Source organism: Shewanella hanedai (assembly GCF_007197645.1).
Classification (GTDB): Bacteria; Pseudomonadota; Gammaproteobacteria; order Enterobacterales; family Shewanellaceae; genus Shewanella; species Shewanella hanedai.
In genome coordinates, this window is record NZ_VKGK01000025.1 from 1 (window position 1) to 93898 (window position 93898).

Sequence of the window (93898 nt, forward strand, 5' to 3'; positions counted from 1 at the left end):
GCTTTTGGCAATCTAATTCAAGGCGACTGGATGATGGAATGGTTATTCCCTTGTGAGTTCATTCAACGCAGAAGTAGGTAGCCAAAAACACACCCAAAGGGCGAGTTTTAGCGCTTCTGATCCTGTGTTAACGAGCTTAACCGTAGAATAACTATGTATCTCACTCGTTGCAAAGAACATGGATGTTCTGAATGTCGTTAATGCAGGAGCAATTAATGACCTTACCTCAGACACGCTAAACTCTCGCTGAGCGATCACATCTTTATACTGATTGGTATAACATCTATAGAGGTATCATTTCATCTTGCTGCCAACTCAATTGTTATTATATATCTAAGATATAAACTAAAAATATTACTATTCGAGCAAATATTAAAAGATTCAATTGACATCATTCACTCGCAAATGTTTCTATATGGTCACTGGATGCAAATCAGATCCACTTTTACATGAACGTTTACTTTTTTAACCTTTATATAATGAGTTTCGATGAACACATTCTCTCAAGCACAAAATATTAATTGGTGGTGGCACTTCCCAAATTAGCGGGTGGTGTGAAACTCTGTGCTCATGTAAAAGAGACAAGATTCAACAACAAGCCCGCATAGATTGCGGGCTTTTTTGTACTTGAAATTCAACACAAAAAACAGATAAAGCTCTGCCCCTATTGCGATACAAGACGATAAGATAAGCGAGACATTAGATGAAACTAGCTCACGTGACGACAAATAAGGAGAGGATCACTTACCATGCTGACCCTCTGCGCTTATACCAGCAACTGACCCAAGATGTGCCACACACTATGTTGCTCGAATCCGCTGAAATTGAGAGCAAAGATCACCTAAAAAGCATGGTGATGACCCATAGTGCCATGATGATACGTTGTGACGGCTACCAGCTCACTTTCACAGCATTGACTGATAATGGTCTGCAACTGCTCAAACCAATACAAACTTTCTTTGCCAGTGCCAAGAGCGAACTCATTGAACACACACTCACACTGACGTTAGTCAAAGAATGTGAGATGTTGGATGAAGATGCCAGACTCAAGTCGGTCTCCCCTCTCGACGGCCTGCGGGCATTAGTCAAAGAGATAAGTTGCGGCGAGACCCCGGCATTTGAAGATCTGTTTTTAGGTGGGGTACTCGCTTATGACTTAATTGACACCGTCGAGCCGCTTCCCACCGTGCCACAAGGCGAAAATACCTGCCCTGATTATTTGTTCTATCTCGCCGAAACATTGATTCTAATTGATCATCAACTGCAACAAGCCGACATCGTTTCTCATCTGTTTAGTACAACGGATTCGCCAGTATCATCAAGTTTGCGAGATGAGTTATCAACGCGAGTTCAAAGCTTACAAGCAAAAGCAGAACAAACCCGAACGATTGACCCTTTAGTGCCTGTCACTGCTGAAACCCATGTCAATATCAGTGACGATGCGTTTAAACAAACAGTACAAGACTTAAAATCACACATCGTTGCTGGTGACATTTTCCAAGTGGTTCCATCACGTAGCTTTAGCCTACCTTGTCCTAATACATTAGGCGCTTATCGTGCACTTCGCTTAACCAATCCCAGCCCTTACATGTTCTACTTCCGAGGTCAGGACTTTACCCTTTTCGGTGCATCTCCAGAGAGCGCACTCAAATATGAAGCACACACGAATCAAGTTGAGATCTACCCTATAGCAGGCACTCGCCAGCGTGGAAAAACCGCTGATGGTGAAATAGATTTCGATCTCGATAGCCGTATTGAACTTGAATTAAGATTGGATAAAAAAGAGCTATCAGAGCACCTGATGCTGGTCGATTTAGCCCGCAATGACGTGGCGCGTATCAGCCAAAGTGGCACACGTAAAGTCGCAGAGTTATTGAAAGTCGACCGATACTCTCATGTTATGCACTTAGTCAGCCGCGTAACGGGCCAACTGCGCAGCGATCTTGATGCATTGCACGCCTATCAGGCTTGTATGAACATGGGCACATTAACCGGTGCACCTAAAGTCAGTGCTGCGCAACTTATTCGTGGCGCCGAGCAGAGCCGCCGCGGCAGTTACGGTGGCGCAGTGGGTTATCTCAACAGTCTGGGAGACATGGATACCTGTATTGTGATCCGCTCCGCGTTTGTTAAAGACGGCACCGCCTATATCCAAGCTGGCGCAGGCGTGGTATTTGACTCAGACCCACAAGCAGAAGCTGATGAAACCAGACAAAAAGCACAAGCTGTTATTTCTGCCATAAAAATGGGAGGTGGACTATGAAACTGTGTTTAATTCGGGATAATTTCGATTTTAGTGAATTCCCTAACCAGCTCCCACACTCCGCCAAAGTACAAGCACTCTTATTCTGTGCCATAAAAATGGGAGGTGGGCTATGAAACTGTACCTACTCGACAATTTCGACTCATTTACCTACAACTTAGTCGATCAGTTCAGAAGCTTAGACTATGAAGTCGTGATTTATCGTAACGATGTCGATGCCAAGTTTATTGCCAACAAATTGCTCAATGAAAAGAACAAAGCAGCGTTAGTGCTCTCACCAGGCCCAGGTGCTCCCCATGAAGCTGGCTGCTTAATGGAACTAATTGATCTGGTGGCGGGTAAAGTCCCCATGCTTGGGATCTGTCTTGGGCACCAAGCCATGATTGAGCATTACGGCGGTAAAGTTGAGCGAGCAAACCAAGTGGTTCATGGCAAAGCAAGCCCGACCTATCATCAAGCAACTGGGATATTTAACAATCTACCTTCTCCTCTGCCTGTAGCCCGTTATCACAGCCTAGTCGCCACTGTTGTGCCTGACTGTTTAGATGTCATAGCGACGACGGAGTCTATGCCGATGGCTATCTCCCACAAAAACGACAAAGCGATTGGGTTCCAATTTCACCCAGAGTCTATTCTCACCACACTTGGCAGCCAACTGCTTATTCAAACCTTAAACGAATTAACCGGCATTGATAGCCACCAAGGAGTTAATGTATGAGCCAACCCCCTCTCCAGTCAGCTGATCTGCAACCGATACTCGATAAACTCTTCGCCGGAGAGTCAGCGACACGTGAAGAAACCAAACAACTGGTCAGCAGCATCATTGCTGGTGAAATGAGTGAAGTCGTCATGGCTGGTATGCTCATCGCCATGAAAATGCGCGGTGAAACCATTGATGAAATATCTGGCGCCGCTGATGCGCTACGCAGCGCAGCTAAAGCTTTTCCTGCACCTTGTGAAATGACCCGTGAGCAAGGCATTGTCGATATAGTAGGCACTGGTGGCGATGGCCATAACACCATCAATATATCCACGACTGCCGCTTTTGTTGCCGCAGCAGCCGGAGCCAAAGTGGCTAAACATGGCAACCGCAGTGTATCAAGTAAGTCAGGCTCATCGGATCTATTGGCACAATTTGGCATCGACCTAACAATGGATCCTGAAACCGCTCGTGATTGCTTGGATACTCTCGGTCTATGTTTCCTTTTCGCCCCTCATTATCACGGCGGTGTGCGTCACGCAGTACCTGTGCGTCAAGCATTGAAAACACGCACCCTATTTAACGTACTCGGGCCACTCATTAACCCGTCCCATCCTGATTTTATCGTACTAGGCGTATACAGCGCCGAGTTGGTGAAACCTATCGCCGAAGTACTCAAAGCGTTAGGTATGAAACGCGCGATGGTGGTCCATGGAAGCGGTCTTGATGAAGTGGCAATACACGGTGATACCTTGGTCTGTGAACTCAATAATAATGACATTACCCAATACACCTTAACCCCTGAAGCATTAGGCGTGACCCAAGGTCAATTAACCGATTTAGAGGGAGGGACACCAACTGATAATGCCGAATTCACGCGAGCCATTTTGCAAGGTAAAGGCCAGCAAGCTCATAGTCATGCTGTTGCCGTAAACGCAGGCTGCGCTCTGTACATTTCAGGTGTGTGTGATAGCGTCAAATCTGGAACCCAGCTAGCACTCGACACCATCGTAACAGGTAAAGCGTACCAACTACTTGAGCAGCTCGCTAACGCCAGCAAGGCGGCTAAATAATATGTCAGGAGTCACAGTGAGCCATTCATCTACCGAAAAAGTCAGCAATGTATTAACGAAAATTGTCGACACTAAAGCTGAACATATTACAGCCTTAAAAAACCGTTTTCCAGAAACTAGTTTGCAGCCTAAAATCTCTGACCGAAGCTTGTTTGATGCGTTAAAAGCCCCTAATGCTGGCTTTATTTTCGAATGTAAAAAAGCCAGCCCTTCTAAAGGGCTAATACGTGAACATTTCGATGTCGAAGCCATCGCGGATGTTTATAACCACTATGCCGCAGGTATTTCAGTGCTCACCGACGAGCAGTTTTTCCAAGGTGACATGGATTATATTCCTCTGGTTCGCGCTCGAGTCAAACAGCCAATACTGTGCAAGGACTTTTTTGTTGACACTTATCAGGTTAAATTAGCGGCACATCAAGGGGCTGATGCCATTTTATTAATGTTATCGGTACTTGATGATGAGCAATATCGCACCCTTGCGACTGAAGCTGAAAAATACAGCTTAGACATACTGACAGAGGTGAGTAACGACACTGAACTCAAACGTGCCATCGACTTAAACGCGGCAATTATTGGCATCAATAACCGTAACCTACGTGACTTATCGACAGATTTAGCCACAACGGAGGAGTTAGCGCCTCACATTCCTGCGGATCGTGTTGTGATCAGTGAATCGGGCATATATAACCAAGCGCAAGTGCGCCGTTTAAGCCCGCTGGTTGATGGCTTTCTTGTCGGCAGCTCCTTGATGGCAGAAGCAGATCTCGACCTTGCTTGCCGTACTTTGACTTTAGGGCATAACAAGGTGTGCGGCTTAACCAAAAGTGAAGATATTTTGGCTGTAGCCAATGCCGGCGCTATCTATGCAGGGTTAATTTTCTATCCAAAGTCACCGCGTTCAGTATCAGCAGAGCAAGCTGCAATACTGGTAGAGCAACACAGAAAAGCAGGGCCAGGGCTCAAATTCATTGGTGTGTTTGTTAACGAATCACCTGAGGTTATCGCCAACCTAGCTGAAACGCTTGACCTGTTTGCCGTTCAACTTCATGGCAACGAATCTGAATACGAAATTGAACAAGTGCGCAGCGCCCTCGCATCTATAGGCTCTCAGGCCTTAATCTGGAAAGCCGTCGCAGTAAACGCGGATATAGAGCAAGAAGAAGTGAACATACCAGCTAATGTCGATCGGGTGTTATTTGACAGTAAGAGTCATCAAACAGGCGAACTGCAATTTGGTGGCACGGGCCTTACCTTTAACTGGCAACAGTCTCTGCCAAACAAACACAGCTCAATGTTGGCTGGCGGCTTAACGGCAGCACTTGCCACACTTGCTAGTTCACAAGGATTCTACGGACTGGATTTTAACTCTGGTTTGGAAAGCGCTCCGGGGATTAAAGATCACCAAGAGATCAATGCCCTATTTAGCGCACTAAGACAGTACTGATAACGGTCAGATCGTTATTATTAACCTATTTTGACTTACGCCTGAACGGCACAAATTAACGCCACGACCCCATTAATGAGAGTGGCCTACATAGAGATGCAAAGCAGATCTATTTAAGGATAACCAATGACTAAGCTCGATCCCTACTTCGGCGAATATGGTGGTATGTACGTACCGCAAATTTTAATGCCTGCACTGAAACAGTTAGAAACCGCGTTTGTTGAAGCACAAGAAGATCCCGCGTTTCAGGCAGAATTTACCGACCTACTCAAGAACTATGCAGGCCGCCCAACAGCCCTAACCCTGACGCGTAACTTGAGCCCAAACCCATTAGTTAAAATTTACCTGAAACGTGAAGACTTACTCCACGGTGGTGCCCACAAAACTAACCAGGTATTAGGTCAGGCTTTACTGGCTAAACGCATGGGTAAAAAAGAGATCATCGCCGAAACTGGCGCTGGTCAACATGGTGTAGCAACGGCGCTGGCCTGTGCACTTCTCGGTCTAAAATGTAAAGTGTACATGGGCGCAAAAGACGTCGAGCGTCAGTCACCAAACGTATTTAGAATGAAACTGATGGGCGCTGAAGTGATACCTGTCACATCGGGCTCCTCTACGCTAAAAGATGCGTGTAATGAAGCCATGCGTGACTGGTCTGGTAGCTATGATAAGGCGCATTATTTACTCGGCACTGCAGCGGGTCCTCATCCGTTCCCAACCATCGTACGTGAATTCCAGCGCATGATCGGTGAAGAGACTAAGAAGCAAATTCTTGAACGTGAAGGTCGATTACCCGATGCCGTTATCGCCTGTGTTGGCGGAGGTTCCAATGCCATTGGTATGTTTGCCGATTTTATTGATGAAGAGTCAGTCAAACTAATTGGCGTTGAACCAGCGGGTTTAGGCATAGATACCCCGATGCATGGCGCACCGCTTAAGCATGGTAAAACAGGCATATTCTTTGGTATGAAAGCGCCTTTGATGCAAGATAAAGAGGGACAAATCGAAGAGTCATACTCCATCTCTGCTGGTCTTGATTTTCCATCAGTAGGCCCGCAGCACGCACATCTAGCAGCAACTGGGCGCGCAACCTATGAATCAGCAACCGATGATGAAGCATTGGATGCTTTTCAACTGCTAGCCAAATGTGAAGGGATCATCCCCGCTTTAGAGTCAGCCCACGCTATCGCTTATGCAATCAAGTTGGCAAAAGAAGCTACTGAAGAAACCCTGCTCGTGGTTAATCTATCTGGCCGAGGCGATAAAGATATCTTTGCTGTTGCTGATATTTTAGAGGAACGCGAGAAATCACCAACGAGCCAGCAAAAAGAGGAGAGTGGCAATGTCTGAATCTAAACAAGCAGGCCGTTATCAGGCAACTTTTGCCGCACTAAAAGAGAAAAACCAAGGCGCCTTCGTCCCTTTTGTCACCTTAGGCGATCCAAGCCCTGAACTTTCGTTAAAGATTGTTGATTGCTTAGTGGCAAACGGCGCTGATGCGTTAGAGCTGGGCTTCCCCTTCTCGGACCCATTGGCTGATGGTCCAGTCATACAAGGGGCAAACCTGCGTTCACTTGCTGCTGGCACCACACCAACTCAGTGCTTTGAAATGTTGACTCTTATTCGTGCTAAATACCCAGACTTACCTATCGGGCTTCTTCTTTACGCCAACTTAGTCTTCGCCAACGGCATCGATTCTTTTTACGCTAAGGCTCAAGCCGCAGGTGTCGATTCGGTATTGATAGCCGACGTACCTGTCGAAGAATCCGCTGAGTTCATCGCATCAGCAAAAGCACATGGCGTTGCACCTATCTTTATCGCACCGCCTAATGCTGACAGTGACACTCTTAAACTTGTCAGTGAAAAAGGTGAAGGTTACACCTATCTTTTATCTCGTGCTGGCGTTACTGGCACTGAATCTAAAGCTGGTATGCCGATTGGTGATATTTTATCTCGACTCAAAGAGTTTAACGGTGCTCCACCTTTACTAGGCTTCGGCATTGCAGAACCCTCTCAAGTGAAAGAAGCGATTCAGGCTGGCGCAGCTGGCGCTATTTCAGGCTCTGCAGTGGTTAAGATTATCGAAGCCAATAAAGATAATGAAGTTGAGCTCCTTACCCAATTAGGTGAGTTCACTCGTAATATGAAAGCAGCAACTTAATACCAATCACAGTAAAAAGTTGAACTGATAAAAACAAAAATAGCGCCATTTGGCGCTATTTTTTTATCTTTGAATTAAGTAGCCCTTAAACATTAACCTTCATAAGTTAAGAACTCTATAATCTGTTCCATGTCCAGATCGAACTCATCAGCTCTCACACACTTAACAATATGTTCAGTTTCCATGGCAGATAGATCGATATCCTGCGCCACTTCAAACTGTTTTGGATCCAAGCGGTAGAAAGCTTTTACCCGAGGACGAACTGGATTCTGTAAATTATGCCCCTCAACAATAGCCAAACGATTTGAGTCCAGTTGGACTAAAGCGCCTACGGGGTAAACTCCCAAGCACTGAATAAAGCGGTCAACCAATTTCTCATCCAATTGATTTTCTTTCGCTAACGCCCTTAATATACTAAAAGACTTAACTTGAGAATAACCTTCTTTATAACAACGACTTGACGTCAAGGCATCATAAATATCGCAGATGGAGATCATGCGACCATACATGGAGATCTCCTTCCCTTTAATGCCATTAGGGTAGCCTTCACCATTAAGTTTTTCGTGATGTAAGGCGGCGACTTCATGGCTAATGGCACTGACACCCGGTGTTTTTCTAATGATCTTAATAGAGTGCATAGCATGGCTTTGCATGATTGCGAACTCTTTATCATTTAGCTTACCAGGCTTATTCAGAATAGCGTCGGGTATCATGATCTTACCAACATCATGAAGAAACGCCCCTATCGCTAGCTGACTAACAATCTCTTTGCTTAACTTCATGTGAAAAGCAAACATGGTCATCAACACAGATACTGCAACTGAGTGTTCTAAAAGGTACTCATCCTTATGTCGGATGTTAAGCACACATGAAAGGGCATCTGGATTCTTAAAGATCATATCGATGGATTCATCGGTCACCTTGTTCACCGATGCAAGATCAAGTTCATGGCCATTTTTTGCTGCATGAAACAATTTTTTTTGAATATTTTTAGATTCATCAAAAACAACTCGGGCTCTTGCCACTTGCTCGGCAAAAGAGGGAGTAATAGTTTCTACGACTGGAGCTGCAATCACCTGAGACATCATAACTGAAGCTTCTCGAGTCTTACTCATGTCGATAAGAAGGCGCTGTACTCCTCTGTTTTTTAATCCCTCAATAACACTCTCACTTTCCAACCAGCTAGCCTTAGTAAGGTGAAACTGTCCTTTCGGGAAAGCAATGTCAAGAACGTACATGCCAACACGAACATTAGAGATATCTTGCTCGACAATCATATGTTGAAACCCTATTTCCTAAAGCAGAACTTACAAGTCTCGATACGAAAAATGGTTCGAGGGGCAAGTTCAAAGTATGGTTCACAAAGCAATAATAGACCAGTAGGGCCTTAGTTAAGCCTAAGGTTATATACTGATGGGATTATTTTGCATACTAACACAACAATATTCAATGTGTGCTAGCAGGAATCATAGTAACTGGCTACTTTTTATGCTATCAACACTTATTTGTACAATAAATTACCATTCACTGAGAAACATATACCTATAGGCTAAAACAAACTTAACTTCACCTATGTTTCACAACATTTGAAGTTTATAAAGCCAGATTAATAACAAGTTAAAATACAAATAGATTATTTATTTACATATAAATGGTCTATTTACCTTGCGTAATTAAAATAAAAACCAACTAACAGTCATGGATGGTAACACCAAAAAAACATACCAAGTCAGCCATAAACATCAGTATTGTTAAATTAAAGCCATAAATAACCAACAAAGTAAAAATTAATAAAATATTCAACTTAACAGTCAAAATAACAATGTTAATGAGTTGTACGCAACCCGCTAGTCTAATTGTTATTTTATATGCATTATAAATAACATCCACCACAACACACTGTTTAATATATTGATTTATATATTCACTTATTTAAGGAAAGGATATTCATGAAAAGTGTTTTACAAAAAGCATCATTGCCGCAATTCATTACCGAACAAGATAAAGAAAAAAGAAAGATGGAGCTATCAATATCAAAAACAGATTACAATTACATGTTTAGTTATTTAGAGCCTATTCCCATTGCTGCAAGCGTACCGAAAAGTGAAGAGTTCAGCCCCGACTACGAATATAAAGTGTTACAAGTATTTACTCCCTTAGTTGAAAATTTTAAAGCAGTTATTATCGGTTTAATTGAAAAGGAACTTCTCGATGATCTCCCCAATGATATGCGGGCATCATTCAAGGCTGTAGAGGATGCCCATGACAAGTTAACTGCCGCGACGGATGAAGGCGCAATAAAAAAATTCGTCCATGAAGCTGAATATGTAAACGAATTAATACATGCACTAGCGAAAATCCCTAAAGAATTAGAAGCCGCTATTCAGGGAGCCGTACGGTTACCGAAAGATTTAATAAAAATGGTTGAAGGACTAGATAAGGTTTTTAAAGAGTTCGAAAAAGAGGGCTCTACTGCATTTCTAAAAAACACCATGTACGACATGTTGGCAACGGATAATAATCGGGACTATTTAGCCGCAACGAGCACACAAGATTACGTCGACTTATTTAAGACATTGCCCGTACCAGATCTACTCAACATAGAGAAGCAGAGCTGGATGCCACAGGCGAGTGAACAGGAAGTTTGGCAGCAAGACTGGTACTTCGGCTACATGCAAATAGCCGGGTTTAATACCACCAACCTAAAAGGCGTTCAGCTCAGTAATAGTCACTCCTCGGAAGTTATCGTACTAGTCGATTTATTGAAAAAAATGCCCATCACTGATGCTATATTCCAACAGGTCAGTGGCAACTGTGATCTCACTTTACATCAAGCCGCTGAACAAGGTCTGCTATACGTATGCGACTACGCCATGATGGAAGGTTTAGAGGGAAGTGAACTACACAAAAAGCAACGCTATCCAAATGCCCCTATTGCGTTATTTTTATGGAATAAAATCCCTCCAAAAGGCTACCCTTCGACAGGTGCAATGCAGCCCATTTGCATTCAACTTTCACAAAAATTTGATCCAGAAGCTGCGCCTATCTATACCCCCAATGACTGTACCCATAACTTAGATACCCATGGCTATAAGTGGCAAATCGCCAAAGCTTTTGTTCAAAATGCTTGCGCAATCCAACACGAAACAGTGGCTCACTTAGGCGCTTGCCATTTAACAATTGAGCCAATGATAGTCGCCGCAAATCGTCAGCTTGCTAAAGCACACCCCTTAATGGTGTTGCTCAAACCTCATTTTAAATTTACCCTGCCCATCAATGACGCTGCGATCCATAGCCTCATTGTACCTGGTGGTGTAGTTGCATCAGTACTGTCAACAAGTCATGACAGCAGCGCAAAAATGATTGTAGATGCACATAATAAATGGCGATTTGATGATCAATTCCCAGATCGTCTATTCAAACTCAGAGGCGTGTGTGAGCAATCACTGCCTAACTTCCCATTCAGAGAAGACACTTTAGATCTTTGGCAAGCTATCCAGGAATTTGTTGGTCAGTATCTCTCTCTTTACTACAAAGGTGATTCGCTTCTCGCACGGGATGAACAAGTAGCTGAAGATTATGAACTGCAGAACTGGATCAATGAAATGGTCGATAGCCGCTGCGCAGCAATTAAAGGCATGGAGGGGCTGATTGAAACAGACAGCCAAGGACAAGCTTATCAAATCCGAGACTTCGATTACTTAATTAAGCTCGTCTCCCTCATTATCTATACTGCCAGTGCCCAACATGCATCAGTTAATTATGCCCAGTGGCCATTAATGAGTTACATGCCAAGTGTGTCTGGCACTCTATATGCTCAAGCCCCCACTCGTTCAGATGAACTCACAGACAAACACTATCTAGCATGTTTGCCGCCATTAGATATCGCTCTCTATCAGGCGACGTTTGGGTACCTGCTCAGCAACGTCCAATACGACAGACTCGGTCATTATAGTGATGATCCAAGAAAGTCCTATTTTCAGGATCCTCAAGTATCAGCGGTCGTCACCGAATTTCAGATGAAACTGAATCAGATCGAACTCGACATTCACCAACGCAATAAAAGCAGACCTTTCCCCTATCCATTCCAATTACCATCTCAAGTGCCAAATAGCATAAGCATCTAGCAGCACAATAATCTGGTTTAAAAAGAATTTTGTTTAATTAAACCTGTATTAACTGGCAGTAAAATCATTTACTGCCAGTCTTTTAGTGTTCAACAACATATCAAAGCGAAGTTAATGATTTGTAAAATATTTATACTTACTAAGTTGTAATAATACTTTAGACTAACGCGGTATATTCAAACTTCGCCACTCGGTTTACGCTATTTTGTGATCCTCTCTTGGTGATATTACCAAAAGCGTTTCAGGAGGTCACTTGGGTCTAATTCTCACTGGTCCACAGCCCATATCAAGAAAGGTATTATTACCAAGCATTCTTGTGTATATCTGTTACTTATTGTTCTCGCCATTGACGTTTGCCAGTGAACCTAGCGCAATAGACATAGCAACGCATCACCAAGGTGAGACGACTGGAGATAACTACTATTATCTTATTGACTCCAGTCAATCTCTCTCGCTTAGTGATGTCATTACAAGCGCTGAATGGAAAAAATCGGAACACAATATCACCAATAGAGGTTTTACCTCTGCCGTGTCTTGGATGAAGTTCACACTCAAAAACAGCAGCCAAAACGATTTCGATATGATTTTAGAATATGTTGAAGCCACTGTGCAAAGTATCGATATTTACCATCGTAAGCTAGGAGATAAAGGGGAGTTTATCCACTCTAATTTTACCTTTTCAGCCCCCGTATCATCACGAGAGGTTAGCTTTTACCGGCCCGCTTTCGAGTTGAATCTGCCCTATCTTGAAACCCATGAAGTCTATGTAAAAATCTTTCCTGGCAGCCAATTCCCCATGCACAGTTTCACCGCCATGAGGATATGGGAACAAACCCAATTCTATCTATCCACCCATGTCGAACTGACATTTATGGTGATCTTATTATGCACAGAACTATTTATGGGACTCGCCACATTACTGGTTTTCGTTATCTCACGAGACAAGATGTTTCTCTACTACTCTTTGTTTGCATTCTCAATCGCCTCGCTGTTTGCATCTTTAAGCGGGATTTGGGGCTACTTCTTTGCTAGAGAGAGCTACCATCTGTGGATGGTTGTGTTTCAAATAAGCCTGAGTCAAATAGCGGCAATCTGGTTTGTCAGGTGTTTCTTAAACATACGCCACATCTCTAAAATCATTGATAACGCGCTCCTACTCGTAATCGCCGTTTCAATAACTGGCGCCATCATTAACTTATCAGGCTTCCCCTACTACCCAAGGCTAATTATCGACAATACCGCTTTCCTCTACATTTTACTGGTTCCAATCGGCTTATTTGCTTGGAGTAAAAAAGTGCCGCACGCAGGTCTATTTACCTTCTGTTGGGCGGTATTCATACTGGGTATGATCGCCGCATCATTGCGATTAAGAGGCTACTTAATTGACTCATTTGTGTTGCAATGGCTCATCTATATCGGCGGGTTTATCGAAGCATTCCTACTCACCACCATCATGGTGTTCAGATTAAGAGACATGCAAAATGCTAAATTGAAGATTGAGCTAAAACACAGGTTACACCTTGAAAACTATGCAAATGAGTTATCCGAACAGGTGCAACAACAAACTAAACTGCTACTTGATGCGAAAGAAAAGGCAGAAGTCGAAGCTAGGGTAGATATTTTAACGGGCTTAACCAACAGGCGTTCATTTATCGAGTCTGCCCACGACTTTATCGCCAGAGCAAAGCGCTGCCCAAATACCAACCTATATCTGTTGATGATAGACATTGATCACTTCAAAAAAGTCAATGACACCTATGGCCACGCAGCCGGTGACGCCGTGCTAATTGCTGTTGCAAAAACCCTATCAGACACCATACGGACCATTGATGTCGTCTCTAGGCTCGGAGGGGAAGAGTTTGCCGCCCTAATGGAAAATAAAGAATCACAAGGGGCAATTGACCTTTCTGAGCGTCTGCGAAAAGCCATTGAGAACTTAGTTGTTGTGTTTGAGGGGCAAACCATTCAGATCACCACTTCCATCGGTATTGCCAAATGGCAGCCCATAGACAACCTCGATTCACTATTGAATCAAGCTGACAATGCACTCTACCTAGCCAAAAAATTAGGCCGGAATTGTGTGCAATCATCCTGTTTAGAACGCCAGCAACTCAAACTGGTTTAAGTAACTCCATAGCAATCAAGGCAATCAATGCCTTGAAGCAAGGCTAATATAATCAGCCAAATTGAGCTGACGACATTCAGCTAAAACCATTCACAATCATTGAGCAATAACACCAAATTGGTTCATTTGGTATGCCCAATTGCCCCAAAAAGACATTTACCTGTGTTTAACTCCTTCCTCTGCATTGTCGCTAACACCAATATCTGACTAACTCGACAGCGGTATCAGCGCATCAGTCGTGAAAAGTGACCTAAGTAATAAATATCACCATTAAACTAACTAAAAGCTTTAATACTTAAAATCAGCACCTTAAAAATATATTACGTATGTTTCACAACTTTTCACATAGATTCAAGACTCTTCAAACCAAGTTTATTTATATGAAGTTGAAACGTTAAAAGCATGTTTCAGCCATAACAATAAGAAAGATGAATGCAGTGATGGATTGTGTGAAATACGGTGATTTTGGTCCTATTAACCTAATTGACAGAACGTTTTCAGACATAAAATCCAGTTCAATTATGACCTCTTACAAGTAATAAATTGGGCCGTTCATTTTTATAGAATGATCTGCCTCGAACTCTAATTTGTACATGAGAAAAATGATAAGAACATGGAGTACACAATGAAGGTCCACAAGAAAACCCGATTAGGCGCAGCAATTAAACATGCGATTTTTGTAGGCGCAGTAGTGATGCCTATGACCAGTTTTGCCGCTGAAGAAAGTGAAGTAACGCCAAATATTAATACCGATGAAGTCGAAACCATTCAAGTTAGAGGGATTAGAGGCAGTGTCGTTAAATCTCTCAACACTAAACGCTACTCAAATTCAGTCGTCGATGCTGTCACCTCTGAAGATATTGGCAAGTTTCCAGATCAAAACGTCGCAGAATCTCTGCAACGAGTGACCGGGGTGTCTATCACACGTAACTTTGGTGAAGGCGAGCGTGTCAGCATACGAGGGACAACTGAGAGTCAAAACAGAACCCTGTTAAACGGCCAAGCCGTAGGCTCTGCTGATTGGTGGACCAACTCTCCGGCCAACCGTGGATTTAACTATACGATGCTGCCGTCCGAGATCGTATCCGGTTTAGAAGTATATAAGTCTCCTGAGGCTGATATTGATGAAGGCTCTATCGGGGGAACTGTTATCGTCAGAACCCGTAAGCCTCTTGAGCTTGAATCAAATCAATTTTCTGGCTCAGCACTGGCTCAATACAGTGAGATATCGGGCAAAACAGACCCACAACTGTCCGGCATGTATAGCTGGAAAAATGAAGATGAGACATTCGGTGCGCTTATCTCTGTTGTCAGGCAAGAACGTAATCTAAGGCGTGATGGGATCGAAGCATGGAGCTGGACAGATAGAGACATTACCCTAGAAGATGGCACGGTACATAAAGATGTTTACAGCCCTGGCGGTGGTGGCTCAGCCATGTTCCAACAGGAGCGAGTACGAACCGGTGTGAATCTCAGCTTGCAGTATCGCCCGACATCTAACTTAGATATGACATTCAATGCGTTAGATTCAACACTTGAAGCTGACAACGTGAACCAAAACTTCCTATGGTTACCAGGTTATGGTGACTCACAATACACTTCAGTCAATCTTATCGAACATCCGGAAGTGGGCACCATGCTCACAGGTGGCACCATAGGGTTATCACCCACTGGCGATAATATCTTAGATGAAACTAAAATCAGAAACTCTAAAATAAAAACCAAATCTTACGATTTCAAAGTGGATCATATTGGTGATATTTGGAGCTCAAGCGTTCATTTAGGCTATACCGAGGGCACTGGTGGCTCTCAAGCTGACCGAAGTGTTGGGTGGGGAGGAAACTATATTAATAGCTTCGACGCCTCTTCAGCACGGGATGTTAAAACGCATTATGGCGCGAACCCTGCTGATGGAAAAAACTGGGATCTCAGTTTTCTTCGCTACGACAGAAACTATGCAAAAGATGATGAGTTTTATATTCAAGCCGATTTTGAACGTCACATCGATTTGGCCATATTCAATAAAATAAAGTTTGGTGCAAAGTATCGTGATCACTCACGTTTCAATACTAAAGAGACCACCAATAATCGCACTGATTTAGGGTGGAACCTAGCGGATTATTCTTTGCCTATGCCATCAGATTTCCTTGAACACCAAGGTTCAAGTGGCACACTTAAAGATTATGCCATTACTGACGCAGACAAGGTACGCAATGAAGGCGATGCATTAAATTGGGATTATCGCACCTTACAAGCAAGTACCTTTGATGTAGGTGAGAAGATTTATGCGGCTTATATCAAAGCTGATATCGATGTTGAATATCTAAGAGGTAATGTTGGCGTTCGTATTGTGCAAACTAACCAATCATCCTCAGCCTTTGTTGGTGAGGAGGGACAAGGGGTGTGGACCACTCAAGATAAAGACTATTTAGAAATTCTGCCAAGTTTAAATTTAGCAGTCGATCTTGATGACGACCTTGTCTTAAGAATGAGCGCCTCTAGAGTCATGGCCCGTCCAAACTATGTGGATATCACCTCATCAACTTCTTACAACCTAGAAACCAAAACAGGCGTTGGCGGAAACCCTGAGATTGACCCTTACCTTGCGACTCAGTTTGACCTAGGACTTGAATGGTATTTCAGTGAAGCTGGCATTGTCTCGGCCATGTTATTTCACAAAGATATCCAATCCTTTATTGAGCAAAAAGGCAAACTTGAGATCCATGAAAATACAGAGATCTTAGTTAACCGCCCTGTCAATGGCAACGGCGGCACGATCATGGGCTTAGAGCTGGGTTATCAACAGGAGTTCTTCGAGGATTTTGGTATATCAGCTAACTACACGTTTGTTGATGGCGAAGCAAAAGATGAAGCTGGCAATGATGTCACCATCCCCGGCAACTCAGAACACACGGTTAATTTAAGCTCTTATTATGAACATGAAAGCTTTAGTGGCCGAATATCTTACAACTACCGCACCGGATACGACACGGGTTTAGGCTGGCCTGGTTACATCGATGATTACGGTCAACTCGATGCCAACATCAGCTATCAAATCACCGAAAATATCAGCGTTGTTCTTGAAGCAATTAACTTAACGGATGAACAAACCTTTAGTTATCAACAAAAAGGAGTAGAACAAGCCCTAACTGGTCTCTACGCCGATGGCAGACGTTTCGTCACAGGAGTACGTTTTAATTTCTAGCGCAAACCTTTTATCCTCCTTAGATGTTTAAAGGGGTAACCAAATACCCAGGAGTGGGCTTCCCTTCCACGCATCCTTGGTTACACGGGTTTTAGCGTCATGTCTAAAACCCGTGGCTCTTTTTTATTCTGTCATATCCATAAAAAGGTAAATAACGCCTAGTTTAAATACAATTAATCAAGCATTAGCTAATTAAACACAGTAGAATAGTAAACAGAAAACAACTATTTTGTTAAGGTTCTTAGGCCTGTAACAACAATAAATAGGTCTAAACCTCAATGGCTCCACTGATTAGTCGATAACCTTACGACAACGATGAAATTTTATCTTTCGATTATTATTTTTTTATCGCTAACATTCTCTTCAACCCTTAGAGCGGACTTGTTGTCGGCAACACTTGAGTACAATAAAGGTAACTACCTCTCCTCCTACCAAGAATTTCAACGACTGGCCAAATTGGGCAACCGAGATGCCATATTCAATATCGGTGTGATGTACCTTCACGGTCAAGGGGTCGAAAAGAATTTAACGTCAGCACATTCATGGTTTCTTCTTGCTGCTGATTTTGGTGTCGAAGAGGCGCGCTCAGCTGCCAGACTGATTGAGATGGAAGTTAACGATCCAACAAGCTTAGAAAACCACTACCAAACATTAAACCAGAATTTTAGTTATTCAATCTTTAGCCGTGATCTGCAACCAGTATTCAACCCTGAACAATATACCCATGATCAACAGCCAAAACGCATCTATACTCTTGACGCTAAATATCCACAAGAAGCCTATGAAAAAGGGCAAGAGGGTTGGGTCTGGTTAGATTTTGATATTGATGAATCCGGCGCAGTGAAAGATGTCGAGATTTTAGACGCTTTCCCTGACAACACATTTAATCGCTCCATCTACAACGCTGTACGCCGCTGGCGTTATGAGCCCTATATCGTCAACGGTAAAGCGCAAATTTACCGTAATCGTTCGCTGATTTATCACTTCACCACTTTTAAGGGCAAGCGCTACAAAGAAAGCTTTGCCAGTCAAAAGCGGGAATACCAAAAGAAAATCAGCGAGCTGATTGAAAGTGCAGAACAAGGCAATGCCATCGTTCAATATTATATTGCTAACTGGATGGTTGCCGATGAGCACAACGCCACACGTCTACTGAAATTTCATTGGAGTGATGAAAACGCAGGCTCTCAACTGCTGCTCTCATCAGCCAGTAATGGCTACTCCAACTCACAATATCGACTCGGTTCCAGTTTATTAAGGGGTGAATATACCCAAGCTAACCGAGAAAAAGGGTTGAACTGGATCCTACTAGCAGCCCAAGGAGGGTTTGTTCATGCTCAATACCGACTCGCCAGAGAGCTACTGGATAAGCGACATGTTGAATTTGATGTCGAAAAATCTCAACGTTGGATGATAGCCGCCGCAGACAGTGGTCACTTTAGGGCCATACGAGACATGGTGGTTCAAAGCGTTGACAATAAAAGCTTCACCACGGCACTGAAATACTTGAAACTCGGGCTAATACAAGATGATTCTCATCCTGATCTACTCCTAGCTCAAGCAAAGATTCTTAAGCATCAAGGCCAAACTTCTTTAGCGACTAAAAATGCAAAAAAAGCCTTAAAGGAAGCTAAGAGTCGAGGTTGGTATTCGCAAGAGATAAGCCAGTACTTACAAGGTTTGAAGTAATACCTTGTTCTATTGATTGGTATAATGCCAACCAATATCAAACTCCCCTCTACCCCTAACAGCAACCTATTATTGATCTGTATCGATTTTTCTTTGCAGTAAAATGTCGGTCTCAACATTTTCAACTTTAGAGTAAACCACCCGCTTACCATCATCCGATGCACTGATATTGAGTGTCAGGTGAAACTCCTGCTCATGATTTCCAATATGGCTAATGAAGCGGTTATGATTGGTATCAAACTCATAATAATAGAGCTTTAAAAGTAAGCCTTGTCGTACCACATAATAGATCCCTCCATCAATAATTGCCGGACGATACAAGCTTAGCGAAGGTTGCAGATCGTACACCCCAAGTTCAGGTGCTAAATTTAGCGCTAAAAAATCGGCAATCTTTTTAGAGTAATGAATAAAGGACGGATTAAGCGTTTTAATCAACTCAAGATCACCTTGGCTCGTGATCGCTTGTTTATCATCTTCAACAACCGGTGTTGACGTGCCCAACTGCAGATTGTATTGCCATGATTGCCACTTGCCTTCATTGAGCCCTGAGAAATTGATATGCTTACCATCTTGTGACCATACCACAGCATCCAGTTGCTCATAACCTGAAACGATTGGCACCATATGCCGACTATAAGTATTGATAAGATAGAGTTTGTCTTCAGTGTCCCCCAACAGAATGTTCTCACCGTTTGGCGACCAGAGTAGATAATCTGGTTTGATATTTTCAGGTAGATTTGCCAGTAAACTGGCCGCTTTTTTATGTTTGTGTTTAAGCCAGATCTCAACATGACTTAGGCCATCTGCCGATCCCCGCTGGAAAGAAACAAACGCCATCTGATCGCCCTCTTTTGACATCGTTGGCAATATGTCAGTGCGGGCCGATGATGAAACCTGTCTGGGTTTAACTTCACCTGCTGATTCTGTTCGGCTAAATTCAATATTATACAGATTTACATTCACTTGCCCCTCAGAGTAAGCCAATTGCTGCGTCACCCTATTCATATCGATATCCGGAATAAATCCCATCGGGTTATGAACCACCTGACTCTCTCCATTAAGAGACATTAAGCGTAAACTGGTGTTGCCTAACCAGAAGCTTTCATTGACCTTATGCCATTTAAGCCCCCAATAATCTTGCTCACTAAAATCAATGATTTTGCTATCTAAACTGATTAAATCAACCAGTTTTAACTCAAACCACTTTTGATTTTTTTCCACCAACAGCATCAACAAACTCTCTTTATCGATATCCATCAACAAAGGATTAAACTGAGGCAGATCTTGCTGCTCAACTATCTGTGGAAACTCATCGTTAGACAGGGTCACTTTGGTTAACATGGCTTGGTTATCTCGCCATCTGCGTCGATATAAAGTCTCCGGCGAAACCCAGTGCATCTTCTGTCTGCTATAGCCAGGTTCACAGTCGCTCAAGTGGCGATCTGGACTTAAACGCCATGTTTCAACCGGCGTCGAAACCGACATAATACGCACATCACAGCTAATCGGATCGTGGCGATAATAGATAAGCCACTGGCTGTCAGGAGACCACTCTGGCGCCTCTTCGCTGTATCCTGTGTTCTTAATCGAGTGAATGGTTTCTGTTTGAGCGTCATAGACAACCAGATCCATCTGGCTGCGATTTTCTGAAATCTGACTGAAAGCCAAATAGCGTCCATCAGGAGAGTAACGAAGAAAGCCTTCAGGGCCTGGTACTGAAGTTAATCGGGTTTCATATTCATAGGTGGGCAGAGATAAGCTGGGTTTGGTCAATTGAAATAAGCTGAACATCAACCCCATGCCTAAAACAATCCCCAAGATGGCCATCATGGGTTTTGAAGTTCGCTTAACAACACCGAACTCTTCAGAAACCTCAGGGGCTTTAATCGCTTCTACGCTGGCAATAAGTTGGTAGCCGACACGGGGCACTGTTCGAATAAATCGAGGGGTGCCTTTGTCATCTTGAAGTGACTTTCTTAACTGGGTGATGGCCTGAGAGACAGAGTTGTCACTGACGATCGTGTCATGCCATAACTCATCCATGATCAGATTACGTGATACTGCTTCACCATGGTGTTTGATTAACAATTTAAGCAGGGCAAGCTGCCTAGCCTCAATCTCGAGCCATTCTCCATCAATCAAGAGTTTAAGCGCGACAAAGTCGACTATTACCTCATTGACCTTTACTTTATCGGAACAACTTAACGACATTTAAGCACTAAAAACGATGTTAACTATTGGTTAATTACAATAACACAGAGTAGTATGGAACCGTGCATATTCTAAGTCGCTGTATTAGTTATATCAATAATAAATATGACCACTAAAAATATACCACTTAGCGTCCGTTAAAGGGAAAGCGGACTCTTACAAACAAAAGACTAAATATAACTAAAAATATTAATTAGTTAGCCGGAAACCACAATGTCATTATTGCGGTGTTTTTCAATTTTATCTCTGGCTAGAAGTGTAATATCAGGATATGACTATGAGCATCTCATCTCTGCGCTACTTACTCCCTGTGTTGTTACTCCCTGTAACAACTCTGAACGCCGACGCCAATCAACCTCGCACTGAAAACAGTCATGCTGATTCACTGGAGAAAATTCAAATCCGGGGTATTCGTGGCAGTGTCGTTGAATCAATCAACACCAAACGTAACAGCGTTTCGGTACTCGATGCCATTACCGCTGAAGATATTGGCAAATTTCCCGATAAAAACGTAGCAGAATCCCTTCAACGTATCACGGGTGTGTCGCTTACTCGGGTTCAAGGAGAAGGAGAGAGAGTGGGCGTTAGAGGAACGGCGCCGAGCCAGAATCAAACCTATATCAATGGTCAAAGCATCGCATCGGCTGACTGGTGGATCTCGTCACAACCTAATCGTGGGTTTAACTACACTATGCTCCCCTCTGAGCTTGTCAGCTCGTTAGAGGTTTATAAAGCCCCTGAAGCCGACCACGACGAAGGCTCACTCGGTGGTTCCATCAATATCAAAACCCGTAAGCCGCTAGAAACAGAAAATAATATGTTTGTCGGCACCGCTCAGATGCAATACAGCGAAACTTCTGAAAAAACCGATCCCCAACTTTCTTTACTCTATAACTGGATTAATGAAGACAACAACTTTGGCGCGCTTATTTCTCTAATTCGCCATGAAAGACATTTAAGACGTGATGGTCTTGAATCTTGGGGTTGGGCTGAACGTGATTACAATATTGATGCGCAAGGCAGCTTGTCTGAAACTCAGCAAGAAGATGCAGATCTTAAAGATATATGGAGCCCAGGTGGTGGTGGCAGCGCAGTATTCGAACAACACCGAATCCGATCAAGTGCCATGCTCTCTTTGCAATACCAGCCTAATCTTGACTGGAATATCGAGTTTCAAACCCTCTACTCTCAGTTAGATGCCAATAACCGCAACCAAAATTTCCTTTGGCAACCCAGTACGGTTTACGGCAGAGGCGGCAAAGTCAGTGACTACCAGATCCAAGATGACACCTTAACCTCCGCCACTTATAGCCAAATGCCCAACGATAACCCAAGCGGACGCCCCTTTAGTACTGCCATGGAAGCCATTTGGCGTAAATCAAAAATAGAAACCAATATCTACCACCTTTTGCTTGAACATGAATTCGATTATTGGAAAAGTCAGTATCAAATCGGCTATACCCGTGCCAGTGGGGGGACTAATGGCGACTTTACCTCTCAATGGTCAGCCAATACCGATTTTAGCGTCAACACGCAAACGGCAAAAGATATTCAAACACACTACAGCACGTCACCTTTACAAGCTGACGCGTGGGCCATCAGTGAGGTAAGAAAGGATTCCCATAATTCCGTTGATGATGAGTTGTTCGCTCAGCTCGATTTTGAATATCAACTTGATAGAGAGTTTATCGACTCCATCAAGTTTGGGACCAAATATAAACGACACACACGAGACTTTATTCGTTTCCGTTCTCGCAATGGCGGCTATCAAGGACTAGCTGGTGATTTAGGCTGGACACTCGCCGACTTTCCCGCCGCATTCCCCAGCGACTACCTAAAGGGAGTTGGCTCGCAAAACACCCTCAAAGACTATGCTTTTGCCGATACCGACGCCCTAAATTCAGCCTATAGTGAGCTTAACTTTATTCAAACAGAGGAAAAGCCAAGCAGCTTTGACATCACTGAGAACAGCTACGCTGGCTACACTAAAGTGAACTTCTCAGGTGAGAGCTACCGAGGTAATATTGGCGTTCGAGTGGTTCACACTCAACAAACCGCCTCGGCTTATCAGCAAACCCCAACAAATGATGCTCAACAACTTGACTACCTCTGGACGACATCTGATAAAAGTTACACTGATGTGTTACCCAGTATCAATATCGCCATGGATTGGCGAGAGGATCTGGTCTTTAGAGTCGCGGCATCTAAAGTGATGTCTCGTCCTGAATATCATCATCTAATGCCATCGACAAATTACAATGTCACCCAAGCCCAAGGCGCTGGCGGAAACCCGGAGCTCGATCCATTTAGAGCCACCAAATTTGATGTTGGCCTCGAATGGTATTTCGATGAAGCCGCTCTATTTTCAATTGCAGGCTTCCAGAAAGATGTGAAATCTTTCATCGATATCCAAAGGTATCAAGAGGAGTATGAAAACATAGAGATGATCATTAACCGCCCCGTCAATGGCAGTGGCGGCACAATCAGAGGCCTTGAGCTGAGTTGGCAACAAGAGATCATTTATGGCCTCGGCATCATAGCCAACTACACCTATATTGATGGCAAACGCAAAGATTTAGAAACAGGCGAGAATATAAATATACCGGGTCATTCCGATCATACCGCAAATTTAACCACTTACTTTGAGAATGATTGGCTCAGTACTCGTCTGTCCTATAACTATAGAACTGACTTTGCCACGGGGATTGGTGAAGAGATCAGTGACGACATCGGTCAATTAGATGTGAACTTATCCTTGATGCTCACCGAGCATGTGTCGTTGGTATTTGAAGGCATAAACCTCACCGATGAGATCATTTACACCTATGAGCGTAACCAATATGCTCCAGTCGGGGTCTATCGAAATGGGCGACGTTTTTACGCGGGTGCCAGATTATCCTTTTAATGGGCTAGAGTGAGGACTGTAAAGGCTGCTACGCAATCCCTTTTGCGGCCTTTACTGGCATGCTACAATCACTTTTTTGAAATCTTATTTAGATAGAGACTTATGAAACAACTGCTCGATTTTCTCCCCTTAGTGATATTTTTTGCTGTCTATAAAATGTTTGATATCTATGTAGCCAGTGGTGCCCTTATTGCTGCTACCGCGTTGCAGCTTATCGTGATATACGCTCTGTATAAGAAAATTGAAAAAATGCACCTCATCACGTTTGTGATGGTGACTTTTTTTGGCACACTCACATTAGTATTTCATGATGACAGCTTTATTAAATGGAAAGTCACCGTGGTTTATGCCCTATTCGCGATTGCTTTAGGTGTTAGCCAACTCATCAATAAACCAATACTTAAGAGTATGTTAGGTAAAGAACTTATTGTTCCCGATAAAATATGGGCCCATGTCACTTGGTATTGGGTGTGTTTCTTTCTTGCATGTGGTCTTATCAATATCTATGTTGCCTTTAGCCTGTCACAGGAAACCTGGGTTAACTTCAAAGTCTTTGGCTTAACCGCACTCACCTTGATTAACACCGTGATCACGGTCATTTATCTTTTTAAAAATATGCCTGAAGAGCATAAAAAAGAACTCAATAAATAGATAAATCCACCGAGTAGAGTACGCCTATTATCGCCCTGCCAGCAGGGCGATAAATTAACACCAGAAATCTCGATTTGGCTGCACAATCGCTGCACAAAAAAAGGAATTAACCATGTGGTATATGATCTCCTCCCAAGATGTTGACAATAGCCTAGAGAAACGTCTGGCAGCACGCCCAGAACATCTGGCTCGTCTACAACAACTTGCCGATGAAGGACGTCTATTGATCGCAGGGCCTCACCCTGCCATCGACAATGAAAATCCGGGTGAAGCGGGCTTTACAGGCTCACTTGTGGTTGCCGATTTTGCATCACTTATTGAAGCTCAAGCGTGGGCCGATGTTGATCCTTACATCGCAGCAGGCGTTTATGAGAAAGTAATTGTTAAACCCTTTAAACGTGTACTGCCATAACACCGGAGCTAATAATGAAAATAGTCTCATTTAACATCAACGGCATTCGCGCCAGATTACATCAACTGCAAGCGCTCATCGATGCCCACCAGCCTGATGTTATTGGCCTGCAAGAAACCAAAGCCCATGATGAGGTTTTCCCCGTCGCCGACGTTGAAGCCATGGGCTACAAAGTTCACTATCACGGCGGCAAAGCTCACTACGGTGTGGCGATGATGTCTAAGCTTGAGCCAGTAAAAGTTCAAAAAGGCTTTCCGACCGATGAAGACGATGCGCAGCGCCGCATGATCATGGGCACATTCACCCAAGAGAATGGTCGTCCGTTAACCGTCTTAAACGGCTACTTCCCTCAGGGCGATAATATCAGCCACGAAACCAAGTATCCTGCTAAACGTAAGTTCTACAAAGATTTAATGATATACCTCAATGAAAACCACACTCCAGATGAAGATATCGCCATCATCGGCGACATTAATATCTCACCTGTGGATCTTGATATCGGTATTGGTGAGCCCAACGCTAAGCGCTGGCTTAAAACCGGTAAATGTAGCTTCCAACCTGAAGAACGTGAATGGCTTAAAACCCTGATGGATTGGGGCTTGGTTGATACATTCCGCGAACTGCATCCAGATCGCGTTGATCGTTACTCTTGGTTTGATTATCGCAGTAAAGGTTTTGTTGATAACCGCGGTCTGCGTATCGACGTGGTATTGGCAACCAAATCATTAGCTGAACGTCTGGTTGAATCTGATGTGGACTACGAATTGCGTGGCATAGAGAAGCCATCAGATCACGCGCCGATCTGGAGCAGTTTTAAGTAGTTCTGAACGCTACAAATTAGTCTTCATATCCATCCAAACAACCCCATGATTGAGTCTTACTAAATCATGGGGTTTTTATTTGAATCGTATTTATTGCCAACCGTTTTACCTAACCTCACTATTTGACCTAAAACCTCACCAAATGCAGGCTCCCAGTCAGTGTCGGCTCCCGCTTAACACTCATCTCAAAAACAGATCATAAAATCTAAATTCAACAATTAAAAAACGTTAAAACCCGATAAAAAAGGCAGTGACACACCTGTCTCACCCCCGTCTGTTCTTAAACACAAATAGAATTAAAAATCATTCATCCCCATGTATTTATGATGATTTTTCGTATTGGCATAGATGTTGTAACCATGGGTAAACCTTAATAAAAAGGAGAAAACCATGAGCAATAATGATCACTCTACATCTAGGCGTAAGTTTCTCAAAAACACTGGGATAGGTGTTGCAGGGACAATCGTAGCCTCCACTTTATCAGTGACGGGTTCTGTAGCAGAAGAAGCTAAAAATATTAGCCTGCCGGACTCACCACACGTAAGTAAAACCTTGTTGAAAATGGCCAAGGACATCTATCCCCACGAGATGATCCAGAACAAATATTATCAAAAAATTGTCGATGATTTGGCCAAACAGCAAAAGAGGTTAATAGATGAAGGCGTTGCAATGCTTGATGAACAGAGCATAGCAAAATTGGGGTCCCCCTTTTTACAGGTTAATTACGAACCCGATAGAGTTCGCTTGCTACGTTCAATTGAAGAGACCACTTTCTTCATCAAAGTCCGCACTGCATTGATGTTTGGACTGTATGACAACCCTGAACTCTTCCCTCTGTTTGGCTATCAAGGTTCATCAGTAGAAAAAGGCGGTTACCTCAATCGAGGGTTAAACGATCTTGATTGGTTAAGCGAATAATCCCACTTACAGAGGAAATAGATATGACAAATATAGCAAAATTTGCACTCGATGATGACAGTCTGGTCGTCATTATAGGCTCTGGAGCTGGCGGTGGTACTGTCGCTAACGAGTTAGCTCAAAAAGGCATAAGTTCGGTTGTTTTAGAAGCGGGTAAACGCTTTACGCTCGAAGATCTAAAAAACAATGAATGGGAGATGTTTATGAAGCTGTCATGGCTTGATAAGCGCATCTCAGCTGGAGGTTGGCACCATTCAAAAAACCACACTAACTTACCCGCCTGGATCGTTAAAGGTGTCGGCGGATCCTCTATCCACTGGGCCGGTGTTTCTCTTCGTTTTAAGCCGCATGAATTCAAAATGAAAAGCACCAACGGCAATATCGAAGGGGCAAATGTTGCCGACTGGCCTGTGACGTATGAAGAGGTAGCTCCCTACTACGTAAAAGCCGAACACAAGATGGGCGTAACAGGTAAAGCAACTGATACACCTGATTTACCTGAAAGCAGCCACACAAAACTGCACCGTATCGCAGCCGAGCGCACAGGGATGACTTTTACCAACGCACCAATGGCCATCAATTCAGTACCCAATGATGGCAGACCCGCTTGTCAGCAAATCGGGTTTTGTATGCAGGGTTGTCGTATTGGCGCTAAGTGGTCAACCATGTACACCGAAATCCCCAAAGCTGAAGCAACAGGTTTATGTGAAATACGACCTAACTGCATGGTGTTAAAGATTGAACACGATAAGAGCGGCAAGGCCACCGGCGTACTTTATGTGGATAAAGACGGCAATAAAAAACTGCAAAAAGCGCGAATTGTATGTGTTGCTGCAAACTCAATTGAGTCACCAAGGTTACTGTTAAATTCAGCATCAGAGATGTTCCCCGATGGACTCGCTAACTCATCAGGACAAGTGGGTAGAAACTACATGGGCCACGTTACTGGCGGTGTTTATGGTGTTTTTCCTGAGCCCGTTAATATGCATCGCGGCACATCGGTTCCAAGCTTAATCACCAGCGAGCAAGCGAATAACCCTGAACGAGGTTTTGTCGCGGGATATACCCTCGAAGTGTTATCTCTGGGCTTAGGTTTCTTATCTGCCTTTTTGAAACCTGGCACAAGTGGTTGGGGAAGAGAAACAGCTGAAGCCCTTGAAAACTATCAGAACATGGCAGGTGTGTGGATTTGTGGTGAAGATCTTCCCGTCGCAACGAATCGAATCACGTTGCATCCAACCGAAAAAGATCAGCATGGCCTACCCGTCCCTGTCATCACAAAAACAGATCACAATAACGATGTAGTGATGCGTAATCACGCTTATTCGCAGATGGCAAAACTCTATAAATCTGTCGGTGCAACCAAGATGCACAACTTACCCGCTTATCCGAGTAGCCACAATATGGGGACGAACCGTATGAGTGAACACCCGTCCGATGGCGTAGTCAATAAATGGGGACAAGCACATGATGTTCCAAACCTGTTTATCTCTGATGGCAGTCAATTTGTCACCAGTGCCGCCGTTAATCCCACACTCACGATTGTCGCGCTCGCCATTAGGCAAGCAGATCATATTGCAGGGCTAATGAAAAGCGGCCAAGTGTAGTCAGTTTGTCTTTGTGGCGTTTATGGGTTTGGTCATTTTATTGCTTACCTGATTGCTTAATCTGGGTATTGACCATAAACGTCACTTTTTTATTCAGGAGAGAACAATGTTACCAACCAATGAACAACGTCGATGGATGTATCGAAATATGCTCATCAGCCGCTATATGGAAGAGCGCATCGAAACCATCTACATGGAAGGAAAAAAGCCCATTTTCAATATGGCAAACGGCCCTATTCCAGGAGAGATGCACCTTTCTAATGGTCAAGAACCTTGTGCAGTGGGTGTATGTTGCCATTTAGGGGCTGAAGATATCGTGACAGCGACCCATAGACCCCACCATATTGCGGTTGCTAAGGGAGTTGACATCAAAAAAATGATGGCCGAAATCTTCGGCAAAAAAACAGGGTTAAGTGGTGGCCGTGGTGGCCATATGCACCTGTTTGATAAAGACGTTAACTTTGCCTGTTCAGGCATTATTGCCCAAGGTATGGGACCCGCAGTAGGCTCGGCCTTATCGCGTAAATTGCAACAAAAATCAGGCATTGCCATTGCGTATATTGGCGAGGGAGCTGCAAATCAGGGAGCCTTTCACGAAACACTCAATTTAGCGTCTGTGTGGAAATTACCCGTCATCTTTATTATCGAAGATAACGATTGGGGCATCTCTGTGGCCAAATCAACATCGACGTCGGTGGCCAAAAATAGCGACAGAGCCGCAGCCTATGGAATGCCAGGCATCTTTATAAAAGACAACTGCCCTGACCAAATATTTAGTGCAACAGCTGCTGCCATTGAACAGGCTCGACGCGGCGATGGCCCCACTTTAATCGAAATAAAAACCTCACGCTTAGCAGGCCACTTTATGGGGGATGCTGAAGATTATCGACCAAAAGGGGAAAAAGAAAATTTGCTTATGAATGATCCTATCCCTACGTATCGACAAGCTCTGCTCGATGAAAATGTCATCACACTCGAAGAAGATAGCGCACTTGTTCAAGAAACCCAGCAACTGATCGAGGATGCCATCACTTTTGCTAGAGATAGTGACGAGCCCGCACCCGAAGAAGCGTTAGAACACGTATTCGCTCACTAGTATTCATCAATAGAAGGCCAAAACAATGTCTGCAACGAATAAATTAACCATTGCACGTGCAATGGCAGAATCCCTAGCTCAAGAGATGAGAGCCGATCCTAACGTCTTCATTATGGGGGAAGATATTGCGCAACTCGGCGGTGTCTTTGGTAATACACGAGGACTGTATGCTGAGTTTGGAGGAGAGCGCGTCCGTGACACGCCGATTTCAGAAACGGCCTTTATTGGTGCCGGTGTGGGCGCTGCAATGGACGGCATGCGTCCTGTCGTCGAGTTGATGTTTGTGGATTTTTTTGGTGTCTGCTTTGACGCCATATATAACTTAATGGCGAAAAATATCTACTTTTCTGGCGGGCACTCAAACGTCCCGATGGTGATCATGGCTTCTACTGGCGGTGGTTACTCTGATGGCGGCCAGCACTCCCAATGCCTTTACGCTACCTTTGCCCACCTACCAGGGATGAAAGTCGTCGCACCCAGTAATGCCTATGACGCTAAAGGACTTTTGACTGCGGCAATACGCGACAACAGCCCAGTGATCTACTTATTCCACAAGGGCCTGCAAGGCATGGGCTGGTTAGGCACAGAGCCTGCTGCCATCAACCAAGTACCAGAAGAAAACTACCAGTTAGAGATTGGCAAAGCTAAGACTGTCATCTCTGGTACTGATATCACCATTGTGAGTATTGGTATGGGGGTTCATCACGCGTTAAAAGCCGCACATGAATTACAAAAAGCCGATATCAGTATCGAGGTCATTGATCTGTGCTCACTGGTCCCATTAGATCGCGAACATATTATCGCGTCGGTTAACAAAACGGGCAAGCTGATTGTCGTCGATGAGGATTATCACAGTTATGGCATGAGTGGCGAGATTTTCGCGTCTGTCATTGAACATGACCATACCATTTTCAAAACGCCGCCTCAGCGCATCACATACCCAGATATCCCCATTCCATTCAGCCGACCGATGGAACAATGGGCCTTGCCCTCTACCGAAAAGATAATTAACGCTTGTTTAACAATGAAGGAGAAATAAAGATGGCACAGGCAATAATTGTACCCGTCGATTTATGGGAAGACGATGATGCAGAGGGCGTTATCACCGCTTGGCTGATTGATGACAATAGCGAGGTTCAATCTGAGCAACTTGTTGCAGATGTCATGGTTGAGAAGATCCAGTATGAAATACACTCCCCTTTCACGGGTAAAATATCCATCACCTGCCACGAGGAAGAGGTTGTCACTAAAGGATGTACGATTGCGGAGGTGTCTTAAGTGGATACTCAAATCAATAACTTAGTACACCTCAAGGGCGTGAGAGGTGCGATAGCCAAAAAGATGATACACAGCTTACAAAGCAGTGCTCAATTAAGCTTTCATGCAGAGGCCAACATTTCACCCCTGCTGGATTGTAAACGACAACTCTCTGCACAAGGCAACAATGTCTCCTTACAAGATATGCTGCATTTAGTCATCATCGCCACACTAGGCCGCCATATGCACCTGAATGGAAAATTGGAAAACAATGCAATTACCTATGATCCAGACATTCATCTGTCCTTTGCGGTGAGCTTAGCGGATAACTTATTAGTGACGCCGACTATTTTTTCAGCTCAACACCTTACCATTACTGAGTTGCAACAATTGAGGCATGAGGCAACAGGGAAAGCACAACGAAACGAGCTAAAACCCAAAGACTATACAGGTGGTAGCATTACCATCACGAATTTGGGCTTATCTAGGGTGAAATATTTCACCCCAATCTTAAACACGCCTCAAATCGCTATTCTAGGTTTGGGGGCAACCACTGAAAGCTACAAACTCAATGCAGCAGGTGAATTAGAGGCGACAAAATTAATGGGACTCTCTTTAACTGTCGATCACAGGGCAATTGATGGAGTTCCTGCAGCCAATTTTCTGTCTGATTTATGTACCAATATTGAAGAGATTGAATGTGAATAAATCAATATTCATGGATCCAGTAACAGCACTTGCATGGGAGAAGCACGCACTTGACCAAATAAAAGTAGACGGTCAATATCGTCTACTTGTTTGGGAGCCAGAGACAAGTGTCATGGTGTTGCCAACAGGTCCTCGTTGGAAAATGCCACCTGAAAGTACCAAGCAGATGACGTCGTACGGGTGGCAGGTTCAATACCGTCAAACAGGCGGATCCCCAGTGCCTCAAACTCCAGGGGTTATCAATCTAAGCATGGTTTATGCGTGGCCTAAAGATAAACCCTTATCAATGTCCGGAAGCTATCAGCTACTCATCGACTTACTAACTCAATGGTTAGCCCATTACGGCATACAGGGAGGAACTGGCGAGGTTGAAGGCGCTTATTGTAATGGCACCTATAACTTCGTAATCAAAGAGCAAAAACTTATCGGCACCGCCCAACGCATCTCATCAAATACCAACCAGCAATATTTCGTTTTAGCCCATGCCTTTATTTTATTCGATGCGGATATTCTACAACTGATAAAGGCAGTAAATCATTGTTATCAATCACTCAATCTAACAGAGGTTTTTGATACTTCTGCGATGACATCACTGACTCAACTTGACCCACAACTCAAGGGGAAAAAAGCGTCGCTCATAGAAAACCTTGAGTGCACTGCACACGCGATACTCAAGGCACATAGCCAGCAACAAAACACGCAAAGCTAGACTGGGATAGTGTTATATGCTAATCCTAGCTAAATTAACAATTATCTAACAGAAGACATATGGAAGTGCATAAAATATAAAGTTAAGGTTTTGACATGAGAAATTCAGTGATAGACCAGCACATCTCAAACGTATACAGCTCTATTGAAAACAAGGGTATAGAGAAGAATGTCGTTATTAGTTCTTGGAAACGATGTATTGAAACCTTCAAACTTGATCCCCTAAGCCGCCAACCTTCCCGCGTATTAACCCATTCCGAGTTACAAAATCATACCTATCCCATTGAAGAATTTATCACTACCGCACGAGAGGGCATGAGAACACTTTACGCACAAGTACAAGCACTCGACTATGTGGTTTTATTATGTGATAGAAAAGGCGTCACTGTTGATTATATTGGCAATGACAGGCTGAATAAAGAACTTAGAAACTCAGGACTATACTTAGGTGCAGACTGGAATGAGAGACATGCAGGGACCTGCGCCGTTGGTACGTTAATCAACGAATATGAACCGATGACCATTCATCAACAAGACCATTTTGACATCGTGAACACCACATTAACTTGCTCTGCTTCGCCGATATTAGATCACGATGGTCAGCTACTGGCTGTATTAGATGTGTCAGCACTACATTCGCCAAAAGAAAAAAGCAGCCAACATTTACTGCTAAAGTTAGTGCAAATGCACGCTAGGTTTATCGAATCGGCGCATTTTCTAAATTATTACCGTGAACATACCATTTTAAAATTTGATATCAATGTCTGTACGCTATCAACCAACTGCCCTAACCTTATCGCATTAGATAAGCACAACGTAATTGTTGGTGCCAATCAAAATGCGCGTAAGATCATGGCACGCGAACTGGGCATTAAAGACATCACCTCTCAGCTGTTGACTGGTTTTGAATTTACCTCGTTATTTGAACTCAGTAAAAGCGAAGACGCCGCTTCATTTGACTATTATTTATTTAAATCTAGAAATACCGGACTGTCTTTTTTCTGTGACATTCAAGCACCTAAAACAAAGAATAAAAGACTGTTTAACCCAGCACCAAATACCATTCATGACCCTGTAAATATCGTAGCAGCAGAGATAGATAAACTTGCAGGTCACGATCCTTCGATGCACAAAGTCAAACAGCTGGCTAACAAGTTTTCTCCCACAGACATTAATATTTTAATTAGAGGGGAAACCGGCACAGGTAAAGAGGTGCTTGCTAAAGCCATTCATGACAGCAGCAAACGCAGTGGTGGGCCTTTTATCGCCGTAAACTGCGCTGCCTTACCTGATAGTTTGATTGAAAGTGAACTGTTTGGTTATAAATCTGGCAGCTTCACAGGTGCAAACAGCAAAGGTAAATCAGGGCTTATTCTCGCAGCAGATCAAGGCACGCTTTTCTTAGATGAAATTGGCGATATGCCCTCATCCTTACAAACCCGACTACTGAGAGTATTGGCAGAGAAAGAGGTCACCCCCATTGGCTCTGACAAACCCATTAAGGTCAATTTTCGACTCATCAGTGCCACTCACCAAGAAGTTGCGCCACAAAATATACCGAATAAGAATGATTTTAGGGCCGATCTGTACCACCGTCTTAATGGCGCAACGATCAACCTGCCACCACTGCGTGACCGACAAGATATCTATTATCTTATCTCCAAGCTGATGAGTAAAAAATCAAATATGAACTTGTCTAAATCAAGTTTGGAAGTGCTCACTGAGTACGCTTGGCCGGGCAACATTCGCGAGTTAAAGAATGTCATTAACTATGCCAGCACCCTTTGTGATGAGGAAGGAATACGATCTGAGCATTTACCGGATTACGTCTTTACCCGTGATCCATTTATCGTTAACGAACACAGTTATTCTCCTACAAGGCATGTCGAGACATTATCCGAAGAGGGACAAGAGTTGTTATTAACACTGAGAAATAATAATTGGAATGCGACAGCTTCAGCAAAAAAACTCAACATTGGACGAGCCACACTCTATAGAAAAATGAAAAAATTCAATATTATATCTCCAAACAACACTGATTTGACTTACTGACACTAAATTATCACAATCACGAAATTCACTCTCTGGTCAGTAAAATACTCTATCCTATCGCAGTTCTATCTTTATGGTCTCAACTGGGCCATAAAGATAGAACATATCGACTTTAGTTGTTTTTAATCATCATTGTTAATATTGATAAAAACTAGAATGACCGAAACTAAAAGTACCACAGCACGCCGCTGCTGACAGTATTGGCTTCAGAATCACTAAAACCTGTTTGAGACGTCGTGTGAGACGTATATTCCAAAGTAAACTGCAGACCTTTAGATATATCACGCACATAAACAATGGAATGAGACTGATTCTTTGCGCCCTCTATATCCGTATTCTCAGTCACGCCATATTGTACAGACAACTGATTATCACCAAATTTGTATCCCATGTTGGCAAGAAAGCCTTGAGTCTCAACAGCATTGCCTAGTTTATCGGTTGCGCCGATAAACATAATCCCGTCTCCAAGTGCATCTCCCTTAAAGCCAGAAAGGTTTGCAGTAAAACCACCCAAAACCAACTTAGCACCTAACTCATAACCTGTAGCTGTAATTTCTCGTCCAGTATTGCCCGACAACTGCGCTTTTTGCGTCACAAAAGAGGTCCAAAGCTTACTCCCCCCTTCAATGTCATAACTCATTGACCCTTGCAGCATCGGAGTATCAAGGACGTTATATATTGGTCCACCAATAGAGATAGGATCAGGCTGAATATCTACAGGTTGAAAAACACCAATACTCGCTTGAAAGCCATTGATGACAGGAGAGGAATACGTGATTTGAGGTTGAAATGACATGTAGGTATAGCCCGCTGCAATCGCGCCAAATGTGGCATTAAATGCACCTGCAGCATCTGCATGGGTTCCTACACCAGGGATAGTGATATCAGAAAATGTAGCATAATATTGAAAGAGAGCCGCATCTCGTCCCACCACTAATTTTCCAAAATCGCCAGAAATGCTGAGTGAAACATTACGCACATCTCCCACATTTTGCCCTCCAGCAAATCTGCCACCAAATTTTGATGGGTTAGATGTACCAGGAGCAAAGCCAAAATGTCCTTTTAAATCCAGATCGTTTTCAGTTTTGTATGAGGCGACAAAATTAATCCATCCAGGCAAAAAACCATTTTGAACCGAGGCAGTGTCTTTATTATCAACCGCAAACTCACAAGCCGAAAATGTACTCCACTGGCTTGAATCTGGTGCTACATCACAATCAGTTTGTGTGTAAAATCCACCGACGATACCATTAATATCCATGGAGAAATCACCTTCACTATATCCAATTGCATGTGCAACATTCGTTAAGCAAGCCATAGACACTAAAATAGAAAACCTTATGGAATAAAGTAATTTGTTGTTCATATAAATCCCTATTAGTTTGTTTTATTTTAAACGCATAATTATTTGCGTAATGTCATATCGCACAATCCATGCCAATAAAACAAACAAATGCACTCGCAATAAAACAAACAAAAACAACACTTGATTTCAATGCGTTACCAAACGTTAATAACTCGTATAAAAAACAAAATAAAAAATAAATATAATTAAAAACAGAAATAAGCATGAGATAATAAAAAGTGAAACAACTGTCTCAATGCGTTACATCTATGAATTTAATTAATAAAATAAGTCTCGGCTTAGGTTTTATTTATAATAATAAGATTAACAAGTAGGTTATTTTAATTTATGGTTAACATGATTAAGTAAGAAGTACTGGTTTACACTCGACAAAGATTGAACTTTAGAACATTCATACTAGAGTAGGAATTAACACCATTGTTCTCTGGTATATCCAGACTAAAGAGATCATGATACTGATCATCGCAACTCCTTTTCGCCACTGTTTTAACCACTTAAACTCTAGCCACTCTATAAGTGTAAATATCAAAATAAGTCCCCCATAGAGTAATACCTGCCCAGCCTCAATACCAAGATTGAAACCTAACAGAGAGTACAGATCGATACCTTGGTTTTGAACAAAGACTTTATTCATCAAAAAAGAGAAGCCAAAACCATGAATTAAACCAATGAAAAATGACACAAACCAATGGCTCACATCACTGCGCTTAACTAAATTAATGGCAGCCATATACAGAATTGTCATTGCTATTGCCAGTTCAATCATAGGAATAAACCAGGTTCCCTCTAAAGTGCTAATTGTCGCTCCCAGAGTCAGTGTGATCATATGACCTAAGGTAAAACCTGTCACATTTTTAAAAAAAAGCATCATTGTTGAACACGATAAAGTCATCAATACAATAAACAACATATGGTCCATGCCAGTAAAAATATGTTCTATTCCCATCGTAAAAAAATCGATAAATGAAGAGCTTGAATGATTCAGTAAAACCCCCTCACTCAATGTACCAGGTATTGTTTTAACCTCTATATTCATCGATTTTGGGTATGTGATCACGTTAACTAGCCAATCAGTAGCCTTGAACTTTTCCCCAGCGGTACTCACCAAAAAGATATCCTCTGAAAAATCTGCACCACTAAAGGTCACCGAAAAATCAATCACAGCATCAAACAGCTCAAGTGGATTATTTGGAAACATCTCTCCAGACATAGCTATATAGGCATTATCTAGGTTGTTGAATACAGGTCGGTCATGAAAGTTATGAATTTTTATTTTACCAACTTTATATTCAAGCCTCTTTCCTTCAGTGGTCTTTAAATAAAACTCTTTCATGATGATTTTTTTAAATTGTGGAAGCTGATCACGTATATCCACTTCATCTAAATAATATAAAGCCTCTGATTCATTTTTTTCAATTTTGGTAAAGGGAATACGTTGCTGTTTATCAATACCAGCCCAATTAAAAGGGAGTAAAATTAAAGGTGCTGGGGATCGAATATGTACACTAATTGAATCCTTGTTATTTATTGGCTCAATAATAATATTGCGAGTAATAGCCTCTCCAAAATGAGCAAAAGCTGATACAGAAATAATAAATAGACTGATGAATAGACTGATGAATAGAATTGTCTTTTTAACACTAAGCATAGAAAAATACCTTGCTTCACAGTTTGAACTCTTACTTAACCAAGCTAGGACACCGTTAATATTCTCAGCATACGAGCAATAACGGGCTAACCTCAATGGGCTTAATGATTATATGAATCTTGCCCATTGAGATTAAACTAGTTGATATAACCGCTAGTCACGAGGATCCCATAAACGACGGTTCGTTGCTTTTTCGTATCCTTGGCCATCAGGGTAGCTAACAAGTTCTAACTGTTGACCCCAAGGAGCCATAAAGTAAACCCAAGTTAACCCTTCCATTCCCGTGTCGGTAAATGTATGTGGTTCACCGAGAATTTTAATATCTTTCTCTTTTAAATACGCTACCGCGTCATTCATATCTGTGACATAAAATGCGATATGATTACCACCAAAATCACTGTTTTTAACGTACTTCTTGTTTTGATCTGGCGAGGTGTATTCAAAAATCTCAAAGTTAGTTCCGTTTTGACAACGAACCATATGAGCAACTTTTATCACCGCTTTTTTATTCACATTCAGGTTATCAACCATCCAGTTATCATTAAAAGGTCCAAATGGCCCAATAGAAAAATAGGATTCACACCCCATCACATCCACAAAAAAGTCTACCGCTTCCTGCATATTCGGCACAGTAAAACCAAAATGCTGAACCCCCTTCATACCTGGAATAGCTGAGTTTGCACTCACACTGATTAACAGCGTAAAAACTAATAATACGTATTTCATTTTATTTCCTTAAAGTTTGTGAATGTTATAATTCAACGATAAGAAAGCAATTTGAATGCCAGTCAAAGAAGCAAGGTTAAGGTATTGTTTTTAAGCAGGTAAATATTTTAGCATGCAGAAGAAAGTCACGTATCTTAAAATCTTGATACACGTGTCTCATTCACTATAAGGCTGGAAATAAATCGATAGAAACAGGGGGGCTAAAACAAAAAAACGCCTGGTAGATATCAGGCGTTTTTAATTAAGCAGTCCAAACAAGGAGGGGTTACATTAATCCTCTTTCCCTTTTTTAACCGCCTCTAATCTCGCTTTATGATCCAACTCATGTGCAGGCATCTCTTTAGCATCGCTCTTGAGGTAATGATCCATCCAACGCATCAGACGTAAGTGATAGTCATACTGACCCGCCGCTTTACGGTTACCATGGCCTTCGCCTGGGTAGTAAACCAGACGCACATCTTTACCTTGCACTTTCATGTAACGATAAAGCTCCATTGATTGTGCCGGGTGAACGCGCGGATCATCCTTACCATGCATAATAAGCAATGGCGTCTCTGATTTGCCAGCCCAGTAAATAGGGCTACGCTCTAGGTACCACTGCCACTTATCCCAAGGATAAGAGCGAGCATGCACCAGATGCATCTCATTAGAGATATCGGTAGTACCAAACTTAGATAACTGGTTAGTCACACCGACAAACATGACACTTGCAGCAAAGTGCTTAGTCAGTTTTGTCGCGGCCCAAGCCGACGCATAACCGCCGTAAGATCCACCGGTAATTCCGACCTTCTTGCTATCGACTAAACCCATATCCACTAAATGGTCTTTAAACTCGACTAAATCATCGAACTCTTTACCAGCATAATCGTTTTGACCCAGCTTAGAATAATCTACGCCCTTGCCTGTACTGCCACGGTAGTTTGGATAGAACACCACGTAGCCTTGAGTTGCGCCAAGTTGACCTGGACGTGAGTAGTTGGTTAGCCAGCCATCTTTATCATGGCTCTCTGGACCACCATGAACCGACATGATTAGCGGGTAACGCTGACCTTCTTTATAATCGAGTGGGTAAATGAGTACACCGCCAATCTCGACACCGTCTTTCGCTTTGAACGAAATCGATTCTTGCTTAGCAAAACGCTTATCATCAAGCCAAGGGTTAGAATTACTGACCCGTGTGGCTTTGTGCTTACTGCCACGAAGTAGATACACTTCATTCGGGTGCTTATCGGTATTAGCACGCAGAGCAAGGGTTTTATCAGAATCTGATATGCTCAATTGTGAAGCGATAAATTTACCCGCTTTAACCACTTCTTTATATTCATTGTTGCCAGGCTTGATTAAGCCAACAACCGAATCAGTATTGATGTTAGTGATAAAATAGAGTTCGTTCTCATCGTTTTTCCACTCAAAATCACTCACGTGACCCAAATGGTTAGGCAACCACTCACTCACTTTGCCCGTCTTCGTTTCTGCTAGGTACAAACGACCAGCAGCAGGATCGTGCTTGTCTTCGGCGCCTAGAATGGCAACATATTGACCATCATAGGAAAACTCGGCATCACCTAGCTTACCTTCGGTAATAAATGAGGTCACCACTTGCTGATTAGCCGTATTAACGATATGCCACTGAGATTTCATGTATTGATCATCAATCAGCGCTGTTGGCTGTGTCTTAACTAACAACTGCTCACCATTCGATGACCACTGCACATCTGACACGTAATCTTCAATATCCCAAGCAACGGGTGTCAACGGCTTATCACTAACCGCAAGATCAATCACGAACAGTTGCTTATTGGTTAGACTCTCTTCGTAAACCTCGGCCATAAAGCCAAGTTTCTTAAGCGCTTTGACGCTTTTATCTTTAGCAGGCTTAGCAATAATAGCAACCTGTTTACCGTCATGGCTTAGGGCATAATTTGCTACATCAGTTCGTGTTAACTCGATGGTTTTTTGCGCTTGACCACCGTTAAATGGGATCTGATAAAGAGCGGTAAATTTGTCTTCATCCATCTTAGCGAGGAAATAGATCATGCTACCGTCTGCAGACCATTGAATATTATTAACGGTTACCTGACCCGTGACATAAGGTCGTTCAACGCCTTTATCATCGACAAGGTAAAGTTCGGCCCAATGCAGACCATTCTCTTCTTTGTAAATCTCACGAGGAACATAGCGGGTAAAGGCAACATTGTCGCCTGATGGGCTCACTTGTGCTTGAGCTACTTGCTGTAGGCCTACAACCTCTTCAGCGGTTAAGGTATTACTTGCGCTAGCAGTAAAACTAAACAGGCCAAGGGATATCGCAAGGGCATGCTTAACAGCGCTTAACTGTCGATTCATATTATTTGTTAACTCCAATCCGTTAATTATATTATTATTTTTATTCTTTCCTAGCAGCATTATAACCCCATAAACAGCCAAATATAAACAACTACCTAACCGCCTTAACCTTAATCTTTCACGCTTAATTGAGCCTGAAAATCTAAGGATTATTCTCGAATTCTGCTAATAGCTGTTCACTTAGGATATTAATTTGTCATGATTAGTCACTTCTCATTGTTCGCTTTTTAAGTGATAGTCGAGATTGAAGTAAAGACTGTGTATGGCAGCATCCCATGCTGATGCCTTCATTGAGTCAAAAATAACAATAAGAGGAATTTATGGACGCATCTTTTTGGGATGGTAAACGCGCATCAGGGCTAACGGATCACATCGATTTTACTCAATATAATTCAGCCATTGATGCAATTGAAGAAGCCTTCGTCACCTATGCTGACAGACCCGCCTTTACCAGCTTGGGTTACACATTAAGTTTTCGTCAAATAGATGAATACAGTGCCGCCTTCGCCCATTACCTGCAAAACCATACTTCGCTGTTACCCGGTGATGCTATCGCGATTCAGATGCTCAACACACTGCAATACCCTATTGCTGTTTATGGGGCGTTGAGAGCTGGACTGCGCATCGTCAACACCAACCCACTTTATACAGAACGAGAGATGATCCACCAGTTTAATGACTCAGGGGCTAAAGCACTCTTGTGCATGGATGTGTTTGCGAAGTCCGTTGAAAATATCCAAGCTGAAACCAGTTTAGAGCTTATTTTAACAACCAGCCTGGCCGACATGTTGCCCAGTGTGAAGCGGATGCTCATCAACTCCACCGTTAAACACATTAAAAAAATGGTGCCAAAATATCATCTACCCCAAGCCATCTCATTTAGAAAAGTTATCAATCAATCTTTAGGCAAGGGATTTAACACCACTCACCTCAACCAGCCCGATGACACCATCGTGCTGCAATACACTGGCGGAACCACTGGAGTCGCCAAAAGTGCCGAACTCACCAATGCCAACATCGTCGCCAACATGTTGCAGTCGGGAACGGTCACCATGCAAAAAGATGAGAACGGCAAAGCGTTAATGGGAGAAGGTAAACAGTCCATCATGGTTGCCCCTTTACCGCTTTATCATATCTACTCATTTACCGTGCACTTAATGGCCTTTTTCAGATTGGGAGAGCACAGCGTATTGATCGCTAACCCCAGAGATACAGAGACCTTCATAAAGGCAATAAAGCCTTTTAAGATGACGGGACTGATGGGACTCAACACCCTCTTTGTCTCCTTGATGGAGAGCCCTAATTTCAAACAACTGGACTTTAGTGAGATGGTATTCACCCTTTCTGGTGGCACCGCACTGCTCGACGATACTGCAGAGCGTTGGAAACAAATCACAGGGATAGGCATTTCAGAAGCCTATGGTTTGACTGAATGTTCACCCGCTGTCTGTATGAACCCTTTTAATGGCCGAGAGCGTCTAGGTTCTGTTGGTCAAGCGCTACCAGGAACAAGCCTTAAATGCATCAATGCCATCGGTGATGAGGTCGCCATCGGTGAACGTGGTGAGCTTTGTGTTAAAGGCCCTCAGGTCATGAAAGCTTACTGGAATCGCCCCAAGGCGACGCGAGAATCTTTTACGCCGGGCGGCGAATGGTTACTGACAGGGGATATTGCCATTATCGATGAAGATGGTTATGTCAGCATTGTCGATCGAGTCAAAGATATGATTATTGTCTCTGGCTTTAATGTGTTTCCTAATGAGATCGAGGGAATAGTGGCCACACATCCCGATGTATTGAATTGCGCCGCCATCGGGGTGCCTGATCCCAAGCAAGGTGAGGTGATAAAGCTCTATATTGTGACCCAAGATAATGTCACTCTCACTGGCGAAGATATAAAAACCTTCTGTAAGGATAAACTCACCAGCTATAAAATCCCACGTCAATTTGAGTTTAGAAAAGAGCTACCCATGTCGCCAGTGGGGAAGATTTTACGCCGAAAACTCAAAGAAGATAATGATGAGCAAAGAAAGATAGCTTAAGTTGCCCCAACTCAGGTTAAAGGAAACCAAAAGAGAGGGTTACCTATCTGCTCTCTTTTCTGGTTTCGCTGTTCTGAAGCGCCCGGGCGCTTCGCCCGTCCAGCGTTTAAATGCCCGTTGAAAAGCAGTGGGAGAGCCAAAGCCTAATAGATAAGCTATCTCTCCTAAGGTCAACGCGGTATCACGCACATAACTTATAGAGAGAGTTCGTCGAGTGTCGTTCAGCGTCTGCTGAAAACTTCCCCCTTCATCCACCAGCTTACGCCTTACTGTCCAAGGCGCCATATTGAGCTGCTCAGACACTTGCTCTAAAGTTGGCGTGGTACCGTCAAGTAAAGGGCCGATCACCCGACTCACTTTCTCATGGAAACTTAACCCCAGCCGCACCTTTTCAAGATCAGCTTCTGCACCTCTTCGCAATAATTCAAAAGTGGGGGCACTGCAATTCAGGCACGGCCAATCTAAGGCTTCGGCCTTGATAACCAGATAGTTATTGGGCTGATTAAATTTCACCTCACAATTGAAAAACTCGCTGTACTTATCAGCATAAGCGGGGGCGGGAAATTCAAAGCAAACCTTATCAATGGCATCTTCACGACCCGATAGAGTCTTAATCACCTTATGCCAGCCAGAGAGCATTGAATCGACCACAAAGTGATTGTATTCGTTATAGGGATTGATTGAGTAAAACATCAACAGTCCTTGGCCATCTTCAACGTCATACTCCAGGCAAAGCTCACGACTTTTCCCCATCTCCATACCAAAAGAGTGACTCACATAAAAATACGACTGACCGCGAGAATTATACTTATTCAGTAACTCATAGGTGCTGATTTGCTCACACGCTTGCTTGAGATCTTTCGATGAAAAGGCCAATAACCCCGCCACGCCTAAATTGGTGACAGAGGTCATCTCTCCCATGATAAGTCCTAACCAAGGGGTGTTCGATTTTTTAATACAATCATGACCTAAGCGCATAAACTTAGGAATGGTGACCCTAGCATCCGGAGAAGCCAGTGCAGTATGATCTAATGAGTATTTAGCCAAAATGTCATCAACATTCTCACCAAGATGTCGCATCGCCTTAATCACTATTTCAATGTATAAGACAGAGATATCACCAAGCTTCAAAAAGTACCTCCATGCAAAGTATAATCATTAATTTGTTAACTTTAGTCATTGGCTAATCTTAGCATTCGCTCTATCTTTAACCAAGAATAATAATGATTAGGTATTGAATAATGAGCAATCCGTACCCGCACTTAATGGCCCCGCTTGATCTCGGGTTCCGCACCATAAGAAATCGTAGCTTGATGGGCTCGATGCACACCAATTTAGAAGAAGCCCCTGATGGTTTTGAACGCATGGCCGCTTACTACGCCAAGCGTGCAGCGGGCGGGATCGGCATGATTGTCACAGGTGGCTTTGCGCCTAATATTGAAGGTGGTGGCATGCCCAATGCCACCATGATTGCCACAGATGAAGACATTGAGAAGCATAAGCTTATCACTCACGCTGTTCATGAAGAGGGCGGCGTGATCTGCCTACAAATACTGCACGCAGGCCGATATGCTTACCACCCTCACCTCGTGAGCTGTTCGCCACTGCAAGCACCGATTAATCAGTTTGTTCCAAAAGAACTCGATGAAGCCGGTATTGAAAAACAGATCCAAGATTTCGTTAGCTGCTCGCTGAATTCACAGGCTGCTGGATATGATGGCATAGAGATAATGGGTTCTGAAGGCTATTTCATTAACCAATTTATCTGTAAGCGCACCAACCACAGAACTGACCGTTGGGGCGGAAGCTACGAAAATCGCACTCGACTTGCCCTCGAAATCGTCCGCCGTATCAGAGAAGCTGTAGGCAGAGAATTCATCATTATCTTCCGTTTGTCGATGCTCGATCTCGTTGAAGGTGGCAGTACGTGGCAAGAAATTGTTCAGCTAGCTAAAGGTATTGAAGCCGTTGGCGCAACGATAATCAACACTGGAATTGGCTGGCACGAAGCACGAGTACCGACCATTTCAACTAGCGTTCCTAGAGGGGCGTTTGTGGAGATAACCAAGCGCATGAAGCAGGAAGTGAGCATCCCGCTGTGTACAACTAACCGCATCAATACCCCTGAGCTGGCTGAAGAGATCTTAGCTGAGGGCAATGCTGATATCATTTCGATGGCAAGGCCTATGCTCGCCGATCCCGACTTTATGCTCAAAGCTGCCGCTGATAAATCAGATGAGATCAATACCTGTATCGGTTGTAATCAAGCTTGTTTAGACCATATATTCCAGATGAAGCTGGTGAGTTGTTTAGTCAACCCGCAGGCTTGTCATGAAACAAAACTGCTTATCTTACCTGCCAGTGAGATTAAAAACATTGCTGTTGTCGGCGCAGGACCAGCTGGTCTTGCTGCCGCAACGACAGCTGCTCAGCGTGGTCATAAAGTCACACTATTTGAGGGCGATGATAAAATTGGCGGTCAATTTAATATTGCACAACAAGTACCGGGTAAAGAGGAGTTCTCTGAAACCATCAGGTACTTCGGCAAGCAGATAGAACTGACAGGTGTCACTCTAAAGCTCAATACAAAAGCCACTAAAGAGGACTTAACCCAGTTCGATGAAGTCTTGTTGGCAACAGGGATCATCCCCCGCCAACTCGATATTCCAGGGATAGAACATCCTAATGTCATGAACTACATCGACGTTCTCAAGCATAAAAAGCCTGTCGGTAAACGCGTTGCTATCATCGGCGCTGGCGGCATAGGTTTCGATGTCGGCGAATACCTTTCTCATCAGGGGCCATCGACCAGCTTAGATAAAACCGCTTATATGAAAGAGTGGGGAGTCGATCTCACCGTGTCTAATCCAGGTGGCTTAACTGAACCTCAAAGCGAGCCCTCTCCACGACAGATATTTCTGCTACAGCGTAAAACCTCTAAAGTGGGTGCAGGCTTAGGCAAGAGTACTGGCTGGATCCACCGCACTGTCTTGAAAAATAAAGGCGTGAACATGCTCAAAGGCGTGCAGTACACTCAAATAGATGATGCGGGACTGCACATTGAAATAGAGGGTAAAGCCCAGCTCCTTGAAGTGGATAATATTATCATTTGTGCAGGCCAAGATTCGCACCGAAGCCTGCAAGCTGAATTAGAAGCTGATAATGTGAAAGTCACTTTGATCGGCGGCGCTGATATCGCCTCTGAACTGGACGCTAAGCGGGCAATCAAACAAGGGACGATTGTTGCAGCAGCGCTGTGATCCTCTTCGTTTTTAATCGCACACAAGTAAGCTAATTGAAGTTCAACTTGCCGAGTCGTTATTGCCCTAAAAGTAATAACGGCTTGCGAATTGCCACTGCTCTTCAATTAAATCCTTATCGTAACCTTGGGCTTCCCGTGCGGGGCGCGTCGAATCAATACGATTATATTCTGCCTGCAGAAACCAGCCTTTACGTAATTGATAGCCATAGGAAAGCGTGACAGCATTGCCATTCTCACGATTATCATCATCCAGAGTCAGATCATTATCGGTAACGCTAAAATTTTCAAACCTGAAGGAGATCCGATGTTTCTGCCATCGATGACTCAATAACATGAAACCACTCTCATAGTCGTTATCAACAACATTGATCCCCGAAAGAGATCGCATTGACGTATCCCCCTTAATGTATTGAGCAATTAATTCAATATGATAAGGCAAACGCCATTTAGTACCAACATGACCAAATTGAGTTAACCAAGTGTACTGCCCCTCTTTAACCAAACCCGTATCAACGTCATTATCGTAATACCCCAGCTCGACTCTACCTAGTCCCTGCAGACGCCATTGGGTTTTGACATGATAACCAAGGTGATAGTCCAGTTCTAAAAATGGATCGGACTCCTTAGCTTGCTCCGTAAATGAACCACCATTCAGACTGGGAAGTGCACTCAGCGGTAACTTTTCCTGCCAAAGTGTTTGTCTTGAACTATTTGTCCACCCATGCCAAGAGATCATGGCGCCCGTAGTGTCATTATTTTGAAATAGCTCAGCAACAAGTTGAAAGTCATGGGAGGAACCGCTGAATTTACCTAAATGCTCAAGACTAAACTGACCACCAATATGGCGAACCTCTTCGCCAATCCAGCTATTGATACTAGAGTATGTGAGTGTGTAAGGAGATGACCACGCTGTTGCTATATTTTCCATGGAGATATCAGGGTATAAGATCCCTATTTTTGCCGACAACCTCAACCCGTTACTCCAGGGCAAGCCTTTATATTTAAGGTAGGCTTCGGTCAATCCGATATTATCTCTAACTCCATCCCAATATGCGTTAGCCACCACATGAGCAGATAAAGGGTTATCCCAATCAAGCTGATAACTGAGCCCGCCTTGAGCTAAAGATAATTGTCCGTTAGGGTTAAAACGGAACTTCCCTAAACCTGCATCAACATAGGATGTAATCCCATCAGTATAACTTGCCCTGACATCCACCACACCTGACACTTTATGCTCTGCTGCGAGTGTAATTGATGAGAATAAGCACAACATCCATACCCAATATTTCATTCTGGCCCCTTTTAATCGAGCATATTTTTGCTCTTATCACTGACTTTTACAGTCTGATTTCACCTAAACCTTCAACTCCTAGGGACTCAACCAAGTCCCCAAATAAACTAGTAAGGTGAGTTTGCCAACCAGTCGGCAATTTTTTCTGCATCTAAAGGTCTGGATAAATAATACCCCTGCCCCATTTCACATCCCCGTTCAATTAACCAGTTTAACGCACCTTCATCTTCTATCCCTTCAGCTACAACACTGAGGCCAAGATTATGTGCCAGCTGTAAAGTGGAGCTCACAATGATCTGATCATCCGCGCTCACCATCAGATTTTGCACAAATGATTTATCAATCTTCAGCTCAGATACCGGCAGCTGCTTCAACTGAGCTAAAGAGGAATAACCCGTACCATAATCATCAATTGATAACTTAAGGCCACTATTTTTCAACACCTTAAGCTGTTTAATTGCATTTTCAGGATCAGATACCACGGCATCTTCAGTTATCTCTAAAGTGAGAACCTCAATAGGCACACCTTTCTCTGTAATAAGATCCAACACATACCGACAAAAATGAACATCCTTCAAGTTCTCTGCAGAGATGTTGATAGCGATACACAACTCTATGCCCTGAGATTTCCATTTCAAATATTGATCAATCGACTCGTTCATCACCCAACGAGTTAACGCGTTCATCTGTCCCATCTGTTCAGCAATGGGGATAAAATCATCTGGCGGGATCATGCCTCTGTCTGGATGTCGCCAGCGAACTAACGCTTCAACATGGGTCACTTTCTTTAGTTTAAGATCAAGCTTAGGTTGGTAAAAGAGCACCAGTTCCTCATTGTCTATAGCGGACTTAAGTTCGTTAATCAGTTGCAAGCGATCTAACGTATTACCATCAATCTGCTGATTGTAGATCTGCTGTTCCAGTTTATTTTTCTTGGCATACTGTAATGCTGTATCTGCTTGGCGTAATAAAGTTTCTAAATCACTAGGGTAATGAACAAAACTGATCCCAATGGAAAGTTGTAAGTGCAGGGAGATATCTTGATAGCGGTATTCTGCTTCAATGCTTTTTTGCAGATCGGCCATCAAAACTCTAAGCTTTTTCGGCGAGGTATTTTTAAAAGCCAAGGCAAATTCATCGCCAGTAATGTGACAAACGAGATCGACATTATCGAAAGATGACAATCGCTTACCAATCTCTTTAATCACCTCATCGCCAACCACATGACCCAAGGTACCATTCACCTCTGTCATGCGTTTAATATCGATTAAACAGACCGCCACTGCAGACTTATCCTCAAACCAAAGAGAGGTCACACGCTTAAGCTCGTTTTTGTTGGCTAACTTAGTCAGAGGATCATGATAGACCTGAAACACGATTTCACTTTCACGACTCAAAATGGCCTGTTGCATCGCAGTGAACTCTTCGGCCAACAGTTGCATCTCGACACTGTTTCCGACCTGAACTTTAGAGTGATAATTCCCCTTCGCAATGTACCTTGCCTGCTCGATCAGCAACATGATCGGTTTTGTCACACCACTTGAGATAAAAAATGCCAACAACAGAGAAATGGGGAGCATCAGCAGAATTAACCCTAACTGCTGCAGCCACTGTTTTTGGAACGACTCAAGCACGTCATATCGAGTCTGGTACATAAAAGCATGCACCTGCTTTTGGTCCACTTTACCTAGCAGTTCATGCCAGAGTACGTAATCTTCATTAGCCAGACCATGAGTGATAAAGCCAGAAACGGCTTGGTTATCAGCTGCGTTTAAATGCTCACCAGATAAGCTAATAAATTGATTATCTTGCCCGGCCTCTGTCACCACAAACCCAGCATTTAATCCCGTATGTAATAGCAGTGTTTTCGCAAGTTCATCGCCAATAATAAAACCAAACCCTACCCAACCAATCACATTGTTGGCGCCGCTGGTTAAAGGTGCAAACTTGATTTGATAGATGTTGTCTTCGAGTGAGTAAAGCGGATTAATATTCAGCAGTCCCGTTTCTAACGGGTAACGAAACTGCTCACCTTGCTCTGGCCCGACGCTCACCTTGCCGAGCTCCAGCTCACTGGTTTTAAGCATCAGCTCACCGATAATAATGCCATGTTTATCCACGGCGATAGCCAGATCGGCATTGATGCGTTTTCTGTGATTATTAAGCGCCACCAAAAAGCTACGACTGTCGTTATCAATAAAGATATCTTTAAGACCAAAGTCTTTGGCAGCCGTTTCGGCAAACGCCGACAAGTAATAGTTACGCTTGCCATAATCAGACTTAAACACCAGTTCAGCCACGGATAACTGATTGCTTAGTTGCTGCTGTTCAAGTCGTTTATTGGCAAAGAAGGTAATTGAAAATGAGATCGCCTGAACCGCTATCAATAAGATAACGAAAAAGGCAAAAATGCGGGTCTGTATTCGATTGCAGAAACCGAACATCAATAGCCTTCCAAAAACTCAAAGTCATCCAAACTCTTTTGTTCGGGTATATCAGCCATAGGTGCAGTGACGGTGATGATTAACGTTTGGGACAGAGGCGTACTGATTTGCTGTGACACTCGATGATTATCGACTGATAACTGGGGATGCCAAGTCGTTAAGGTGTAATCAGCATCGGGGATGGCATCAAACTCAGCTTCGCCTCTCTCATCTGTTATTGCAAAATAGGGAGTATCAACCACCAGCAAGTGTCCACTCATCCAATCATGGACATTACACCCCATGGAGATATGTCCCACTTGGTCAAAAACGATAGAATCCGTTCCACTGTCTTTTTTGAGCTTAAAAGAGAAACGTTTTGGGCCTGCGGCTGAATAGATATGATGTGTAATGTCGTCGTCATTAACAAATTGTAACTCGTGGCCCTTCTGCATGACCGTGATATAGGGGGTGAACTGTTTATCTTGTTGATGTATCTCTACTGGAAGGCTTATTTTATCGATAAAGGCACTCTGCGCCGCCTTGTTAGCTTGCAGGTACACAACAAGATCTGGCATTGGTTCTCCCGATGGGTTAACCAATCTGAATTTATCTGCACTCACTTCAGAGATAACCCCCAATGAGCCGATTAACAATCCTGCACATAACGCCATTGTCCGTCTGTAGTTCACGTTGACCTCATTTTCAGTCATAAAAGAAATATGGCAACCTAGATTAGCTGTGACTTTCATCACTGCCAGTAATAGGAACTGAATTTAAAGAAAAATATTTCATATGAGACAAAGAAATACCTATTTAAAAAATAGCAGTTCTATATTGGTCTACTTAAGGATAGGCAAAAAAAAGCAAAACCGAGGTTTTGCTTTATCTTTATTGTAGGCTGGAATTAACTGAGTTTATATTGGCTCAAAATCTGATCTAACTCGACAGATGACTGACTAAGGTCTGCAGCCAAAGAGACTGAACGCTGGGCTGTCTCTTTAATGATTTGCGACTGATCTCGAATATCATTGAGCTGAGTTGCAATATCACGGGCCGAGACACTCTGCTCTTCAGCTGAAGCCGCAATTTGAGCGCTCATGTCGAATACACCCGCTGTCGAACTCGCCATGGTATCGACATCTTCGCCCACAGAAATGATGGCATTTCGCCCTTCACCCGCCTGTTCAACAATACTTTCTGTCACCTTAGATAGCGTTGAACTGCCCTTTTGTAATCCTTCAATCATCATCTGGATCTCAACCGTTGCTGCCTGAGTTCTCCCCGCTAATGTTCTCACTTCGTCAGCAACAACTGCGAAGCCTCTCCCTTGCTCTCCTGCTCGGGCAGCCTCAATAGCCGCATTCAACGCGAGTAAGTTTGTCTGCTCTGAAATGCCGTTAATGGTTGTTACCACAGCGCCAATTTCCGATGCACTGCTGGATAGTTGCGACACTGAACTCGATGCGGTATCAATCTCATTAACCAAATTTGAGATCCGCGTTACCGCTTCAGCAATACGTATCTTGCTCGACTCCGCTTGATTAGTATTTTCTTGGGTTTGCGTTGAGGTGTTCGCCGCATTGTAAGAGACCTCTTCGATTGCAGCAGTCATCTGATCCATCGCCACAGCCACACTATCTAAAAACTGGTGCTGGCAGCCAATCAAGTCTTCACTCTGTTTTGCTTGTTGATCAAATTCATCTGCAGCCTGAGCAAGCGTTGCCGCATTTTGACCAATCGCTTTCACCATCTCACTCATATTATCAGCACAGCGATCAATTTCGGTGGCGATCATACTGAAATCATCTTTGCCGAAAAAGTTAAGTCTCTGAGTTAAATCTCCATCCGCTAAACGTTTGATGGCGACATACATATCCCACAAACCACCACCAAGGGAGGTCGACGTCCAGTAACTAAGTTGAAACAGCGGCAGTAAACCGATTAAAGCAACCCAGAGCATCATATTGGCATCACTCAGAGCCTGTGCTTCCCACTTTTTCACATTAACGTGCAATTGGAGGTATTGACGACCAACTTGAGAGGAAACAGTCACAGAGTCCCCACGACGACGATCAACATGATTGCTATTTAACTGAAGTCCCTGCTCTGAAGCAAAACGAGCCAGCAGATCGCCCGTAACCCTTTGAGCATTGGCAACGTTGGCAAAGGTATCCACCATTGACAGTGCTCTCTCCTGAGAGCTGACCGCTACCCTCTCTTTTACTTGGTTGAGATTAACCAAAGCGATACTGGCAGTAATGAGTGACACTAAAATGCATAACAACCAAAATTTACCATTGAGGCTTAACTTAATCATTAATGCATCTATTTTTCTAAACTGGATTTGTTTCATAATTCCTACAACCTATTTGTTTTATAACAAAAAATATTTTGCTACGTCACATTATTTTTATTATCGAGTATAAGATCAAAAATTTAATTAACTTTGAGCAAAATCATGAGTTCACGTTATTTTGGATGAGCTTTTGAAGACATATCACTTTAAGCTCGAGCTTTCCATTTCAACGTCAGTGAAACCAGTACACCGGAAAGCTCCGACATGCTATAGCCTAAAAGTGAACCTATGATTAAAGCAGGCAGAATATTGGCGATATCCCCTCCCATTGCAAATGTCGTACAACAACCAATAAAGGCGCCAGGAATAAAAGCAAGCTTGCTATATTTGGCCTGTAGACACATGGCCGAAGTGACGATTCCCGTTAACAGATAACCTACCATCGGAGTTTCAAAGAAGCTGCTGCCACTAATGACAAGCCAAGCCCAAAAGACACCGGACAAGTTAGTGAACCAAGAGATGACCACCCCTTGGAAATTCAATTTCCCCAATGCGAAATAGGTGCTACAGCTAAGAAACCCAATCCAAGTGACCAGATGAAAGATATCTGCAATACCCGCCCAAACAGCCGCAACTAGACCAGCCGATATGGCGACTTGCCAACGATGTTCCATGTATGACCCCTCATTACATTGGAATAATTTTGAAAGACAAATTACTCCATTTCACATAACAAAAATAGGTTTTATGCCGTAAAGTGGGGGCTAACTGGTGTTTTATTACTCTATTTACACTATGGAATGACTTTTTGTAGTAAACAAACCAACAAAAGGCTGTTTAACTAAAATTAACAAACCTGATTAATCCACTAAAAAAAATTCGATTCACTCGATTCCACCGGTATCGACTACCCATACAATTTATCCGTTATCTGACCGTTTGTAAGACGAAGATCAGCGATTTATCTACCATATTAAATGGTAAATAAAATCGCAATAATCTCTTTCTCTTGTGGTATTTAAATCGGGGGGAGTGATAACTTACACAGTTAGCTTTTTCGTCACTGGAAGGTCTCGTATTCGGATCCCTGAAGCGGCAAAGATGGCATTAGTCAGACTTGGCGCAACGGGGGGAACACCCGGCTCGCCAACACCACCTGGTGGTGCATCTGATGCAATAACCGTCACGTCGATGTCTGGGCATTGAGTCATTCTCAACATCGGATAATCATGAAAATTTGATTGCTGAACTTTGCCCTCTTTAAAGCTTATCTCTCCCATCATGGCTAAACTCAAACCAAACATAATCGCCCCCTCGGTTTGAGATTTTACCCTGTCAGGATTCACCACCGTCCCCGCATCGATGGCCGCAACCGCGCGCAGCACCGTGAGCTTTTTATCCTTATCTACCTCCACCAGCAAGGCTACGGCAACAAACGCAGCAAAACTTCGGTGGACAGCAAATCCCCAGGCTTGGTTCTCTTTAGGCTGGGTCCCTTTTTTCATCCCAAGTTCAACGGCGTCAATAACACCGTGATAGCGTTCAATATCGACGGGGTGACGGGTTAACTCTTCACCATAGTTACCATATTTAAAGCCTTGATCAACAAACATCTCTTGTCGCGACTCTCCCAATAACTCACGCCACATTTGCGTGGTGGGTTTATCCGCTTTTACCGCAAGCTCATCGACGAAACTGCCAATACCAAATCCATGCTGAATGTTACACACCGAACGCATCCAACCGATACGAGTATGCGCTTTAGCCTCTACAGTTTCACAACGCAAACTCTTCACCGCCAACGGCACATCAACAAAGCCTAAATCGACTTCCCAACCCGCTGGATAGTCGGCGCCTTCAGCAAATGTAGAACCGATACTCGGGAAGCCAGTTCGTTGCAGCATCGCTTGTGGCATCTTGTCATCGCCCAATTTGGCCTGATACAACTGAGCGCTAATCGCATGTAAGTAGCCGTTTTGAATATCATCTTCGCGACTCCAGCACACTTTTACCGGCGCCTTAATCTGTTGTGACAATAGCGCTGCTTCAGCGCAGTAATCAGGCTTAGATTTACGCCCAAAACCGCCACCGAGCAAAGTCACATTCACTTTTACCTGCTCCTCTTTTAACCCCAGATACCCTGCAACATTCTGCGCTGCACTTTGCGGTGTCTGGGTTGATGCCCAAAGCTCACAACCCGCATCGGTAACACTTGCTGTCGTCACTGGCGGCTCCATTGGTGCGTGGGCGAGATAGGGAATGGTATAAATCGCCTTAATGGTTTTTTCCTTTGGCCAATCACTATTCTCCTCTCCCTGCTGCCTTACTATTTTGCCTGGAGATTGCACTTTTTCAACTAACTGCTTAAGAAATACCTCTGAGTTATGAGTGTCATTTATTGAGTCAGTCCAAGTGATATTTAAGGCTTTACGTCCCTCAAGTGCACTCCATGAGTTCGTGGCAATGACGGCCACACCGCCCAAAGGTTGAAAACCCGGTGCCCCTTTAGCCGCAGGAAGGCGGATCACATCAATCACCCCAGCTACCTTTCTTGCTTTACTGTCGTCTAACACCTTAACTTCACTGCCCCACACAGGCGGGCGGATAATACTGGCGTAACGCATCCCCTCTAATGTGATGTCGTAACCGTATTTAGCCTCCCCTGTTAATATCGCCTGCATATCCACAATTTTATGAGATTTGCCGATATGGGTAAAATCATTAGGTGACTTTAAAATAAGGGTGTCGACTTTCGGTAATGGCACCTGAGAGGCCGCACGGGCTAACTCGCCAAAACTCATCATCTCGCCTGATTGAGTGTGGATCACCAGATTATTGGCAGTGCTCACTTCTGACAGTGGCACCTGCCATTTATCGGCTGCGGCTTGTTCGAGCATGGTTCGGGCCATCGCGCCCATCTCTCGCATCTTATCAAATCCCTTACGAATGCTGCGGGAGCCGTCCGTATTTTGGCTGCCATAACGTTTATCGGCGAGCCCCTGCACCACAACCACCTTGTTCCAGTCAGCACCCAGTTCATCGGCTAGCACCTGAGGGATCCCCGTACGGATCCCCTGCCCCATTTCAGAGCGATGGCAAGTCAGGTACACCTTGTCATCTTCGCCTATGGCGATAAAAAGATTAAGCCGAGCATCTTCGCCTTGCGCCATTGCCATTGGGCTCCAGCTCAGTCCAGTTGCCCCTAGCGCCAAACCACCACCCGTTGCACCGAACAGTTTAAGCACATCTCGACGACTAAAATTTTGCACTGCTGTAAAGGAAGGATTCATGACCTCTCCTCCTGTGCAGATACTGACAAAATAGCGGCTTTTATACGGGTATAGGTACCACAACGACAGATATTACCGGACATAGCGGCATCGATATCAGACTCATTAGGTTGACGATTCTGACTCAATAACGCGGCAGCAGACATCAGTTGTCCCGACTGACAATAGCCACACTGTGGCACTTTATGCTCAGACCAAGCGTTAATTAATTCATCGGCTTTTAACCCTTCAATGGTCGTCACTTGCTTACCTTGAACTTGCTTTAAACTGGTTAAACAAGCTCTAGCGGGTTTGCCATCAATATGAATCGTACACGCTCCACATAACCCAGCACCACAGCCATACTTGGTTCCGGTTAACCCTAGCATGTCGCGTACAGCCCACAAGATGGGCATATTAGGATCGGCATCAAGCTGAAATTGTTTACCGTTAATCGTCAGTTTAAGTTCATTATCTGGCATCATTCACTCCATGTAAGGCTAAATGGGCAAAGCCTCGTTATTATTATTGTTGATCAACCGCGGCACTATTTTTATGTTTCAGCTTGAGTCACAAGCCATTGTTCCAGTTCACTGCGAGTATCAATATCCAACGCAGCACTGCTCATCTCAACAGTGTGCAATTTCCCCTCTAGGTTAAGCGCCGCTAATATCGACTTAGCACCACTGTCACCGGTCAGGCTAGTTAACTTGTCAAAATCATCACGACAAAATATGGCTGGCACAGAAAGCTGTTTTTCAAAAGTGGCACAAACACGAGAGGGCTCGCCTTTTACATCAAGTAAATTCAGATACTCTTCAGCCGTAATAGCCACTTGATCAGCCAGGGCGATAAACAGAGAGTCACGATCGGCTTTCTCGGCATAATCGACAGCCTGAGCAATGGAGGAGGACAAGCCAGAATCAAACTCATGATTGATAATGTATTTAGCATCATCTGGCAATAAAGAGGAAAGCAGAGCTTGATGTCCACCAAGGATCACAACCAGTTCAGCACCCCTTGTATCGGCCACTAACTTCAGTTTTCGAAAACTGTCTGCCAATAAACTAGTCCCATGATCATCGATAGCCTGAGCCAGTTTAACGCCATTAAAGCGCCGACTCTGACCTGCTGCCAGTAAGGCGATTAAGGTGTTCAAATCATAACCTGATCTAAAGGAGTCTGTCTCGCGCCATGCAACACGCCATGACACTGGGCTAAAATACTCAAGGCAACGGACTCAGGCAGCTCCCCCCCTAAAGCAAAACCCGCTGGCGCCGAGAAAAAGCAGTTAAAGTCATTAACCTTCAACTCACTTTTCTCCAGTACCCGCTCCCTGCGATGAGGTGGGCCTAACAATCCTAGGTACCTCAAATAACCAGCTTTATCTATCTCTTGCGCCACCCGCAGCGCCTTAGCATCGAGTGTAAGGTTGTGCTGCATGATGATAATGGCATCCAAATTACGTTCAAACCCCTCAGGTAAACTGTCAACGGGTTGTTTATAAACTCTGGCACCGGGAAAATCATGGTTCCTCGCGTAACTGGCTCGTTCATCAATTAAGTCGACCTGCCAGCCTAAATTCAAAGCCATAGCAACCAATGGCTGTGCATCTAGACCACCACCGAAAATCGCAAGTCGGTATCGAGATCGCAGCGGAATAACCAATTCATCTTGCGCAGACTGAAAGATGCCTGCGCGCTTAAAATCATCCACAGGGAATGGGGCTTCATCATAGGGGTGAATACTAGCCTTGATATTCGCAAGATCAGTGTCTCTGCGAGGCAGTGCAATTTGATAGAAAAACTGACCGCCATGATATAACTGCTCAGTCAATTGATGAAAATGAAGGTAATGATTTTCACGCTTAAGGGGGACCAACATAATATCGACAATCCCTCCACAGCCTAGCTGATAACTGGCATCAGTTTCGTCACTGGCATCGTACTGCACTAATATGGCTTGCTGTTTCTCTATCGCCATCTGTGCATGCCGACGAAGATCCGCTTCTAAACATCCACCACTTAACAGGCCAACCGAGCGACCCAAAGGATGGAATAACATCATTGCACCGGTTTTTCGGTATGAAGAGCCTTGTACTTTAGTTATCACAGCAAGCACCCATTCATCATGTGGAGCGACTTGCCATTGGGAGAGGATATCCTCTATATGATGGGACATGTCCGTATATCTCATTTTTCAAACAACGTAAAACTAAGCTATCAAACGTCACCTCAATTACAAGCATCAATCTATTACAAAAGGTTTCTTCCACACAGTGTCATACCTTTTACCTACTAAATAGAGTGTAAAACTGCTTACAAAAAGATAAATATGTTGCTAACTTGTACTCATTAAGTATTTCGCCCTGCAGGCTGAATATCTCTAAGAAGCTTGAAAATGTTCATTTGAGGATATGCCACTCTCGCTCAATTGAGAGAGCGTAATGTGAAAACTAAAACCCCTTTCAACATGGCAGTTAATCATAATGAAAACATCAAAAAAAATAACTCAATTGTCACCTCCATTTACTCTCTCTAAATTGACAAAAATGCTCTTTCTACCCTGTTTGCTATTCACATCAATAGTGCAATCACAAGCCATTGCAGCAGACAGCAGCCAACAAACCTATAAACTTATTTTTCCTGATGAGATGACTTTTCTAAAAGCGAACATCACACTCCACAATGAGAAAATAACGACCGATCCCCAGCAGAGAGCTATCTGGGTGCCATTATCAAATGATGCACTCAATAAAATACAACCTTTCACCACCAGCATGACCAAGGTTGAAGATCCCGCTAAGCTTTATCCGCAAAGAGCCTCAAGCCTGAGCAGTTCATCAATGCCGGGAATCCCGGGCTATAGCTGTTACCCGACGGTTGAGGAAACTCAAAGCGATATTGAACAGCTTGTAACTCAATATCCACAGTTTGCCAGTATTGAAGATATTGGTAATTCTTGGCAGAAACAGACTGGCAACGGCGGTTATGACCTCAATGTATTAAAACTCACCAATGGCCAAGTAACAGGCGAAAAGCCCAAGTTATTTATCCACGCCGCAATGCATGCAAGAGAATACGCCACCTCCCCTCTGGTACTGCAATTTGCTAAAAATCTACTCAATGAATACAGCACAGATGCCGATACTCAATGGATTTTGGATCGCCATGAGATCCACCTACTACTGCATATGAATCCTGATGGGCGTAAAAAAGCCGAAACTGGATTGTCCTGGCGCAAAAACGTCAACTCAAATTACTGCGGCAGTAACTCCGAGGCCATCGGTGCCGATCTTAACCGCAACTTTAGTTGGGCATGGAACACGGTAGACGGAGGCTCTAGCGGCAATCAATGCAGCGACCTATTTCGTGGACCAACACCAGCATCAGAGCCTGAAACTCAGGCTGTAGAAACCTATGTGAGAAACTTGTTTGGCGATCACAGAGGACCCAACCGTAATGATGCTGCGCCGGATACAACCCAAGGACTGCATATCGACGTACATTCATACAGTGAGCTAGTCCTTTTTCCATGGGGTGATACTAATACCTTAGCCCCCAATGGCGTGGCGATGCGCTCACTCGGCAGGAAACTGGCCCGCTACAATGGCTATATGCCGATGCAAAGTGTCGGGCTCTATCCAACAGATGGCACCAGTGACAATTTAAGCTATGGTGAGTTAGGGATCCCGCACATGACTTTCGAGTTGGGGACTGCATTTTTTCAGAGCTGTTCTATCTACAATGAGAAAGTATTACCAGATAACCTCAAAGCACTTAAATATGCCGCCAAAATTGTCGAAGCTCCCTACCTCATGCCATCAGGGCCTGACATCACCGACATCAGCAGTGTAGGCCAACCAATTGATGCCATTGCCCAAAACTACCGCATAACCCTAAACGTTACCGCATCCGATGACAGATTTAGCCGACGAGGTGGCACTGAAACCACTCAAGATATCTCAGAAATTGCACTCTATATTGATGATGCACCTTGGGATGGCGGTCAGGCAACGCTGCTAACTGCCTCAGATGGAACATTTGATGAGAAAACAGAACAGGGTGAGCTTCAGATCAACGCCAGTGATTTGAGCTTAGGCCAACATACACTCTACCTCAAAGCCAAAGATACCAGTGGTCAATGGGGGGCAATGTCAGCGCAGTTTATTAAAATTATTGCGTCTAAGACCAACCTAGCACCAGAAGCCAAGTTTAGTTATCAGTGCGATAAGTTTGTCTGTCAGTTTGATTCAAGCAGCAGTGAAGACCCTGAAGGTGATAGCTTAACGTATCAATGGCAAATGGCGGGCACATCAAGTAGTGAGCGCAACCCAAGTTATGACTTTTCAAACAGTCAACTGACTGACAATAAAGCCCAGGTCATACTGACAGTGACTGATCCACAAGGTTTAGCTCATAGTCAGACTCAAACCTTAACACTCAGCACAAATCAAGCTCCTACGGCTAGCTTCACCGCCAGCTGTACCCATCTAGTATGCCAACTTGACGCCAGTGCCAGCAGTGATGCCGACGAAGACAGTTTGAATTATCAATGGGATCTTGGTGATGGAAACAGTGCTAATAAGCTGCAGCTATCACATACCTATGCCAAAGCAGGGACATACAAAGTGGTATTAACGGTTAACGATGGCAAGCTCAACAGTAATAAAGAGCAAAGCATTACGGTAACAGCTGCGCCAGCACCAACTAACAATAACAGTTCCGGTGGTTCACTGGGGGTCATCAGCTTATTACTGCTGTCTTTTGGAATGAAAAGAAGGATGGGTTAACGACAAAAACGGGGAATTATTTCCCCGTTCTATCTATTAATCAAATAGCTGATCAGCGACAAATGGATTTTGATCTCGCTCAGAACCAAACGTAGATATAGGACCATGTCCTGGGATGAACTCCACATCCCTACCCAGTGGCCAGAGTTTTTTAGTAATCGAGGCGATTAAATCTTCGTGGTTTGACATAGGAAAGTCTGTTCGTCCTACGGATCCATGAAACAGTACATCGCCTACCCAAGCCGTTTTTGCTTTTTCGCAGAAAAAAACCACATGACCGGGTGTATGACCAGGGCAATGCAACACCTTGAGTGTCAGCTCACCAATAGTCACGGTATCACCTTCATCTAAATATTGATGAGATTCAAAGGGTACGCAGGCTTTAAGACCAAAATGCTGACTTTGATCGACAAGACTTTCAAGCCAGAAAGTATCTGCCTTATGGGGGCCAATAATAGGAATACTCAGTAAATCTGAAAGTGACTTAGCGCCACCAACATGATCAATATGCCCGTGAGTTAGAAATATTTTCTCAAGAGAAACACCCAATTTTTTCACTTCCGCTAGGATTCGGTCTATATCACCACCTGGATCGATCACAGCCGCTTTCATGGTCTTATCACACCAAACAAGACTACAATTTTGCTGAAACGGGGTAACTGGAATGATCTGATACTTCATTAGTTGGCCTACGTAGAATGGCTGAATTTCATTTTGATTAAACTAAGAGATTACGGCAACTCTGAGGAATACTCTAATAACTCTTGCTAAAAGTTAACACTAACTTGATCTCAACAACTAAAAACGGGTTTGGAGCCTACAAATTTTTTGTATACAATCTAATTATAAAAAAGTTATCACATTTGGGACCCCCATGAAACCTGATCTAAGTCTAGCTGGTTTATCTGCGCATAAACATACCTTTACCTTGCCCCTTAACTACGATGACCCTCAAGGTAAAAAAATCCAAGTCTTTGCTAGAGAACTCACCTTACCTGATGCAGATACAGGCTCAAATGAACGTCCTTTTTTAGTCTTCTTTCAAGGCGGACCGGGCTTTGGTGCCGTCAGACCTGTTGTTAATAGCGGCTGGATAAAACGCGCACTAACAGAATTCAGAGTATTACTTTTAGATCAACGTGGAACCGGGCTTTCAACCCCTGTCAGCTATTTAAGTTTGGCTCATTTCAATTCTGAACAGCAAGCTCAATATCTGTCACACTTCAGAGCAGACAACATCATTCGTGACGCTGAAACTATTCGTGAACAACTTTGCCCTGGTCAAAAGTGGAGTATAATCGGTCAGAGTTTCGGTGGTTTCTGCGTGCTAAAATACCTCAATGACGCTCCTTCAGGGCTAAAAGAAGCCTATATTACCGGTGGACTCCCCTCGTTAACCCGCTCTGCGGACGAGGTCTATCAAGCGACCTACCAACGAGTACTCGCTAAAAATCATGATTTCTTCACTCGCTTCAGCGATGCGCAGGAGCTTGTCACTCAACTCGCCGAACATATTAGCCATCATGACGTACGTATCGCCACTGGTGAACGACTCACGGTTGAGATGTTACAGCTACTTGGGATCAACATCGGCATGGAACAAGGACCAGAAGCTGTCTACTATCTTTTGGAACATGCCCTGATAGACACGGATATTGGCACTCATGTCAACCCACTTTTTCTCGCCCAGTTCTGTCAAATGCTGGACTTTAATACTAATCCTATCTTTGCCCTACTTCATGAAAGTATCTACTGCCAGCAAACCGCTTCAAACTGGTCTGCTCAACGGGTACGTGCTCAATACGATGAGTTTAACTATGAATTCGGTAAGGACTTTCTTTTTACTGGTGAGATGGTCTACCCGTGGTTCTTCGAACAATTTACCAATTTAAAACCGCTGAAACATGCAGCCAATTTATTAGCCACTAAAAACGATTGGTCAACACTCTATAACTTGGACACATTGGCCAACAACCAAGTGCCTGTCGCTGCTGCAATTTATAGTGAAGATATGTTTGTCGAAATGCGCTACAGCCTGGAAACAACCAAGCAAGTGGGTAATCTTAAGTACTGGTTAACCTCAGAATATGAGCACAATGGTATTCGTATGGATGGTGAACATATTCTCGACAGATTAATAGCGCTAAATAGGGGCACCCAATTGAGGTAACTTGCCTGATAGCAAGTTTCAAATATCTTTTTGGTTGGGTTCATTTAGCTGGTTTGGTACTTGTGTGATTTAACTAATACCATAGCTAATTGGTGTTTATTGCTTGCAGCAGGCCTAATGTGTAAATACTTCGATGACACGGCGCCCTCTCTATTAACTGAAAAGGTCCCTTTAGCCTCTACGACAGCGTCTGACCTATATGGATATAGGAAATGCCTGGAAATGTAGGGAACATTTTTACCCATGCTGTCGAAGGTCATAGCCGCACTCACACCTGATTTTTTATCTCTTCGATTTAGGTTCTTCTAGTAGCTATCTCATTTGGAGACAAAAGAGAGCTAGGACTCAAGCTCCAAAGAAATGAACCAAACCAGAAAGTGTAATCAATCTTCATTCGAAGGTCGGCTAATACAGTATCGATCCATTCTCGATTTTGGATTTTACGTTCAAATTTGGTACTGATCTCATCAATGGTAAAATTCTGCAGACCAAGGGGTAGTGGCATTATCAAATTACGTGTTTGCTAGTTTTGGCTTGGCGTAGTGGTGAGCGATGCATCATAATTTGCTCTTAAATCACCATATTCAAACGGATGTAACAGATCCGGTGGTAATTAGATACGCACTAGGGCTAGACTTATATTTAGCGTTTAGTGACTTTACCAGGGCTTATCCCCATGATTTTCTTAAATGCCTTTCCAAATGATGCTTCTGACTTGTAGCCAACCGTCTCTGCAATGCTCAGCATAGAGAGCTTTCCCTCAGCAAGTAATCCGTGGGCAATATGCATACGCCATTGACTTAAGTAAGCCAGTGGCGTCATGCCGACAATAGATTGAAATCGGTTAGCAAACGAGGTCCGCGACATCGAGACAGCAAGACCGAGAGACTCCACAGTCCAAGCTTTTCCAGGTTCTTGATGGATCAAACTCAATGCTCGACTGAGCTTATCATCCCCTAAGGCCTGAAAATAACCTGGAGTATTTTGTTGGCGACTCATATGCCAGCGCAGTAACTGGATCACCAACACCTCGGTGAGACGATCAACAACTACGGCATTTCCAGGTTGAAGCGAGCGGGATTCGTAGGCAAGGGTTTTTATCAGATGATTAAGCCATGCAAGTTCAGGCTCCTCTTCTGTTTTTATATGCAACATAGAGGGCATATCACGCAGTAGAGGCAAACCAGTATCGGTTTGATACTGAAAATAGCCGCACAGGAGTGTGACAACACTTTGTCCATCAGAAAAGGGACTCCTGTTCGACCGTATTCTCTTTAACACCTCACCTCCCGCCATGAGTTGACAACCTAACTGATCACTAACTTGGTGAGGAGAGCCTGTAGGAAACGCGATAATATCGCCCGTTGACAGAAAAATAGGGCTGGTTAGCTCTTCAGTCATCAACCAGGCATTGCCACGTATCACCACATGAAACGTGCCACACTCGGCTTGAGGCTCATCGATCCCCCATGGAGAGGAGAACTCAGCACAATAATAACTGCTAGCATAGAGCCGAATCGCACGTAGCACATCGGAAAGCACGTCAAGATATGGCCCCTCTTCCATGCTGAGATCTCTCACACCATTAAGTTCAAGATTGCTGTTGGCCATGCTCATGTTAGTGCGCCTTCTCTTGTTGCTAAATACAGAGTGTACGATCTGACATAAAAGATACTCTATTCATCATGGATAGTCCGAAAAAAATCCCAAATAATGCAGTCTATGTAACTTACATCATTAAGGACTCATTTTGAATTAGCCACTACATGCGCCTTAAGTTAGCCTAATCAAACCTTGAAACTCTTAACTCGAGGCTGGAAACAAGATAATTCGCCAAAAAAACAAACAATGATAAATAAAGATGTTTAGTATGACACTGATGGCCAGTTATTGATTTCGTTGTTCATTAGCACCTACGGGAAATACTTTAAACAACTCAAAAAGGAATATGACATGCCCATTTATATCAACAAATTAAAAATCGGATTAATAGCAAGTGCATTAGTTTTGCTAGCAAACATCACTTTTCAAATCACACCAGCCTTTGCTAGTCACCACTTCGAAAGCGAGCTTTCAATCAAATATCCGCAGTTTGATTTGACGGATATGTTCGTATTTGAATCAGAAAAAAGTGGTTATACCGCATTTATGATGAACATCAACCCAACAACCGGAACCGATGGTAGTGCTGCTTTCGGTGAAAATGGCGTATATAACTTTCATATCGCCAGTGATAAGGCGTTTAAAAAAGCTGGGATGACGATCACAGCCTATCTGGATAAGGACAAGCTGGTGTTCGGCATTGTTGATGGTGCTAATCAGGCCATAGGTACCAAAGGCAAAGAGTTTGGCAGAGCTAGCATAGGTAAAGAAGTTAAATTCAACAATGGCATACGTGTCTGGTCTGGTGCTGCCCACGATACCTTTGTCGGCAACTCTGAAGGTATTATTGGTTTTATGACTCAACTTCTTGGAGAGGGGCAATTGACACTTTCCTCTTTTGATAAAGGCGTCGATCTCTTTAAAGATTTTCAGAGCAGCGTCATCCTTGTTGAGATCCCCAATAAGATGCTACCTAAGGAGATAAATGTTTATGCCAGCACTGCCATGTACAATGTCGATCAATGGGTACAAGTGAACAGACTTGCCCATCCTCTGATGACGCATATGTTTATGGTTAATAATAAAATGGAGATATCAGAACATACTCAGCATCGCCCCGATTCAGATTTAAGCCGGGCTTATGCAGTTTCTGGCACAGTGTTACGCGCAGCCACTCTCGATAAAAAACAGTCAAACCCGGTTGCATACGCAGATTCTGTCGCAGTAAAACTGCTCCCCGACATGATCCCATACAGTGTGGGGACTAAAGCGGCTTACACTTTTGAAGAAATAAATGGTCGTAAACCTAGCGATGATGCAATGGATGCCGCGCTAAGCATATTTATAGGCAGGAAGGTCACCGACAATGCCAATACGTTTAATCGTCACCCTAAACAGTTTCCCTATGTGAAGCCGATTAAAAAGTAAAATGCACAGTTTTACATAAGAAAGGCTGCAAAGGCAGCCTTTCTTATTATCAAAACTCAATTCATCCAACTGAAAAGGAGTTAACTAAATAAACGCTAACCTCTTATAATTAACCTCTTGCAGGCTTTTTAGCGGCAGGCTTAGCCTTACTCTTTGCCGAGCCACTTGACGTCTTAGCACCTGTCGACCTTGTGTAACGCTTTTTCTTAAAGCTGTTAGTCGGTGACTTCACTCCCTGTAGTGCAGAGGGGAGCTGTGCTCCTGCTTGGACAATTAATGCAGATAAGGTATCGAGCAAAGGGGTCATGAAATTCAAGTACTTGGCTTCTTTACGGCTGATAGCATCTAGATTACTCTCCCATAAAGCGGTCATATCGGGAGTTGTGGCACTCAGAGGTAAACTATTGATCAACCCTTTACCGACATCGGTCGCAATAATCGACTTACCGGTTCTGAGTAGATAATTCCGCTTAAACAGCAACTCAATAATTCCAGCTCTCGTTGCCTCAGTCCCTAAACCGTCTGTGTCTTTCAAAATTTTCCTGATCTCAGGATCGGTGACATAACGGTTAATTCCCGTCATCGCACTGAGTAATGTCGCATCGTTAAACTGCTTAGGAGCCTGAGTCTGTTTCTCGATTAGTTCACCTTGACCAGAATGTAACTGCTGCCCTTTCACAAGTGATGGTAACTCTTGCAGAGTTTCAGATTCATCATCCTTATTGTCACTCGAACTTGATGATTTCCCCTCTTGCTTTGATTCTTGCTTAGAAAAAAGCTGTTTCCACCCTAATGCTTTCTCCTGTTTCGCTTTGGTTTTGAACTTACCACCGGCAATTTCAACTTCAACCTGAGTTTCATGATAAAGATAGGCTGAATAAAACTGGGCAAGGTACTGACGAGTAACCTGCAGGTAGAGCTGTCTCTCTCTTTGACTTAACCCTGCTAAATTCGCCACCTTTTCTGTTGGAATAATCGCGTGGTGAGCGTCGACCTTTTTGTCATTCCACGCCTTAGATTTCAACTTTAAATTTGGCTGATCCGGTCCAATAAGTAACTCACTCGCACCATTCAAAACAGCGCTAACCACAGAGGGGGCCATAGCGAACTGCTCTACTGGTAAATAACGGCTATCGGATCTTGGATAAGTGATGAGTTTATGCTTTTCATAAAGTGCCTGACAGGTATCAAGCACCTCTTTTGCACTCATACCAAAACGCTTAGCACCATCAATCTGCAGTGAAGATAAACTATAGGGCAACGGCGGGTTCTGTTTCTTATCTTTACTTTCAAGCCCTGTTACACAAGCTGGTTTTTCAGTAATCCTACCCACTACATTTTGTGCTAATCCCTTAGAAAGTACTCTTCCCTCTTCATCCATATACGCTTGACACGCTTCGCTTGGCTGCCACTTGGCTTTAAAGTGTTCACTTTTTTCAGTACTGAGATTTGCCAATACTTCATAGAAAGGTTTAGAGACAAAATTCGCTATCTCTTCATCACGGCGAACGACTAACCCAAGTAGCGGTGTTTGCACGCGTCCCACAGACAAGACGCCTTGATAGCCCACTTTACGCCCTTGAATAGTGTACGCTCGTGTCATATTAAGGCCATAAAGCCAATCAGCTCTTGAGCGAGCTAAAGCCGACGTCGACAAGGGAATAAACTCTCGATTACTGCGCATTTGTCCTAGGGCTCGTTTCACCGCTTGTGGATTCAAATCGCTGATCAACAAGCGCTTGGTTTGATGTAATTTATCGCCTTTTACACCAAAATGCGCAATCACCTCATCAACTAAAAGCTGCCCTTCTCTATCAGGATCCCCCGCATTAACTAGCTGTGATGCCTGTTTAACTAAGCCTTTTAGTATTGTGAGTTGTGAGCGAGTGTTAGGTTTGGCCTTCATCTTCCAGTTTTGAGGAATAATAGGCAGATGTTCAAACTTCCAAGATTTAAATTCAGGATCATATGCATCAGGTTCAGCTTGCTCAAGGAGGTGGCCAATACACCAGGAAACACAATCCCCATTTGCCGCAATAATATGCCCGTCCCCTTTTTTATGTGGTTTAGGTAACACGTCGGCAATGGCACGACCAAGGGAAGGTTTTTCTGCGATATAGAGGATCATAGGATGGAACACCAAACACTGTATAAATTACCAGTAACTTTAGCGTAAACTTGCAGGAGCTGCAATAATCATGAACATTTAATGTAAATTTATTTGAGAATAATTCTCATTTGCATGTATTATCCTCTCTGTCATCGCATCAGACACATTGAGGGACACACATGTTAGCCACCAAACCTATTTCAGGCAGTAGTTTAGACAAATTATTGCTCTATCATTTTTTACTTGTCACCGCAGTAGCCTTACTTATTTTACCTTTAATCATTGAAGATAAAATATTCGAACTCATGTTACTGTTAACCTTGCAGATCACGTTAACTTGTATCAGCACCTTAATCGGATTAAGCATGGGACACAGGCTTAATCGAGGCGCTGTAACCTTACTCTTCGTCATTTGGATGCTCGTCTGGTGCGTGCATTTAACTTAATGACAATCTACGGTTTATTTAGTCTTTGTATTTAGAGGCAACAGCATAGAAATCATCTTCGACTTCGAGAAATGCATCGATTAATTCGGGATCAAAATGATTGCCCTTGCCCTCTTTTATGATATTTAGAGCAGTTTCGTGAGTCATCGCGTCTTTATAGACTCGTTTACTAATCAGCGCATCATACACATCGGCTATCGCCATCATACGGGCACTCAGTGGGATATCGTTTCCAACTAAACCATCTGGATATCCGGATCCATCCCATTTTTCATGATGATAATGCGCGATATCCTTGGCGATATGTAAAAAAGTATCCGATTGTTCCATATGTTTCTCTGCGGACTCTAATGACTTAAACCCAAGATAAGCATGGTTTTTCATTGTCTCAAATTCTTCTTCAGTCAGTTTACCGGGTTTCAGTAAAATGCTATCTGATATGCCCACTTTTCCAATGTCATGCAGCGGGGCTGAAGTGAAGAGTTGCTCAATATAAGCCGGTGTTAACTCTTCACGGTAAGCCTCTTTATGACTCAGTTGAGTCGCAAGTAACTTCATATAGATTTGTGTACGTTTGATATGAAAACCCGTTTCAGGATCTCGTGTTTCAGCAAGATTCGCCATTGCCGTTATCGTTACATTTTGTATATTGACCACCTCTTGGGTACGTCGCTTCACTTCCCTTTCTAATAAGATATTTTGGTTCTTCAAAAAATCTTTTGACGCTTTTATCTCCAAGTGGGTTTTCACTCGAGCGAGTAATAAAGGAGGACTAATAGGTTTACTCAGGTAATCGCCAGCACCCAGATTGAATCCCATCGTCTCGTCATCAATACTGTTTTTAGCAGTCAGAAAAATGATTGGAATATCACTAATTTCACTGTCGGCTTTAACGCGACGGCAGACTTCATAACCGTCCATCTCGGGCATCATGACATCCAACAGAATAATATCGATGCCCCCCTTGTTAATGATATTTAAAGCAATTACGCCATTTACAGCAGCTTTTACATGATAGTTATCCTTTAACAGTTCATGTAACAGCGTCAGGTTATCAGGGGTGTCGTCGACAATTAATACTGTTTGTTTACTTTTCTCTGTAAAAAGATCGCTACTTAAAGTCATTTCAGTTCCATAGGAAAATTAAATAAGCCTAATCAAATTATAAGTCTAAAATAAATATTGTACCGAAAATAAAATGCCTGATTTTTTACTCTTTGTTTGGAACGGCTCAATGTAAATATCAGGCCTAATGAAATGCTTACAATGCGATTGAACGCCACCATTTACCGCTAACTAAACAATCATAGTTATGTCTTAGTATGGTGAAAACAGAATTGGAAAGAGATTCTCGCCAAGATACACAGGAGTCAAGGCTGATGCCTTTAACAAAAGTTTACCTAAATTATACGTCTAGAGCTTTAATTTTACTGATGATTGTCAGCTTATTTATCTGCTTAATCCTGACTTTGTATAACCAAAACAACAAAGAAGATCTCATCGAAGACTTCACCCGCTTAAATACCACTAATGCGCTACTCAATGATCTGCGGATCAGTACTGGTCAGCAAACTGCGTTTGCAAAGCTTTATGCACTTACGGGTAATGAGCGTTGGTACGCCCTTTTCGAACAGACAATGTCGAACCGTAATGGTACATCAGCTCTACCTAACGGTACTTCACTGACTTACTGGGAAAAAGTCCTAAACCCTGAATTTGAACTGATTGAATTAGAAAATATAGCCTCCAATGATAGCTTCCCCATCATCGATAAAATGAAGAAAATTGGGGTACGAGATTACGAATTAACCCAACTGAGTCTCGCGCTGCAAAAAGCCAACGAGCTAGCCGCCACAGAGCGACGAGCCCTTAAGCGTTTAGCAGAAAATCCCAACGCCAGTTCCTATGTCATGACTCAATTATTGGGGGTTCAGTACCTCAGTGATAGCTCTAAAATCATGACCATGATAGGCCTTGCGAGTCGTTCACTCAACGAGCGTGCGAATGCAGAACTTGAGAAGGGCATCAGCAATGGAATGTTGATCTATAGTATTCAATTGCTGAGTTTAGGCCTTTTCATTAGCAGTATTATCTTCTTTTTCGTTTTGCAGTGGCGTCTGTATATCCACCCTCTTAAAAACATGCAAAAAACGGTTATTAATCATGTTTCCGACAATAACTTTAATTTTGTATTAGATGAAAAAACTAAAGGTGAGATGGGAGAGTTCAACAAAGCACTAAACCACGTGCTTAGAAATGTTGCTGGCCAGTTGCAACGTAACTCCCTGCTAAAGGATTTCAGTGTCGTTTTACGAGGACAGGAGAGTACAGAGTCATTGGGTAAAGATGTGAATCAATTTTTGATATCCAAATTGAACCTTCCGCTCATTGGCATCTATGTTTTAGATGAAGAAGCCTTAACGAGAGTTGCTGGTATCGGCTATAGCGTAGACTCTCCAACGTCTTATATAAACAATGACTCAACCCATAAAAGCATACTCTACGGACAGGAGTATCGTCGCTTCAAAAATTTAAAAGATAAATACTCTATTGTACTTAATGGCAGTAACTTGTCCTTAGCAGAGATGCACTACTTCCCTTTAGTGGTCAACCAATCTCCAGTTGGACTCCTTGAGATAGGCACATTAACGCCACTAGATGACACGGTAGAACACTGGGTCATGGACGTCATCGATGACCTCGCCATTGGTGTACAACTCACGCGTAACCTAGAGATACAGAAGAAAACTGAACTGAAAGTTGTCGAGCAACTGGAGCTTAATCGCCAAATTTTGGATGCCATTCCAAACCCAATGTACTACCGCAATGTGAACAGCGAGTACATCGGGGTCAACGAGAGCTTTACCGATTTCTTTGGATTATTTGAAGCCGATATTATTGGCTCAACACCTAAGGATATTTTTGAAGAGAAAACAGCCCTACAATTTGAAGAGTCTGAAGCAAAGCTGCTAGAGAATATAGGGTCATTAGATTACGAAGCACAACTAGTGAATGCCAATGGTGAGCAAAGAGATGTCATGGTGTATGAAGCCACCTTCTTCTCCACTAAAGGCGATCCTAACGGTGTCGTTGGGTTATTTCTCGATGTTACTGAGCGTAAACAGATGGAAGTTGAGTTAAGGAAAGCTAAAGAGGCCGCAGATGAAGTGAGTAAGGCTAAAGGTGATTTCCTTGCCAATATGAGCCATGAAATTCGTACACCAATGAACGCCATTATAGGCATGTCTCACTTAGCACTCAATTCAGATCTGAATCCCAAACAGCGTGGGTTTGTCAGTAAAATAGACATGGCAGCCAAGTCATTACTAGGCATTATCAATGACATATTGGACTTCTCCAAAATGGAGGCTGGTAAACTTGTCACTGAGACCGTGGACTTTAGATTGGATGAAGTGCTGGATAATCTCACCAATATCATCGCGGTCAAAGCAGATGAGAAAGGGTTAGAGTTCCTATTTGATATCGATCCCCATATTCCACTGGCTTTAGTGGGTGATCCATTACGTATTGGCCAAATATTAATTAACCTGTGTGGTAATGCCATTAAATTCACGGAATCAGGTGAGGTTGTCGTCGGCGTTAAACTCCTCAAGCAATCGGAAGACATACTGAACTTGCAGTTCGATGTCCGAGACTCTGGTATCGGCTTGTCACAAGAGCAGCAAGACAAGCTGTTTAAGTCTTTCTCTCAGGCAGATGCTTCTATCACACGCAAATATGGTGGCACAGGCTTAGGTCTCACCATCTCTAAGCGCTTAGTTGAACTCATGGGAGGCAAAATTTGGGTTACCAGTGAAGCAGAGCAAGGCTCAACCTTCTCCTTCACTTTAGATTGTGAGTTGCAAGATGCGAAAATGAAGAACAACTACAAGCCAGTTAAAGACTTAATTGATAAGCCCGTGCTTGTCGTTGATGATAATGATGTTGCCAGAGACATACTGGTTAACTTGCTAACCATGATGAAATTCGCTCCCTCTGCGGTCAGCAACGGACAAGAAGCCCTCTCGGCAATAGAGACTGAAAACATTCGTCCTTACGAGTTAGTCTTCATGGATTGGAACATGCCCGGCATTAATGGGATAGAGACCATTAGAAAGATCAGAGCAATGGATCTTATTAAGCAGCCAAAAATTATTCTGGTTACAGCCTACGGCCGCGAGATAGGCATGACAGAGGATATTGAGCATCTTCTCGATGGTATTATTATCAAGCCGGTTAATCCTTCCATTCTTTTCGATTCTGTTATGGGTGCATATGGCATAGAAAGCTTAGGGCTTAAAGATCACGGTAAAAATGCAAATGTAGAGGAAATAAAGTTAGATTTAAGTGGTAAGTCCCTATTGTTAGTTGAGGATAACGAAACTAACCAAGAAGTTGCTATGGGAATGATGGAACCCTTTAACGTTGACATCACAATAGCAAACAACGGGCAAGAGGCCTTAGACAGATTAGAGGACAAGAAATTTGATCTGGTCTTGATGGACATGCAAATGCCGATAATGGATGGTATTACAGCCACCGAAAATATCCGTAAAAACCCTGCCTATGACAGCTTACCTATTGTGGCTATGACGGCTAACGCGATGGAAAGCGATGTTCAAAATTGTAAACAAGCAGGCATGAACGATCATATAGGTAAACCGATTGACTTTAACATCCTTAAAGAGAAGCTCAGAGAATACATTCTGGGATCAAATTCAACCCCCCTAGTGACTAGTGTTAATGTTTACGAAGAAGAGCCCATCGAGAACAACAAAGAAATCATTGAGGGAACTAACATTGAGTTAACCATGGAGGATATGCCTGGCGTTGATACCGTTTTAGGTATCTCAAGGATTGGAGGTAATAGTAAAAAATACTGGGAGATCTTAGAGCACTTTGTTATATCCCAGATTGAAGCCATGATTAACCTTAAACAGGCTATGATCATTAAAGATATTGAAACCGCCACGCGCACGGCTCATTCACTTCGAGGGGCTGCCGCAAATCTTGCAGCCACAACACTCTCTGATATGGCCAAAGAGATGGAAGATTCACTCAATAACAATATTTATCCTGAAGAAGTTAAAGTCGATATTGTTATCGAACACCTGCAGACCCTGCGTACTCATATCGAAATGACTAAGTCAAAGAAAGCAGCTGAAGAACCAATAGTCCCTCAAGAAACTGAGCCCGTTGATACTAATATGTCTTTAGATACTTTGCTCACTATGATTGATAACTATGACACTCAAGCTCTAGAGGAGATTCAAAAAGTTAAGCACTCGCTGATTAGCCACCAACTCGACTTTAGCGCCATTGAGAAAGCCATAGAAAATTTTGATTTTGATAAAGCAAAGGAGTTAACTGAAAAGTTGACCCAGTAATACGATTTAATACCAATCACTATAAAAATGCTGAACATGGTAAATAACAAAAAACCGACCTTGGTATAAGGTCGGTTTTTTTATAAATCAATGTCGAATAGCTTAGTGCTATTGAGTGTCACACCAGTTAAGGGTGACACACATTATGCAGTTCTAGATTTGTGCCAATGTCTTGGCTTCTATTGGCTTTTGCATCATCATTTCGCAATTGAGTAATGTGATCAAGATAAGCCTGATCCACATCGTTAGTGATGTAATTACCATCAAAAACAGATGTTTCAAAGCGCTTGATCTCAGGATTCTCCATACGAACAGCTTCAGCAAGGTCTTCAAGATCTTGGAAGATCATGCCATCAGCACCAATCATTTTACTGATCTCGTCCACGTCGCGACCATGAGCAATTAACTCACTGGCAGTCGGCATATCGATGCCGTAGACATTTGGGAATCGGATCTCTGGAGCCGCCGAAGCAAAGTACACCTTCTTGGCGCCCGCTTCACGAGCCATCTCAATGATCTGCTCAGAAGTCGTACCACGTACCACAGAATCGTCAACCAACAACACATTCTTGCCCTTAAACTCAACGCCAATAGCATTAAGTTTACGACGTACCGACTTCTTACGCTCCTGCTGACCAGGCATAATAAAAGTACGGCCAATATAACGATTTTTAACGAAACCTTGACGATAAGGAAGCTCTAAATGACGCGCAATTTCAAGCGCTGTATCGCATGAGGTTTCAGGAATTGGAATAACCACGTCAATATCATGATCTTCCCATTCACGCTTAATCTTCTCGCCCAATTTAGCGCCCATGTTAACTCGACTACCATACACAGACACTTTATCAATAGTAGAGTCAGGGCGAGCAAAATAGACAAATTCAAATAGACATGGTGCATAACTTGGCGATTTTGCACATTGTTTGGTATAGAGTTCACCATCAAGCGTAATATAGACCGCTTCACCTGGTGCGACGTCACGCATCAACTCAAAACCAACAGCATCAATCGCGACACTCTCGGAAGCAATCATGTACTCGACGCCATTTTCAGTTTCTTGTTTACCCAATACCAAAGGACGGATCCCAAAAGGATCACGAAAAGCAACGAGGCCTTGACCGATAATCAAAGCGGTAACCGCATAAGCACCACGAATCAAAGTGTGGACTTTTTCAACCGCGTCAAATACCTCTTCAGGGCTTAAGGTCTCATTCTTACATTGTTGAATCTCATCAGCTAACAGGTTCAATAACACTTCAGAATCAGAAGTGGTATTGACATGGCGACGCTGTTTAATCAAACGCTCATGTAACTCAACCGTATTGGTCAAATTACCATTGTGAGCCAGTGAAATTCCAAATGGGGAGTTTACATAGAAAGGTTGAGCTTCTGACGCACTCGAACTTCCGGCGGTAGGATAGCGAACATGTCCTATACCTGCATTTCCTTGAAGACGCTGCATATGTTTAGCTTCAAACACGTCTTTAACCAGACCATTGGCCTTACGTAATCTAAACGCATTTCCATCGACAGTTACGATACCAGCAGCATCTTGACCGCGATGCTGGAGTACAGTTAGTGCATCATAAATTGGCTGATTAACCGAAGTTCGACCAACTATTCCGACAATACCACACATGGGTAAGCTTCCTCATTGTAAGATGTTCTGATTATTGTAATCTTTAGCGACTCATGCCCAATAAATGGGCCATATTGCCGCCAGTAATGCTTAGCGCATTTTATATTTTGGGTACAAAGCTTGACGTGTTTTCCACATAGTCAAAAAACCATTGGATAACAACGCCGAATTCCGGCACGAGTTTAGAACTCTGCCACCAATCCGTATTGGGTGCGCCCGTAAACGCATCCATAAAAAACAGTAAAGCACTGACGATCAAGGCTCCCCTTATTGCGCCAAAACACAGCCCTAGGACTCTGTCGGTGCCAGAGAGGCCCGTTTTATCGACCAATTGACCAATAAGGTAATTAACTAATGCCCCGATAATTAATGTCGCAATAAAAAGAATAGCAATGGCAACACCATTACGTAACATTTCATCTTGCATTTGAGTGAGGTAAACGGAGAGATCTTGATAGAAGTGACTTGCAACAAAGAAAGCTGCAAACCAGACCACAAGAGACATAGCTTCTTTAGCGAAGCCGCGAAGTAAGCTGATTAGAGTCGATACTCCGATAACAGCAAAAATGGCGTAATCAATCCAAACCATTGAACAAATAATCCAGCAAAGGAGTTAAGACGGCGAGATTTTACCAGAGACTGAAGACATTCTCATCCTAATGATGGAAATGATTGTTTCAATCTATGACCACAGTTTTCGAGTAAACAACTGTTAGCACTGCCGAGCACAAAAATAATCAGCCAAACAGAAACTGATCACATCGAATAGCGATAAAACAAAAAAGTCTTACGTTATGAATCTGTTGGAGAATAGGCCACGATACGGCCAGTTAACTTGGTTAACTTTTCAATATCCTGTCGCAGTTTCTGTAATTTAGCTTTAGACACATTGGGACCGACAAAAACCTTGGTTAGCTGACCGTCTACAGGATTCTGAGGTAAAGTATAAGCAGTGAAACCTTTCTTTCTTAGTTGCTTAACTAAACCATTCACATTATCAGCGCTCTTAAAGCTGCCTAACTGTAATGTATAAGCAGACCCAGTCTTGGCTTCAGGCTTCACCTTTGCCACTTGACTCTTCTCAGCCGGTTTATTTTCTTGCTGAGCTGAAGCCTCTTTATCTTGGTTCTCTTTTTCTTCAATGGCTTGAACTAACTCACCCAATTCATCAACAGCGGGCTCAAATACTTGTTCACTTTCACTTAAGTCAACAGTGTCAAAATCTGGGTCAGGTAACTCAACCAACTCCACTTCAGGCCGCAAAGGTATTTCTGCAAACTGCTCTGCTTGATGATCTTTCTTTCCGTCTAAAATATCCGGTAAAAAAATCACGCCTAACGCAACAAGAACAATGACTCCGACAAGGCGGTTCTGAAAATGACTAGACAATTTATCTCCCTAAAACGAATTGGATTACTTAAAAGTTCAGCGACAAGGCTTTAAATTCGGCCACTGTATAAAAAGAACCAAACACAATGACAGCATCGTCAGGTGTTAGTTTTGAGCTTAGCTCACTCCATGCAGCACTTAGACTAGCATATTGCGATGAGGAGCTTGAAGCCCTTAATGCCCCTTGTAACTGCTCAGGACTGGCACTTCTATCAGTATTGAGTGAGGTGAATGACCAATGATCTATCTGATCAGCTAAAATGTTAATCACCTCAGTACAATCTTTATCTTTCAGCATGCCACATAATGCATATAATCGCTTAAATTTAAATGTGTTAAGCCGTTTCGCCAAGTATCGAGCAGCATGAGGATTGTGAGCAACATCAAGTATAATTAATGGCTGCTCACACGCCAACTCGAATCTTCCTTCAAGACGAGCATTGCCTATCGCTTGCTTAATAATATCAACGGAGATCTCTGGCCAACCCAGTTCAATCACAGCCAATGCCGTTGCCGCATTTGGCAATGGTAGTTGAGGTAACGGCAACTGTGTGATCACACGTTTACTGCCGTTGAAATCCCAGTGGTGATTGTCACTTTGGTTTAATTGATAGCTAAACTCTTTACCAACACAGTGAAGCACTGCTCCCTTAAGCTTAGCGACTTCCAATAAGCTATTTGGAATATCAGGCTCACCGACAATTGCAGGCCTAGATGAACGGAAAATACCCGCTTTCTCAGCCGCAACTAACTCACGGGTATCGCCTAAGTACTCCTGATGATCGAGATCAATTGAGGTCACCACAGCAATATCGGCGTCGATAATGTTGGTGGCGTCTAATCGACCTCCCAAGCCAACTTCGAGCAAAATGACGTCCAGCTTTGAGGACTTAAATAGATAGAGTCCAGCTAACGTGGCAAATTCAAAGAAACTCAAGGAAATCTCTTCCCTTGCACGATTAATCGCGGCAAATGCCTCTATCACCTGAATATCTTGTGCATCTTCGCCATTGATTCTGATACGTTCATTGTACTTGAGTATATGTGGCGAGCTATATACACCAACGCGATGACCTGCAAGTAACAAGACCTGTTCAAGCATTGCGCAAGTGGTGCCCTTGCCATTCGTACCAGCAACAGTGACCACCTTAGCATCGCCCAATTCTCTTAGGCCCAAACGGTCGGCAACTATAGAGACACGCTCTAACCCCATATCAATCTCAGTGGGATGTATCGCCATCAAGTAGTCTAACCATAAGGTTAAATTAGCATCTTTGGCTGGGGCTATTGGCATATCGTTTAGGCTCATAATGAATCACTCAAAAAACACCACTTTGTGGCACAAATATAGATGGGGAACAGCTCAATCAATCAAGCATAAACAGAGGGCCTAATGCGAGCTTAGGCAATTCATAACGCTCTGGATATGTCACATCAACCATATACAAACCATTAGGTTTAGCGGTAGGTGCAGCCTTACTTCTGTCTTTTAATGCAAGTAATTCTGGGATCCACTCATGAGTCTGATTCCCTAAACCAATTTCAATTAAGGAGCCAACAATATTTCGCACCATGTGGTGTAAAAATGCATTGGCCTTTATATCAACGCAGATGTACATCCCTTGCCTAGTCACATTCACCTCGTGCACATTACGGTTAGGGGATTTAGACTGGCAATGAAGTGCTCTAAAGCTGGTAAAATCGTGCTCACCCACAAAGTGTTGAGCCGCTTCGTGCATCTTTTTCTCATCTAGATGGGTTCTGTAATGACTCACACCTGAGCGTAAAATACCGGGGCGTAACTGATAGTTATAGATCATATATCGGTAGCGTCGGGCCGTTGCAGAAAAGCGAGCATGAAAATCTTCATCAACCACTTTTGACCATCTCACGGCAATATCATCAGGGAGGCTGACGTTCACACCCAAAGTCCAAGCTGAATCTTTACGGATCGCATTAGTTTCAAAATGAACTATCTGACCAGTAGCATGGACACCAGTATCGGTTCTTCCGGCACAATGGACGGTAATGGGCTCATTGGCCACTTTTGACAAGGCTTTCTCTAGCTGAGCCTGAACAGAGTCAACTTCAAGCTGACGCTGCCAGCCAAAATATTTACTGCCATCATATTCGACACCTAACGCTACTCGCATACAACCTCTTAAAACCTTTAATCCACTGTCAAAAACAACAGAAATACTCAAATCTATTTAGGGGCTGGATTCTAGCATAATGAAATTAAAAAATGGCGCCGAGGGCGCCATTTTTTATCTAATACCATTGACGGTACGACAAGATCGAACAGGATTTAAGTTAAACTATTGATTAACCCTTCAGCTTCCTGTTTTTGCTTATCATTTCCATCTAACTTTACTTCCTGCAGTAATGCATTAGCGCTGTCGTTATCATCAATTTCGATATAAGCCCGAGCAAGGTCTAGTTTGGCGTTAACAGAGTTCTCCTCATCATCGACATCCACCATGGAAGCATTGCCCATCAAGCTGTCTAGTTCGCCCATATCGACATCCAGCTCTTTGTATTGATCGATCTCAACCTCTTCTTCATCGGCCTCGTTAAGTAAACGATCAATATCAATGAAACCATTATCTTTTTGGAAGTTAGTCAGGTCGTGCTCATTAACCTCATTAGCAGGTGCCACTGCATTTTCTTGAGCATCCAGTGCGGCTAGCGCTTCATCAACCGTTAACTTACCGTCGTCAGCAATTGATAAACCTAAATCTACGTCTTCATCGGTAAGATCTTCACTGCCTTCAATCACATCAACTGGGTCGGCAGGAGGTAGCTCAATATCTTCAGTTAAATTATCTAACTCTCCATCCCACTCTAGACTATCGTCGCTATTGTGTTTATTGGACTTGAGATCACCAAAGAAACTGTCCTCTTTAATCGACTTAGAACTCGTACTAGACTCTTTTTCTGCCGACTCAAGATCAGCGAGTAAAGCATCAAGCGCTTCATCTTTCGAAGATGACTCTCGCCCCTCTTCTTCCGTGAAATCTAAATCAATATTTTCAACGCTATCTAAGACTGCAATTGACTCTTCAGGATCCTTTGACTCTGGCTCGCCCTCAAACAGCAAGGAGTCAAAATCAGCTTCCTCTGCCATATCTGAGATATCTAAATCATCAACATCAGTCTCTAATTCAGCAGCAAGCTCTTCACTGAGGTCATTTTCTTCTGAACTGGCTTCTGAGCTGTCTTCTGAACCAACAACCGGATCATCAAGTTCGTCAAGTTCAACATCATCAGCCTGATTTTCTACCTTATCTGACAAATCTAACGAGTCTAAATCGGTTTCTTCAACCTGCTCTTCTAGTTTATCTACAGTATCTGTCCCCAATTCAGGCTCAACTGCAATTTCTTCACTGGGGTGATTCTCGTCTAAGCTGTTCTCTGAGATACCTTCAGGTTCATCAAATCCTGCTAATAAAGAGTCTAAATCGGCATCATCAGCCTGTTCTTCGGCCTCATAAGCCGTTTCTAAACCATCAATATCAGCTTCTAATTCAACAGCTATCTCTTCGCTGAGGTCATTCTCTTCAGGGCTGTCTTCAGAACCATCAGCTAACTCATCAAATCCTGCCAACAAAGAGTCGAGATCAGCATCATCAACGGGCTCTTCTGGCTTGTCTGATGATTCATCCTCTAATGCAGCGGCAATCTCTTCACTGAGATCACTCACTTCTGAACTGTCTTCAACGCCATCTACAGGCTCATCAAATCCTGCTAATAAAGAGTCAAGATCAGCATCATCAACGGGATCTTCTGCCTTGTCTGATGAGCCACCTTCTAATTCAGCGGCTATCTCCTCACTGAGATCACTCACTTCTGAACTATCTTCAGCGCCATCTACAGGCTCATCAAATCCTGCCAATAAAGAGTCAAGATCAGCATCATCAACCTCTTCTTCCACATTAACTAACGCGTCATTCTCTGAATCAGCTTCGACCTCTTCATTGGAATTATCATCCGCAGGCAGATCGAACTCAGCGAGCAAATCATCAAGATCTGACTCATTAACTTCATCTTCTACTTTCTCTGTTGCGTCAACCTCTGGTTCAGTAGCAACATCTTCACTCGCATTATCTTCGGCAGGCAGATCGAACTCAGCCAATAAAGAGTCAGGGTCAGCTTCGTTAACTTCATCTTCTATTTTCTCTGATGTGTCGGCCTCAGCTTCAGCTGGCAGATCGAACTCGGCCAATAAAGAATCAAGATCGGCTTCATCAACTTCCTCATCTCCAGACTCAGAGTCTGCAGCTGGCTCACCTATGCCTTCAAGCAGAGAATCAAGCTCTTCGTCAACTTCTTGAGTAGACTTAGTTTCGTTGACGACATCAACTTCATTAATATCAGTAAGCAGAGAGTCCAGCTCCACAGGCTCATCTTCAGAGGTATCAACTTCCTCTTCAGGTTTATCTTCAGCTTTAGGAATCTCAGCGTCATCGACACCAATTCCATCAAGCAGAGAGTCTAAATCTTCTTCATCGCCATCTTGTTCACCCATGGCTTCGGCCCAAAGTTCATCCAGGGATTGTCCCTCGTCTTCAACTTCAAGCTCACTCTCTTCTGAGGCTTTTTCCTCACCCGGATCGACAAACATGTCGCTCGCCATATCCATCTGTTCAGAATCAATGTCCATTTCGACTTCAGGCTGTAATTCACTGGAATCGACATTCATCAGGGAATCAAGGGAGTCATCATCCTCTTCAGTATCCAGATGAACGGCCATATTATCGACATCGGCTTCGGTTTTATCTTCATCATCAGCAGTTGGTTCTGGCGCATCTTCTACAGCACTATTTTCCAGCTCACCTTCGTTTCTACGACGCCTTAAGAACAACCATAGGAACATCAATGCTATCGCTGATGGAATTGCAGCACCTAAGATTAAGGTCAATGGACTGCTCATTAGCTCTTTCCACTTAATCCCCTCTTCTTCGATTGGCGCTACCTCGGTAAGAGATGACGCTTCCATCTCAGCAAGTCTCTCTTTTAATGCTTCAACATCAGCCGACAGGGATTCATTTTTCAAGCGACTTGCTTGAAGCTGCTCCTGTAGAATGGCAATTTCTTCCTCTAAACCATCCACTTTTTCAGTGAGCAGCTCGATGTCGTTTCCGCTAACGGTTAACTCATCCTGAGCTCTTCCCAATTCATCGGTAAGTTGTAAGTTTTTATCTTGTGCAGTGGCAAGATCAGACAACATTTGGCTGTTCTCAACTGCATTTGTTTTATCATTTTCGGCTGGAATCGATGCAGGGGTAACTGGTGTGACGGCTTGCTCAGTATTCGGAATATTAGCTTTAGGAACGGTAGGTTTTACGGTCGCGACGGGTTTGGTGGTTAATTTTTTCCAGCCAGCATCATTTCGCTCAGCCCGCTGTTTAGCTAAGCTTTTAGGAATCGCCAACATAAACTCTTTAGACGGGATGAGCAATATCATCCCTTTCTCTAAACTGTTGTAATTAGGATTTGAGAATGCGTGAGGGTTAGCATCATAAATAGCTCCCATCACTTGATAAATACTTACGCTCGGATCGGGTTGAACCTTCTGAGCGATACTCCAAAACGTATCGGAAGAACGGGTTGGACCGTATTGATTGATGCTTTGCCTGACCTCACCGTCGGGGCCGGTTATCTTTAACGACTCGGCTGCAAAAACTGTTTGTTCAACAGAACTACTAACGAGGACCAGTAATACTGAGGCAATCAAACCGACAAGATACGGAGTGCGAAAGTTCATTCATTCTTCCCTTTCAAATGCAATGGTTTTGCTAATAAGCGCATAGCTTTAGGCAATTGTATTTATTGAGATTACTATAAACCAGAAATCAATGGTCTGCTACTGTTCACAATTCAAAAACAAGTGTAAATACTAAAAAGCCTGCATATTGCAGGCTTTTTCAACAGAACAAGCTATATGTTCTTAGTACTAGTAATAATCTCTGATCAACACTTCGGCAATCTGAATACTATTAAGAGCAGCGCCTTTTCTAATGTTATCAGAGACAACCCACAAGTTAATACCGTTATCATGGGATATATCTTTACGGACACGACCCACATAGACAGGATCACTTCCAGCGGCATCGGTCACCACGGTCGGATACTCTTCATCTGACTCAAACAGTTCCACACCTGGCGCATCTCTTAACACAGATTTAACGTCTTCTGCATCAACAGGTTGCAATGTCTCTAAGTGAATAGCTTCTGAGTGACCATGAAAAACCGGGATCCGAACCGCTGTCGGGTTAACCACAATATTTTCATCGCCGAAGATTTTCTGAGTTTCCCAGACCATCTTCATCTCTTCTTTGGTATACCCATTATCCATAAACTTATCAATATGAGGTAACGCATTAAACGCTATCTGTTTTGGATAAGCTTTCGGCTCAATTGGCAATCCTTGAAGCAGCTTTGCACATTGACTGGCTAACTCTTCAATGGCTTCTTTACCTGAACCCGACACAGACTGGTAAGTCGCGACATTAATTCGTGAAATACCAAAAGCATCGTATATCGGCTTTAGTGCAACCAACATCTGAATAGTAGAGCAGTTTGGATTAGCAATGATATTACGATTACGGAAATCAGCAATCGCTTCCGGATTCACTTCCGGTATCACTAACGGTACATCGATGTCATATCTGAAATGAGAGGTGTTATCGATTACAACACAACCATGTTCAGCCGCTATCGGCGCCCATTTCTCTGACACATCACCACCAGCAGAGAAGAAGCCTATCTGCGCTTGAGACCAGTCAAAAGTATCAACATCAAGAATTTCTACTTGTTTACCGTGAAAACTTACCGTATTACCCGCACTACGACTACTGGCAAGTGGGAATAAATTAGCAACGGGGAAATTGCGCTCTTCGAGGATCTCGATCATAGTTTGACCCACCGCGCCCGTAGCACCCAATACGACAACATTAAATTCTTGCGACATAATTACAGACCGATCCTTGAAAACCCTAAATTGGACAACCAATTTACATCAGATTGCCCCGTACTTACTACCCTTAAGGCACTAAATTCACGCCGATGCTTATGATTTTTTCTCATAAGGTCAAACCCATTGTTATTCGCGCAATTTACTCGGCTATTTTTTGATGAATGATTAAGGATCATGGCTCTAAATTGTTCATCATCATCTCGCAGGTCATAAATGAAGCGAGACAGTTGTAGCAGCGCCTTTTCATTGGGAACGCTGTCGATACTCATCTGCTCACTCCATAAAGCAGGCAACAATGAAGTCATCGACTTTTCAGTGTTCAACTCCAGTACCTGCATCAGCTTCTGATACAACATATACGTGCCACGAGCTTTGCCTTCCAAGCTATATCCCGCAATATGCGGCGTTGCCAGTTCAACAAACGGGATCAATTCAAGCATGGGGTTAGGTTCCCCCTCCCACACATCAAGCACCACTTTGATATCATGTCGCTGCTGCTTAACTTTTATCAAAGCGCGGTTATCAATCACCTCACCTCGGCAGCAATTAAGCAACCAAGTTCCCTGCTTTAAACTCTTGAGTCTGGTTTCATCAAACAGATACCAAGTTTTATGCTCACCCGTTTTAGTGATAGGCACATGAAGACTTATCACATCACAGCGGCTGATTAATTGATCGAGCGAGATAAAATCACGAGGGTCGCTATCAGCAATAACAGGGTCATGCATCAATACACTCACCCCATAAGCCGCAAGGCATTTGGCCACCGCAGTGCCTGTATTACCAGCACCCACAATGCCCACCGTCTTCGTTTTTAAGTTGTCACCAAAACGGTTAGCCAGCTCCAACATAGCGATAAAAGCAAACTCGCCCACAGCCGTTGCATTACACCCCGGCGCATTGCTAAAAGGAATCCCCCGACTAGCAAGAAGTTCGGTATCGATATGATCGGTGCCGATAGTGGCACTACCAACAAATTTGAGCTTGCTATTGAGTGATAGCAAAGCCGCATTAACGGTTGTCACTGAGCGAACCAAGAGCACATCGGCATCACTCACCTGCTCTGCTGTCAGCTCCCTGCCATTAACGGTTTCAATAGTCCCTAAGTCGCCAAACAACTGTTGTACATAAGGCATGTTTTCATCGGCAAGGATTTTCATATGGTTCCAAAAGTGAGGTGAATGCGTTGGATTAACACATTCTAACAGCTTGAAATGAAGCTAGTTACATTTTCTAGTTTGATTCATTTAGCTTTGTTGTTATTGGGCTGATTGTTGAAGGTCTGTGTTTCATTGTTATCTATCGCTTCCAGCGGGTGCCGAGCAAGGATGCACCAATGTCTTGATTACATGGATATAAATGAATGACGTATGTTCAGACACTTCTGCGAAATGCCGCGCACATCAGGCCTCCGTGGATGGTGGAAATACCTAATTCAGAATGGAACTGAATAGGCCATGCAGACTCTACCAAAACATCTGACCCACAAGGAAGTGGGAAATGCCTAGAAATGTAGGGTACATTTCTAGGCATGTTTTGGAAGCTCTCAGCCGTATCTACACTTGCTGATTTATCTCTTCGATTTTGACTTGTCTGAGTAAGTCACTAACACGGAAATGCCCCTTTTCGAGTTACAGGCGATAAGTTGCGCAGATAAGCGACAAGTTAGTTGACCTACTTTTGCTAATCGATAAATGACAGTTACTGACTACTTTCGATATGACAACAATACCCATGCTCACTTTTCAAGTGTCCTTTCTCGTTTATTCAGAGCTACTCTGGTAGAGTGCTTATAAATCAATAGCTTTACTTTAGTAAGGCTTAAATAATAGGTTTATTAATGCGCATGCGCACTATACAAATGTTATACGTTTCTAAGATTTGGATTTCATAAATGATTATCAATGCTTCTCAGCTTCTTGAGTTATTTATTCGAGAAGAAACAACTAAACTACAAGGTTTTGACATGCCTCATATGCCCACTCTAGGTAGTGCATATGAAAAGGTAACAAAACAAGGAATTGATCAGTCTTTTGTTCTTCCTCAAAATCTAAATTTAAAGGTCGTATCAGGATTTGTTTCTGTTGGTGGTGAAATGTTACCCGAACAGATTGATTGTATGCTTGTTCATGGAGAAGGAATTAGGTATGGATTGACTGATGAGTACATATATGAAATTGAAAATATTCTTTGTATATTCGAAGTAAAAAAAACACTTAGAAAAAAAGATTACATTGATGCTTTTGATCACCTCGGAAAAATAAGAAAGAAATTTGCAGAACACTTTGAAAGTAAATTAAGAAGTGGTGAATTTGAACCAGACATAACTGTTGCCAGAAAACACTTCTCTCAAATCACAGGGAGAATAGCTCCTGAGAAATACCTAGATATTCACCGACTTTCAAAAAGTGACGGGATTCTATTTTACGCATTAGTACAGGAGTCCCTTGCTCCGGTAAGTATTATTCAGGGATACGAAGGCTATAAGAGTGAAAATGGTTTAAGAACTGCTTTTATAGATATTCTTGAAGAAAAAGGTAAAAAAGGTGGGCAAGGCCTAGGTGTACCAAGCATTCCAACATTGGTTACTTCAAACGAATATTGCCTTGTAAAGGGAAATGGTGTGCCATTTATGGTAATCAGGGATAAGGACTCTTGGGTAGTGACTTTTTCTACTCGCCATAATCCCGCCAAAATGATCTTAGAATTAATATGGTCGAAAATTTCAACTTATTTTAATGTTAAAATGCCTTGGGGTGATGGTCTTCATATGGATAGTATAGAGCCGTTACTTTTAGCAATTCCAAAAGAAGTTGAGGACAGAGCAGGTTGGTTGTATAGAACAATAGAGATAAAAGAAAAAGACTTAAAGCGTGAAAATAATAATAAATGGGCACCATATCCTTTAGGCTCGCCGGAAATGTCAGCAATAAATATTATGGCAATGCAAGGTGGATACCTACCACTCGACGATGAAATGCAGGAATTTTTGAAAACCAATGAAAATTCTAGCTTAGAGAAGGTTGTTAAATCTCTAACAAATAGTCGAGAATTCATGATTGACGGTAACTATTTGAGGCCTATTAATGGGGTAACTCATGTTTTAACACACGATGATGGAAGTGGTCATGTTTCATCTGAACGAGATAAGTTCGATTTGTGGTGTCAAGAAAATGATATTAAGCCGACCTACATGAATATGATTTTCATGGAATAAACGTATAGCAAGCGCATCAGAAATGACGTCAAACGCTTGGCTGACACTCATTCTTCGCTAATTTTAGCCAAGCATTTTATGCGAGCGTTATATCACAGGAGGCGTATTTGGATTTATCTCAAGTTTTACTATTGTTTGGTGGCCAAAGTATCATCCTGATAGGGCTATGTTCATGGCTTGGAAAAGTTTCGTTAAATCGAATCCTAACTAGTGAACAGGCTAGTGTTCAAAAGAAAATTGCAGCAATAAGATCTGAATTCGAGGCAAAATTGGTAGCATTGAGCGCAGGTAATGAATCAAAGGTTCATGTTGGCAAAATTCAATATGAACGTGAATATGCTAGTTACGCTGAAATTTGGGATTTAACTTCTCCGCTTACTCATCATTTGCAACTGCTTTTTGTACACAAGCATAGCTACGAGTTTTTTAAGGAAGCTTTCTATAAGTTAGGGGACTACAAAATTAATCTTGGTTCAAAGGTTAATACTTTATATCCATTCATAGACGAAGACGTGTATAAAAAAGGATCAATCTGTCCACAGATATTACAAAAATACTGGGCGGATTTTGATCAACACTTGACATATCTTGAGGGGAAAGCTAACCAAAGTTTACCTCAGTCAAAAAAGTTAGAAATAGATTTTGGATCGTTAATTACTGAGGTTACAGCTGAAATTCATACTACTGGAGTCGAATTAGCTAGAAGCATACGATCTAGAAATCAGGAGGTGATCATAATTGCTAACACGATATAACAAGCAATTCAAAACGGATGCCTAGTACGGTCCCACTTTTGTCATAGAGCCACAATTAAACTGCGGCAGCACTCTGCAGAGTTTAATTGGGTGTGGATATCTGGTGACCTACATATCCTAATCCAAACACCTACCTTTAGAGCGTTAGTACTAACAAATTTATGTCCAGAAATGAGAAATGAGTAATAACTATAAAACCTAATTCGAAGAGATAAACACTCGGGTGTAGATGCGGCAGTGAGCTTCGATGACATGGATGTCATCATAGAGACTACAGGGATTGTACTTGCGTCGTCTCACTGAAGTATCTGCACATCGCCTGCTGCAAGCAATTAACAGGATTGAAGTAATGGTCTACAGCTAGCCAACCCAATGAAACCAATTCCGAAAAAGATATTTGAAACTTGCTATCAGGTAAGTCAGCAAGCAATAAACCCCCATTCAGCTATGGTATCCAGCAAATAGACTAAATACCAAACCAGCCCAATGAACCCACAATAAAAGATACTTGAAACTTGTGATCAGACAAGTTCCAAATACTGTATTACTTATCTACAACGAGTTGCCCTTTCACCCAGACTTTACGGATATTCTGACGGCTATTAAGACAGATGATTTTCTCAAGTTTATCTTTCGCTGAATCCATCTCTTCTAAAATGAAAATATTGCTGTCAGCAATAGCAGTATCGATAACCAACGCATCAAACTCAAAACCAGGCTGGAATAAGCCGACTTTGGCATCAATTGCCTGGCCACCACCTACAGTTGCTAACCAATACGCTTCTAAAAACGAAATGCGTGAGCCCTGCTCGCCGCGCTCATTGGCGGGTAAATAGGTTGAAGTACCATCTTCGCGTACACGAGAATGATTCACCGCATCTAGGCAGGTATGGAATATAGAAGGAATGGGTGCACCGGCAAGGTCACTTCCTAATCCACATTTAAGATCATTATCTAAAATCTCACGGGTTTGCATTGCGGCATTAGCAAAATACATATTCGATAGCGGACAATGGGCAATACTGGCACCGGTGGACTTTATCAGTTGATGATCCGATGGCGTTAAAAAGATCGAATGAGCTAAAATAGTCTTACTCGTCATTAAGCCAAAATCGTTATATATCTCAACGTCAGTCTTACCATATTGTGCTTGGCTGTGATCTCGTGCCCAATCACTTTCTGAGCAATGTGTTTGCACATGGCACTGATATTGTTGCACCAACTCACCTAGACCCTGTAGCAACTCTGCTGTGCAACTTGGTACAAAGCGCGGCGTGATAACGGGCGAAACCAGTTGCTCTTCATTCCCCTCGATCGCAAGTACCTGTTGGATGAAACACTCGGTTTCTTTTAAGGCCGTTTCAGTCGATGGTTCAATATAAAAAGGCGGACATTGGGTTGGCTCGTCCATGTTGACCTTACCAATATAGCCGCGCTGGCCTTGGCGTAGACATTCACGTGCCAGTTCGACAGATGTGTCTTTGTGGATTGTGGCAAAATAGACGGCGCTGGTTGTACCATTTGCGAGCAGTGATTGTACTAATTGAGGGTAAATTTGCTTGGCAAATACCATGTCTTCAAACTTAGCTTCGAGGGGAAATGTATAATCCTGTAGCCAATCATAAAGCGGTAAGTCTAACCCTTTTCCAGCCTGGGGGAATTGCGGGGCATGCACGTGTAAGTCAACCATGCCAGGCATCAAATACTGAGTTGGGCTGAGTTCTATCAACTGCTGATGCGCTGACAAGGCTTCAATTTGTGCATGATACTGAGTATCACTGTCTGTGAGCACAGAGACAATTGTCCCCTGCTGATCGACGAGTATCAATGCATGAGCCGCATACTCAAAATCACCTTTCACTGGGCAATGAAAATACTGCCCCAATACACCAAACTTTATCTCAGACATCGGCATGCATCCATCTTGTTATTTGTAGGGTTCTACCAATCGATATTGAGATGTGATCGGTATTCGCGGGAGTATTACATGCGCACAATGAAATTGAATAAAATTAACTGTAATTTGTGACCAAGCTAATAGACAAAGTTAAGCATCTGCTTAAATTACTAGCACCAAGCAATATCAATACTCTGACTATCGATATTGTGGTTTTCTAATCATGGGATATAGGTGAGAAATTGGAGTATCGGACTGGGGGAATAGTCATTTAACGCTCATGAGTTAGCGACCTCAAGCCCGTCGAAAAACGGGCTGATTTAAGGCTGTATTTTACGACACAAGGCGATCATATCTATCGCTTCTTGTTTTGACAGGCCTGTCGCGCAAAATGCTTCTTGAGTAATTTGTTCACTTTTTTGTACCAGCGCTCGACCAGTTTCGGTTAGCTGGATATTCTTCTGCCGCTCATTGTCCTGCAAAATTTGCCTTTGAACTAAGCCTTTCTGTTCCAATCGTTTTAATAAAGGGCTGATGGTGGCCTTAGTTAACCCCAGTTTCTTCGATAAAAAAGTAACCGACAAGTTGTCCTCTTCTCCAAGTGCAATCAAGACCAAAAATTGTGTGTAAGTTACGTCGATAGACGCCAGTAACGGTCTGTAAATGCTCGTTAACCGGCTTGAAGCCGAGTAAAGCGCAAAGCAAAGCTGATTATCTAATTGAGCAATTGGCAAAATGTAACTCCACAATCTTTATTAAGAGTAATTCTGATCTTTTACAGCTTGAAATACAATTGTTACTTGACAAGTATTAGCTATTAAATGATATGTTAGCCCACTAACAGTTAGCTTGCTAACTATATATTTATCATTAATGACAGGTACTTTTATGATTAAGCACATTCTCAGTTTAAGTTTTATCTTAATTTCTACAGGAAGCGTTGCAGCAGATACCGCCCAAACGGCGAGTAACACAGTTGATTCATTTGAAAAAATATTCGGTGTCACAGAAGGAAAGCGCCGTAACCATACTAAAGGATTTTGCTTCGAAGGTGAGTTTGTCCCCAATTCAACCGCAATGCAGCCATATACAAATAGTGCATTATTTTTAAAAGAAGCTGATGTCATCGGACGCTTATCCCATAAAGGAGGCAATAATAACGCCGCTGATAATAAGCCTGCTGATTATGGAATGGGATTATTGATTAACACTGCCGCTGGACCACACAATATTTCCATGAACACATTGGATTTTTTCCCTGTCGCCACCCCCGAAGCTTTTGCCAAATTAATGATGGCAAAAACACAAGGCTCTGCTGCGGTAAAAGCATTTAAGGATTCAAATCTTGATTTGCAGCGCTTTAGCGCCCATAAAGCGAACAAGAAAAAGGAGCTAACACCTTATGAAGGCAGCACATTCAATAGTATAAATAGTTTTTATTTGGTTGATAAAAAAGGCAAAAAAACGGCTATCCGTTGGTCATTTATACCGAGTAAAAAGCAGTCCATTGTACTCAAGCCAACAGCGGACTTTTTCTATGAAAACATGCAAGATAATCTGAATAATCATGGCATCAGTTGGGATATGGTCATCACTTTAGCCAACCCTAACGATGCTGTTAATGATGCATCAATTCAATGGGTCGGTGAACATAAACAGCTCACTGCAGGCACCCTCAATGTCTTATCGTTAAGCTCTGAACAAGATGGTCGATGTGACAACATTAATTATGACCCATTGGTACTATCTCCAGGTGTTTTACCGTCTGAGGACCCACTGTTACAAGCAAGACGTAACAGTTACGCCATCTCTTTTGGAAAACGAGTATTAGAAAAAGGTGCTAAATAATGAGTAATCAATGGCTAAACAGTTTGATCACCGACACCCCTCAAGCAGGTTATGAACTGGCAATAAAACTCTCGAGAATGGGGATCAAGTACACTCAACCCTCTGACAGTGTACGAGAGAAAATACGCCCAATTTATTCTGAAGATGCAGGGAATTTGATTGCTTCATCTCACGTTATCGCGGTTAACTTTCAAACGGTTTCAGCGGCGAATAATTATTGGAAAAAATAAGAAATGTTATCGATTTAGATCAAGAGTATGATTTTCTACCGAGAGAGTCAGGCACAAAAAAGGGAGCCTTAGCTCCCTCTCTGTTTATCGTAACACATCAATCAAAATGCATTGCAGCACTTCCACATAGAAAGTTACTTGTACTTACGCATTACCAAGGTCGCGTTAGTGCCACCGAAACCAAAACTGTTACTCATAACAGTCGTAAGATCAGCTTTACGGTATTCAGTCACAACAGGCATGCCAGCAGCTTTTTCGTCCAAGTTATCGATATTGATACTCGGCGCGATAAACCCTTCTTCCATCATGATCAAGCTGAAGATAGCTTCATGAGCACCCGCAGCACCTAATGCATGACCGGTCAGCGACTTAGTCGATGCAATTGGCGGTAAAGCATCGCCGAAGGTTTCACGTAATGCTTCAAGCTCACGCATATCGCCGACTGGCGTCGATGTGCCGTGAGTGTTGATGTAATCGATAGGCGTATCTACATCAGCAAGTGCCATTTGCATACAACGTACAGCGCCTTCGCCTGATGGTGCAACCATGTCATAGCCATCTGATGATGCACCGTAACCCACGACTTCAGCGTAGATTTTTGCGCCACGTGCTAATGCATGTTCAAGCTCTTCAACAACGACGATTCCACCGCCACCGGAGATAACAAATCCATCACGGTCAGCATCATAAGTACGAGATGCTTTTTCAGGGGTGTCATTGTATTTAGTTGATAGTGCGCCCATGGCATCAAAGCCCATAGTCAAGGTCCAATCAACCTCTTCAGAACCACCAGCAAACACCATATCTTGCTTACCCATTTGGATAAGTTCAACGGCATGGCCAATACAATGCGCGCTTGTTGCACAAGCAGAACTGATTGAGTAGTTCATGCCTTTAATTTTAAATGGCGTGGCTAAACACGCACTCGCTGTGCTTGACATAATGCGAGGCACTATATACGGCCCAACGCGCTTAACACCTTTCTCACGAAGGATATCAGCAGCTTGAACTTGGTTAGCAGAAGAAGCACCGCCACAACCGGCAATGATACCGACTCGTGGGTCTGAATATTGCTCTTCAGTTAATCCAGCATCTTCAATCGCTTCTGCCATCGCGATATACGCGTACGCCGCAGCGTTGCCCATAAAGCGAAGCGCTTTACGATCAATATGCTCTTTAGGATCTAACTTGATAGCGCCCCAAACATGGCTGCGAAGCTTCATCTCTTCAAATTGATCTGAATGAGTAATACCACTTCGGCCAGCTTTTAGTGACTCTGTGACTTCTTGTTTATTGTTACCAATACTTGATACTACGCCAAGCCCGGTGATCACGACTCTTTTCATTATTTACTATCCATTTTGTACATTTAGTACGTCTAGTACCAATTTGCTGCGGCTATAATATCGCTTTTACCGTATTTAAGTGGTCAGCTTTCCATAAACATAGGTAAAATAATGCCTAATATGCGACGCAGAGTAAATTCATTGACCCAAGAATGTGAGAAAAATACACAAATGAACCAAGATATTAGTCCTTTAGCCTCATTTTATCGCCTTTTGCCCGCAGAGAACACTGCTAAAAAGGTTTTAACATGCGGTCAGCTTGGCCTTGGATCTTTACAACAACTGCTAACGTTAAGAGATTATTGGTTAGCAAGTGATTCTCCCTTGCGCGTCAACCTTAAAATCTTTGAGGCAGACCTAAGTGTCATCACAGAGTTTACCGCCAAACTTGCCTCGCTCACTGAACTCAACGCTGCGCACGCATTTTTTACTCAACAGCTAATTGCAGCCAATCTTGTGGCGATATCAGGCTGCCAAAGACTGATATTTGATGATGGTCAGTTTGTGGTAGATCTTTACCTTGGGGATCCCCTCACCTCATTACAGGATATGCGACTCCCAATTCAAGCAAACTCTGGGGCTGATAACACTTGTCTCGTTGATCTCTGGAGCATCAATCCCTCATCATTGAGCAACCCACTCGATATCAGCCAAGCTTTGTTATGGCAAATGGCCAAAATCAGCAAAAACAGTGCCGTGCTTGGCAGCTTTGACCCAAGCCAAGATGCACATATTAGCCAATTATGCGATCACACCGGCTTTACCTTTATAGCTTTAGGTTCTGTATCAGGTACTGCTTTAGGCACTGAAAATGAAACATCACCAAACGACTCCGCCTTAGCCCATAGCAACTTAGATACTCAAATCAGTCAGCAAGAGAGACAAGCACTCAGGCATGCGCAAACACAGACATCGCTCTACACTCCATTAGCTCAGGCAACCACGGAAGCGGATACTTTTGCCATTATTGGTGGTGGTGTTGCCAGTGCTCATCTAGCGCTTTCACTAGCGCAGCGCCACAAAAAAGTACGCCTATTTTGCAACGACTCGTCATTAGCGCAACAAGCTTCGGGCAATAAACAGGGGGCGGTTTACCCGCTGCTGACCCCAGATAACGGCCATTTAAGTCACTATTTTCAGCAAGGCTTCCTCTTCAGCCGCCGCAGACTAGAGTCATTAATTAGTGATGGGTTTGAGGTAGGTTATGATTTTTGCGGTGTACTGCAAACGGGATTTGATGTGCGCAGCAGTGCCCGACTCGATAAAATCATTACGGCACAAGCCTGGAATAAACAGATAGCTCATGCCATCGACAGCAGCGAATCGAGTCAGATTGCAGGCATCGATATCGACAAAGCGGGCATATTCTATCCCCTTGGCGGCTGGATATGCCCCCATGAATTTACCCAAGCCGCCTTCGATAAAGCCGCCCAGCTAAGCGATGTCAGCGTCACATTTGATACTGATATTACCTATATCGAGCAAGAAGAGGGTCAATGGTTCCTCTATAAGGCAAACGAACCGAAAGGTGAACAGAGTAAGTTTGGCCCCTTTTCGACCTTAATCTTAGCCAATGGTCAGGGCCTCACTCAGTTTAAGCAGAGTGAGCACTTAGCAGCCACTGGATTCAGAGGTCAGGTAAGCCACATTCCAGCTCGGAATGAACTGTTAAAACTAAAAACGGTACTCTGTTCGCATGGTTACCTGACGCCGCAAAATAACGGTTTTCACTGTCGGATAGGCGGCACTTGTTACCAAGTACCGCCCTCCTAAGAACCGTACATGCAACTTTCACTGCATACGGCTCAAGCCTCCACTAAGGCGTATTCTGTTACCCAGCACCCTATATTGC

Annotated in this window: 65 protein-coding genes and 1 other annotated feature; of the genes, 34 read left to right on the forward strand and 31 right to left on the reverse strand. The window is 43.2% G+C overall.

Going from position 1 to position 93898, the window contains the following annotated elements:
• The first annotated feature begins 516 nt into the window (after nucleotides 1–516).
• Nucleotides 517–625: a sequence feature (Trp leader region), on the forward strand.
• Nucleotides 626–703: 78 nt separating this feature from the next.
• The 6 genes from FN961_RS18145 (at nucleotide 704) to trpA (ending at nucleotide 7644) form a co-directional block, all read left to right on the forward strand.
• On the forward strand, nucleotides 704–2263 hold the full coding sequence (locus FN961_RS18145) for an anthranilate synthase component 1 (protein ID WP_144041590.1): 1560 nt from the start codon (nucleotides 704–706) through the stop codon (nucleotides 2261–2263).
• Between the two features lie 112 nt (nucleotides 2264–2375).
• On the forward strand, nucleotides 2376–2981 hold the full coding sequence (locus FN961_RS18150) for an aminodeoxychorismate/anthranilate synthase component II (protein WP_144041591.1): 606 nt from the start codon (nucleotides 2376–2378) through the stop codon (nucleotides 2979–2981).
• Nucleotides 2978–4036, forward strand: coding sequence for an anthranilate phosphoribosyltransferase (gene trpD, locus FN961_RS18155; RefSeq protein ID WP_144041592.1), 1059 nt, complete (start codon nucleotides 2978–2980; stop codon nucleotides 4034–4036). The genes FN961_RS18150 and trpD overlap by 4 nt, the downstream gene beginning before the upstream one ends.
• 1 nt (nucleotide 4037) lies before the next feature.
• A complete protein-coding gene (gene trpCF, locus FN961_RS18160) occupies nucleotides 4038–5483 on the forward strand; it encodes a bifunctional indole-3-glycerol-phosphate synthase TrpC/phosphoribosylanthranilate isomerase TrpF (RefSeq protein ID WP_144041593.1) in 1446 nt (481 codons plus the stop codon).
• A gap of 126 nt (nucleotides 5484–5609) precedes the next feature.
• Nucleotides 5610–6833: a tryptophan synthase subunit beta gene (gene trpB / locus FN961_RS18165; protein WP_144041594.1), complete on the forward strand. Its 1224-nt coding sequence runs from the start codon at nucleotides 5610–5612 to the stop codon at nucleotides 6831–6833.
• Entirely contained in the window at nucleotides 6826–7644 is an 819-nt protein-coding gene (gene trpA / locus FN961_RS18170) for a tryptophan synthase subunit alpha (protein WP_144041595.1), read from the forward strand. The genes trpB and trpA overlap by 8 nt, the downstream gene beginning before the upstream one ends.
• A gap of 92 nt (nucleotides 7645–7736) precedes the next feature.
• On the opposite strand, the gene FN961_RS18175 is transcribed toward trpA, so the two are convergent.
• A complete protein-coding gene (locus FN961_RS18175) occupies nucleotides 7737–8921 on the reverse strand; it encodes an HD-GYP domain-containing protein (protein ID WP_144041596.1) in 1185 nt (394 codons plus the stop codon).
• 672 nt (nucleotides 8922–9593) lie between these two features.
• Between FN961_RS18175 and FN961_RS18180 the strand changes: the two genes are divergently transcribed.
• The 4 genes from FN961_RS18180 to FN961_RS18195 all read left to right on the forward strand — a co-directional run bounded on the left by FN961_RS18180 (nucleotide 9594) and on the right by FN961_RS18195 (nucleotide 18790).
• Complete coding sequence (locus tag FN961_RS18180) at nucleotides 9594–11771, forward strand: lipoxygenase family protein (protein ID WP_144041597.1); 2178 nt, start codon at nucleotides 9594–9596, stop codon at nucleotides 11769–11771.
• 253 nt (nucleotides 11772–12024) lie between these two features.
• Nucleotides 12025–13896 (forward strand): sensor domain-containing diguanylate cyclase, encoded by a 1872-nt coding sequence (locus FN961_RS18185; RefSeq protein WP_144041598.1) that lies wholly within the window; start codon nucleotides 12025–12027, stop codon nucleotides 13894–13896.
• Nucleotides 13897–14521: 625 nt separating this feature from the next.
• On the forward strand, nucleotides 14522–17101 hold the full coding sequence (locus tag FN961_RS18190) for a TonB-dependent receptor (RefSeq protein WP_144041599.1): 2580 nt from the start codon (nucleotides 14522–14524) through the stop codon (nucleotides 17099–17101).
• Nucleotides 17102–17416: 315 nt separating this feature from the next.
• Nucleotides 17417–18790, forward strand: a complete 1374-nt coding sequence (locus FN961_RS18195; RefSeq protein WP_144041600.1) for a TonB family protein — start codon at nucleotides 17417–17419, stop codon at nucleotides 18788–18790.
• Nucleotides 18791–18859: 69 nt separating this feature from the next.
• On the opposite strand, the gene FN961_RS18200 is transcribed toward FN961_RS18195, so the two are convergent.
• A complete protein-coding gene (locus FN961_RS18200) occupies nucleotides 18860–21001 on the reverse strand; it encodes a winged helix-turn-helix domain-containing protein (RefSeq protein WP_144041601.1) in 2142 nt (713 codons plus the stop codon).
• 277 nt (nucleotides 21002–21278) lie between these two features.
• Here FN961_RS18200 and FN961_RS18205 point away from each other — a divergent pair, with 277 nt between their 5' ends.
• The 12 genes from FN961_RS18205 to FN961_RS18260 all read left to right on the forward strand — a co-directional run bounded on the left by FN961_RS18205 (nucleotide 21279) and on the right by FN961_RS18260 (nucleotide 34136).
• Complete coding sequence (locus FN961_RS18205; RefSeq protein WP_144041602.1) at nucleotides 21279–23906, forward strand: TonB-dependent receptor; 2628 nt, start codon at nucleotides 21279–21281, stop codon at nucleotides 23904–23906.
• A 102-nt stretch (nucleotides 23907–24008) separates the two neighbouring features.
• Nucleotides 24009–24557, forward strand: a complete 549-nt coding sequence (locus FN961_RS18210; RefSeq protein ID WP_144041603.1) for a septation protein A — start codon at nucleotides 24009–24011, stop codon at nucleotides 24555–24557.
• 112 nt (nucleotides 24558–24669) lie between these two features.
• Nucleotides 24670–24969 carry a YciI family protein gene (locus FN961_RS18215; RefSeq protein WP_144041604.1) on the forward strand — a complete coding sequence of 100 codons (300 nt, stop codon included), beginning with the start codon at nucleotides 24670–24672 and terminating at the stop codon, nucleotides 24967–24969.
• 14 nt (nucleotides 24970–24983) lie between these two features.
• Nucleotides 24984–25790 (forward strand): exodeoxyribonuclease III, encoded by an 807-nt coding sequence (gene xthA, locus FN961_RS18220; RefSeq protein WP_144041605.1) that lies wholly within the window; start codon nucleotides 24984–24986, stop codon nucleotides 25788–25790.
• Nucleotides 25791–26180: 390 nt separating this feature from the next.
• A complete protein-coding gene (locus FN961_RS18225) occupies nucleotides 26181–26708 on the forward strand; it encodes a twin-arginine translocation signal domain-containing protein (protein WP_144041606.1) in 528 nt (175 codons plus the stop codon).
• A 23-nt stretch (nucleotides 26709–26731) separates the two neighbouring features.
• Nucleotides 26732–28315, forward strand: coding sequence for a GMC family oxidoreductase (locus FN961_RS18230; RefSeq protein ID WP_144041607.1), 1584 nt, complete (start codon nucleotides 26732–26734; stop codon nucleotides 28313–28315).
• Nucleotides 28316–28421: 106 nt separating this feature from the next.
• Complete coding sequence (locus FN961_RS18235; protein WP_144041608.1) at nucleotides 28422–29411, forward strand: thiamine pyrophosphate-dependent dehydrogenase E1 component subunit alpha; 990 nt, start codon at nucleotides 28422–28424, stop codon at nucleotides 29409–29411.
• A gap of 25 nt (nucleotides 29412–29436) precedes the next feature.
• The gene (locus FN961_RS18240; RefSeq protein WP_144041609.1) at nucleotides 29437–30450 is read left to right on the forward strand and encodes an alpha-ketoacid dehydrogenase subunit beta; all 1014 of its coding nucleotides are present in this window, start codon (nucleotides 29437–29439) and stop codon (nucleotides 30448–30450) included.
• A 2-nt stretch (nucleotides 30451–30452) separates the two neighbouring features.
• Nucleotides 30453–30689 (forward strand): biotin/lipoyl-containing protein, encoded by a 237-nt coding sequence (locus FN961_RS18245; RefSeq protein ID WP_144041610.1) that lies wholly within the window; start codon nucleotides 30453–30455, stop codon nucleotides 30687–30689.
• Nucleotides 30690–31376 carry a 2-oxo acid dehydrogenase subunit E2 gene (locus FN961_RS18250; protein ID WP_144041611.1) on the forward strand — a complete coding sequence of 229 codons (687 nt, stop codon included), beginning with the start codon at nucleotides 30690–30692 and terminating at the stop codon, nucleotides 31374–31376. It begins immediately after the preceding gene.
• Nucleotides 31369–32085 (forward strand): lipoyl protein ligase domain-containing protein, encoded by a 717-nt coding sequence (locus FN961_RS18255; protein WP_229814732.1) that lies wholly within the window; start codon nucleotides 31369–31371, stop codon nucleotides 32083–32085. Before FN961_RS18250 ends, FN961_RS18255 begins: the two co-directional genes overlap by 8 nt.
• 95 nt (nucleotides 32086–32180) lie before the next feature.
• Nucleotides 32181–34136, forward strand: a complete 1956-nt coding sequence (locus tag FN961_RS18260; RefSeq protein ID WP_144041612.1) for a sigma-54-dependent Fis family transcriptional regulator — start codon at nucleotides 32181–32183, stop codon at nucleotides 34134–34136.
• Nucleotides 34137–34302: 166 nt separating this feature from the next.
• Here FN961_RS18260 and FN961_RS18265 read toward each other — a convergent pair whose 3' ends face one another.
• The 4 genes from FN961_RS18265 to FN961_RS18280 all read right to left on the reverse strand — a co-directional run bounded on the left by FN961_RS18265 (nucleotide 34303) and on the right by FN961_RS18280 (nucleotide 40222).
• Entirely contained in the window at nucleotides 34303–35502 is a 1200-nt protein-coding gene (locus FN961_RS18265) for a porin (RefSeq protein WP_144041613.1), read from the reverse strand.
• A 391-nt stretch (nucleotides 35503–35893) separates the two neighbouring features.
• Nucleotides 35894–37150 (reverse strand): HupE/UreJ family protein, encoded by a 1257-nt coding sequence (locus FN961_RS18270; RefSeq protein ID WP_144041614.1) that lies wholly within the window; start codon nucleotides 37148–37150, stop codon nucleotides 35894–35896.
• A gap of 153 nt (nucleotides 37151–37303) precedes the next feature.
• Complete coding sequence (locus FN961_RS18275) at nucleotides 37304–37876, reverse strand: VOC family protein (protein WP_144041615.1); 573 nt, start codon at nucleotides 37874–37876, stop codon at nucleotides 37304–37306.
• Nucleotides 37877–38146: 270 nt separating this feature from the next.
• Nucleotides 38147–40222 (reverse strand): S9 family peptidase, encoded by a 2076-nt coding sequence (locus tag FN961_RS18280; protein WP_144041616.1) that lies wholly within the window; start codon nucleotides 40220–40222, stop codon nucleotides 38147–38149.
• A gap of 320 nt (nucleotides 40223–40542) precedes the next feature.
• Between FN961_RS18280 and FN961_RS18285 the strand changes: the two genes are divergently transcribed.
• Nucleotides 40543–42264: an AMP-binding protein gene (locus FN961_RS18285; RefSeq protein ID WP_144041617.1), complete on the forward strand. Its 1722-nt coding sequence runs from the start codon at nucleotides 40543–40545 to the stop codon at nucleotides 42262–42264.
• A 39-nt stretch (nucleotides 42265–42303) separates the two neighbouring features.
• On the opposite strand, the gene FN961_RS18290 is transcribed toward FN961_RS18285, so the two are convergent.
• Nucleotides 42304–43395, reverse strand: a complete 1092-nt coding sequence (locus tag FN961_RS18290; RefSeq protein ID WP_144041618.1) for an AraC family transcriptional regulator — start codon at nucleotides 43393–43395, stop codon at nucleotides 42304–42306.
• Between the two features lie 110 nt (nucleotides 43396–43505).
• On the opposite strand from FN961_RS18290, the gene FN961_RS18295 reads away from it, so the two are divergent.
• A complete protein-coding gene (locus tag FN961_RS18295) occupies nucleotides 43506–45524 on the forward strand; it encodes an NADPH-dependent 2,4-dienoyl-CoA reductase (protein ID WP_144041619.1) in 2019 nt (672 codons plus the stop codon).
• Nucleotides 45525–45590: 66 nt separating this feature from the next.
• Here FN961_RS18295 and FN961_RS18300 read toward each other — a convergent pair whose 3' ends face one another.
• The 9 genes from FN961_RS18300 to FN961_RS18340 all read right to left on the reverse strand — a co-directional run bounded on the left by FN961_RS18300 (nucleotide 45591) and on the right by FN961_RS18340 (nucleotide 56989).
• Nucleotides 45591–46817: a hypothetical protein gene (locus FN961_RS18300; protein ID WP_144041620.1), complete on the reverse strand. Its 1227-nt coding sequence runs from the start codon at nucleotides 46815–46817 to the stop codon at nucleotides 45591–45593.
• A 107-nt stretch (nucleotides 46818–46924) separates the two neighbouring features.
• A complete protein-coding gene (locus tag FN961_RS18305) occupies nucleotides 46925–49261 on the reverse strand; it encodes a GGDEF domain-containing protein (protein WP_144041621.1) in 2337 nt (778 codons plus the stop codon).
• The gene (locus tag FN961_RS18310; RefSeq protein WP_144041652.1) at nucleotides 49261–49932 is read right to left on the reverse strand and encodes a cupredoxin domain-containing protein; all 672 of its coding nucleotides are present in this window, start codon (nucleotides 49930–49932) and stop codon (nucleotides 49261–49263) included. The genes FN961_RS18305 and FN961_RS18310 overlap by 1 nt, the downstream gene beginning before the upstream one ends.
• Before the next feature lie 215 nt (nucleotides 49933–50147).
• Nucleotides 50148–51596: a methyl-accepting chemotaxis protein gene (locus tag FN961_RS18315; protein WP_144041622.1), complete on the reverse strand. Its 1449-nt coding sequence runs from the start codon at nucleotides 51594–51596 to the stop codon at nucleotides 50148–50150.
• A 149-nt stretch (nucleotides 51597–51745) separates the two neighbouring features.
• A complete protein-coding gene (locus FN961_RS18320) occupies nucleotides 51746–52213 on the reverse strand; it encodes a DUF1097 domain-containing protein (RefSeq protein ID WP_144041623.1) in 468 nt (155 codons plus the stop codon).
• A 366-nt stretch (nucleotides 52214–52579) separates the two neighbouring features.
• Nucleotides 52580–54829, reverse strand: a complete 2250-nt coding sequence (locus FN961_RS18325) for a xanthine dehydrogenase family protein molybdopterin-binding subunit (protein WP_144041624.1) — start codon at nucleotides 54827–54829, stop codon at nucleotides 52580–52582.
• The gene (locus FN961_RS18330; RefSeq protein ID WP_144041653.1) at nucleotides 54826–55290 is read right to left on the reverse strand and encodes a (2Fe-2S)-binding protein; all 465 of its coding nucleotides are present in this window, start codon (nucleotides 55288–55290) and stop codon (nucleotides 54826–54828) included. Before FN961_RS18330 ends, FN961_RS18325 begins: the two co-directional genes overlap by 4 nt.
• Before the next feature lie 71 nt (nucleotides 55291–55361).
• Entirely contained in the window at nucleotides 55362–55967 is a 606-nt protein-coding gene (locus tag FN961_RS18335) for a nucleotidyltransferase family protein (protein WP_185972829.1), read from the reverse strand.
• On the reverse strand, nucleotides 55964–56989 hold the full coding sequence (locus FN961_RS18340; protein ID WP_144041626.1) for an XdhC family protein: 1026 nt from the start codon (nucleotides 56987–56989) through the stop codon (nucleotides 55964–55966). Before FN961_RS18340 ends, FN961_RS18335 begins: the two co-directional genes overlap by 4 nt.
• A 307-nt stretch (nucleotides 56990–57296) precedes the next feature.
• Between FN961_RS18340 and FN961_RS18345 the strand changes: the two genes are divergently transcribed.
• A complete protein-coding gene (locus FN961_RS18345) occupies nucleotides 57297–59600 on the forward strand; it encodes a M14 family zinc carboxypeptidase (protein WP_144041627.1) in 2304 nt (767 codons plus the stop codon).
• Nucleotides 59601–59636: 36 nt separating this feature from the next.
• Here FN961_RS18345 and FN961_RS18350 read toward each other — a convergent pair whose 3' ends face one another.
• Entirely contained in the window at nucleotides 59637–60281 is a 645-nt protein-coding gene (locus FN961_RS18350; protein ID WP_144041628.1) for an MBL fold metallo-hydrolase, read from the reverse strand.
• A gap of 193 nt (nucleotides 60282–60474) precedes the next feature.
• Here FN961_RS18350 and FN961_RS18355 point away from each other — a divergent pair, with 193 nt between their 5' ends.
• A complete protein-coding gene (locus FN961_RS18355) occupies nucleotides 60475–61770 on the forward strand; it encodes an alpha/beta fold hydrolase (protein WP_144041629.1) in 1296 nt (431 codons plus the stop codon).
• Between the two features lie 642 nt (nucleotides 61771–62412).
• Here the strand turns inward: FN961_RS18355 and FN961_RS18360 are convergent.
• Entirely contained in the window at nucleotides 62413–63387 is a 975-nt protein-coding gene (locus FN961_RS18360; protein ID WP_144041630.1) for an AraC family transcriptional regulator, read from the reverse strand.
• Nucleotides 63388–63723: 336 nt separating this feature from the next.
• On the opposite strand from FN961_RS18360, the gene FN961_RS18365 reads away from it, so the two are divergent.
• Entirely contained in the window at nucleotides 63724–64800 is a 1077-nt protein-coding gene (locus FN961_RS18365) for a DUF4331 family protein (protein WP_144041631.1), read from the forward strand.
• Between the two features lie 109 nt (nucleotides 64801–64909).
• Here the strand turns inward: FN961_RS18365 and FN961_RS18370 are convergent, their stop codons facing one another.
• Nucleotides 64910–66928, reverse strand: a complete 2019-nt coding sequence (locus FN961_RS18370; RefSeq protein ID WP_144041632.1) for a DNA topoisomerase III — start codon at nucleotides 66926–66928, stop codon at nucleotides 64910–64912.
• A gap of 161 nt (nucleotides 66929–67089) precedes the next feature.
• Between FN961_RS18370 and FN961_RS18375 the strand changes: the two genes are divergently transcribed.
• Nucleotides 67090–67356, forward strand: a complete 267-nt coding sequence (locus tag FN961_RS18375; RefSeq protein ID WP_144041633.1) for a hypothetical protein — start codon at nucleotides 67090–67092, stop codon at nucleotides 67354–67356.
• A gap of 18 nt (nucleotides 67357–67374) precedes the next feature.
• Here the strand turns inward: FN961_RS18375 and FN961_RS18380 are convergent, their stop codons facing one another.
• On the reverse strand, nucleotides 67375–68481 hold the full coding sequence (locus FN961_RS18380; RefSeq protein ID WP_144041634.1) for an HD-GYP domain-containing protein: 1107 nt from the start codon (nucleotides 68479–68481) through the stop codon (nucleotides 67375–67377).
• 254 nt (nucleotides 68482–68735) lie between these two features.
• On the opposite strand from FN961_RS18380, the gene FN961_RS18385 reads away from it, so the two are divergent.
• A complete protein-coding gene (locus tag FN961_RS18385) occupies nucleotides 68736–72743 on the forward strand; it encodes a PAS domain-containing hybrid sensor histidine kinase/response regulator (RefSeq protein ID WP_185972830.1) in 4008 nt (1335 codons plus the stop codon).
• Nucleotides 72744–72870: 127 nt separating this feature from the next.
• On the opposite strand, the gene purF is transcribed toward FN961_RS18385, so the two are convergent.
• From purF to FN961_RS18425, 8 genes are all read right to left on the reverse strand, one after another.
• A complete protein-coding gene (purF, locus tag FN961_RS18390) occupies nucleotides 72871–74385 on the reverse strand; it encodes an amidophosphoribosyltransferase (RefSeq protein WP_144041636.1) in 1515 nt (504 codons plus the stop codon).
• A gap of 100 nt (nucleotides 74386–74485) precedes the next feature.
• Nucleotides 74486–74974 (reverse strand): CvpA family protein, encoded by a 489-nt coding sequence (locus FN961_RS18395; protein ID WP_144041637.1) that lies wholly within the window; start codon nucleotides 74972–74974, stop codon nucleotides 74486–74488.
• A 203-nt stretch (nucleotides 74975–75177) separates the two neighbouring features.
• Nucleotides 75178–75774: an SPOR domain-containing protein gene (locus tag FN961_RS18400; RefSeq protein ID WP_144041638.1), complete on the reverse strand. Its 597-nt coding sequence runs from the start codon at nucleotides 75772–75774 to the stop codon at nucleotides 75178–75180.
• A 28-nt stretch (nucleotides 75775–75802) separates the two neighbouring features.
• Entirely contained in the window at nucleotides 75803–77068 is a 1266-nt protein-coding gene (gene folC, locus FN961_RS18405) for a bifunctional tetrahydrofolate synthase/dihydrofolate synthase (protein ID WP_144041654.1), read from the reverse strand.
• Between the two features lie 73 nt (nucleotides 77069–77141).
• Nucleotides 77142–77927, reverse strand: a complete 786-nt coding sequence (truA, locus tag FN961_RS18410) for a tRNA pseudouridine(38-40) synthase TruA (RefSeq protein WP_144041639.1) — start codon at nucleotides 77925–77927, stop codon at nucleotides 77142–77144.
• Between the two features lie 155 nt (nucleotides 77928–78082).
• Complete coding sequence (locus FN961_RS18415) at nucleotides 78083–81541, reverse strand: FimV/HubP family polar landmark protein (RefSeq protein ID WP_144041640.1); 3459 nt, start codon at nucleotides 81539–81541, stop codon at nucleotides 78083–78085.
• Nucleotides 81542–81730: 189 nt separating this feature from the next.
• Nucleotides 81731–82747, reverse strand: coding sequence for an aspartate-semialdehyde dehydrogenase (locus tag FN961_RS18420; RefSeq protein ID WP_144041641.1), 1017 nt, complete (start codon nucleotides 82745–82747; stop codon nucleotides 81731–81733).
• 2 nt (nucleotides 82748–82749) lie between these two features.
• The gene (locus tag FN961_RS18425; RefSeq protein ID WP_144041642.1) at nucleotides 82750–83913 is read right to left on the reverse strand and encodes a 4-phosphoerythronate dehydrogenase; all 1164 of its coding nucleotides are present in this window, start codon (nucleotides 83911–83913) and stop codon (nucleotides 82750–82752) included.
• Between the two features lie 734 nt (nucleotides 83914–84647).
• Between FN961_RS18425 and FN961_RS18430 the strand changes: the two genes are divergently transcribed.
• Together FN961_RS18430 and FN961_RS18435 are read left to right on the forward strand one after the other, a co-directional pair.
• Nucleotides 84648–85970: a DUF6602 domain-containing protein gene (locus FN961_RS18430; protein WP_144041643.1), complete on the forward strand. Its 1323-nt coding sequence runs from the start codon at nucleotides 84648–84650 to the stop codon at nucleotides 85968–85970.
• Nucleotides 85971–86077: 107 nt separating this feature from the next.
• Nucleotides 86078–86725, forward strand: a complete 648-nt coding sequence (locus FN961_RS18435; RefSeq protein ID WP_144041644.1) for a hypothetical protein — start codon at nucleotides 86078–86080, stop codon at nucleotides 86723–86725.
• Between the two features lie 544 nt (nucleotides 86726–87269).
• On the opposite strand, the gene guaD is transcribed toward FN961_RS18435, so the two are convergent.
• Together guaD and FN961_RS18445 are read right to left on the reverse strand one after the other, a co-directional pair.
• Nucleotides 87270–88634, reverse strand: a complete 1365-nt coding sequence (guaD, locus tag FN961_RS18440) for a guanine deaminase (protein ID WP_144041645.1) — start codon at nucleotides 88632–88634, stop codon at nucleotides 87270–87272.
• Nucleotides 88635–88942: 308 nt separating this feature from the next.
• Complete coding sequence (locus tag FN961_RS18445) at nucleotides 88943–89356, reverse strand: MarR family winged helix-turn-helix transcriptional regulator (protein ID WP_144041646.1); 414 nt, start codon at nucleotides 89354–89356, stop codon at nucleotides 88943–88945.
• Between the two features lie 154 nt (nucleotides 89357–89510).
• Here FN961_RS18445 and FN961_RS18450 point away from each other — a divergent pair, with 154 nt between their 5' ends.
• Nucleotides 89511–90470 carry a catalase gene (locus tag FN961_RS18450; RefSeq protein ID WP_185972831.1) on the forward strand — a complete coding sequence of 320 codons (960 nt, stop codon included), beginning with the start codon at nucleotides 89511–89513 and terminating at the stop codon, nucleotides 90468–90470.
• Nucleotides 90470–90700 carry a hexameric tyrosine-coordinated heme protein gene (locus tag FN961_RS18455; protein ID WP_144041648.1) on the forward strand — a complete coding sequence of 77 codons (231 nt, stop codon included), beginning with the start codon at nucleotides 90470–90472 and terminating at the stop codon, nucleotides 90698–90700. Before FN961_RS18450 ends, FN961_RS18455 begins: the two co-directional genes overlap by 1 nt.
• A gap of 134 nt (nucleotides 90701–90834) precedes the next feature.
• Here the strand turns inward: FN961_RS18455 and fabB are convergent, their stop codons facing one another.
• The gene (gene fabB, locus FN961_RS18460; protein ID WP_144041649.1) at nucleotides 90835–92046 is read right to left on the reverse strand and encodes a beta-ketoacyl-ACP synthase I; all 1212 of its coding nucleotides are present in this window, start codon (nucleotides 92044–92046) and stop codon (nucleotides 90835–90837) included.
• 111 nt (nucleotides 92047–92157) lie between these two features.
• Here fabB and mnmC1 point away from each other — a divergent pair, with 111 nt between their 5' ends.
• Nucleotides 92158–93819 (forward strand): FAD-dependent 5-carboxymethylaminomethyl-2-thiouridine(34) oxidoreductase MnmC1, encoded by a 1662-nt coding sequence (gene mnmC1, locus FN961_RS18465; protein ID WP_144041650.1) that lies wholly within the window; start codon nucleotides 92158–92160, stop codon nucleotides 93817–93819.
• The last annotated feature ends 79 nt before the right edge of the window (nucleotides 93820–93898 follow it).

Excerpts from the sequence above, each read along its gene's own strand:
- FN961_RS18355 (WP_144041629.1), top strand. The coding sequence starts at position 60,475 with ATGAAACCTGATCTAAGTCTAGCTGGTTTATCTGCGCATAAACATACC.
- trpA (WP_144041595.1), top strand. The coding sequence starts at position 6,826 with ATGTCTGAATCTAAACAAGCAGGCCGTTATCAGGCAACTTTTGCCGCA.
- purF (WP_144041636.1), bottom strand. The coding sequence starts at position 74,385 with ATGTGTGGTATTGTCGGAATAGTTGGTCGAACTTCGGTTAATCAGCCA.
- FN961_RS18180 (WP_144041597.1), top strand. The coding sequence starts at position 9,594 with ATGAAAAGTGTTTTACAAAAAGCATCATTGCCGCAATTCATTACCGAA.
- FN961_RS18285 (WP_144041617.1), top strand. The coding sequence starts at position 40,543 with ATGGACGCATCTTTTTGGGATGGTAAACGCGCATCAGGGCTAACGGAT.
- FN961_RS18300 (WP_144041620.1), bottom strand. The coding sequence starts at position 46,817 with ATGAAATATTGGGTATGGATGTTGTGCTTATTCTCATCAATTACACTC.
- trpD (WP_144041592.1), top strand. The coding sequence starts at position 2,978 with ATGAGCCAACCCCCTCTCCAGTCAGCTGATCTGCAACCGATACTCGAT.
- guaD (WP_144041645.1), bottom strand. The coding sequence starts at position 88,634 with ATGTCTGAGATAAAGTTTGGTGTATTGGGGCAGTATTTTCATTGCCCA.
- FN961_RS18240 (WP_144041609.1), top strand. The coding sequence starts at position 29,437 with ATGTCTGCAACGAATAAATTAACCATTGCACGTGCAATGGCAGAATCC.
- FN961_RS18265 (WP_144041613.1), bottom strand. The coding sequence starts at position 35,502 with ATGAACAACAAATTACTTTATTCCATAAGGTTTTCTATTTTAGTGTCT.
- FN961_RS18215 (WP_144041604.1), top strand. The coding sequence starts at position 24,670 with ATGTGGTATATGATCTCCTCCCAAGATGTTGACAATAGCCTAGAGAAA.
- FN961_RS18305 (WP_144041621.1), bottom strand. The coding sequence starts at position 49,261 with ATGTTCGGTTTCTGCAATCGAATACAGACCCGCATTTTTGCCTTTTTC.
- FN961_RS18420 (WP_144041641.1), bottom strand. The coding sequence starts at position 82,747 with ATGTCGCAAGAATTTAATGTTGTCGTATTGGGTGCTACGGGCGCGGTG.
- FN961_RS18235 (WP_144041608.1), top strand. The coding sequence starts at position 28,422 with ATGTTACCAACCAATGAACAACGTCGATGGATGTATCGAAATATGCTC.
- FN961_RS18145 (WP_144041590.1), top strand. The coding sequence starts at position 704 with ATGAAACTAGCTCACGTGACGACAAATAAGGAGAGGATCACTTACCAT.
- FN961_RS18425 (WP_144041642.1), bottom strand. The coding sequence starts at position 83,913 with ATGAAAATCCTTGCCGATGAAAACATGCCTTATGTACAACAGTTGTTT.
- FN961_RS18245 (WP_144041610.1), top strand. The coding sequence starts at position 30,453 with ATGGCACAGGCAATAATTGTACCCGTCGATTTATGGGAAGACGATGAT.
- FN961_RS18150 (WP_144041591.1), top strand. The coding sequence starts at position 2,376 with ATGAAACTGTACCTACTCGACAATTTCGACTCATTTACCTACAACTTA.
- FN961_RS18395 (WP_144041637.1), bottom strand. The coding sequence starts at position 74,974 with ATGGTTTGGATTGATTACGCCATTTTTGCTGTTATCGGAGTATCGACT.
- FN961_RS18430 (WP_144041643.1), top strand. The coding sequence starts at position 84,648 with ATGATTATCAATGCTTCTCAGCTTCTTGAGTTATTTATTCGAGAAGAA.
- FN961_RS18340 (WP_144041626.1), bottom strand. The coding sequence starts at position 56,989 with ATGTCCCATCATATAGAGGATATCCTCTCCCAATGGCAAGTCGCTCCA.
- FN961_RS18375 (WP_144041633.1), top strand. The coding sequence starts at position 67,090 with ATGTTAGCCACCAAACCTATTTCAGGCAGTAGTTTAGACAAATTATTG.
- FN961_RS18370 (WP_144041632.1), bottom strand. The coding sequence starts at position 66,928 with ATGATCCTCTATATCGCAGAAAAACCTTCCCTTGGTCGTGCCATTGCC.
- FN961_RS18360 (WP_144041630.1), bottom strand. The coding sequence starts at position 63,387 with ATGAGCATGGCCAACAGCAATCTTGAACTTAATGGTGTGAGAGATCTC.
- FN961_RS18210 (WP_144041603.1), top strand. The coding sequence starts at position 24,009 with ATGAAACAACTGCTCGATTTTCTCCCCTTAGTGATATTTTTTGCTGTC.
- FN961_RS18190 (WP_144041599.1), top strand. The coding sequence starts at position 14,522 with ATGAAGGTCCACAAGAAAACCCGATTAGGCGCAGCAATTAAACATGCG.
- xthA (WP_144041605.1), top strand. The coding sequence starts at position 24,984 with ATGAAAATAGTCTCATTTAACATCAACGGCATTCGCGCCAGATTACAT.
- FN961_RS18320 (WP_144041623.1), bottom strand. The coding sequence starts at position 52,213 with ATGGAACATCGTTGGCAAGTCGCCATATCGGCTGGTCTAGTTGCGGCT.
- FN961_RS18275 (WP_144041615.1), bottom strand. The coding sequence starts at position 37,876 with ATGAAATACGTATTATTAGTTTTTACGCTGTTAATCAGTGTGAGTGCA.
- trpB (WP_144041594.1), top strand. The coding sequence starts at position 5,610 with ATGACTAAGCTCGATCCCTACTTCGGCGAATATGGTGGTATGTACGTA.
- FN961_RS18205 (WP_144041602.1), top strand. The coding sequence starts at position 21,279 with ATGAGCATCTCATCTCTGCGCTACTTACTCCCTGTGTTGTTACTCCCT.
- FN961_RS18415 (WP_144041640.1), bottom strand. The coding sequence starts at position 81,541 with ATGAACTTTCGCACTCCGTATCTTGTCGGTTTGATTGCCTCAGTATTA.
- FN961_RS18345 (WP_144041627.1), top strand. The coding sequence starts at position 57,297 with ATGAAAACATCAAAAAAAATAACTCAATTGTCACCTCCATTTACTCTC.
- FN961_RS18385 (WP_185972830.1), top strand. The coding sequence starts at position 68,736 with ATGCCTTTAACAAAAGTTTACCTAAATTATACGTCTAGAGCTTTAATT.
- FN961_RS18230 (WP_144041607.1), top strand. The coding sequence starts at position 26,732 with ATGACAAATATAGCAAAATTTGCACTCGATGATGACAGTCTGGTCGTC.
- FN961_RS18225 (WP_144041606.1), top strand. The coding sequence starts at position 26,181 with ATGAGCAATAATGATCACTCTACATCTAGGCGTAAGTTTCTCAAAAAC.
- FN961_RS18200 (WP_144041601.1), bottom strand. The coding sequence starts at position 21,001 with ATGTCGTTAAGTTGTTCCGATAAAGTAAAGGTCAATGAGGTAATAGTC.
- mnmC1 (WP_144041650.1), top strand. The coding sequence starts at position 92,158 with ATGCCTAATATGCGACGCAGAGTAAATTCATTGACCCAAGAATGTGAG.
- FN961_RS18325 (WP_144041624.1), bottom strand. The coding sequence starts at position 54,829 with ATGAATCCTTCCTTTACAGCAGTGCAAAATTTTAGTCGTCGAGATGTG.
- FN961_RS18365 (WP_144041631.1), top strand. The coding sequence starts at position 63,724 with ATGCCCATTTATATCAACAAATTAAAAATCGGATTAATAGCAAGTGCA.
- FN961_RS18260 (WP_144041612.1), top strand. The coding sequence starts at position 32,181 with ATGAGAAATTCAGTGATAGACCAGCACATCTCAAACGTATACAGCTCT.
- trpCF (WP_144041593.1), top strand. The coding sequence starts at position 4,038 with ATGTCAGGAGTCACAGTGAGCCATTCATCTACCGAAAAAGTCAGCAAT.
- truA (WP_144041639.1), bottom strand. The coding sequence starts at position 77,927 with ATGCGAGTAGCGTTAGGTGTCGAATATGATGGCAGTAAATATTTTGGC.
- FN961_RS18450 (WP_185972831.1), top strand. The coding sequence starts at position 89,511 with ATGATTAAGCACATTCTCAGTTTAAGTTTTATCTTAATTTCTACAGGA.
- FN961_RS18455 (WP_144041648.1), top strand. The coding sequence starts at position 90,470 with ATGAGTAATCAATGGCTAAACAGTTTGATCACCGACACCCCTCAAGCA.
- FN961_RS18270 (WP_144041614.1), bottom strand. The coding sequence starts at position 37,150 with ATGCTTAGTGTTAAAAAGACAATTCTATTCATCAGTCTATTCATCAGT.
- FN961_RS18195 (WP_144041600.1), top strand. The coding sequence starts at position 17,417 with ATGAAATTTTATCTTTCGATTATTATTTTTTTATCGCTAACATTCTCT.
- fabB (WP_144041649.1), bottom strand. The coding sequence starts at position 92,046 with ATGAAAAGAGTCGTGATCACCGGGCTTGGCGTAGTATCAAGTATTGGT.
- FN961_RS18380 (WP_144041634.1), bottom strand. The coding sequence starts at position 68,481 with ATGACTTTAAGTAGCGATCTTTTTACAGAGAAAAGTAAACAAACAGTA.
- FN961_RS18315 (WP_144041622.1), bottom strand. The coding sequence starts at position 51,596 with ATGAAACAAATCCAGTTTAGAAAAATAGATGCATTAATGATTAAGTTA.
- FN961_RS18175 (WP_144041596.1), bottom strand. The coding sequence starts at position 8,921 with ATGATTGTCGAGCAAGATATCTCTAATGTTCGTGTTGGCATGTACGTT.
- FN961_RS18330 (WP_144041653.1), bottom strand. The coding sequence starts at position 55,290 with ATGCCAGATAATGAACTTAAACTGACGATTAACGGTAAACAATTTCAG.
- folC (WP_144041654.1), bottom strand. The coding sequence starts at position 77,068 with ATGCCAATAGCCCCAGCCAAAGATGCTAATTTAACCTTATGGTTAGAC.
- FN961_RS18295 (WP_144041619.1), top strand. The coding sequence starts at position 43,506 with ATGAGCAATCCGTACCCGCACTTAATGGCCCCGCTTGATCTCGGGTTC.
- FN961_RS18280 (WP_144041616.1), bottom strand. The coding sequence starts at position 40,222 with ATGAATCGACAGTTAAGCGCTGTTAAGCATGCCCTTGCGATATCCCTT.
- FN961_RS18350 (WP_144041628.1), bottom strand. The coding sequence starts at position 60,281 with ATGAAGTATCAGATCATTCCAGTTACCCCGTTTCAGCAAAATTGTAGT.